This is a genomic window from Vibrio porteresiae DSM 19223 (assembly GCF_024347055.1).
GTDB classification, from domain to species: domain Bacteria; phylum Pseudomonadota; class Gammaproteobacteria; order Enterobacterales; family Vibrionaceae; genus Vibrio; species Vibrio porteresiae.
On the sequence record NZ_AP024895.1, the window covers coordinates 1,672,470 to 1,787,812 of the forward strand.

114 protein-coding genes and 2 pseudogenes (2 of these 116 cut by a window edge) are annotated in these 115,343 nt (G+C 44.7%); 64 read left to right on the forward strand and 52 right to left on the reverse strand.

Going from position 1 to position 115,343, the window contains the following annotated elements; translation table 11 throughout:
- A protein-coding gene (locus OCV11_RS07670) for a BPL-N domain-containing protein (protein ID WP_261896056.1) crosses the window boundary here: on the forward strand, positions 1-543 show its 3' portion. Its footprint begins 204 nt before the window's first position; only the last 543 of its 747 coding nucleotides appear in the window; the start codon falls outside the window, past its left edge; the stop codon is at positions 541-543.
- 1,015 nt (positions 544-1,558) lie between these two features.
- Positions 1,559-2,110, forward strand: a complete 552-nt coding sequence (locus OCV11_RS07675) for a DUF4019 domain-containing protein (RefSeq protein ID WP_261896057.1) — start codon at positions 1,559-1,561, stop codon at positions 2,108-2,110.
- Positions 2,111-2,215: 105 nt separating this feature from the next.
- Here OCV11_RS07675 and OCV11_RS07680 read toward each other — a convergent pair whose 3' ends face one another.
- Positions 2,216-3,442, reverse strand: coding sequence for a DEAD/DEAH box helicase (locus tag OCV11_RS07680; protein WP_261896058.1), 1,227 nt, complete (start codon positions 3,440-3,442; stop codon positions 2,216-2,218).
- A 499-nt stretch (positions 3,443-3,941) separates the two neighbouring features.
- On the opposite strand from OCV11_RS07680, the gene queD reads away from it, so the two are divergent.
- Complete coding sequence (queD, locus tag OCV11_RS07685; RefSeq protein ID WP_261896059.1) at positions 3,942-4,307, forward strand: 6-carboxytetrahydropterin synthase QueD; 366 nt, start codon at positions 3,942-3,944, stop codon at positions 4,305-4,307.
- A gap of 136 nt (positions 4,308-4,443) precedes the next feature.
- Here the strand turns inward: queD and OCV11_RS07690 are convergent, their stop codons facing one another.
- The 7 genes from OCV11_RS07690 to pabB form a co-directional block, all read right to left on the reverse strand.
- Positions 4,444-5,865 carry an efflux transporter outer membrane subunit gene (locus tag OCV11_RS07690; RefSeq protein ID WP_261896060.1) on the reverse strand — a complete coding sequence of 474 codons (1,422 nt, stop codon included), beginning with the start codon at positions 5,863-5,865 and terminating at the stop codon, positions 4,444-4,446.
- 12 nt (positions 5,866-5,877) lie between these two features.
- Entirely contained in the window at positions 5,878-7,836 is a 1,959-nt protein-coding gene (locus OCV11_RS07695; RefSeq protein WP_261896061.1) for a MacB family efflux pump subunit, read from the reverse strand.
- Complete coding sequence (locus OCV11_RS07700; protein ID WP_261896062.1) at positions 7,836-9,020, reverse strand: efflux RND transporter periplasmic adaptor subunit; 1,185 nt, start codon at positions 9,018-9,020, stop codon at positions 7,836-7,838. The genes OCV11_RS07695 and OCV11_RS07700 overlap by 1 nt, the downstream gene beginning before the upstream one ends.
- A 171-nt stretch (positions 9,021-9,191) precedes the next feature.
- A complete protein-coding gene (locus OCV11_RS07705; RefSeq protein ID WP_261896063.1) occupies positions 9,192-10,553 on the reverse strand; it encodes an L-serine ammonia-lyase in 1,362 nt (453 codons plus the stop codon).
- Between the two features lie 96 nt (positions 10,554-10,649).
- Positions 10,650-11,903 (reverse strand): aromatic amino acid transport family protein, encoded by a 1,254-nt coding sequence (locus tag OCV11_RS07710; protein ID WP_261896064.1) that lies wholly within the window; start codon positions 11,901-11,903, stop codon positions 10,650-10,652.
- A 284-nt stretch (positions 11,904-12,187) separates the two neighbouring features.
- A complete protein-coding gene (locus OCV11_RS07715; protein ID WP_261896065.1) occupies positions 12,188-12,817 on the reverse strand; it encodes a CoA pyrophosphatase in 630 nt (209 codons plus the stop codon).
- Between the two features lie 349 nt (positions 12,818-13,166).
- Positions 13,167-14,546 (reverse strand): aminodeoxychorismate synthase component 1, encoded by a 1,380-nt coding sequence (gene pabB, locus OCV11_RS07720; RefSeq protein WP_261896066.1) that lies wholly within the window; start codon positions 14,544-14,546, stop codon positions 13,167-13,169.
- Positions 14,547-14,735: 189 nt separating this feature from the next.
- On the opposite strand from pabB, the gene OCV11_RS07725 reads away from it, so the two are divergent.
- From OCV11_RS07725 to OCV11_RS07760, 8 genes are all read left to right on the forward strand, one after another.
- Positions 14,736-16,262: a fumarate hydratase gene (locus OCV11_RS07725; protein WP_261896067.1), complete on the forward strand. Its 1,527-nt coding sequence runs from the start codon at positions 14,736-14,738 to the stop codon at positions 16,260-16,262.
- Between the two features lie 138 nt (positions 16,263-16,400).
- Entirely contained in the window at positions 16,401-16,589 is a 189-nt protein-coding gene (locus OCV11_RS07730; RefSeq protein ID WP_261896068.1) for a hypothetical protein, read from the forward strand.
- Between the two features lie 239 nt (positions 16,590-16,828).
- Positions 16,829-18,208, forward strand: coding sequence for a YcjX family GTP-binding protein (locus OCV11_RS07735; protein WP_261896069.1), 1,380 nt, complete (start codon positions 16,829-16,831; stop codon positions 18,206-18,208).
- Positions 18,205-19,224 carry a YcjF family protein gene (locus tag OCV11_RS07740; protein WP_261896070.1) on the forward strand — a complete coding sequence of 340 codons (1,020 nt, stop codon included), beginning with the start codon at positions 18,205-18,207 and terminating at the stop codon, positions 19,222-19,224. The genes OCV11_RS07735 and OCV11_RS07740 overlap by 4 nt, the downstream gene beginning before the upstream one ends.
- Before the next feature lie 114 nt (positions 19,225-19,338).
- Positions 19,339-20,883, forward strand: a complete 1,545-nt coding sequence (gene tyrR / locus OCV11_RS07745) for a transcriptional regulator TyrR (RefSeq protein ID WP_261896071.1) — start codon at positions 19,339-19,341, stop codon at positions 20,881-20,883.
- A complete protein-coding gene (locus OCV11_RS07750; protein ID WP_261896073.1) occupies positions 20,883-21,458 on the forward strand; it encodes a GNAT family N-acetyltransferase in 576 nt (191 codons plus the stop codon). The genes tyrR and OCV11_RS07750 overlap by 1 nt, the downstream gene beginning before the upstream one ends.
- Positions 21,459-21,462: 4 nt before the next feature.
- Positions 21,463-22,053: an HD domain-containing protein gene (locus OCV11_RS07755; protein ID WP_261896074.1), complete on the forward strand. Its 591-nt coding sequence runs from the start codon at positions 21,463-21,465 to the stop codon at positions 22,051-22,053.
- Between the two features lie 10 nt (positions 22,054-22,063).
- Positions 22,064-22,537, forward strand: coding sequence for a DUF2947 domain-containing protein (locus OCV11_RS07760; protein ID WP_261896075.1), 474 nt, complete (start codon positions 22,064-22,066; stop codon positions 22,535-22,537).
- Between the two features lie 194 nt (positions 22,538-22,731).
- On the opposite strand, the gene OCV11_RS07765 is transcribed toward OCV11_RS07760, so the two are convergent.
- The 7 genes from OCV11_RS07765 to OCV11_RS07795 all read right to left on the reverse strand — a co-directional run bounded on the left by OCV11_RS07765 (position 22,732) and on the right by OCV11_RS07795 (position 29,797).
- Positions 22,732-23,982, reverse strand: coding sequence for a dicarboxylate/amino acid:cation symporter (locus OCV11_RS07765; protein WP_261896077.1), 1,251 nt, complete (start codon positions 23,980-23,982; stop codon positions 22,732-22,734).
- Positions 23,983-24,452: 470 nt separating this feature from the next.
- Positions 24,453-25,397 (reverse strand): LysR family transcriptional regulator, encoded by a 945-nt coding sequence (locus OCV11_RS07770; protein WP_261896078.1) that lies wholly within the window; start codon positions 25,395-25,397, stop codon positions 24,453-24,455.
- Between the two features lie 183 nt (positions 25,398-25,580).
- Complete coding sequence (locus tag OCV11_RS07775) at positions 25,581-25,877, reverse strand: putative quinol monooxygenase (protein ID WP_261896079.1); 297 nt, start codon at positions 25,875-25,877, stop codon at positions 25,581-25,583.
- On the reverse strand, positions 25,877-26,530 hold the full coding sequence (gene nfsB, locus OCV11_RS07780; RefSeq protein ID WP_261896080.1) for an oxygen-insensitive NAD(P)H nitroreductase: 654 nt from the start codon (positions 26,528-26,530) through the stop codon (positions 25,877-25,879). The genes OCV11_RS07775 and nfsB overlap by 1 nt, the downstream gene beginning before the upstream one ends.
- A gap of 141 nt (positions 26,531-26,671) precedes the next feature.
- On the reverse strand, positions 26,672-28,177 hold the full coding sequence (locus tag OCV11_RS07785; RefSeq protein ID WP_261896082.1) for a tripartite tricarboxylate transporter permease: 1,506 nt from the start codon (positions 28,175-28,177) through the stop codon (positions 26,672-26,674).
- Between the two features lie 14 nt (positions 28,178-28,191).
- Positions 28,192-28,677 carry a tripartite tricarboxylate transporter TctB family protein gene (locus tag OCV11_RS07790; protein WP_261896083.1) on the reverse strand — a complete coding sequence of 162 codons (486 nt, stop codon included), beginning with the start codon at positions 28,675-28,677 and terminating at the stop codon, positions 28,192-28,194.
- A gap of 154 nt (positions 28,678-28,831) precedes the next feature.
- Entirely contained in the window at positions 28,832-29,797 is a 966-nt protein-coding gene (locus OCV11_RS07795) for a tripartite tricarboxylate transporter substrate binding protein (protein WP_261896084.1), read from the reverse strand.
- Positions 29,798-30,208: 411 nt separating this feature from the next.
- Here OCV11_RS07795 and OCV11_RS07800 point away from each other — a divergent pair, with 411 nt between their 5' ends.
- From OCV11_RS07800 to OCV11_RS07830, 7 genes are all read left to right on the forward strand, one after another.
- On the forward strand, positions 30,209-30,934 hold the full coding sequence (locus OCV11_RS07800; RefSeq protein ID WP_261896085.1) for a GntR family transcriptional regulator: 726 nt from the start codon (positions 30,209-30,211) through the stop codon (positions 30,932-30,934).
- Complete coding sequence (gene prpB / locus OCV11_RS07805) at positions 30,931-31,842, forward strand: methylisocitrate lyase (protein WP_261896086.1); 912 nt, start codon at positions 30,931-30,933, stop codon at positions 31,840-31,842. The genes OCV11_RS07800 and prpB overlap by 4 nt, the downstream gene beginning before the upstream one ends.
- Before the next feature lie 10 nt (positions 31,843-31,852).
- Positions 31,853-33,007 carry a bifunctional 2-methylcitrate synthase/citrate synthase gene (prpC, locus tag OCV11_RS07810; protein WP_261896087.1) on the forward strand — a complete coding sequence of 385 codons (1,155 nt, stop codon included), beginning with the start codon at positions 31,853-31,855 and terminating at the stop codon, positions 33,005-33,007.
- Between the two features lie 58 nt (positions 33,008-33,065).
- Positions 33,066-34,514, forward strand: coding sequence for a bifunctional 2-methylcitrate dehydratase/aconitate hydratase (locus tag OCV11_RS07815; protein ID WP_261896088.1), 1,449 nt, complete (start codon positions 33,066-33,068; stop codon positions 34,512-34,514).
- A gap of 118 nt (positions 34,515-34,632) precedes the next feature.
- Positions 34,633-36,522 (forward strand): propionyl-CoA synthetase, encoded by a 1,890-nt coding sequence (locus tag OCV11_RS07820; RefSeq protein ID WP_261896090.1) that lies wholly within the window; start codon positions 34,633-34,635, stop codon positions 36,520-36,522.
- Positions 36,523-36,735: 213 nt separating this feature from the next.
- Positions 36,736-37,212, forward strand: coding sequence for a GNAT family N-acetyltransferase (locus tag OCV11_RS07825; RefSeq protein WP_261896091.1), 477 nt, complete (start codon positions 36,736-36,738; stop codon positions 37,210-37,212).
- Positions 37,213-37,237: 25 nt separating this feature from the next.
- On the forward strand, positions 37,238-38,710 hold the full coding sequence (locus tag OCV11_RS07830; RefSeq protein WP_261896093.1) for a bifunctional NUDIX hydrolase/phosphatase PAP2 family protein: 1,473 nt from the start codon (positions 37,238-37,240) through the stop codon (positions 38,708-38,710).
- A gap of 34 nt (positions 38,711-38,744) precedes the next feature.
- On the opposite strand, the gene OCV11_RS07835 is transcribed toward OCV11_RS07830, so the two are convergent.
- The gene (locus OCV11_RS07835; protein WP_315972747.1) at positions 38,745-40,262 is read right to left on the reverse strand and encodes an EAL domain-containing protein; all 1,518 of its coding nucleotides are present in this window, start codon (positions 40,260-40,262) and stop codon (positions 38,745-38,747) included.
- 349 nt (positions 40,263-40,611) lie between these two features.
- Here OCV11_RS07835 and hppD point away from each other — a divergent pair, with 349 nt between their 5' ends.
- The 6 genes from hppD (at position 40,612) to OCV11_RS07865 (ending at position 46,997) form a co-directional block, all read left to right on the forward strand.
- Complete coding sequence (gene hppD / locus OCV11_RS07840) at positions 40,612-41,685, forward strand: 4-hydroxyphenylpyruvate dioxygenase (RefSeq protein WP_261896096.1); 1,074 nt, start codon at positions 40,612-40,614, stop codon at positions 41,683-41,685.
- Positions 41,678-42,805, forward strand: a complete 1,128-nt coding sequence (locus tag OCV11_RS07845) for a homogentisate 1,2-dioxygenase (protein WP_261896097.1) — start codon at positions 41,678-41,680, stop codon at positions 42,803-42,805. Before hppD ends, OCV11_RS07845 begins: the two co-directional genes overlap by 8 nt.
- Before the next feature lie 14 nt (positions 42,806-42,819).
- Positions 42,820-43,833, forward strand: a complete 1,014-nt coding sequence (locus OCV11_RS07850; protein WP_261896098.1) for a fumarylacetoacetate hydrolase family protein — start codon at positions 42,820-42,822, stop codon at positions 43,831-43,833.
- A gap of 1 nt (position 43,834) precedes the next feature.
- Positions 43,835-44,473, forward strand: coding sequence for a maleylacetoacetate isomerase (gene maiA / locus OCV11_RS07855; RefSeq protein WP_261896099.1), 639 nt, complete (start codon positions 43,835-43,837; stop codon positions 44,471-44,473).
- 115 nt (positions 44,474-44,588) lie between these two features.
- Positions 44,589-45,146, forward strand: coding sequence for a DedA family protein (locus OCV11_RS07860; protein ID WP_261896100.1), 558 nt, complete (start codon positions 44,589-44,591; stop codon positions 45,144-45,146).
- A gap of 312 nt (positions 45,147-45,458) precedes the next feature.
- Positions 45,459-46,997, forward strand: a complete 1,539-nt coding sequence (locus tag OCV11_RS07865) for a methyl-accepting chemotaxis protein (protein ID WP_261896101.1) — start codon at positions 45,459-45,461, stop codon at positions 46,995-46,997.
- Positions 46,998-47,016: 19 nt separating this feature from the next.
- On the opposite strand, the gene OCV11_RS07870 is transcribed toward OCV11_RS07865, so the two are convergent.
- On the reverse strand, positions 47,017-47,901 hold the full coding sequence (locus OCV11_RS07870) for a LysR family transcriptional regulator (RefSeq protein WP_261896102.1): 885 nt from the start codon (positions 47,899-47,901) through the stop codon (positions 47,017-47,019).
- A 108-nt stretch (positions 47,902-48,009) separates the two neighbouring features.
- On the opposite strand from OCV11_RS07870, the gene OCV11_RS07875 reads away from it, so the two are divergent.
- A complete protein-coding gene (locus tag OCV11_RS07875) occupies positions 48,010-48,510 on the forward strand; it encodes a phenolic acid decarboxylase (protein WP_261896103.1) in 501 nt (166 codons plus the stop codon).
- A gap of 146 nt (positions 48,511-48,656) precedes the next feature.
- Here the strand turns inward: OCV11_RS07875 and OCV11_RS07880 are convergent, their stop codons facing one another.
- From OCV11_RS07880 to ugpB, 6 genes are all read right to left on the reverse strand, one after another.
- Entirely contained in the window at positions 48,657-49,367 is a 711-nt protein-coding gene (locus OCV11_RS07880; protein WP_261896104.1) for a glycerophosphoryl diester phosphodiesterase, read from the reverse strand.
- A 3-nt stretch (positions 49,368-49,370) separates the two neighbouring features.
- Complete coding sequence (locus OCV11_RS07885) at positions 49,371-50,156, reverse strand: DeoR/GlpR family DNA-binding transcription regulator (RefSeq protein ID WP_261896105.1); 786 nt, start codon at positions 50,154-50,156, stop codon at positions 49,371-49,373.
- Positions 50,157-50,217: 61 nt separating this feature from the next.
- Positions 50,218-51,294, reverse strand: coding sequence for a sn-glycerol-3-phosphate ABC transporter ATP-binding protein UgpC (ugpC, locus tag OCV11_RS07890; protein WP_261896250.1), 1,077 nt, complete (start codon positions 51,292-51,294; stop codon positions 50,218-50,220).
- A 46-nt stretch (positions 51,295-51,340) separates the two neighbouring features.
- Positions 51,341-52,183, reverse strand: a complete 843-nt coding sequence (ugpE, locus tag OCV11_RS07895; RefSeq protein WP_261896106.1) for a sn-glycerol-3-phosphate ABC transporter permease UgpE — start codon at positions 52,181-52,183, stop codon at positions 51,341-51,343.
- Positions 52,184-52,191: 8 nt separating this feature from the next.
- A complete protein-coding gene (locus OCV11_RS07900) occupies positions 52,192-53,073 on the reverse strand; it encodes an ABC transporter permease subunit (RefSeq protein ID WP_261896107.1) in 882 nt (293 codons plus the stop codon).
- A 64-nt stretch (positions 53,074-53,137) separates the two neighbouring features.
- Complete coding sequence (gene ugpB / locus OCV11_RS07905; RefSeq protein WP_261896108.1) at positions 53,138-54,433, reverse strand: sn-glycerol-3-phosphate ABC transporter substrate-binding protein UgpB; 1,296 nt, start codon at positions 54,431-54,433, stop codon at positions 53,138-53,140.
- A 350-nt stretch (positions 54,434-54,783) separates the two neighbouring features.
- On the opposite strand from ugpB, the gene OCV11_RS07910 reads away from it, so the two are divergent.
- A complete protein-coding gene (locus OCV11_RS07910) occupies positions 54,784-55,737 on the forward strand; it encodes a lactate/malate family dehydrogenase (RefSeq protein ID WP_261896109.1) in 954 nt (317 codons plus the stop codon).
- 191 nt (positions 55,738-55,928) lie between these two features.
- On the opposite strand, the gene OCV11_RS07915 is transcribed toward OCV11_RS07910, so the two are convergent.
- Positions 55,929-56,468: a lipocalin family protein gene (locus OCV11_RS07915; protein WP_261896110.1), complete on the reverse strand. Its 540-nt coding sequence runs from the start codon at positions 56,466-56,468 to the stop codon at positions 55,929-55,931.
- 183 nt (positions 56,469-56,651) lie between these two features.
- On the opposite strand from OCV11_RS07915, the gene OCV11_RS07920 reads away from it, so the two are divergent.
- The 10 genes from OCV11_RS07920 (at position 56,652) to OCV11_RS07965 (ending at position 65,173) form a co-directional block, all read left to right on the forward strand.
- The gene (locus OCV11_RS07920; RefSeq protein ID WP_373332821.1) at positions 56,652-57,419 is read left to right on the forward strand and encodes a DUF3450 domain-containing protein; all 768 of its coding nucleotides are present in this window, start codon (positions 56,652-56,654) and stop codon (positions 57,417-57,419) included.
- Between the two features lies 1 nt (position 57,420).
- Entirely contained in the window at positions 57,421-58,779 is a 1,359-nt protein-coding gene (locus tag OCV11_RS07925; RefSeq protein WP_261896111.1) for a MotA/TolQ/ExbB proton channel family protein, read from the forward strand.
- A gap of 9 nt (positions 58,780-58,788) precedes the next feature.
- Entirely contained in the window at positions 58,789-59,334 is a 546-nt protein-coding gene (locus tag OCV11_RS07930) for a MotA/TolQ/ExbB proton channel family protein (RefSeq protein ID WP_261896112.1), read from the forward strand.
- Positions 59,331-59,735, forward strand: a complete 405-nt coding sequence (locus OCV11_RS07935; RefSeq protein ID WP_261896113.1) for an ExbD/TolR family protein — start codon at positions 59,331-59,333, stop codon at positions 59,733-59,735. Before OCV11_RS07930 ends, OCV11_RS07935 begins: the two co-directional genes overlap by 4 nt.
- Positions 59,735-60,361, forward strand: coding sequence for an energy transducer TonB (locus tag OCV11_RS07940; RefSeq protein ID WP_261896115.1), 627 nt, complete (start codon positions 59,735-59,737; stop codon positions 60,359-60,361). Before OCV11_RS07935 ends, OCV11_RS07940 begins: the two co-directional genes overlap by 1 nt.
- On the forward strand, positions 60,361-61,536 hold the full coding sequence (locus OCV11_RS07945; RefSeq protein WP_261896252.1) for a tetratricopeptide repeat protein: 1,176 nt from the start codon (positions 60,361-60,363) through the stop codon (positions 61,534-61,536). The genes OCV11_RS07940 and OCV11_RS07945 overlap by 1 nt, the downstream gene beginning before the upstream one ends.
- A 92-nt stretch (positions 61,537-61,628) precedes the next feature.
- On the forward strand, positions 61,629-62,384 hold the full coding sequence (locus OCV11_RS07950) for a siderophore ferric iron reductase (RefSeq protein ID WP_261896117.1): 756 nt from the start codon (positions 61,629-61,631) through the stop codon (positions 62,382-62,384).
- A gap of 123 nt (positions 62,385-62,507) precedes the next feature.
- Entirely contained in the window at positions 62,508-63,008 is a 501-nt protein-coding gene (locus OCV11_RS07955) for a GNAT family N-acetyltransferase (RefSeq protein WP_261896118.1), read from the forward strand.
- 233 nt (positions 63,009-63,241) lie between these two features.
- Positions 63,242-64,162 carry a patatin-like phospholipase family protein gene (locus OCV11_RS07960; RefSeq protein ID WP_261896119.1) on the forward strand — a complete coding sequence of 307 codons (921 nt, stop codon included), beginning with the start codon at positions 63,242-63,244 and terminating at the stop codon, positions 64,160-64,162.
- Positions 64,163-64,300: 138 nt separating this feature from the next.
- Positions 64,301-65,173, forward strand: a complete 873-nt coding sequence (locus OCV11_RS07965) for a DNA ligase (protein WP_261896120.1) — start codon at positions 64,301-64,303, stop codon at positions 65,171-65,173.
- Here the strand turns inward: OCV11_RS07965 and OCV11_RS07970 are convergent.
- Both OCV11_RS07970 and OCV11_RS07975 read right to left on the reverse strand, forming a co-directional pair.
- Complete coding sequence (locus OCV11_RS07970) at positions 65,167-66,234, reverse strand: DUF3080 domain-containing protein (RefSeq protein WP_261896121.1); 1,068 nt, start codon at positions 66,232-66,234, stop codon at positions 65,167-65,169. The genes OCV11_RS07965 and OCV11_RS07970 overlap by 7 nt on opposite strands.
- Positions 66,194-67,567 carry an MATE family efflux transporter gene (locus OCV11_RS07975; RefSeq protein ID WP_261896122.1) on the reverse strand — a complete coding sequence of 458 codons (1,374 nt, stop codon included), beginning with the start codon at positions 67,565-67,567 and terminating at the stop codon, positions 66,194-66,196. The genes OCV11_RS07970 and OCV11_RS07975 overlap by 41 nt, the downstream gene beginning before the upstream one ends.
- Before the next feature lie 120 nt (positions 67,568-67,687).
- Between OCV11_RS07975 and OCV11_RS07980 the strand changes: the two genes are divergently transcribed.
- Entirely contained in the window at positions 67,688-68,296 is a 609-nt protein-coding gene (locus OCV11_RS07980; RefSeq protein ID WP_261896123.1) for a riboflavin synthase subunit alpha, read from the forward strand.
- Positions 68,297-68,351: 55 nt separating this feature from the next.
- Here the strand turns inward: OCV11_RS07980 and OCV11_RS07985 are convergent, their stop codons facing one another.
- Together OCV11_RS07985 and OCV11_RS07990 are read right to left on the reverse strand one after the other, a co-directional pair.
- Positions 68,352-68,555: a CPXCG motif-containing cysteine-rich protein gene (locus OCV11_RS07985; protein ID WP_261896124.1), complete on the reverse strand. Its 204-nt coding sequence runs from the start codon at positions 68,553-68,555 to the stop codon at positions 68,352-68,354.
- A gap of 171 nt (positions 68,556-68,726) precedes the next feature.
- Complete coding sequence (locus OCV11_RS07990) at positions 68,727-69,593, reverse strand: fructosamine kinase family protein (RefSeq protein ID WP_261896125.1); 867 nt, start codon at positions 69,591-69,593, stop codon at positions 68,727-68,729.
- A 396-nt stretch (positions 69,594-69,989) separates the two neighbouring features.
- Here OCV11_RS07990 and OCV11_RS07995 point away from each other — a divergent pair, with 396 nt between their 5' ends.
- Positions 69,990-70,331, forward strand: a complete 342-nt coding sequence (locus OCV11_RS07995; RefSeq protein ID WP_261896126.1) for a DUF3802 family protein — start codon at positions 69,990-69,992, stop codon at positions 70,329-70,331.
- 8 nt (positions 70,332-70,339) lie between these two features.
- Here the strand turns inward: OCV11_RS07995 and OCV11_RS08000 are convergent, their stop codons facing one another.
- On the reverse strand, positions 70,340-70,876 hold the full coding sequence (locus OCV11_RS08000) for a C40 family peptidase (protein ID WP_315972748.1): 537 nt from the start codon (positions 70,874-70,876) through the stop codon (positions 70,340-70,342).
- A gap of 210 nt (positions 70,877-71,086) precedes the next feature.
- On the opposite strand from OCV11_RS08000, the gene OCV11_RS08005 reads away from it, so the two are divergent.
- Both OCV11_RS08005 and nagK read left to right on the forward strand, forming a co-directional pair.
- Complete coding sequence (locus tag OCV11_RS08005) at positions 71,087-71,830, forward strand: tRNA-uridine aminocarboxypropyltransferase (protein WP_261896128.1); 744 nt, start codon at positions 71,087-71,089, stop codon at positions 71,828-71,830.
- Between the two features lie 37 nt (positions 71,831-71,867).
- Entirely contained in the window at positions 71,868-72,776 is a 909-nt protein-coding gene (nagK, locus tag OCV11_RS08010; protein WP_261896129.1) for an N-acetylglucosamine kinase, read from the forward strand.
- Positions 72,777-72,876: 100 nt separating this feature from the next.
- On the opposite strand, the gene OCV11_RS08015 is transcribed toward nagK, so the two are convergent.
- The 3 genes from OCV11_RS08015 to mobA are packed head-to-tail and all read right to left on the reverse strand — an operon-like array spanning position 72,877 to position 75,539.
- Complete coding sequence (locus OCV11_RS08015; RefSeq protein WP_261896130.1) at positions 72,877-73,146, reverse strand: DUF2960 domain-containing protein; 270 nt, start codon at positions 73,144-73,146, stop codon at positions 72,877-72,879.
- 27 nt (positions 73,147-73,173) lie between these two features.
- On the reverse strand, positions 73,174-74,955 hold the full coding sequence (locus tag OCV11_RS08020) for a bifunctional molybdopterin-guanine dinucleotide biosynthesis adaptor protein MobB/molybdopterin molybdotransferase MoeA (protein ID WP_261896131.1): 1,782 nt from the start codon (positions 74,953-74,955) through the stop codon (positions 73,174-73,176).
- A complete protein-coding gene (mobA, locus tag OCV11_RS08025; protein WP_261896132.1) occupies positions 74,952-75,539 on the reverse strand; it encodes a molybdenum cofactor guanylyltransferase MobA in 588 nt (195 codons plus the stop codon). Before mobA ends, OCV11_RS08020 begins: the two co-directional genes overlap by 4 nt.
- 446 nt (positions 75,540-75,985) lie before the next feature.
- Here mobA and OCV11_RS08030 point away from each other — a divergent pair, with 446 nt between their 5' ends.
- The 3 genes from OCV11_RS08030 (at position 75,986) to cobB (ending at position 79,937) form a co-directional block, all read left to right on the forward strand.
- Positions 75,986-77,446: a sigma-54-dependent transcriptional regulator gene (locus tag OCV11_RS08030; protein ID WP_261896133.1), complete on the forward strand. Its 1,461-nt coding sequence runs from the start codon at positions 75,986-75,988 to the stop codon at positions 77,444-77,446.
- A 299-nt stretch (positions 77,447-77,745) separates the two neighbouring features.
- Complete coding sequence (locus OCV11_RS08035) at positions 77,746-78,966, forward strand: ammonium transporter (RefSeq protein WP_261896134.1); 1,221 nt, start codon at positions 77,746-77,748, stop codon at positions 78,964-78,966.
- Between the two features lie 248 nt (positions 78,967-79,214).
- Positions 79,215-79,937 carry a Sir2 family NAD+-dependent deacetylase gene (gene cobB / locus OCV11_RS08040; protein WP_261896135.1) on the forward strand — a complete coding sequence of 241 codons (723 nt, stop codon included), beginning with the start codon at positions 79,215-79,217 and terminating at the stop codon, positions 79,935-79,937.
- Between the two features lie 89 nt (positions 79,938-80,026).
- Here the strand turns inward: cobB and OCV11_RS08045 are convergent, their stop codons facing one another.
- The 5 genes from OCV11_RS08045 to potA all read right to left on the reverse strand — a co-directional run bounded on the left by OCV11_RS08045 (position 80,027) and on the right by potA (position 85,094).
- Positions 80,027-81,064 carry an extracellular solute-binding protein gene (locus OCV11_RS08045; protein ID WP_261896136.1) on the reverse strand — a complete coding sequence of 346 codons (1,038 nt, stop codon included), beginning with the start codon at positions 81,062-81,064 and terminating at the stop codon, positions 80,027-80,029.
- Positions 81,065-81,236: 172 nt separating this feature from the next.
- Entirely contained in the window at positions 81,237-82,265 is a 1,029-nt protein-coding gene (locus tag OCV11_RS08050) for an extracellular solute-binding protein (RefSeq protein WP_261896137.1), read from the reverse strand.
- Between the two features lie 102 nt (positions 82,266-82,367).
- A complete protein-coding gene (gene potC / locus OCV11_RS08055) occupies positions 82,368-83,138 on the reverse strand; it encodes a spermidine/putrescine ABC transporter permease PotC (protein ID WP_261896139.1) in 771 nt (256 codons plus the stop codon).
- Complete coding sequence (gene potB, locus OCV11_RS08060) at positions 83,138-83,998, reverse strand: spermidine/putrescine ABC transporter permease PotB (protein WP_261896140.1); 861 nt, start codon at positions 83,996-83,998, stop codon at positions 83,138-83,140. Before potB ends, potC begins: the two co-directional genes overlap by 1 nt.
- Positions 83,979-85,094: a spermidine/putrescine ABC transporter ATP-binding protein PotA gene (potA, locus tag OCV11_RS08065; protein ID WP_261896141.1), complete on the reverse strand. Its 1,116-nt coding sequence runs from the start codon at positions 85,092-85,094 to the stop codon at positions 83,979-83,981. Before potA ends, potB begins: the two co-directional genes overlap by 20 nt.
- A gap of 371 nt (positions 85,095-85,465) precedes the next feature.
- On the opposite strand from potA, the gene OCV11_RS08070 reads away from it, so the two are divergent.
- The 3 genes from OCV11_RS08070 to OCV11_RS08080 are packed head-to-tail and all read left to right on the forward strand — an operon-like array spanning position 85,466 to position 87,670.
- Positions 85,466-86,269 carry a DUF2189 domain-containing protein gene (locus OCV11_RS08070; protein WP_261896143.1) on the forward strand — a complete coding sequence of 268 codons (804 nt, stop codon included), beginning with the start codon at positions 85,466-85,468 and terminating at the stop codon, positions 86,267-86,269.
- Positions 86,262-87,050 (forward strand): glucosaminidase domain-containing protein, encoded by a 789-nt coding sequence (locus tag OCV11_RS08075; protein WP_261896144.1) that lies wholly within the window; start codon positions 86,262-86,264, stop codon positions 87,048-87,050. Before OCV11_RS08070 ends, OCV11_RS08075 begins: the two co-directional genes overlap by 8 nt.
- A 2-nt stretch (positions 87,051-87,052) precedes the next feature.
- Positions 87,053-87,670, forward strand: coding sequence for a DUF2987 domain-containing protein (locus OCV11_RS08080; RefSeq protein WP_261896145.1), 618 nt, complete (start codon positions 87,053-87,055; stop codon positions 87,668-87,670).
- 55 nt (positions 87,671-87,725) lie between these two features.
- Here the strand turns inward: OCV11_RS08080 and ttcA are convergent, their stop codons facing one another.
- The 3 genes from ttcA to OCV11_RS08095 form a co-directional block, all read right to left on the reverse strand.
- Positions 87,726-88,658 carry a tRNA 2-thiocytidine(32) synthetase TtcA gene (gene ttcA / locus OCV11_RS08085; protein WP_261896146.1) on the reverse strand — a complete coding sequence of 311 codons (933 nt, stop codon included), beginning with the start codon at positions 88,656-88,658 and terminating at the stop codon, positions 87,726-87,728.
- Positions 88,659-88,788: 130 nt separating this feature from the next.
- Positions 88,789-89,736 (reverse strand): universal stress protein UspE, encoded by a 948-nt coding sequence (gene uspE, locus OCV11_RS08090; protein WP_261896147.1) that lies wholly within the window; start codon positions 89,734-89,736, stop codon positions 88,789-88,791.
- A 135-nt stretch (positions 89,737-89,871) separates the two neighbouring features.
- Positions 89,872-90,621: an FNR family transcription factor gene (locus OCV11_RS08095; RefSeq protein WP_261896149.1), complete on the reverse strand. Its 750-nt coding sequence runs from the start codon at positions 90,619-90,621 to the stop codon at positions 89,872-89,874.
- Positions 90,622-91,158: 537 nt separating this feature from the next.
- Here OCV11_RS08095 and OCV11_RS08100 point away from each other — a divergent pair.
- The 3 genes from OCV11_RS08100 to OCV11_RS08110 all read left to right on the forward strand — a co-directional run bounded on the left by OCV11_RS08100 (position 91,159) and on the right by OCV11_RS08110 (position 94,549).
- Positions 91,159-91,524 (forward strand): hypothetical protein, encoded by a 366-nt coding sequence (locus OCV11_RS08100; protein WP_261896150.1) that lies wholly within the window; start codon positions 91,159-91,161, stop codon positions 91,522-91,524.
- Positions 91,525-91,626: 102 nt separating this feature from the next.
- Positions 91,627-92,814, forward strand: a complete 1,188-nt coding sequence (locus OCV11_RS08105) for an FIST signal transduction protein (protein ID WP_261896255.1) — start codon at positions 91,627-91,629, stop codon at positions 92,812-92,814.
- 10 nt (positions 92,815-92,824) lie between these two features.
- Positions 92,825-94,549, forward strand: coding sequence for an ATP-binding protein (locus OCV11_RS08110; protein ID WP_261896152.1), 1,725 nt, complete (start codon positions 92,825-92,827; stop codon positions 94,547-94,549).
- 173 nt (positions 94,550-94,722) lie between these two features.
- Here OCV11_RS08110 and OCV11_RS08115 read toward each other — a convergent pair whose 3' ends face one another.
- Positions 94,723-95,091: a DUF3693 domain-containing protein gene (locus tag OCV11_RS08115; protein ID WP_261896153.1), complete on the reverse strand. Its 369-nt coding sequence runs from the start codon at positions 95,089-95,091 to the stop codon at positions 94,723-94,725.
- 182 nt (positions 95,092-95,273) lie between these two features.
- Between OCV11_RS08115 and OCV11_RS08120 the strand changes: the two genes are divergently transcribed.
- The 9 genes from OCV11_RS08120 (at position 95,274) to OCV11_RS08160 (ending at position 101,229) form a co-directional block, all read left to right on the forward strand.
- On the forward strand, positions 95,274-95,588 hold the full coding sequence (locus tag OCV11_RS08120) for a hypothetical protein (RefSeq protein WP_261896154.1): 315 nt from the start codon (positions 95,274-95,276) through the stop codon (positions 95,586-95,588).
- A 1-nt stretch (position 95,589) separates the two neighbouring features.
- Positions 95,590-95,784 (forward strand): hypothetical protein, encoded by a 195-nt coding sequence (locus OCV11_RS08125; protein ID WP_261896155.1) that lies wholly within the window; start codon positions 95,590-95,592, stop codon positions 95,782-95,784.
- Entirely contained in the window at positions 95,781-97,058 is a 1,278-nt protein-coding gene (locus tag OCV11_RS08130) for a replication initiation factor domain-containing protein (protein WP_261896157.1), read from the forward strand. The genes OCV11_RS08125 and OCV11_RS08130 overlap by 4 nt, the downstream gene beginning before the upstream one ends.
- A 6-nt stretch (positions 97,059-97,064) precedes the next feature.
- A complete protein-coding gene (locus OCV11_RS08135) occupies positions 97,065-97,421 on the forward strand; it encodes a DUF1293 family protein (RefSeq protein WP_261896159.1) in 357 nt (118 codons plus the stop codon).
- A gap of 10 nt (positions 97,422-97,431) precedes the next feature.
- Positions 97,432-97,662, forward strand: coding sequence for a transcriptional regulator (locus OCV11_RS08140; RefSeq protein WP_261896160.1), 231 nt, complete (start codon positions 97,432-97,434; stop codon positions 97,660-97,662).
- 17 nt (positions 97,663-97,679) lie between these two features.
- On the forward strand, positions 97,680-97,895 hold the full coding sequence (locus OCV11_RS08145) for a hypothetical protein (RefSeq protein WP_261896161.1): 216 nt from the start codon (positions 97,680-97,682) through the stop codon (positions 97,893-97,895).
- Positions 97,896-98,028: 133 nt separating this feature from the next.
- Positions 98,029-99,429 carry a hypothetical protein gene (locus tag OCV11_RS08150; protein ID WP_261896162.1) on the forward strand — a complete coding sequence of 467 codons (1,401 nt, stop codon included), beginning with the start codon at positions 98,029-98,031 and terminating at the stop codon, positions 99,427-99,429.
- Positions 99,430-99,434: 5 nt separating this feature from the next.
- Positions 99,435-99,779, forward strand: a complete 345-nt coding sequence (locus OCV11_RS08155; protein WP_261896164.1) for a DUF2523 family protein — start codon at positions 99,435-99,437, stop codon at positions 99,777-99,779.
- Positions 99,736-101,229, forward strand: coding sequence for a zonular occludens toxin domain-containing protein (locus tag OCV11_RS08160; RefSeq protein WP_261896165.1), 1,494 nt, complete (start codon positions 99,736-99,738; stop codon positions 101,227-101,229). Before OCV11_RS08155 ends, OCV11_RS08160 begins: the two co-directional genes overlap by 44 nt.
- A gap of 938 nt (positions 101,230-102,167) precedes the next feature.
- Here OCV11_RS08160 and OCV11_RS08165 read toward each other — a convergent pair.
- Positions 102,168-102,545, reverse strand: a complete 378-nt coding sequence (locus OCV11_RS08165) for a regulator (RefSeq protein WP_261896166.1) — start codon at positions 102,543-102,545, stop codon at positions 102,168-102,170.
- A gap of 110 nt (positions 102,546-102,655) precedes the next feature.
- On the opposite strand from OCV11_RS08165, the gene OCV11_RS08170 reads away from it, so the two are divergent.
- Entirely contained in the window at positions 102,656-102,976 is a 321-nt protein-coding gene (locus tag OCV11_RS08170; protein ID WP_261896168.1) for a hypothetical protein, read from the forward strand.
- Here the strand turns inward: OCV11_RS08170 and OCV11_RS08175 are convergent.
- Positions 102,931-103,044, reverse strand: a complete 114-nt coding sequence (locus tag OCV11_RS08175; protein ID WP_373332808.1) for a single-stranded DNA-binding protein — start codon at positions 103,042-103,044, stop codon at positions 102,931-102,933. The genes OCV11_RS08170 and OCV11_RS08175 overlap by 46 nt on opposite strands.
- Before the next feature lie 290 nt (positions 103,045-103,334).
- Between OCV11_RS08175 and OCV11_RS08180 the strand changes: the two genes are divergently transcribed.
- On the forward strand, positions 103,335-103,802 hold the full coding sequence (locus OCV11_RS08180) for a hypothetical protein (protein ID WP_261896169.1): 468 nt from the start codon (positions 103,335-103,337) through the stop codon (positions 103,800-103,802).
- A gap of 580 nt (positions 103,803-104,382) precedes the next feature.
- On the opposite strand, the gene OCV11_RS08185 is transcribed toward OCV11_RS08180, so the two are convergent.
- Positions 104,383-104,829: a hypothetical protein gene (locus OCV11_RS08185; RefSeq protein ID WP_261896170.1), complete on the reverse strand. Its 447-nt coding sequence runs from the start codon at positions 104,827-104,829 to the stop codon at positions 104,383-104,385.
- 961 nt (positions 104,830-105,790) lie between these two features.
- Here OCV11_RS08185 and OCV11_RS25050 point away from each other — a divergent pair.
- A pseudogene (locus OCV11_RS25050) lies at positions 105,791-106,168 on the forward strand (PAS domain-containing protein); the annotation flags it as partial.
- Between the two features lie 72 nt (positions 106,169-106,240).
- Positions 106,241-106,829, forward strand: a pseudogene (locus OCV11_RS25055) (methyl-accepting chemotaxis protein); the annotation flags it as partial.
- A gap of 131 nt (positions 106,830-106,960) precedes the next feature.
- Here OCV11_RS25055 and OCV11_RS08200 read toward each other — a convergent pair.
- The 3 genes from OCV11_RS08200 to matP form a co-directional block, all read right to left on the reverse strand.
- Positions 106,961-107,167: a hypothetical protein gene (locus OCV11_RS08200; protein WP_261896172.1), complete on the reverse strand. Its 207-nt coding sequence runs from the start codon at positions 107,165-107,167 to the stop codon at positions 106,961-106,963.
- Between the two features lie 263 nt (positions 107,168-107,430).
- On the reverse strand, positions 107,431-107,742 hold the full coding sequence (locus OCV11_RS08205) for a DUF3634 family protein (RefSeq protein WP_261896173.1): 312 nt from the start codon (positions 107,740-107,742) through the stop codon (positions 107,431-107,433).
- 9 nt (positions 107,743-107,751) lie between these two features.
- A complete protein-coding gene (gene matP / locus OCV11_RS08210; RefSeq protein WP_261896174.1) occupies positions 107,752-108,201 on the reverse strand; it encodes a macrodomain Ter protein MatP in 450 nt (149 codons plus the stop codon).
- A 163-nt stretch (positions 108,202-108,364) separates the two neighbouring features.
- Between matP and OCV11_RS08215 the strand changes: the two genes are divergently transcribed.
- A complete protein-coding gene (locus OCV11_RS08215) occupies positions 108,365-110,011 on the forward strand; it encodes a Lon protease family protein (protein ID WP_261896175.1) in 1,647 nt (548 codons plus the stop codon).
- A 70-nt stretch (positions 110,012-110,081) separates the two neighbouring features.
- Positions 110,082-110,600: a bifunctional 3-hydroxydecanoyl-ACP dehydratase/trans-2-decenoyl-ACP isomerase gene (gene fabA, locus OCV11_RS08220; protein WP_261896176.1), complete on the forward strand. Its 519-nt coding sequence runs from the start codon at positions 110,082-110,084 to the stop codon at positions 110,598-110,600.
- A gap of 154 nt (positions 110,601-110,754) precedes the next feature.
- Here the strand turns inward: fabA and rmf are convergent, their stop codons facing one another.
- From rmf to rlmKL, 5 genes are all read right to left on the reverse strand, one after another.
- A complete protein-coding gene (gene rmf, locus OCV11_RS08225) occupies positions 110,755-110,928 on the reverse strand; it encodes a ribosome modulation factor (protein WP_261896177.1) in 174 nt (57 codons plus the stop codon).
- Positions 110,929-111,086: 158 nt separating this feature from the next.
- Positions 111,087-112,838 carry a DUF3466 family protein gene (locus OCV11_RS08230; RefSeq protein WP_261896178.1) on the reverse strand — a complete coding sequence of 584 codons (1,752 nt, stop codon included), beginning with the start codon at positions 112,836-112,838 and terminating at the stop codon, positions 111,087-111,089.
- A gap of 9 nt (positions 112,839-112,847) precedes the next feature.
- Positions 112,848-114,764, reverse strand: a complete 1,917-nt coding sequence (locus tag OCV11_RS08235; protein WP_261896179.1) for an ABC transporter ATP-binding protein — start codon at positions 114,762-114,764, stop codon at positions 112,848-112,850.
- Positions 114,742-114,987 (reverse strand): glutaredoxin family protein, encoded by a 246-nt coding sequence (locus OCV11_RS08240; protein ID WP_261896180.1) that lies wholly within the window; start codon positions 114,985-114,987, stop codon positions 114,742-114,744. The genes OCV11_RS08235 and OCV11_RS08240 overlap by 23 nt, the downstream gene beginning before the upstream one ends.
- Positions 114,988-114,997: 10 nt before the next feature.
- A protein-coding gene (rlmKL, locus tag OCV11_RS08245) for a bifunctional 23S rRNA (guanine(2069)-N(7))-methyltransferase RlmK/23S rRNA (guanine(2445)-N(2))-methyltransferase RlmL (RefSeq protein WP_261896181.1) crosses the window boundary here: on the reverse strand, positions 114,998-115,343 show its 3' portion. It continues 1,772 nt past the right edge of the window; 346 of the gene's 2,118 nt are visible here — the last part of the coding sequence; its start codon lies off the right edge, out of view; the stop codon is at positions 114,998-115,000.

The window sequence follows — 115,343 nt, forward strand, 5'->3', positions numbered from 1 at the left end:
CAACTCATCAAAGACTATGTCGCTAATGGCGGAAAGTATCTCGGTATTTGCGCGGGTAGTTATATGGCGTGCGCCATGACCTACTGGGCAAAAGGTGGCCCATATGAGATTGTTACCCCGAATGAGCTGAGCTTTTTCTCCGGGGCTGCGGTTGGTCCGATAGAGCAATTTGGCGAAGGGGATAATTACAACAGCACTAAAGCTTATGTCACAACCCTCGATTACGCTGGTCGTGAGATGTCCTCTTTGTATCTCGGTGGCTGCCTGTTTGAAACGCTAAAGACATCTTCAAAGCCCGACAATTATCAGGTGCTCGCCAGATTTACTGAGCTTGCCGACAAACCCGCAGCGATTGTCACTGGTGACTATGGACAAGGCGCTTGGTTACTCTCTTCGACACATCCAGAGTATGATCAAGAGGCAGTAGAACTGCTCACCTTTGATGTCGTCGGTAACGACTACCAAGAGTTTAATCAGCTCACAGGCGCAGAATCGCTTACATTAGATTTGCTCGATGAACTACTCAAACAGTTATCTGTTTAGTCTTTCTATCCATCCTCTAGTTGATTAATTTATGACGCCGCTGTTTGATAAAACAGCGGCGTTTTTGTTAGGCTGACTTTAATGCGGTTAGCTGAGTGATCTTGCGATATAACTCATAAGCTCGACACGTGAATAACCCTAACGTTATACAGGTAGTGAGATTATTGATACTGACCCATAACTCATCAGATGAGATAGAGATTAATACGGTAAGAGTATAATTAACAAAAAAAAGTAACATGAGCACGATAAAGAGTGTTTTGCTGCCTTTGAGGCAATATTCGTTGTGTTGATTAATGAATAGAGTATTTAACTGGGAGATAAAAATTTTATGAGATAGCACTACACCGAATGTGAAAGCGATTATGGAAGATACAGAAATGTGACTGTTTCTGAGCTGGTATAGTGACATTGTCACAATGAAAAGCGTAAACAGTAGCCAACGACGAAAATGAACCACTTGTGGAGAAAGTCCTGCGTAACCAATCTTCAGTAAGATAAGAAAAATGAGCCAAACCCAATAAGGGGTGTGTTCCAAAATGGAAAGAAACATAAGTTATAATCCTTAGTTCATATTTAAGTATTCCTTTATTGTGTGTGTATCTTGCCAAAGTTGACCACGTCAACAAGGTGTCATTAATGTGACATCCATTTAACTATATGATTAATTTAATTTTTTAATCTAACTGTAAGGGTGGTTTTATAAAAATTTAGTTTTAATTAACGAGAAATCAAAAGAATAACCAGAAAATAACGAGCCCCTTTGATATTGACTTGTTTCACTTCGACATGGTTTGGCATTCGAGACCTGAGCGCGATGCTAGCCATAATTGGCTCCGGAAACTCATAATCGAGCAGTTCATGTTGGATCAGAATACAATTTAATGGGTTCTAGTATCATTAAGTCGAGTTGGCGATTGAGCAGTGGCATAGTTGTCGTATAACTGACGTGGAAAAGTAATAAAGCGGCTGTAATAATTTGTTTTCGTATTTTTCTCTGGGAAAGCTAAAAAAGATGATAAATAAAGATCGAATAAAAAAACTTCGTGCAGGGAAATTCTGGTCGCAAGAACATCTAGCACTTATTGCAGGCATTAGTCTTCGTACTGTTCAAAGAGCAGAAAATGAAGGTAAGTGTTCGTTAGAATCACAGAAAGCACTTGCTGCAGCATTTGAAATTAATGTGGCTGAGTTAAATGTGAAGGTAAGCGCAACGATTTGGGATATAAATGACCCCAAAATAGAGGCTGCTATTTCATGGTTAGAGATTATTAACTCTGGCGAATATGCTTTGAGTTGGAGTAAAGCTGCCCCCGTTTTTCAAGTAAGAATTCCCAATTCCGCATGGGTAGAAATGATTACTCAAGTTCGTAAACCTTTAGGTCAAATTATTTCTCGGTCAGTTAAAAGCGCAACTGAGCATAATGCTTTACCTGGAGTAGCAGATGGTGAATATTTCGTTATCGAATTCAGTGCGAGTTACGAGCAAAAAGCGTCGGCACTAGAAACTGTAACATTACAGAAAGTAGCCAGTGAATGGAAAGTGGCAGGGTACTTCATTAATTAAGCATATGTAGTGGAGCATATGTAGGACACACACCTGTAAAACCACAGAGTTTAGTGTGTGTCCTCGTTAGGAAAACTTCTCTAGAAACAAACAACGAACTGGAAGTTATTGTTTTTTCTTACTCTGAAATTGCTTGATGCTTTTCTTCTGATTGGTTCGACGGTTGGCTTGTTTGTCCCTTGGAGCGCGTTTACTTTCACCAGTAGATGGTTTGTCGGTGACAGGGTAACCCTCTAGTTCCTTTAGTGGCAGTGCGCGTTGGGTGGTTTGTCTGATGGCTGCTAGATAGTCTGTTTCACCATGGCATACAAGAGAGATGGCGATACCTGTTTTGCCAGCTCGTGCTGTGCGTCCGATGCGATGCACATACACTTCTGGGTTTGATGGCAGCTCAAAGTTAATCACAACGGGCAAGTCTTCCACATGAATACCGCGAGCGAGCAAGTCTGTAGCGATAAGTACATCAACTTTATGTTCTTTAAACAGATTGAGCGTCGCTTCTCTGTCTGCTTGATCTTTATTGCCGTGCAATGCTGCAGTAGAAAGCCCAGCCTTGTTCAGCTTTTTACACAGTGCATCCGCGTTGTCTTTGCTACCGATAAAGACCAATACCTGTTGCCAATGGTGCTGTTTAATTTGGTCAATCAGAACGTTGGTTTTGCTCCCTTTATTGACTAAATAGAGGGTCTCTTGAATGGCGTTGGCTTTGATTTCAGTTTGTGCTACTTGAATAAACTTAGGTTTATTGAGTAGCGCTTTCGCTTTATTTTCAAGTGGTTCTGGGAAAGTCGCGGAAAACATCACTGTCTGACGCTGCGTTGGTAGCATTTCAATAATGCGCTGAACGTCGTTCCAAAAGCCCATATCTAACATTCTGTCTGCTTCATCTAGCACTAAAGTGCTGATATGGCTCGCATCGAATGCGTTTTCAGTTAAGAGTTCGAGCAGTCGACCTGGGGTTGCAACAACTATTTGAGGCCCTTTTGCTAGGTCGGCTTTCTGCAGTTCTTTATCGATACCGCCACAAAGGCAAAGCGACTGTACATTGAGATGTTGAGCGATGAATCCTAGCGCTTCATTAACCTGAGTCGCCAATTCACGAGTCGGCACAAGGACTAACGCTTGAAAAGGAGAGGGCGTTTTCATCGCTTGCTCTAACAAAGGAAGACCGTAAGCCAAGGTTTTGCCACTTCCTGTTTGAGCAATCGCAAGTACATCTTGCTGATGGAGTATCGTTGGAATAGAAAGTGTTTGAATTTCTGTGGGATTGCTAAACGAAGCAGGTAGAGCAGTAACGAGTTTTTGGCTTAGAGGTAGCGTCGAAAAAAGCATTATATTTTTCAGTCTCTTGGAAGATTTTAAACATCATAGACATGGCAGATACGGCGAAAAAAGGATGAATCGCGTTACGAACTGACGCCGAATTGCTGAGTTAATGGTGCGCACTTTACCACAGTGAGAGAACAAAGTGGCAATTGTTCTAGTGATGGGGGGAAAGGCTTTGGGAATGCATCCTCGTTAAAATTGTTGGTCATATCCCTAATAACACCCCAAACCCCACCATCACTCCCTAACTAACAGAATTCTTACTGTCTCGCTTTGACTGATTGGACAACTTCATAGATAATCCCGTTCTTCTTGAGTGCTGCCGTCCCCAATCGACATCGGTAGCAGGCCATAGCTTGGGTAGTGTGTAGGGATTTAGATTCCCAGTATAAGATGGAAAATCAAGGGGTTGTTGTTGATGACCTTGATTGTACGCTGTGGCCAAACCCAGCAGTAGCGCAGAGGAATGTGTTATTGCTCTAAATGAAATAGGAAAAGAGACACTATGTCACATGCAGAGTTGTATAAAGAGTTTATGTTTGAAGCGGCGCACTTTTTGCCGCACGTTCCTGAAGGCCACAAATGCGGCCGCTTGCATGGACACTCATGGTTGATTCGCTTGTACATCTACGGAGAAGTGGATGCACACACTGGTTTCGTTCAAGACTTCGGTGAAATTAAGCAGATATTTGCCCCAATTTATGACCAACTTGATCACCATTATCTCAATGAAATTCCTGGCTTGGAGAACCCAACCAGTGAAGTGTTGGCTAAATGGGTATTTGATAAATTGAAGCCGCTGCTGCCTTTACTCAGCAAAGTAGAAATTAAAGAAACCTGTACCGCAGGTTGTATCTACTCTGGTCAATAACGCATTCTGACCAATCAAAGACAGTCAAGTTATCCAGATTAAAAAGAGGTTACCGATTCGGTAACCTCTTTTCGTTGCAAGGGAATAAAGTCAAACGACGCTACTCTCTGTGTGATACTTTACTCATCGCTAAGCTCTATTTGCTTTGATTAGACTCGATATTTGTGGTCGCCTTAATCAGTTCTTGATCATCTTGCATCACATCATCACCGCCAAGGGTTTGATAGATGGTGGCAAGATTGACTAACTGGTTATAGCGGTTTTCAAGCATAGAGGCTTTCGCGCTGCGGGTATTTTCTTGCGCATCCAACAAATCGGTAATGCCAATCGCACCGTGGTCATACTGACTACGATAAATACGTTCTGCTTCCGCTGACGCATTGTATTGCTCCTGCAATTTACCTTGTTGAACTTGATAGTTAATGCGCGCTGATAGAGCGTTATCCACATCTTCGAACGCTTCGTATAAAGTCTTGCGATAAGTAACGATGGCAGACTGATACTTCACTTTAGCGATGTCTTTATTGATCTGCATTTCGTTCCAACTTAAGAACGGCAGCGTCAGTTCAGCGCCAAGTGTCCCAATCGGGTCACGCAGCAGGTTTTTCAGTTGATTAGATGAACCACCCAGCGCGCCTGTGAGCGAAATGCCCGGCAAGTACGATGCATCGGTGGCATTTTCTGTTGCCAGTGCCGATTTAAGGCTAAACAGTGCGGATTTTACATCTGGGCGACGTGTCAGCAGCTCAGCAGGAATGCCCGGTTCGATATTCGGTAAAGCACCATCGGGAAGGGCATTAATGGTCAAATCCATTTTCTGCGGTGGCTGGTTGAACAAAATGGCCAATGCATTTTGTGCCTCAACCAATTGTTGAATGTAAGTGCTATTGGTCGCTTCCAAAGCGTAAAGCGCCCGCTGCGCTTCCAGAATATTAAGACGCGATACCGAACCATTTTTGTACTGGCTTTGCGTCATATTCAGGGTTTCACGGGCATCTTTGATGTCGCTTTCACTCAACGCAATGCGCTGGGTGAGATAGCCAACTTGCCAATAGAGCTGCGCGGTGGTGGCAACTAATGTTTGCGCTGTCGATTCAAGATCTTGTTTGCTGGCAAGGGCTGACCACTCGCTGGCATCAGCAGTGCGTGAGAGTTTTCCCCACAGATCCACTTCATAACTTACCGATAAATCCGTGGAGTAACTGGTTGAACTAGAACCATTCTTTAACGATTTGCTTTTTGAGGCGCTGGTGGATGAAGAGAGTTCTGGATAGAGCTCGTTATTATCCAAACGTGCTTCCAAGCGAGCTTGACGTAGAGTTAATGCTGCAATCGCCAAATCGTTATTGGATTTCAAAACCTGATCAACCAGCTGATTGAGCTGAGGATCGTTAAACTGTTTCCACCACTGACTAGTAATGGCGTGTTGTGCCTGATACTGACCATGCTGCCATTGGGCAGGCGTTTGAGTTTGCGGCGTTTCAAATGGGGTGTGCTGAGCACATCCTGCGACCAACGCCACACTAAGGGCGAGGGTAGAAAGTTTCAATGTTGTCATTGTCATCTCTTGTTACTCCCGAGCCAGTGCATCGATAGGGTTAAGCTGTGCTGCGTTGCGCGCTGGTAGATAACCAAACAGCACCCCGATTAGGGTTGAGCAGACAAATGCAGAGACAATCGATGTGGTGGAGTAAACCATAGTAAAGCTGCTACCACTCACGGAAATGATGATACCGACCAGATAAGCCACGGCGATACCCAGCGCACCGCCACATAAGCAGACCAAAATCGCCTCGATCAAAAATTGACGCAAAATATCCCCTTGGCGTGCACCAACCGCCATGCGGACCCCGATTTCACGCGTACGTTCGGTGACCGACACTAGCATGATGTTCATCACGCCAATCCCACCAACAATCAATGAGATAACCGCGATGGCTGAAATCAGCAGGGTCATGGTTTGCGTGGTTTTTTGGATGTTTTGCTGAATGGCATCGGTATTAATGGTAAAGAAATCCTGTGTACCGTGGCGCATCTTGAGCAAGGATATGATTGCTTGTTCACCTGCAGCACTCGGCGTGTTTTCATCCACTCGCACAGTGATACGGTCGAGATAGTGCTGACCTAACATACGTGAACTTACAGTGGTGTACGGTAACCAAATATTGAGCGAGTCACTGTTACCAAAGGCACTCTCTTTCGCCTTCGTTACCCCGATAATACGCACTGGTAAGTTGCCAGCAAAAATGATTTTGCCGAGCGGGTTTTCGTGTGGGAAGAGTGATTTTAAGGTGTTGTTATCAATGACCGCTTCTTGAGCAATTTCACTGACGCTATCGTTATCCCAAAACTGTCCATAAGCCAACTCATAGCCGCGAACACGGAAATACTCAGGCCCAACCCCTTGTACGGTTGCCGTTACTGCTTGGCTGGAATAGCGCAGCGTCACAGAGGTACTCATGTAAGGCGTCACACTATCGATAATCGATAAGTTTTTCAGCGCCGAGGCATCTTGGTCGGTCAAGGTACGAATTCGTCCAGAACGTCGGTCACCAAAGCCGGTACCGGGCATAATATCAATGGTGTTGGTTCCCATCGATTGGATGTTCTTTAAGATCGCTTGTTGCGAGCCATTACCCAGAGCAACCACAGAAACGACGGACGCGATACCGATGATGATCCCAAGCATGGTTAAGAAGGTGCGCAGACGATGGTTAGACATCGCCAGCAGCGCCATTTTTAATGCTTCCCAAAAACCATCAAACAGGCGCTTACTGCTGTTGAGGGTATTGTGTGATGTGTGCTGTGGACCTTCGTCTGCGTCGAGATCAATGTCGGTCTCTTTGGTGACAGTGTCACTTAAAATCTTGCCGTCTTTGATTTCGATAATGCGGTCGGCGTACTGAGCCACTTTTTTATCGTGAGTAACGATAATGATGGTGTGACCCACCTGATGCAGCTCTTGCAGCAGTTGCATCATTTCTGAGCCGCTTTTACTGTCCAATGCCCCAGTCGGTTCGTCGGCAAGAATAACGTCACCGCCGTTAATTAACGCGCGTGCAACGGATACCCTTTGCTGCTGACCACCACTTAACTGGTTTGGTTTGTGATCCATACGGTCGTCCAAACCCAGGCGTTGGAGTAGGGTGCTAGCACGTTCTTGGCGCGATTTTTTATCGTAGCCAGCGTAAATGGCCGGTACTTCGACGTTTCCCATCGCAGTTAAATCACCAAGCAGGTGATAACGTTGGAAAATAAAACCGAAATACTCGCGGCGCAGGCGTGCCAATTGGTCAGAATCCATTGTGGAAGTGTCCTGACCATTAATGAAGTATTGACCTTCGCTCGGCTGATCAAGGCAACCGAGAATGTTCATTAGCGTCGACTTACCAGAGCCTGACGCCCCCACAATCGCCACCATTTCACCACGTTCAATGGTGAGGTTAACGTCGTTGAGGACGATGAGCTTCTCTTCGCCAGCGGCGAAAGAGCGGTAAACGTGTCGAATATCAAGTAAAGCTTCAGACATTAAAACATCCTTGGTCCACGCATGCGATTAGTGAAGGTGTCACCGCTTGGTACACCCAAAACAACCTGATCGCCTTCTTTGAGGCCAGATAAAATTTCTGCGTTTACTTTATTGTTGATACCCACTTTCACATCACGATTAACGACTTTACCATTTTCAAGAACTGGAACTTGGTACTGAGATTCGCCTTTAGGTCCCGGTTGTTTCACTAACACTTGTGCTGGAACCAATAACGCTTCTTCGGACTTTTTCAATACGATCGAAACTTGCGCTGTCATACCAATACGCAATACTCGGTCTGGGTTATCGATATCAAACAAGCCGTAGTAGTAAATGGCTTCATCATCTTCCACAGTAAGGTCTTGGTCATCGCCATCCATCAGGGTTGGACCGGGTTCAATCGCGCGTAATGTGGCATGAAAACGTTTGTTCGGTTTACCCAAAATGGTGAAGTAGACTTCCATACCCGGTTTGACGTTAACGACATCCGCTTCAGAAATTTGCGCTTTTACCGTCATTTTATTGAGTTGAGCCAGTTCAATAATGGTTGGCGTAGATTGATTCGAGTTAACGGTTTGGCCTTCGGATACTGCGGTGTACACCACAGTACCATCAATAGGTGCAGAGATGGTGGTGTAGCCCAAATCAACTTTCGCGGTATCGACACTGATAACTGCTTGATCGATTTCCGCTTTTAACTCTTCCGCTTCTGCCTGATAAACCGCGAGGTTCGCTTCGGCTGTTTCATAATCGGAGCGGGAGCTCGCGTTATCTTTCAACATCGCTTTTTGACGGTTGAATTCCGCTTGAGCCTGACGAATTTGTGCTTCTTTAGCACGTAATTGCGCTTTTAAACTGGTCAGTGATGCTTCGGCTTCTTTCAAACTGTTTTGTTGGGTTAGGCTATCGATTTGGGCAACCAATTGGCCTTTCTTGATGTCATCACCAAGATTTACCGCCAGTTTTTGAATCTGCCCGGAAACTTGAGCACCGACTTCCACCAATTTAGACGCTTGTAAAATACCAGTGGCGACCACGGTGTCTTCAATGCTATGGCGGGTAACAGGTTGAGTCGCGTATTGCGGCGCTTCTTCTTTAGGATAGAAGTAGTAAGTTGCACCTCCAGCTAACGCCAAAGCAATGGCAGCAATCACGAGGTTTTTGGGTTTGAACATCTTAGGCATAGGGGAACATCAGCTTATTATCTAAATGCAAATTGATCTCATCATTTATAAAACGAATAGCGTAAGAAACAAACCTCTATCCACGTAAAACTTGGTAAATCGCACGGAAACAAAATAAAAAAAGCCTGAAATCAGAGATTTCAGGCTTATATTTGTTCGTTTACTGAATGATTAACAAATCACTTTTACAGCTAGACCACCTTGAGAGGTTTCGCGGTATTTCGCGTTCATGTCTTTACCGGTTTCGAACATGGTTTCAATCACTTTATCAAGAGACACACGCGGTGCAGATGAGCGACGCATTGCCATACGAGTTGAGTTGATTGCTTTTACCGCAGCGATACCGTTACGTTCGATACAAGGTACTTGAACTTGTCCTGCAACAGGGTCGCACGTTAAGCCAAGGTTATGTTCCATCGCAATTTCTGCGGCCATACACACTTGCTCTGGGCTACCGCCAAGAAGTTCAGCAAGGCCAGCTGCTGCCATAGAACATGCTACGCCCACTTCACCCTGACAGCCCACTTCAGCACCAGAGATCGACGCGTTTTGTTTGTACAAACCACCGACTGCGCCAGAAGCGGCAAAGTAACGGATGTAATCTTTTTCGGTCACGGTTTGGATAAACTTATCATAATAAGCCAATACCGCTGGAATGATGCCGCATGCGCCGTTGGTTGGCGCAGTCACAACTCGACCACCCGCGGCGTTCTCTTCGTTGACCGCGAAAGCGTACATGTTAACCCAGTCAACCACCGCCATTGGGTCGTTGGTTAACTTTTCTGAAGTCAGTAGCTGTTGGTGAAGAGCCGCTGCGCGACGAGGTACACGTAGTGGACCCGGCAAGATACCCTCGGTACTCATACCGCGTTCCATACAATCACTCATGGTTTTCCATACAGCGCCAAAGTAGTCTTTCACTTCTTGGTCGCTATGAATGGCTTTTTCATTGCGCATCACTAGGGTACTAATAGATAAACCGTGTTCGTGACATTGATTGACTAACTCTTCCGCGCTGCGGAAAGGGTGAGGGAGTTGCACTGCGGTTTCAAGAGACTGACCAAAGTGTTCTTCATCAACGATAAACCCACCACCAATACTGTAGTAAGTTTTTGAATAAATGACGTTATCGCCTTGCCATGCGTGAATTTGCATGCCGTTTTCATGTAGTGAAAGGTTAGACTTATGAAAATTCATCCCGCCTTCACGTGGAAAATCAACAACATGATTAAAACAGTCAATAGCTAAGCGCTCAGTTTGTTCAACTTGAGCAATAAAGCCTGGAATGGCATCAATATCAACCGATTCTGGCGTGTTGCCCGCCAAACCCATGATGATAGCGATATCCGTGTGGTGACCTTTCCCTGTCAGTGATAGTGATCCGTAAACATCAACGGTGAATTTCTCCACTTGATGTAGTTTTCCTTGAACATGCAGATCATCAATAAATTGTTTGCCAGCCTTCATTGGACCCACGGTGTGAGAGCTTGAAGGACCAACTCCAATTTTATAGATATCAAAGACACTGATCATGCTGATTACCTCAAAAATAAGCCTCCCTCATCGCACGCTAAGGGAGGCTTTGCATCATTTTTCGGATCAATAATAGATCCGGTAATACATTGATAATTAAAACGCGCCGTAGATTACCGAAGTAATGGCGGCAACACCACAAATAACTGTGAAAATTTGTACTGGCAGAGAAGTACGGAGCGCTTTCATGGCTGGTACTTTCTGCATAGCGAATACAGGCAACAGGAACAGGATCGCCGCAATCATTGGTGCGCCCATCGTTTCAATCATGCCCAAAATACTTGGGTTGATGATAGCAACAATCCAAGTGGTAAGCACGATAAAACCAAGCGACAGTTTTTCAATGCGTTTTACTGGCGCACTAGAGCGGGATTTAACTAGACCAACTAAGCCTTCATGTGCACCTAAGAAGTGACCAAAGTAGCTTGAAGTGATCGCCGCAAATGCCACGATAGGACCTAAGTACGAGATGATTGGTGATTCATAAGTGTTTGCTAAGTATGACAATACACTGATGTTTTGCTCTTTTGCGATCGCCAACTGTTCAGGAGAAAGAGAAAGCACGACAGAGAACACGAAGAACATCACGAATGCCATCAGCATCAGTGCTGCGCCACCGGTGATTCGGTCGGTTTTTTCAGAAGCTTTGTCTGCGTATACGCGACGCTGCTCTTTTGCGAACTGACTGATGATTGGGCTGTGGTTAAAAGAGAACACGATGATTGGTAAAGCAAGCCAAATTACGGATGGCATATTGCCCCAGTCGGGTGCCACTTCCATCATGGAGGTGTTCCATGAAGGGATCAGAAAGACCGATAAAGCAAACAGAATGAAGACCAACGGATACACCATCGCTGATGTCGCTTTTAGCATCAACTCTTTACCTAGCACTACGCCCATGGTCATGACCATGATCAAGCAGCCAGAAAGTAACCAACGTGGAATAGAAGCCATACCCACTTGGTTAACTAAGAAAGAGTCCACCGTATTGGTGATGCCAACACCGTAAATCAACACGATAGGGTAGATGGCGAAAAAGTAAGCAAAAGTAATGAGGTTTGCGCCAGCTTTACCGAAGTGTTCTTCAACGGTATCTGTGATGTCAGCTTGTGGGTTTTTAGAGGAGAGAACAAAACGAGCGAGACTCTTGTGGGCAAACCACGTCATTGGGGCAGCGATTAACGCTAGAATCACGAGCGGCCAAAAGCCACCTGCGCCCGCTTTAATAGGCAGAAACAGCACTCCAGCGCCGACTGCGGTACCAAATAAAGAAAGTGACCATACAAAGTCCTGATAATTCCATTTTTTAGAGTATTGTACGGTATTAGTACTACTTGATGTTACATTCATGTTGTATTTGCTCTTAATTGAAACAGGAAATTTTAAGCGGGCGCATTTTGCTAGAATTCGTGTTGGTAAAAGGCGATCTAAATCATATTTACTGTGGGGGTTTTAATCTGATTTGCAAAAATCTGAGTCATGTCACGAAAGAGTTGTGCTACAGATGAATTTAATCGATGCCATGCATAAGTTTTACTAATGTTTGCGCAAACGTTTGCTTCGTGCTAATAATAAACCAACCACAGCGCGTAACACAAGCTGTGGCGAGGCTTTGAGCAAATGTTGGAATTGTGTTAAACGATTAGCGTTTGCTGATATTCGTAGCGCAGAATAATTTGATTTTGTAGGGCTTGAACGATTTGTGCGGTCATGCCCCAAATCAGGTGTTGTTGGTAGGTAAGAGCAAAAATACGGTGTTGGCGATTGCCAATTGTAAAGGTTTGACTAATTAATTGGTTCTTATCCAATAAAATATGGGCTGGAACTTCGAAAACTTCTGCCACTTCATTGGGATCGGTTTGAATATGGTAATTAGGGGCAACAAAACCGACTACCGGTGTCACTTCAAATTGGCTGACTGTCGCAAGAGAGGGGAGTTGACCAACGATATTGATCTGATCGCGTTGCAAGCCAATCTCTTCTTGTGCTTCTCGTAGCGCGGTATTGATCAATGAGTTGTCGTACTGTTCATATTTCCCACCTGGAAAACTCACTTGCCCTGGATGGTGTTTTAAATGCTCGGCTCGTTTGGTCAAAATCACATTAAGACCACGCGGACGCTCTACCAAACCAATCAGCACTGAAGCTTGGCGTAAAGACGTTTTGGCAAGATGCGCCACTCTAGCGCGAGTTTCGGGATGATATTGCGCAGGGGGAGTCAGTAAAAATTGTTGTAAAAAATCACTACGGGTCAACGGTGTCACGATGGCTCCTTTATTGATCATTTTTAGTGGAAGCGTTGCACTTGTTCTGTAACAACAACAGTACCGTTGCAGTAGCACCTTATTCAAGTGAGATGGCTGCAAGAAGTGCGGTACTGGGATGGCAGAACGATGAATTCACTATGACACGGAGTTAAATAAGACGCAATGCGACTAATGGCGCATTAAAATGCGTCTAACCCTAGCGCGAAGAGCGAGAGGTTAGGTTGGCTAGCGCGGATGGTTTACGAGAAAAAGTTTACGGTAAATATGGAATTGTCGGAAATAGCATCGTCCCCTTACACACCTGCGAGGTATACCACAGAGGTAGGTAAGGGGAGAGTGTAAGCGGCTATTTAACCATGAAGGGCGCGCCAAGTACCGGCAAAATACGGGACAATTTGTCCAAGGTCTCTTGGTATTCATCATCGGCTTGGCTGTCTGCCACTAAGCCGCCACCTGCCCACACATACAACTGTTGGTGACAAGCGATCAAAGTGCGAATGGTTATGCTGGTATCCATTCGACCGTGACGACTTACATAACCAATCGAGCCACAATAGACGCTGCGTCGATGCGGTTCGAGCTCTTCAATGATTTCCATGGCGCGAATTTTCGGCGCCCCAGTAATCGATCCACCGGGAAAGGCCGCCCGTAACATTTCAATTTGACTGTATTTAGGATCAAGCTGCGCTTCAATTGTCGACACTAAGTGATGGACTGCAGGGAAAGACTCAATATCGAACAATTTAGGAACTTTGACCGTGCCAGGTTTGGCAACTCGACCAACATCGTTACGCAGTAAATCGACGATCATCAGGTTTTCCGCTTGGTCTTTTTCCGCATTCGCTAGCTCCTGTGCGAGTTCTGCATCTCGCACAGGATCGGTGCTTCGTGGGCGGGTCCCTTTAATCGGTTTGGTTTCGATTTTATCGCCATTGACTTGCAGAAAACGCTCCGGAGAGACGCTTAAAATCGCCCCTTGTTCTAGACGAATAAAGGCAGAAAAAGGCGCTCTATTGGCTTGCTCTAGCAAATTGTAGGCTTGCCATTCACTGCCACTGTAAGTGGCGTTAAAGCGCTGGGTTAAGTTAATTTGGTAACAGTCACCGGCTCGCAAGTAGTCCTGCACTCGACCAAACTTTTCGCAGTATTGCGCTTTGGTCATATTCGATTGCCAAGGAGCAACAGAAAAAGCACTCTCTTCTGGCGCTGTTTGCTGCTCTAGCCATTGCCAAGCTTGATCGATGTTTTGTCCAATCAAGCTCGCTTGCTCAGTTTGGTGATCCACCACCACAGCCCATTCATAAAGCCCAATAGCCATGTCAGGTAGCGGAATATCTTGCTTGGCAAGTTCAGGTAAGGTTTCTACATAACGGCCTAAGTCGTAAGCAAAGTAGCCGAGTGCTCCACCAACAAAAGGGACATCGAGTTCGCAGTCGATGCTCGGTAAATAATGCTGTTGGTACTGTTCTAGCAAGGTGAAAGGATCTTCTGTGCTAATACGCTGCTCATCTGGCGTAATGACAGTGGTTTGTCCAGCAAATGTCGTTAGTGTGACCAGTGGCTTAGCCACTAGCACGTCAAATCGGCTATCTTTATGTTGTGCTGAGGCGGACTTAAGCAACATCGCCCAAGGCAAGTGTTGAATCCGGCTGAAGAGTTCTGAAGCAAACTGTGAGCGATATTCCAGCAGTTTGATTCTTATTTGTTGAGTATCTGGATGAATCATGCGCTTTTATTGATATATAACAAGGAAAACAGTGGATTACATAGCGTATTCAATAATCCAAGAGTATCATAAACACATATTATAAACCGCTATTGAGTGATGTTGTTAGCATTGGTTTTGTACCTTTGTTGAGCAGTTTAAAACGATGTCGGCGGTTTATGGAAGCATACGATAATAATGAGGCATGCAATGACGGTAATACGCAAACAGGACGTAATCAGCAGTGTCGCTGATGCGCTCCAATACATCTCTTACTACCATCCATTAGACTTCGTGAAGGCGCTGGAAAAAGCATACAATCGCGAAGAAAACCCAGCAGCGAAAGACGCGATTGCACAGATCCTGATCAACTCACGCATGTCTGCTGAAGGTCACCGTCCACTGTGTCAAGATACAGGTATCGTTACTTGTTTCGTTGATATCGGTATGGATGTGCAGTGGGATGCAACAGACATGACAGTACAACAAATGGTGGATGAAGGTGTTCGTCAAGCGTATGCGAACCCAGATAACCCACTACGTAAATCTGTACTGGCAGATCCAGCGGGTAAACGTATCAATACCAAAGATAACGCACCAGCGGTTGTGCATATCAACATGGTACCGGGTAACAAAGTTGACATTCGTATCGCGGCTAAAGGCGGCGGTAGTGAAAACAAAACTAAGATGGTGATGCTAAACCCATCTGACGATATCGCGGCTTGGGTTGAAAAAACCGTTCCTCTAATGGGGGCGGGTTGGTGTCCACCAGGCATGCTAGGTATTGGTATTGGCGGTACTGCAGAAAAAGCAGCGGTACTGGCTAAAGAAGCATTAATGGAACACATCGACATTCAAGATCTGATTGAACGTGGTCCACAAAACGCTGAAGAAGAACTTCGTCTAGATATCTTCAATCGCGTAAACAAATTGGGTATTGGCGCTCAAGGTCTTGGCGGTCTAACCACCGTTGTTGACGTAAAAATCAAAACTGCACCAACTCACGCAGCGTCTAAACCTGTTTGTATGATTCCAAACTGTGCAGCGACTCGTCACGTACACTTCACTCTAGATGGCACAGGCCCAGCTGAGCTGACTCCACCTAAATTGGAAGATTGGCCAGAAATCACTCGCGAAGCGAATGAAAACACTCGCCGCGTGAACCTAGACACCATCACCAAAGAAGAAGTGCAAACTTGGCGCACTGGTGAAACTATCCTGCTAAACGGTAAGATTCTTACCGGTCGTGATGCGGCACATAAACGTATCCAAGGCATGTTAGCTAATGGTGAAGGCCTTCCTGAAGGTGTTGACCTAAAAGGTAAATTTATTTACTACGTTGGCCCTGTTGATGCAGTACGCGACGAAGTTGTCGGCCCTGCAGGTCCAACAACATCGACTCGTATGGATAAATTCACTGACATGATGCTCGATGAAGTGGGCGTAATGGGTATGATCGGTAAATCTGAACGCGGTGACGCAACAGTTGAATCGATCAAAAACCACAAAGCCGTTTATCTGATGGCCGTTGGCGGCGCAGCGTACCTAGTGGCGAAAGCGATTAAGAAAGCACGCGTTGTAGCATTTGAAGACTTAGGCATGGAAGCGATTTACGAATTTGAAGTCGAAGATATGCCAGTGACAGTTGCCGTTGACTCAACGGGTGCTAACGCGCATAAAATTGGTCCAGACACTTGGCGCGTCAAAATCCAAGAAGCTGAAAACCAAAAAGCGTAATAAAAAGTCTTGGCAAATAAATGACATAAGCGCAGCGAAAGCTGCGCTTTTTCTTTGTATACTGATCAAGGCTCTTATTCATTGTATTGTTTGAGAGGCGTAAAATAATCATCTACCGTCAGCAGAGGGAGTGTGCCAATGCCACGTTTTGTTCGTTTTTTACAATGGGCATTTTTGATCGTTGTTGGGTGTTTTTTAGCGTATGACTTTATCTTTAACGGCGTTAGCTTGTTTAAAGACAAATACGTAATGATGTCTGGTGTGTTGCTGCTGATGCTTGAGCTGGCACTGTGGGTGATCTACAAACTGATTAATGATGATATTTAAGCTGCTTGTTCGTTAGGCGACCCTTTCGCGCCGTGTTGTCGCCTCATAAATTGTCCCATCCGGTTTGACAACAATTTGTACAGCCCTTTTATTTTAGATAAGCCTCTGAATTAACTAAAAGAGGCTTGTTGTTCATGTAAAATTAATCTTGCTTAAGGTAGTGTGTGCTTTTCTAAACAGCGCATAAGCTGACATAGCGTCTAATAAAAACTCGTTTTTGTAGGTTAGGAGTGGTTTGAATGAAGTCGATTGGTCATGAAGTGACACAACTGATGCATCGGACAACGGATTCACATGTCCGTTTGGCGGTGACAGGGTTATCCCGTGCGGGTAAAACCGCGTTTATCACGTCGCTTGTGAATCAACTATTAAACAGTGCGACTCACGATAATCTACCTCTGTTGGCATGCGCCCGCGACAGACGGCTCATCGGCGCGCGCCGCGTTCCTCAAACCAATTTAATGGTGCCACGCTTTGCTTACGATGAAGCCAGTGAAAAGCTTTATCAAAAACCAGCAACATGGCCATTGCCAACCAAAGACGTGAGTGAAATTCGCCTGGCGATTCGCTATCGTCCGAAAAGTCGTACTAAGCGCTTGCTGGGTTCATCTGCTACCTTGTATCTCGATATCATTGATTATCCGGGCGAATGGCTACTTGATTTGCCGCTATTGGATATGGATTTCAAACAGTGGAGTGAGCAGCAATTTCACGCGCTACATGGTCAGCGTCAAGCGTTGGCGAAGGCTTGGCTCGATGAACTCAACGTGATTGATCTGCAGCAAGAGGCCAATGAACAAGTGTTAGCCGACGTTGCTGCGCAATACACGGCTTACTTGCATCGCTGCAAAGACGCGGGTTTACACTGGGTACAACCTGGTCGCTTTGTGTTACCCGGCGAACTTGCTGGCGCACCTGTACTGCAGTTTTTCCCTGTCAAACACGATTTTGACCCGGAGAAAGTGGTGCGCGGCAGCTTTTTAGACCTACTGATCGCTCGTTATAAAGAGTATCAGCAGCAAGTCGTGCGTAAATTCTATCGTCACTACTTTTCTACCTTTGATCGGCAGATTGTGTTGGTTGACTGTCTCTCACCGCTCAACGCGGGTTTTGACTCCTTTATGGATATGCGCAGCGCTATTGAGCAGTTGATGCACAGTTTTCGTTACGGTCGTACTGGGCTGCTAAGTCGCTTGTTTGCACCGAAAATTGATAAGGTGCTGTTTGCAGCGACGAAAGCAGACCATGTCACGCCAGATCAACACGCCAATTTAGTCAGTTTGTTGCAACAGATGGTTCATCCAGCATGGCAACACGCCGCATATGAGAACATTGAGATGAGCTGCATTAGCATGGCGTCGGTTCGCGCTACGCAGGCGGGGTTTATTACCCACGGCGAGAAAAAGCAGTCGGCTATTCAGGGGACTACCTTAGCAGGAGAGACATTAACACTCTATCCTGGGGACGTACCTGCCAAGTTGCCTGATCCCGATTATTGGCAGCGCCATCAATTTGATTTTACTCAGTTCAACCCATTGACAACCGACAGTGATAATCCACTAGCGCATATTCGCGTTGATAAAGCGCTGGAGATCTTATTAGGAGATAAACTGCGATGAGTGAATACAAAGGTAAAGCGATATTTTCCGAGTCGCTGCACACTGATAGCCCAGAAGAGCTTACGGCTAAGCAGGCTTTTGACAATGGTCAGCAATTTGTGGTGGTTGCACTTGAAGAAGTGGCAGATGAGCCAGAAGTAGAGCTCGAAGAGGTGATTCGGCCTAAATCGGGACGGTTGTGGAAAGTCACCGCACTGCTCACAGGGTTTACTGGTTTAGTGGCGTGGCAGGCAGTCGATTCCGTGGTGACGTCCATCAACCAATCCGACTGGTTATCGTTGGGATGGACAGGTTTTATTTCTTTGATTGCTGCAGGCGGTATTGGTGCGTTAGGTCGTGAAGTCATCAAGCTTAAGCGGTTGAAAAATCATTTTTCGGTGCAAGAGCAAGCAGAGGTTATCATCAAGGAAAATCGCGTCGGCGAAGGCGAGGAGTTTTGTCGCCAAGTGGCGGCCTCTGGTCAAGTGAATGAAAAAGGCGCGGCATTCCAGCGTTGGCAGAACACACTAAATTCCAGTCACTCAGATGCCGAAGTGATTGAACTTTATGATGCAATGGTGGTGGCAGAGCAAGACCAAAAAGCCACTGCGATTGTGACTCGGTATGCGACCGAAGCCGCGGCATTAGTCGCCGTCAGCCCTTTGGCGATGGCGGATATGTTGTTAGTCGGTTGGCGCAGCCTGCGCATGGTCGATAAGCTCGCCGATCTTTACGGGGTTGAACTCGGCTACTGGTCACGACTTAAATTGTTTAAAGCCGTGTTACTCAATATGGCTGCGGCTGGCGCAAGTGAAATGGTGGTCGATGCGGGGATGGATCTGATGTCGATGGACCTTGCTGCTAAAGTATCGGCTCGAGCTGGGCAGGGCATTGGGGTCGGGATTTTGACCGCACGTTTGGGCATTAAAGCGATGACCTTACTACGTCCTTTGCCATGGGCAGAAGGACGCCGTGTGAGATTGGGTGAAGTTCGCAAACACATCTTGACTAAAATTGCAGCATTAAGCGTGAAATAGCTGACAAATTTTTCGTAAAAGTTAAGAGAAAGAAGAGATTACTTGACGCTGTCACGGGGTTGATAGAAACTACTGTCAACTTTTCGTGACACTTTATATTAGGATAGAAACGAAGTGCGTCTTGAAGTCATTTGTGAAGACAGGCTCGGCTTAACGCGCGAGCTGCTAGATATTCTTGCCTCAAGAAACATCGATTTGCGTGGTATCGAAATCGATGTGATTGGGATTATTTACCTCAACTGTCCTGATATCGATTTTGAAACATTCAGTGAACTGATGGGGGAAATCCGCCGAATCTCGGGCGTGAAAGACGTGCGTAAAATTCAGTTTATGCCGATGGAACGTCATAACACCGAGCTGATTTCTCTCCTCGATAACCTCCCTGATTCGGTGCTGGCGATTAACCTCAAAGGCGCGGTTGATATGGCAAACCAAAGTGCGTTGAGTCTCTTTAATCAAAGCTCAGCACAGATGATTGGCCAACAAATCTCGACCTTAGTTCCTTCATTTAACTTTGCCCGTTGGATGGAAGGGAGCAAGGCTCGCTCTCGCGATCAAATTGTTCTTGATGGGTTAGATTACACCCTCGAAGTGATGCCAGTTTACATCACTGGCGAATCGAAAGAATCGACTCTAGCCAGTGCAATGATGATCATTCGCGCACTCAAACCTTCAACGTATCCGCTTGATGATGTGCCACTGCATTCCAACTTAGGTTTTGAACACTTTGTTGGTGTATCGAACCGCCACAAGGCGCTGATTAACCAAGCGAAGAAGCTATCCACTCTTGACCAACCGTTACTGATCGAAGGGGAAACGGGAACTGGTAAAGAGATGCTGGCGCGTGCTTGTCATAACCGTTCTGATCGCAGCGACCACCCATTTTTGGTGCTTAATTGCGCAGCGATTCCTGATGACGTAGCGGAAACCGAACTGTTTGGTCATGCTCCAGGATCGTTTAATCACGAAGTGGGCAATAAAGGCATCTTTGAACAAGCCAATGGCGGCACGGTCTTTTTGGATGAAATAGGTGAAATGAGTCCGCATTTGCAAATCAAGCTCCTGCGCTTTTTGCAAGATGGTACGTTTCGTCGCGTGGGTGAAGAGCATGAAATGCACGTTGATGTTCGTGTGATTGCTTCGACACGTCACCAGCTGTCTGCTTTGGCGGAATCGGGTAAGTTTCGTGAAGACCTCTACTATCGCTTAAACGTCTTAACGCTGCGTATTCCGCCACTGCGTGAACGTCCAAGCGATATTCAACCATTGCTTGAACTATTTGTGGCTAAACATAGCCATAAATTGGGCATGCCTCGTCCAACTTTGGCAGAGGATTTACTCGATCAATTGGTGCAATACCAATGGCCGGGTAATATGCGCCAACTGGATAATATGGTGCTGCGTGCGTTAACTGAAGTTCAAGATGAACCACTGAGCGTTAGTCATTTCCATCTACCACAAACGGAACAGATGAGCAGTGGCAACGCCAGCATTAAATTGGACGGCACGTTGGATGACATTATGAAAGAGTACGAATACCAAGTGTTGGATCGACTCTATCAATCTTTCCCATCGAGTCGAAAATTGGCGAAACGCCTTGATGTATCGCATACCTCAATCGCCAATAAACTGCGAGAATACGGAATCAGGAAACGCTGATGGAGACAATAAGTACGTCTAGCCAAGTGTATGAATGTGATGGTGAGATTGTTTTGCGCACTGCTGATATTGCGGACGCAGAACTTATTTGTAACTACTTTATCGACAACCGCACCTTTTTAACTCCTTGGGAGCCGGCGCGCGATGAACAGTTTTATACTCACTATGGTTGGTATCAACGCCTAACCAAATTGCGCGAATTACACCGAATGGGGATGGGGTACTATTTGCTCATTACTGAAGCGGAATCGGGGAAAATGTTAGGCACCATTTCATTTAGTAATTTGGTGCGTTTCCCTATGTATTCTTGCACCGTTGGCTATTCACTGGCCGAGTCGGCACAAGGAAACGGAACCATGAGTCGCGCGCTTAAAATGGCGTGTGATTACATGTTTCGAATTCATAATATGCATCGTATTCGCGCTTGTTACATGCCGCATAACTCACGCAGTGAAGCGGTATTGATGCGCTTAGGCTTTAATTATGAAGGGATGGCTAAGGCGTATCTTTTGATCAACGGGGAATGGGCTGACCATAAAATGGTGGCACTGATTAACCCCGATTGGCGAGGTTAACCATTTGGATTCAAGCTTAGCACAGCAATTGGCACTGGTACTGGAACTTGACCAGTTAAAGCGCGTTGAACGTCGGACTAAGGTTGCCAGTGCTGGTAATCGTCAAGAGAACAGTGCGGAGCATTCCTGGCATGTCGCGACCATGGCACTGCTTATGGAGCAGCATGCGAATCAGCCCGTTGCGATTGATAAAGTGATTAAGATGTTGCTGCTGCACGATATCGTTGAAATTGATGCCGGTGACACTTTTCTTTATGATGCGGCGGCGAGTTTAGAGCAAGAAGCGAAAGAGCGGGTTGCAGCGCAGCGCCTTTTTGGCCTATTGCCAAAAGAGCAGGGCGATGCGTTACTTCAATTGTGGCAAGAGTTTGAGTCTGCTGAAACCGCCGAAGCTCGCTTTGCTAAAGCACTCGATCGTTTTATTCCGATGATGCTGAATTTTCATAATCAGGGTCAAAGTTGGATAGAAAACGGTGTGACCAAGGAACAGGTACTCACTATGAATCGTCGGATTGCTGACGGTTCAACTGCGTTGTGGACCCAAGCGCAACAGATGATAGATCAAGCTGCCGACAACGGCTGGCTTAAAGTTTAGAGAACATTGCATGTCGTATTTGCCTTTGGATCAATACCAAAGAAAGTGGATTTTCACTCATCAATCTATGCCCGTTCCTGCAGAGGATTTGGAGCAAATTAAACCTATGTCTGCGCAGCGTGCTGCTCAGTTTTGGAAAGATAATATCAGTGCGCAAAGCCCTGATTCAGAACGTCTAAGCTCAACGGACTGGCCACGTAAAAAAGAGTGCTGGCGCGATGAGATCGATTGGATGGCTGAATGGGAAAGTGATGAACCGGATATGCCATCTGCCGTGCTAGCGCATCTTGATTGGCAAGATGATGTTACTGTGTACTTCTGTTATGAGAAATACAACATCATCGAAACCAAATGGCAAATCTTTAAACGTCATTGGAAGAACTTCTTGTTCTATGATGATGGCCCAATTTTGCTCGCCCGTCGCCGCAAAGAAACCTTATGGTTTCACTCTGACGGTAAAGTGAAATTAGGTACGCACGAATAGCTCGTTCGGCTATTACGGTGTGACTCGTTGAGTCAATGCCAATTGAACTGTCGTCAAAAAGACCAATAGCAAGACAAAGAAAAAGCCAATCCCTCGGGATTGGCTTTTTGTCTATCACGTAAGCCAATGATCATCGGTTTGGTCATTGGCTGTTAACGAGAACTTGGCAACTTAGAGCGTGCCGTAGCGTGAGATTACGCTGCGTCGTAGACTTCTTGGTCCAGTTCACCTTCGCTTTTCGCAACGAGAACCGCAACCATCATGTCGCCACAAATGTTCACTGTGGTGCGCGCCATATCGAGAATACGGTCGATACCAGCAACGATAGCAAGACCTTCAATTGGAAGACCAACGGTGCTCAATACCAAAGAGAGCATGATCAAACCTGCGCCTGGAACACCTGCCGTACCAATCGATGCCAAAGTGGCCGTCAAGATGATAGTGAGGTAATCGGCTGTTGAAAGATCAATACCAAATGCCTGTGCGATAAATAGTGCACACACACCTTGGTAAAGCGCTGTACCGTCCATGTTGATGGTCGCACCCAGTGGCAATACAAAACCAGAGACACCTTCAGAAACCCCCATCTCTTGACGTGAAGCCTTGATGGTCGCTGGCAATGTACCCGAGCTACTTGACGTAGTGAATGCAACCGCAGCTGGGTTGGTAATGCCTTTTAGGTAACGCATTGGATTTAGGCGACCCAACACAGTCAACGTACCTGAGTAGAACACAACGATGTGAATGAGCGCACCGATGTAAACAGCGCCAATCACTTTGATAAGCGGTAGTAGTACGTCTAGACCGTAAGTTCCGGCAACCCAAGCCATCAAACCAAAGATACCGTAAGGAGCAAATGCCATCACGATCTCAGTCAGTTTGTACATGGCTTCTGCTAGGCTGTTAAACACTTTCACTGCTGGCGCTGCTTTTTCTTCGCCGATAAGTACCAGTGAAACACCTAAACCAATCGCAAACACAATGATTTGCAGAATGTTACCTGCTGCCAGTGCTTGAATTGGGTTTTGCGGAATCATGCTAAGTAGAGTTTGAATCAAAGCGGGAGCATCTTTCGCATCAGTTGCGTGCGATGAGGTCATATTAAGACCCGCGCCCGGTTGAATAATGGCTGACAAAGCAAGACCGATAGCGATAGCGACTGCTGTAGTGACCATGTAAAGAATCAGAGCTTTACCACCGATACGACCCATCTTGCGGGTGTCTTTCATTGAGGTGATACCCACAACCAGTGAGCAGAACACCAAAGGCACGATCAACATTTTGATCGCATTAATAAACAGCGTACCAATAGGTTTAAGTAGCGCAGCATCCGGTCCCATTAAAGCGCCGACGATAACACCAAGCACCATACCGACGAGGATTTTTTTCCATAGTGCTAAGCGTGCCCAAGGCCCACGTTTAATAGAAGAGGGTGTGTTGTCCATTTTTTAGTCCGTTAAAGTCAAAGTCATGAAAGTGTCAAGAGGCCGATTACACAATAAAACATTGCCTAGGTAAAGCATTGTAGAGTGTTATGCTGGCGTTAAAAAATAGAGCCAATTAATATTGTGCTAATTTAGTTAAAATTAAATTAAATGTTTGTGCGCATAAGAACACATAAATTGTTCTATTTATCATGATATTAATAGAAATTCATGTGAATAATTTGGCATTTTTCTTAGCCTGATTGGTACCAAAAAGTGATTTTAACCACAAAATGTAACCTTATGGTTTGCTGAATATTTTTACTGGTCAGAGCAGTTTGGGTGTAGAAGAGTGGCGTTAATCTCAACGCAGACGGCACACGGAGTGCAATCGATTGCGTATGTTTTGATTGAAGGGAGAGCGTTACACCCATCATCGCTATTAAGTAAACACTCCAATCATAGCGATTTAACGAATACTCAACAAAGAGTTAGGCCATCTGAGAATAGTAATGCTCGGTGAGAAATTGCTCTGCATCTTGCAGGTGCTGTTCACATTTGGTACGTAGAAATTGGTGTAGCGCATGGGTGGTCGGATTGAGCACGCGTCGATCGACACACACCATATAAATAGGACAAGGTTCGGTTTTCCAATCCAGGAGCAGGGGTTTTAAACGTTGCTCTTTCAAGTCATGAGCAGTATCCAAAATGGACTTATAAATTACCCCTTTACCCATTAGTGCCCAGCGGTGCACCGCATCCCCATCATTGGCTGAAAAATGGCCTTTAACGATCACCGTTTCTGAATCGCCTTCTCGCATAAATGACCAGTGGTTATCCATGGTGTTGGTTAATTGAAAGCATAGGCAGTTGTGTTCAATAAGATCATTGGGCTCACGAATTGGCGGACGCTTATCCAGATAGGTTGGGGTAGCACAGGCGATACGGCGATTACGCGTACAGAGCGGTAATGCCACTAAACGCGAATCGGGTGGGACTCCATAGCGAATCGCAATATCAATTGGTTGGTTATAGAGATTGCTGACACTGTCTGCCAATTCCAAACTCACCGTGATATTAGGATAAATTTCGGAAAATTCGTTAAGCCAACCCAATAAGAGATTACGCCCAAAATCCGATGGAGCAGACATGACGATGTTGCCACCAATTTCCCCTTGGGTTTGAGAAATTTGGTCAATGCCTTCTTGAATGGTTTTTAATGCAATGGTCGCTTTGTCGAGCAACATTTCGCCTTCACTGGTCAGGCGTAAACTGCGAGTGGAACGAATGAAGAGAGCGACATCCAGCTGAGTTTCTAAACGTTTGATGGCGGCGCTAATCGCTGCCGGTGTGACCTCTAACCCATGAGCTGCTTTGGAAAAACTGCCGTGTTTGGCCGTTTCAACAAAAATATACAAATCATTCAACGCTTTCATGGGGTTGTCTCGTTTTGGGTAAGGAGACCGATCTCATCACATTGACGCGCAAATGAAAAGGGCGAATCACCAAATCGGCGATTCGCCCTTCACGGAAGTCATTAGCAAGAGGTGTACGGTGACCATCACTACACGCCTCTTGTCGGTTTAACTGTTTAGCTAACTGGCTATGGGGGAAACGGGTTAGCCTAAAAAGTTAAGTGTGCGCGGAGTGATGTATTCAACCCACTGATTTTCTTGAATGGATGTTAAGAAAGACTGAAAGTGGTCTGACTCCATATGCAAATCTAACGAGCGTTGGGAAATCCAAACTTCTTGTAAGATAAACACATCAGAAACAGATTTGTCTCGGTACAGTTCGAATTGGCAGCAACCCAGCTCTTCTCGTGATGGTTCTAGTAACCCACACAGTGCGCTTTCCAACTCTCTTTCGTAACCTTCGCTCGCCTTAATCTCGGCAAATACATGCACAGTCGCCATTAGATCTCCGTGAATACGTCTTCTTCAGCCCAACGCGCTTTTGGCAATTTTGCGTTAAAGTCTTGTTCACTGTGATAACCCAGTGGAACGATCACTAGGCTGGTATAACCTTGTTCACGTAGACCAAGCTCAGTATCAAGTACTTTTGCGTCAAAACCTTCAATTGGCACAGCGTCAACGCCCATGGTGGATACGCCTAGTAGTAGGGTGCCAAGTGCGATATACACTTGCTTTTCCATCCAATGTTTTTCGTCTTTCAGATCATAGCGATGCATATTGGTGAAGAATGAACGACCGTTGTGGCCGCCTTGTTTGGCCTCAGCAGTGGCAAAACGACCTGCTTTGTCTTCAAGATCTAATACTTTTAGCAAGTAATCGTTGTCGATATTGGTTTTGGCGCACAGAACCAACACGTGAGAAGCATTAAGAATTTTTGCTTCGTTAAACACGTATTTTTCTGCAGCAGACTTAGCAATCGCTTGTTTACCTTGTTCGGTGCTTGCTAGCACGAAGTGCCAAGGTTGAGAGTTCACACTTGAAGGGCTAAGGCGCACTAGCTCTTTAATGGCTTGGACATGCTCTTCGCTTAAGCGTTTTGAAGAATCGAAAGCTTTTGTAGAGTAGCGCGCTTTAGCGTGTGCAGTAATATCCATGAATACATCCTTAGTGGTAGTTGAGGGTGCTACCTTACCTGAGGTATATCCATAGAAAAAGCGATGTTATTAAAATCACTTTCAAATAATATTTGAAAAAGCCCTCGATGGATTACACGGTTTTCGTGAGGTAATCCATTTTTAGTTCGTACGCTGACGAGATCTCATCCCTTTAATGATGGGGGAGATGGCGATCAATACCGCCCCAAGGGTAAAGCTCAGGGTTAACGGGCGACACCACAAGAAATTCAAATCACCATCCGATATCATCAAGGCTCGACGTAGGTTCTCTTCCATTAATCCACCTAATATAAAACCGAGCAGCATTGGCGCGAGGGGAAAGTGCGCCATACGCAGCGCAAGAGCAATCGCACTCACCGCAACCATGACGTAAATGTCCATGGTATTAAACGAGACCAAATAGACTCCAGTCATTGAGAAAAACAGAATCATAGGGAGCAATACGGTGCGCGGCACCATCAAAATTCTCGCTAAATAAGGAATGAGTGGCAGGTTAAGTACCAACAAAATCGCATTACCTAAATACATGGAAATGATCACTGACCAAAAGACCTCTGGATGTTCATGAAACATCTGTGGTCCTGGCTGAATACCGTAGGCGATTAAGGCGCCAAGCATGATAGCCGTTGTCCCTGAACCTGGAATACCCAATGTCAGTAGCGGCACAAATGACCCGGTGGACGCGGCGTTGTTAGCGGCCTCAGGTGCGACTAAGCCACGAATAGAGCCTTTACCAAAGGCCTTTTGTTGCTCTTCATTGGCTAAATGGCGCTCTAGGCCATAGCTCAAAAAGGCGGCAATGGTTGCACCCGCACCAGGTAAAATCCCGACGACAAAGCCTAACAGCGAGGAGCGAACGGCAACTGGAGCGACTTCCCGAACTTCTTTGCTCGTAACTTTAGTGCTGGTGATGTGTTGGATATCGTTATCGGATTGAACGGTGTGATGGTTACTCTGCATCAAGCTAATCAAGGTTTCACACATGGCGAACGTCGCCATGGCTAACAATAAAAAGCTAAAACCATCCATCAAATCATTGACGCCAAAGGTAAAGCGTTCAACGCCGATGCCCTTATCAATCCCCACGGTGGAAAGCATCAAACCAAAGATTGCCATCATCCAAGCTTTCAGGATCTGCCCCTTTCCAGCAAATGCAGCGACGGCAGATAAACCAAGCAGCATTAAGGCAAAGTAATCGGAAGATTGAAAGCTGAGTGAAACAGTCGCTAGCGCAGGGGCGGCAACCAGTAACATGATGGCGGAAAGGGTCCCGCCGGTGAAAGAGGCGTAGGCGGCGAGCGCCAAGGCTTTGCCTGATTGCCCTTTACAGGTCATCGGATAACCGTCAAACGCAGTCACCACCGTTGAAGAGCACCCTGGAGCGTTAATCAAAATCGACGACGTTGAACCACCAAACACAGCACCGTAATAAACACCCGACATCAAGATTAAGCCTGATGCGGGGTCAATACCGTAGGTGATAGGTAGCATTAGGGCAATGGCTGAGATTGGGCCAAGCCCCGGCAACATGCCAATAAATGTGCCGATAAAGCAGCCAAGTGTCACCATCATTAGGTTAAATGGTGTTGAGGCAGTGATTAAGCCTTGCAAGATACCGTCAATCATGGTGTTGCTCCTGACTACATCTGAAATATCGAACCGGACTCCAAATAGACGCCCAATCCATGTGTTAACAGCCAGTAAAAGGCGATGACAAAGGGAAATGAGGCTCCCCATAAAATGGTTGAGCGACGTTCACCTAAAAGATAAAAACTCAACATCAGAAATAGACTGGTCGCAACAATGAAACCTAAATAGCTCAGCCCTAAACCATAGAGCAACATCAATACAAGAAAACCAATGAGTCGTGGCCAATGCATCCGAAATGGGGTAGCGAGCTGTTCTTTGTCGGAGCGAGAAAAGAGGAGTAACAGAGCGAGTACCATGCCTGTATAGGCAAGAAATTTAGGCACGGTTCGCGCAGTGAACGGTTCAAGTTCATCACCAGGAAGAATCATGATGTGCTCAGTTTGCCAACGGTAGTAGAGACACAACAGCAAAAAGAGCAGTGCAGCGATGCGATCGCGATTGAGTAACGATAGTCGGTGAGAGGGTGAATCTGGCATAGTGTCCTTCCTTTGCGAAATAGACGAATGTCAGTTGTCTACAATCCACCATGCACATGGAGTGCATGGTGGTACATCTTGTTATCACTCTTAGATTTTAAGAAGTTAACTCGTTAGCGACAGCAAACCTCTTGGTGTAATACTGCTTGGTGTACTATTGCAAAAAGCCTAACTCTTTCATCAGAGCCCGCATCTCATCTTCTTGAGCGTAGAGAAATTGTTCAAATTCGCCCTTGGCTTTAAACGAATCAATCCACCCATTGCGATCACGCACTTGTTGCCACTCTTTGGTTGCGTACATGGCTTTTAGCATTGCTACCCACTCATCAACTTTGGCACTGTCGACCCCAGGAGCGGCAAAGAAACCACGCCAGTTAGCAAAGACAAAGCGGTTACCAAATTCGTTTAGGGTTGGAATATCGGGCGCTACAGCAACGCGTGTAGGGGAAGTGATCGCCAAAATGCGCACTTGTCCGCTGGCTGCCAGTTGCACGACTTCGCTAAATCCGGTGGAGAGAAGCTGAGTTTCTCCAGAGAGTAATGACGCTAATGCTTTGCCGCCGGCATCATAGGCGATGTAACGGACTTCACGAGGATCTTGTCCGTGGCCCTTAAATGCCGCCGCTGCAACCAGATGATCCATGCTGCCGCGAGCTGAACCCCCCGCTACTTTAATCGCGCGAGGGTTCTTTTTGAACGCCGTCACTACCTCTGGCCAAGAGTGATAAGGACTATTAGCGGCGACGACCAGAGCGCCAAAATCTGAAATGGTGGCTGCGACTGGAGTTAAATCACGAAAAGATTGCGGAAACACGCCAGCAAGGGAACGCAACACAATCGGGGTTGAGTTCACCATTAAGGTGTCCTCTTGGCGGTCCGCCGTTTCAACTAAATGAGCGATGGCTTTACCACCACCGCCACCGGATAAGTTTTGATAGGAGACTTTTTCGGCTAAGCCCGCCTTTAACAAGACATCTCCCGTACCGCGAGCAGTCAAGTCCCAACCACCCCCAGCACCACCGGGAATGAGAAAATGTACTGAGGCTACAGGTTGCGCGCTAATCGAAAAAGTGACAGCAAGCAGCGTTGTCGCTAAAAGTAACGTAAGTCGCTTCAACATTGGTCTTGTCCTTTAGTGTTGAACAATGAAAGCCAATTCACCTGTTGTAATCGTTATAACCCTAGCTTGACCTACAAGGCTCAGTGTAGGTTAAAAAAATGTTACGCCAAGAACCCAAAAGGATTATTTTTCACAGAGTGTGCTCAATCACTCTCAAAGTTAAGCTGACAAATTACGGTGTATTTGCTGTAAGTGTCGACAATTGTCTAACGTCTTGGGCGTGATTGACCTGACATATTTCACCAATTTACAAATAAGAACATTAAATTCAGTTTGTTATAAATTTCCCTTTTTTGTTTGTCTCTTATCAGCTCTAGACATTGGTCTACATTGTCGACAATCCCCTAGGAATTGTCGTAGTTCATGGCTAATGTCAGTTCATATGCAAAATATCAATGAGCAGGGATGGGAATGGAAAACAGAAGTTGGCTATCCAAATTAGGCACACTCAACGTGAAAGAGCCGACCAAATCGGAAAACCTCACTGCTTATCTGATTGAAGCCATCGTTGAAGGCGAGCTGCCCAGTGGGAGCAAGATCTCTGAACCTGATTTATCCCGCCGTTTAGGCGTCAGCCGCGGTCCGCTGCGGGAAGCCTTAATGCGCATTGAAGCCCTAGGTCTGATTGAGCGAATCCCTCATGTGGGTGCCAAAGTTATCGAACTTTCTTTGCATCGCTTGGTAGAGCTGTACGCAGTGCGCGAAGCCCTAGAGGGAATGGCTGCGCGTCTTGCCGCAAGGCATATCACTCTTGATGAAGTACAAGCACTGGAAGCGTTACTGAAAGCGCACGGCGAACATATTGTCAATGTATCGGGAGCCTCCTACTTCCATCAGCAAGGGGATTTCGATTTTCATTACCGCATCATTCAGGCCAGTCGTAATGGTCAGCTTAAGTTGTTGCTCTGTGATGAGCTTTATCATCTGCTGCGCATGTATCGTTATCAATCGCCGCGCTATCGCAGTGCCCCGCAAGAAGCATTGCAGGAACACTTGGGCATTCTCCGAGCTATTCGTCAAGGCGATGAAGAACTCGCAGAGTTGTTAATGCGCCGCCATATTTCGGGAAGTCGATTGTTGATTGAACAGCAGTTCGATTTACCTCACACCAATGAGTCATCTGTAGGGAGCCTATGACCATGGAGACACCAGGACAACGTTTTAGATTGGCCGTAAAACAGCATCACCCTTTGCCTATCGTCGGCACCATAAATGCGTATACCGCTATGATGGCCGAGCATGTGGGCCATCACGCGATTTATCTTTCCGGCGCAGGAGTCGCTAACGCTTCTTACGGACTTCCCGATTTAGCCATCACCACGTTAAATGATGTGTTGATTGATGTGGAACGTATTACACAAGCCTGCCAACTGCCACTGCTGGTGGATATCGATACTGGATTTGGCGGGGCATTTAATATTGCTCGCGCCATTAAATCACTGGAAAAAGCGGGAGCCGCTGCTGTACACATTGAGGATCAGGTCGCACAAAAACGCTGTGGACACCGCCCCAATAAGGCCATTGTGCCTTGTGGCGAAATGGTGGATCGCATTCGTGCCGCGGTCGATGCGCGCTATGACGAGGATTTTGTGATTATGGCGCGTACCGATGCATTGGCGAGCGAAGGCATGGATGCTGCAATCCAACGCTGTATTGATTATGTTGAGGCCGGAGCGGATATGCTGTTTCCCGAAGCGTTTACTGAACTTAAACAGTACCAGCAGTTAGAAGCAACACTGCACAGTGAATTAGGCCGCAAGATTCCCATCTTAGCAAACATCACCGAATTTGGTCAGACGCCACTGTTCTCTCGCTCTGAGTTGGCGAGGGTGCAAGTGTCCATGGCGCTGTATCCCTTGAGCGCTTTTCGCGCAATGAATCGCGCCGCTGAAAATGTGTATCAGCACTTACTTGAGCATGAACATCAGCAAGCTCTGCTAGACACCATGCAAACTCGCAACGAGCTTTATCAGCATCTGGGCTATCACCAGTATGAAGAGAAGTTAGATGAGCTCTTTCGCCAATCAGATACAGAGAACAGCTAGGAGACAGATCATGTCTGAATCAAAATCCGTTGCCCATAAAACCCTAAGTGGCGCGGGATTACGTGGTCAAAGCGCCGGATCAACCTCACTTTGTACGGTAGGCAAATCGGGGACAGGGTTAACCTATCGCGGCTATGACATTGCCGATCTCGCGCACAATGCCAGTTTTGAAGAGGTAGCTCATTTACTGTTGATAGGGCATTTGCCAAACGAGTCAGAGTTACGTGCGTTTGAAAACCGATTATTGTCACTGCGTGGCTTACCTCAAGCCGTGTGCGAAGTCCTTGAACGTTTGCCTGCTAGTGCTCATCCCATGGATGTGATGCGCACTGGGTGTTCAATGCTCGGATGCGTAGAAACAGAGCACAGTTTTCAAGATCAAGGGCAGGCATTAGAGCGCATGTTGGCCACGTTTCCTGCCATGATCTGTTACTGGTTTCGTTTTGTGCACAATGGGGTGCGCATTGATACGTTTGATCGCACTGAACGCACATTGGGCGGCTATTTTCTCAAGCTTTTAAAAGATGATGCGCCGAGTGAACAGTTTCGCCAAGTGATGCATTGCTCGCTGATTTTGTATGCAGAACATGAATTTAACGCTTCAACCTTTGCCGCAAGAGTATGCGCTTCAACCTTATCGGACATTCACTCTTGTGTGGCTGCTGCGATTGGCACGCTACGCGGCCCTTTGCATGGCGGCGCCAACGAAGCCGCGATGGAGATGTTAGCCAAATGGTCATCTCCTGATGAGGCAGAAGCTGGATTAATGGCGATGCTCGCGGCCAAAGAGAAGGTCATGGGCTTTGGTCATGCCATTTATCGTGAGAGCGATCCCCGCAACGTGATTATTAAAGAGTGGTCGCGGCAACTGGCTCATGCGGTGGGAGATAACACACTGTTTGCTGTATCAGAGCGGGTAGAGCAAGTGATGAAGCGCGAGAAAGACCTCTTTTGTAACGCCGATTTTTATCACGCCTCGGCTTACCATTTTATGGGCATACCCACTGAGCTGTTTACCCCGATTTTTGTGATGAGCCGTTTAACTGGCTGGGGCGCGCACGTTATGGAGCAGCGAGCGAATAACCGCATTATTCGCCCAAGTGCCGATTACGAAGGGCCAGAACCAAGGGCTTGGTTACCGATGAATCAACGTAATCAATGTTAAGTGGTTGTCTAATCCCATAGTCAGTGACGATGGAAAACGAACAGGAAAAGGAGTGGGTATGAGTCACAATGTTGATGTCAATGAGCGCCAAGCGCCGGATCAGTTACTGGTAACAATCGCCGATTATGTGGTTAATACCCCAATCACATCATCGCTCGCCTTGCAAACCGCCCAGCACTGCTTAATGGATACGCTAGGTTGCGGGTTACTGGCTCTGCGTTTTCCTGAATGTACTAAGCATCTTGGCCCTTTGGTCCCTGGTACAACTGTGCTGCACGGCGCGCGAGTACCTGGAACCGCTTATGAATTGGACCCTGTGACTGCGGCATTTAATATCGGCTGCATCATTCGTTGGCTCGATTTTAACGATACTTGGCTGGCAGCTGAGTGGGGGCATCCATCAGACAATTTAGGTGCCATTTTAGCGGTGGCGGATTATCAAAGCCGTGTCGCTGTGGCTAATGGCAAAGCGCCTTTGACCATGCAGGATGTGCTGGTGGCGATGGTGAAAGCCCATGAAATTCAGGGGATTTTGGCACTGCACAACAGTTTTAATCGGGTTGGACTTGATCACGTATTGCTGGTTCGCGTGGCCTCTACCGCGGTCGCGACTCACCTCTTGGGCGGTACGCGCGATCAGATTGTGGATGCACTTTCTCAAGCTTGGGCTGATGGTGGCGCGCTGCGCACTTACCGCCACGCACCGAATGCTGGATCGCGTAAATCGTGGGCAGCAGGCGATGCTACCTCACGAGCGGTGCGACTGGCGATGATCACCATGAAAGGGGAAATGGGCATACCAACTGTTCTCAGTGCACCTAAGTGGGGTTATTACGATGTGCTGTTTAAAGGTCATCAATTTAAAGTAGATCAGCCATTTTCCAGCTATGTGATGGAAAATGTGCTGTTTAAGATCTCTTATCCAGCGGAGTTTCACGCGCAAACCGCGGTGGAGTGTGCCGTGAAACTGCATCCACTCGTAAAAGAGAGAATCGCTGAGATTGATCGTATTGAAGTCACCACTCACGAATCGGCAATTCGCATCATCTCCAAAGTGGGAGATTTAGCTAACCCCGCAGATCGCGACCACTGTTTACAGTACATGATTGCGGTGCCCTTACTGTATGGCGATCTGGTGGCTGAACACTATGAGGATGGCTTCCATCTCAGCGATGCTCGCATCGATAAGCTGCGCCAGTGCATGGTGATTGAGGAAGACAAAGGTTACAGCCAAGACTATTTAGATCCAGCCAAACGATCTATTGCTAATGCGATTCGTGTGGTGTTTCGTGATGGTACGAGCACTAAGAAAGTGGCAGTGGAGTATCCGATTGGTCATCGAGCGCGGCGCGAAGAGGGCATCCCAGTATTACTGGGCAAATTTGAACGCAATTTGCGCACCCGTTATCCGCAAGCTCAGGCGAGTAAACTAATGGCTTTGTGCCAGTCAGCACAATTAGGAACGCTTGCCGTTAACGAGTTTATGCAGCATTGGCAGATGAATTAACCGATATGGATGACCCCAACTGAACCAATTTAAACATGGGTTCAGGTAGAGCAATGAACAAGAGCAAGGCGATCATGAGTTAAATCCCAACCCATTGGGTATTGCATAGGAGACGAGTATGTTCAGCTATGAGCGAGAGTTTATTCGCGCGCAGACAGATTCAGACGGTTTTTGGTTGGATCAAGCCAAGCAATTGGATTGGTTTCACGCTCCGACTGTCGCCATGCAACCTGACCGTTTGGGGATTGAGCGCTGGTTTAGTGATGGCGTGATGAACACCTGTTGGCTAGCGCTTGATTATCATTGTGAGCAGGGCCGTGGTGAGCGTACTGCGCTGATTTACGATTCACCACTGACTGCCACCAAACAGCGCTTTACCTACCTACAATTGCGTGACCAGGTGGCTCTGGTGGCGGGAATGTTGGCCAGTCTTGGCGTTAAAAAAGGCGATCGCGTGGTCATCTATATGCCGATGGTGCCCGAAGCGGTGATGGCGATGCTCGCATGTGCGCGTCTTGGCGCAATTCATTCAGTGGTGTTTGGTGGTTTTGCTCCCAATGAGCTCGCTATTCGGATTGAAGATGCCAAACCGAAAGTGGTGCTCACGGCCTCTTGCGGTTTAGAAGTCAATAAAGTGATTGGTTACAAGCCGTTGGTGGATCGCGCCATTTTGGAAAGTCGCTATAAGCCAGCCAAAGTAGTGGTCCTGCAGCGTAAAGAAAAACCATGTGATATCCATCCTCAGCGCGATATCGACTGGCACCAAGCCATCGCCAAAGCTCTGCCACACGCTTGTGTGCCGGTGCTCGCAACCGATCCGCTCTATATCCTTTACACATCTGGCACCACCGGCAAACCCAAAGGGGTAGTGCGTGACAATGGTGGACATGCGGTGGCACTCAAATATTCCATGACGGCGGTGTACAACCAACCGCAAGATGGAGTGTTTTGGGCGGCATCGGATGTGGGCTGGGTGGTTGGGCATTCCTACATTGTTTATGGGCCGTTAATTCATGGTTGTACGACGTTGCTCTATGAAGGTAAGCCAGTGAAAACGCCTGATCCTGGCGCTTTTTGGCGCGTATGCGCCGAACACCAAGTGACCATCCTCTTTTCTGCTCCAACAGCGTTTCGCGCGATCAAAAAAGAAGATCCGCAGGGCCATTACATCCAACCTTATGATTTGAGTGCGCTTAATAGCATCTTTATGGCTGGCGAGAGACTCGATCCAGCCACTTATGAGTGGGTCAGTAGTATGACCAATAAACGCGTGGTGGATCATTGGTGGCAAACCGAAACCGGTTGGGCCATTGCATCGAACCCATTGGGTATTGAAGAGCTGCCGGTGAAGCCCGGTTCTGCGACTCAGCCGATGCCGGGATTTAATGTCGAGATTTTAAATGAGCAGGGCGTGGCGGTGACAAGCCATGTGCAAGGGTATGTGGCGTTAAAACGGCCACTCCCACCGGGCTGCTTGCCCACCATCTGGGGCAATCATGAACGATTTGAAGCGGGTTATTTGCAGCAGTTTCCCGGTTATTACGTCTCTGGTGATGGCGGCTATCGTGATGAACAGGGTTACCTCTTCATCATGGGACGCATGGACGATGTCATTAACGTGGCGGGCCATCGCTTATCAACCGGAGAAATGGAAGCGATTTTAGGTGAGCACAATGCCGTAGCGGAATGTGCCGTTGTGGGCGTTCATGATGAACTCAAAGGGCAACTGCCGCTTGGTTTAGTGGTGCTCAAAGATAGCATGGCGTTAGATGATGCTCAGCTCGAACAAGAATTGATTAGCCGAGTTCGTGACACGATTGGTCCATTGGCGTGCTTTAAGCGAGCGATCGTCGTTAAACGTTTACCGAAAACGCGCTCAGGGAAAATTTTACGGCGCTCGATCCGACAAATAGCCGATGGGGAAGAGTATGCTATTCCATCGACCATTGATGATCCTACCAGTCTTGATGAGCTCGCTATGCAGTTGACTCACACACAATCGAAATAGCTCAATCTCGCTGACCGATGTGACAGTGTTACTTAAGTGACATTGTCACATGGAACAGTTTATGCACACTGTTCAATATTTTATTCAACCACACCCCTATCAAAGGCCAAACTTGGCAGGCAGCGCATATAAATACCCAATAATATGATGTTTTTTTACTGAGTTATCTTATAAAATCCTTCTCAATAATAGGTATTGAGCGCCACAGTCATTATGTCGCAAATCGATTTTAAAAGTGCTCGAGCGCAGCATCTAGAACAGCTCAATGAGCTGATGTTTGCCCTCCATGATGAGCATCACCAAGCATGCCCTGATCATTTTAAAACCGCTGAAGAGATTGAACAGGAAAAAAGCATCGCCCGCTATCTAGACGATCCTGAGTGTTTAGTTTATGTCGCCTTAGCCGATGAGACCGTCATTGGTTTTGCAACCGGACATTTTTGTGAGCTCGTTTCCACTGTCAGCAAACCTGTGCTGATGGGGAGTATTGATGAGTTATATGTGGTGCCGAAATACCGAAGTAAAGGGGTCGCTAGTCGACTGTGTGCTCGTTTAGAACAGACCATGCGAGAATATGGAGTCACACAGTTGTTTGTTGAAGTATGGGATTTTAATACTGGCGCACAAGATTTTTATCAGGATATGGGCTTTGGGCACCATATCCATTGGTTGAGAAAGTCAATTAAATAGATTGACTTACAGTAGGTAACTTAACGTGTTTCAGCGTTTGTTCTATGTGGTTTTTGCTGTGATGCTCTTTGGTAGCGTTACGGTTGTGCAAGCTGGTGAAGTTGCTCCTTCTAGCGAGGCACGTTCTGGCGCGTTGTGTTTAATTCGCGCCGACGATCAATTAGTGGTCACACGAGAAATCATCACTAAAAAACTCTCCTTACCCGGCGGTGTCATTGAATCTGGTGAAACGGCGCGAACAGCAGCGCAGCGGGAAACATGGGAAGAGACGGGGATTGTTGTCGAAGTAGGCAATATTCTCGGTTTTACCGAAACCGCAGTGGTGTTTGATTGTGTCGGTCAGTCAGACCTTTTAGTTTACGCTCCAGATAACCGCATTGGCGGGCATACCCTGCCTATTTGGGTTGCGCCGCATTATGGAGTGGAAACATCTGGGGCAATGCTGATTAATCCGTTGCGTGTTGCAAGCGATCAATATCGCTTTCCCAAACAATGGTCCCAAATCAAATCGTTCTTTCATCACGCCAGTACTCAGCAGATACGCAGCGTCACCGATTTAATGCAGATTGCGCCGTGGACCAATCGTGTTGAGTTGCATTGGATGGCAACGGTACAGACATGGGTTACGGCAATGCCCGATTGGCTGGGCAAACTCATCAGCGGTGTACTGTTGATGGGCAATATGTTTGCTAGCCCGCTTGTGGCGATGATCGTGTTCCCATTGCTGTTTGTTTTTCTCGGTCGAAAAATAACGCTTAAGCTATTCTTTAGTATGGCATTTACCTCCATTTTGTGTCTGATATTGCAGCAAGCATTAGCCAGTCCAAGGCCGTATGTCTATCTGCCGACCATTCAGAAAATCATGGATTATGGCTATAGCTTACCCTGTATTATTACCGCGATTTTGACTTGTGCGGGGTTCTTGCTGTGGCAGGAGCGCGAAACCATTGAATGGCCTCATTGGTTAAGTGTGTTGCTTGGCGTGATTTTTTGGCAGGTACTGGCTCAGTTCTTTGCAGGTAATGCGTTTTTGACTGATATGTGGCTTGGTGGCATTCTCGGTATGATCGTCGCGTGGAATATCTACCAACTTGAACAGCGTTCAGAGTTTGATTTGAACCGGTTATTGAATGGCTATCCGCTATGGACGGGTTTGTTTGGTGTGACACTGTTACTCACTTTCATTTGGCCAACACCAGGATTTCGTGCGTGGTCAGCCATTCTGCTCGCTGTTGCGGTGGGTATGGTATTGGCGAAAGAGAAGGATCGCACACTCTCGCTTGGTCAAGCAGGACTATTAGCCATCACGATGGTTGCTGGTCATCAATTAATGTTGGGATTAGCTACGTTAGTGACCACGAGCAGCGTTTGGTCGTTGGTTGTATTTACCTTAGATTACCTACTGGTCGCTCTGATTTTTATGGTGGGTTATTTTGGCTTTGATAGCAGTAGATTACTCACTCGTTTCGAGCGTACGAGCAAAAAAATCGATGCGTAAGCATCGATTTTTTTATTGGCTAGAGATTATCGTCTTATGAGTCTTGCATTGAGACTTTTTGGAGATGTTCAGTGACAGAACCGATATCCATAGGGCGTGAATGCAAATAGCCTTGCTGATATCCCACATCCAATTTTTGTAAATAATCCGACTGTTGCTGAGTTTCCACGCCTTCAGCGATCATTGCTACGTCGAGGCGGTGACCTAAATCGATGATGGAGTTCAGCACTGGCGTACTGCCAGAGTCGATACCTATGGTATCAATGAAGCATTTGTCGATTTTCAAATAATCAAACTCGATGTTTTGCAGTACAGAAAGCGCCGTACGACCAATCCCAAAATCATCAATGGCGACATGGATCTTAGCTTGGCGCAGCTCAGACAGGACTTTTTGTCCTTCGTGTTCCAGTAACTGACGTTCGGTGATTTCGGCCACAAGCTGGATTCCTTTCTGGGCAAACTTATCCGCAAAACGTTTCAAGAATTGAATGTTTTCTGCTTGCTCAAGATAACTTGGCGGGACATTGATACTTAAATGGAGCGACTCTTGCTCGGGCATTCCTTTCCAATCTTCCCACGCCTGCTCTAAAACATACTCCGTTAAGCGGGTGATGATACCGCTGTGTTCAGCGACTTTGACAAAGTGCTCTGGACTGATGAACCCGTGTTTGGGATTAAACCAACGAATCAACGCTTCGAAGCCATGTAAGGCTGTGTCATCACTGGAAACTATGGGTTGATAGACCAAAAACAGTTCATGTTTACGCAGCCCACGTTTGAGCTCTTCAAGCAAATCATGGCGGTGGCGCAGCCACAGAGAGGTTAATAACACTAAGCTAGACAGTACCAGAGAGAGCAATAGGGCGCTAAAGAGGTATAGCGTTAGATTCTGCCCCACAAATCGCCAGCTTGGTGCCAGTGTTAAGGTGTAGCCATATTGTTGTGATGCGTACACGATAGAGTAATGAGAGTGCGTCATTTGAGCATTAACGGGTAGAGTTCGGTCACGAATAGTGAGCGTCACAGCATCAAGACGATCGTCAGTGTGAAAGGGCAATTTTTCCAATAAATATTCATTGCTGACAAACGTTAAAATACCGCGGTCAGGATTACCTGGTTGGGCATCTTCCACTAATAACGTAGTGATGTCAGGTCGTGATAATAAATCCACCAACAGTTCGATAGTGCGCATCTGACCATTGTGCAGCAGTCGCTTCACATCAACTGCCATAGGACCTTGTTTTGATGAGCAAAGTAATTCGCCGTTCTCTACATAAAACAGTTCACGAATAGTGGAGTCGAATAAAAACTGCTGATGAAGCTCATCACAATAAATCGGATTATTCAGTAATGACTGGTTGGTTTTGTGTATATTTCCGATGAAAGTGTCAATATTACTAACCCGTTGTTGAGCTATTGTAACTAACTGATTTTGAATACTACTTACCGCCTCGAAATAACCGAGTAATAGTAAAAAAGGGATGGGCAATAAGTAAAGCATAAGCAACCGTTTGACTATCTTGTGTCTAACGGTGATTGTTTTTATTCGCATTAGAATCCATTCGTCTCATCTGTGAAACTAATTTGTCGGATTGCAGTATAAGCGAGACATGATGCATAACCAAGCATTTGAATATGATTTTGATTACTCTTATAAGTGGTATGACCATTAGGTTAGAGCAAATGCACTATGTAATCGATTTATATAAATTTCGCCAAGTTACAACGAAAAATAATTATTAACACACTGGTTTATATGTGGATTTATAAAATAAAAAAACGAGTGTAAAGTAATTTTTCCATTTAGTATTTATTCACTCGGGAAATAAATGTAGCGCAAATGTTTCTTTTTTCTCACTTCTCTTCCAGCCTTATTAAGTGACGCGGTGAGGAGTATAAAAATGAAACTCGATGATAACCCTTTAGGCACCGATGGTTTTGAGTTTGTCGAATATACGGCAGCATCTCCCGAACAAATTAGTTCACTAAAAAAATTATTTACCCAAATGGGATTTGCTGAAATAGCCAAACATCGTTCCAAAGAAGCTTGGCTCTATCGACAGGGCGAAATTCAATTTATCGTCAATGCGCAGCCACGTAGTCAAGCGATGGAATTTGCCACTGTGCATGGTCCTTCGGTTTGCGGTATGGCATTTCGGGTGCGCGATGCCGCCACTGCTTTTGATTACGCCTGTAATCATGGTGCCAATGCTCATAAAACTGAAATCGGTCCGATGGAGCTCAATATTCCCGCCATTGAGGGGATTGGTGGTAGCGTGATTTATTTTGTCGACCGCTATGGTGAACATACTATCTATGATGTCGACTTTGTCTTTTATCCAGATTATCGTGCACGCCTTGCGCTGGTGAATACAGGGTTACTCTGTGTTGATCATCTGACACACAATGTGATGCGCGGTCATATGGATGAGTGGGCGGAATTCTATGAGCGCATCGGCAACTTTCGCGAAATACGCCACTTCGACATTGAAGGGAAGTATACGGGACTACTTAGCCGCGCTATGACTTCTCCGTGTGGCAAAATTCGTATCCCGATTAATGAATCACGTGATGATCAATCGCAAGTCGAAGAATTTATTCGTCAATACAACGGTGAGGGGATTCAACATATCGCCTTATCGACCAACAATATCTATCAATCGGTGCAGACGCTGCGTAAATTAGGCATGCGTTTTATGGTGACACCAGAAACTTACTATGACCTGATTGATAAGCGAATTAGCCAACACCAAGAAGATGTCGAGAAGCTCAAGTCACTCAATATTCTCATCGATGGTGATGCGGATAATGACGGTATCCTGTTGCAGATTTTTACCGAGACGGTGATTGGTCCGGTCTTTTTTGAAATTATTCAACGCAAAGGCAACAGTGGATTTGGTGAAGGCAATTTCCGCGCACTGTTTGAATCCATTGAAGAAGATCAGGTCCGCCGTGGGGTGATTAATAATGCCTAACCGAATCTGGTATCCTCATCAAGAAGGCATCTGCTCAAAGCAGGCTCATGCCGACTTTCCCGAGCAGACCTTCGAACGGGAGGCGGGGCGTGATGGATTTTATGGCCCAGCGACCCACTTTCATCATCGTCATGCCCCCACGGGTTGGAGTGAGTGGCAAGGAGAATTGCGTCCAAGGGCATTTGACTTGGCTAAATTGAGTCACTCTGAGCACCGTTCACCTTGGCATGCGCCACTTTTGTTACATAACGCCCAGTGCAAAATACGCTTCTGGCATTTAAATCAATCAATGAATGCGTTAGTGCGTAACGCCGATGGTGATGAGCTTTTGTTTATCCATGCTGGTAGTGGCGCACTGTTTTGCGATTATGGTCATCTGGTCTTTAGCGCTGGTGATTATGTATTAATTCCGCGTGGTACCATCTGGCGCATTGAAGTAGAGCAGCCTCTTGCCATCTTGATGATTGAAAACAGTGGCGGTCGCTTCGGGCTGCCAGAGAAAGGGTTGGTTGGCAGTCACGCGATTTTTGATCCTGCCATATTACGGGTGCCCGCCATTGATGAGGCTTTTCGCCATCAATACAGCGAACATACCACGTTAGTTTATGTCAAACGTGGTGACACGATTTCAACCATCACTTATCCGTTTAATCCTCTCGATGCGGTGGGCTGGCATGGAGATTTGAGCGTGGTGAGTTTGAACTGGCGTGACATTCGCCCACTGATGTCCCACCGTTACCATTTACCTCCCTCGGCGCATACCACCTTTGTTGCAGAGGGTTTCGTTGTCTGTACCTTTGTTCCAAGGCCGGTAGAGTCTGATGCCGGAGCATTAAAAGTGCCGTTTTACCACAGCAACGACGACTATGATGAAGTGCTTTTTTATCATCATGGTCAGTTTTTTAGTCGCGACAATATTCATCCGGGGATGGTGACCTTTCATCCAGCTGGATTTACCCACGGTCCACATCCTAAGGCGTATCACAAAGCTCAAACTGAGCCAGCTACCTTTATTGATGAAGTAGCGGTGATGATCGATACGCGAAATGCACTCAGTTTTACGCCACAAGCTAGGAAAGTTGAATTAGAAGATTATGTGTACAGTTGGCAAGTTCGCTGACTTAAGGAGCACACATGAAACTGGCAACCTTGAAAAACACGCGCCGCGACGGACAGCTCATTGTAGTGAGTCGCGATCTTGCAAGCTATGTGGCGGTCCCCGGTATTGCCCACTCATTACAAGAGGTGATGGATCATTGGGATAAAATGCGACCGGGACTCCAGGAGATTTATCAGAATTTAAATGCGGGTAAACGCCCCGATGCAGGGCGCTTCGATCCTAAAAAATGCCACTCTCCCTTACCAAGGGCCTACCATTGGGCAGATTGCTCTGCCTATGTCCATCATGTTGAGCTTGTTAGAAAAGCTCGGGGCGCACAGATGCCCCCCAGTTTCTGGACCGATCCATTAATCTACCAAGGTGGCAGTGATACTTTTCTTGCTCCGACCGACAATATTCCCTTACGTAACTCAAAGTGGGGTCTTGATTTTGAAGCTGAAATCGCGGTGATTACCGATGACGTGCCTATGGGGTGCACTGTAGAGCAGGCAGCCAAAGCGATTAAGTTGGTGATGCTGGTCAATGATGTCTCCCTGCGTGAGTTGATTCCTGGCGAGATCGCGAAAGGATTTGGTTTTTATCAATCCAAACCTTCATCTTCTTTTAGCCCAGTGGCGGTGACACCGGATGAACTCGGGCCAGCATGGGATGGTAGGCGAGTTATGTTGCCACTCATTAGCACCCTAAATGGTGCGGTGTTTGGTCAGCCTAACGCAGGTACCGATATGACCTTCGATTTTCCTCATTTAATTTGTCATGCAGCGAAAACTCGCGCTTTATGTGCGGGGACGATTCTAGGGTCGGGAACGGTTTCCAATCATCAACCGGAAGATGACAGCAGTTTGGTCGCCAATGGTGGTGTAGGGTACTCCTGCATTGCAGAAAGGCGGATGATTGAGATTTTGCAGCATGGACATGCGAATACCGAGTTTCTTCGCGCAGGCGATCGTATTCGTTTGGAAATGCTGGATACCCAAGGAAAATCGATTTTTGGCGCAATTGACCAACAGGTGGTTGAGGTAAGCTGAAATGGACAAAATTGAGCTATACAGTTATTGGCGTTCTTCTGCTGCCTATCGAGTGCGTATTGCTCTGAACTTAAAGCAGATTGACTACCAACAAAAGGCAGTCAATCTGCTCACAGGTCAAGGGCAACCGATCGAATTTCATCTGCTCAATCCAACAGGGTTAGTGCCCGTCTTTGTGCATAACGACGTGGTATTGAATCAGAGTTTGGCCATCATGCTCTATCTTGAAGAGGCGTTTCCTAAACCCGCGTTACTGCCTAGCGGCAATGATCGTTACCAAGTGATTGCCATGGCGCAGGACATCATCAGTGATATTCATCCACTTAATAACTTGCGAGTATTGCGTTATCTTGCCAATCCCATTGGCGCTACTCAGGAACAAAAAGGGGCTTGGTATCATCATTGGGTACATACGGGATTTAGTGCCTTGGAGAGCCGTTTGGTCGCCTGTGCTGGACATTACGCCTTTGGTGACGCTGTCACTATGCTCGACGTTTGTTTAGTGCCACAAGTGTATAATGCAGAGCGCTTTGATGTGGATATGACTGACTATCCGATCATCTGCCGTATTACGGAAAAGCTACGCCTACACCCCGCCTTTGTACGCGCATTGCCTGAAAATCAACCAGACGCTCAATGATTTAGCGATTATTTCTAAAAAATTGGTGTTAAATCATGACCTGAAACGCATTCAATGGCAGTATACTGCCATTGTGTCTTCAGGCGTTATTTGCCTTTTCAATCGAGTAGTAAGCATGTCTCTGCAGCAGTTAGTGGCGGAATACGGGTATCTAGCCGTCGCCATCGGGACCTTTTTTGAAGGGGAAACCATCTTAGTTTTAGGCGGCTTTGCTGCCCATCGCGGTTATCTGGATCTGTTTTGGGTGATTGTCAGTGCGTTTGCTGGCACTTTGTTTGGCGACCAGCTGTACTATTTTATTGGCCGCGCGAAAGGCAAAAGTGCTATCGACAAAAGACCGAAATGGAAAGCCAAATCCGCACGAGTATTTCACTTATTAAATAAGCACCAAATCTTGCTTATTTTGGGCTTTCGTTTCTTGTACGGTATACGCACGGTGACGCCATTTTTGATTGGCGCAAGTAATGTTCCTCCGCAGCGATTTATTGTGCTTAACGTTATCGGTGCGCTTATCTGGGCAATTGCTGTCGGTGTACTGGGCTATCTGTTTGGCAATACCGTTGAAATATTCCTGCATAATATCAAGCATTACGAGATGACCTTCTTTGCCGCGGTCTGTTTCTGTGGTGTGGTGTTATGGTCTTGGAAACGTTGGAAAAACGTCAATAAATAGCTTTGATGAATATACCCAAATAGCGTTAAAATTGCGCATGACTATATTTAATTTATAAATATCAATAGATTAAATTATGTATGCAATGCTATTTGGGTATAATGCCATAAAGTGCATAGCACAACCTTTCATGAAAGATAAATTCAGTGAATTTATTCTGCGAACAACTCTACACTCCTGTCATAAAAAGTATGATGTCCTACACAGCTTTTTCTACTCCTTAAGGTCTAGAGCTAAAATTTTGTTGTTTTCGCAGCAAAGCGCATATCTTTGATTACACTTATTTATATCCTTACAGGGTGTAAAGAGCGTATGAATAACACAAATCAACAAATCATCGATCAGGAAGTATCTTTTCCTAAAGACATGGAATTGGTATCAACGACAGACGTCCGTGGTTACATCACTTATGCCAACGAAGAGTTTTGTCGTATAGCTGGGTTTACTCTCGAAGAGTTAATGAATAAAAACCACAATATCGTTCGACATCCCTCGATGCCGAAAGAAGCGTTTCAGGATTTGTGGGATCATTTGAAGAAAGAGCAAAACTGGCGAGGCGCGGTTAAAAATCGCTGTAAAGACGGCCGTTATTATTGGGTGGACGCGTTTGTTACGCCCATCTATGAAAACGGTAAATTGGTTGGCTATCAATCGGTGCGTCGTAATCTAACGCCTGCGATACGTAAACGGGCTGAAGTCGCTTACGCCAAACTACTGAATGGTCAACGTGCCATGCCCCTGTTTGATTTCAAAGCATCGACAAAGCTCACTCTAAGTCTTATCGCGAGTATTGTGCTGATATTGGGGACCATTTTTGTTAGTCCTTATTTGTCAGTGCTACTGCCGTTTGTCTACATAGTTTTGTTCTATGGAGACATCATCACCAACTCTCGTTACAACGAGGAGCTCTCTGGGGTGTATGACAGTATTTCTCGTTATATCTACTGCGATCATCCCAAAAATAACGCTGAATTTCACATCCGTATGCAAAAAGGCAAGGTCAAGACCATTGTTGGGCGCACCTTAGACAGTGGGCGTGAACTGCTCAGTAAAGTTAAGCAGATGCAGCAGTTGTCCAAAAACAGTCAGGACAACATCGAAGTTCAGACCGAAGAGCTTGAAAAAATTTCGACGGCGGTCGAAGAGATGGTCGCTACCATTCACGAGGTTGCTCGAAACAGTGCGCAAACGTCGGATCAAGTAAGAAATGCATCACAGCTGTGCCAAATGGTGATGAAGAATATTCACTCTACTGAGACAAAAGTGGTTGATCTGGCCGATGAGGTGAACAATTCAGCAGCAGCTACCGATCTGCTCGCCGAGAAAATCGAGCAGATTGATTCTGTGATGAATGAAATTCAAGGTGTCGCTGAGCAAACCAACTTACTGGCACTTAACGCCGCTATTGAAGCAGCGCGCGCGGGTGAACAGGGACGAGGCTTTGCAGTGGTAGCCGATGAAGTTCGCGCACTGAGTCAACGTACCCACAAAGCGACCGAAGGGATTCAGTCGTCGATGAAAGAAGTGGTTTCCACACTCACCACGTTGAAGAAAACCATGCAAGCGGGAGAAAAAGCCGCACAAAGTTGTGTGGAAGATACCAGCAATACCAAAGCCAGTGTGTCGGATTTATCTGAGGCTGTGCGAATAATCGATGATGCCGCAACCCAGATTTCGACTGCAGCAGAGCAGCAAAGTGTGGTGGCTAAAGAGATTAATGAAAACTTAACCACCATTAAAGATGCCTCTGGCCGCAACTTAAACGATGCCAATAGTGTCTACGAACTGGCTAACGACGTGCAGCGTAAAGCCGACCAATTGGCCAACTTAGGGATGTCGTTTAAAGCGTAAGCTTCAGTTTTTCAAGCGCTTAAGCAAGTAAACCATCAATCAGGGCGTTCTCCAAGGCGTGTATGACACTGTCGTGGCGGGCGTCCTGATTTTTTATTAAGTAAAGCGTGGAATTGCGCTGCTGTTGCCCGTCGTCAAAAATGGGTTTTAAAACCCCATCTTGCAGATGCTTCTCTATCTCACTCACCGGAATCCAACCGTAACCAAGTTGATTCAAAATGGCATCAATCGCGGAATTAAGCGAGGTAAAAAACCAGGAATCTTGGTAGCGTTGCCCTGCATTAGCGGGTTGTTGCTGGTGGTATTTGTCCACCACTTGAATCATGGGAACGCATTTTAACTGCGCGATACGTAAATCTGCCGGCAGATTAAAAATGGGGTGGTCACGGTGCGCCACCGGAATCACGCTGACATTCAGTACCACGCGCTTTTCGAGGTTAAGGCTATCGGGAGCGCTGATGATATAAAGATCATCTTCCGACTGTTTGAGGAGCATCACCCCTTCATCTCGAACGGTCTCTTTAACGTGCACATGTGTGTTGGGGTATTGCTGGTTAAAGCGCTTCAATCCGGAAAATAACTGCGCCTTAGGGAATAGGCTATCTACCACTAAGCTAATCACCGCACGTTCCCCTTGGGTCAGTGCTTCTGCGCGCGTTTCTAGATCTCGCCACTGATCCAAAATAAACACCGCTTGTTCGAGCAGGACACGACCTTGTTCGGTTAGAACCAGTTTACGCCCTTGTAGATTGAGGATCTCTACACCAAGGCGTTGTTGTAACTGGGTTAACTGATAGCTGATGGCGGGTTGGCTTTTAAATGTTTGCTCGGCTGCTTTGGCAATGCTGCCTTGCTCGACAACTGCTCTTAGCACCTGCCATTGTTCAAGGGTTGTTTTTAACATATTAAACTTTTGGATGTGATTAATCAGATATTGTGAATTTTATATCGAATAATTTGATGTATAGTGACTTCCAACACAAAAACGAAACGAAATAATGAGGGATTTAATATGTTCGATGTAAATGATCTAAGCGGTATCGTTGGTAAACACCTAGTTTATACCTATGACAATGGTTGGAACTATGAATTCTATTTCAAAAACGAAAACACCGCTGACTACCGTATTCACAGCGGCATCGTAGGCAACCGTTGGGTAAAAGACCAACACGTTTACCTCGTTCGCGTAGCAAAAGACGTATACAAAGTGTCATGGACAGAACCTACTGGTACTGACGTAAGTTTGATTGCCAACCTTGCCGATAAAGTGTTCCACGGTACTATCTTCTTCCCACGTTGGGTTATCAACGATCCTAAGAAAACCGTATGTTTCCAAAACGAACACATCGCTCAAATGGAAGCTTACCGCGCAGAAGGTCCAGCATACCCAACTGAAGTGATTGATGAATTTGCAACGATCACATTTGTACGTGATGCAGGCAAAAATAACGAAGAAGTGATCAATTGCCCTGCAAGCGAATTGCCAGCAAACTTCCCAGAAAATCTAAAATAAACATGACATTCTGTTCCTACGCTAACACTGCCTGTCGACGTTAGATTGAAAAATGTTTAATTAAAGAACGTTAGATAAAAACGTGACATAAAAAACGCCAGAGATTTTGATCTCTGGCGTTTTTGTGTCAGTAAGCGCAACCAACCTTATTTAAAAAAGCGGGCAGGATCGTCACTGAAAATACCATCCACTTGATTCAACAGAGAGAATTTCTCTGGTTTATTAACGGTGTAGCACCACACTTGGTAGCCATCGCGATGTAAGTCTGCAATATGGCGTTGGGTTAGCCACTTGTAATTGACGTTACAACTGAACGCGCGGACCTCCTTTAACACACGTCGATCATTTTGAGTTAGGCGTTCGGTCAATACACCTAACTTATAACCGGGGCAGTGTGTGTAGAGTTGGCGAATAATGTCATGACTAAAACTCGATAGCATGATTTTGTCTTTGGGTAACAGACATTGGTCGAGCTGTTCTTTAAGTTGAGAAGCAACCGCTGCGACATCATGACGATCGACTTTTACCTCGATATTAAGACCCAATGAATGCTCTGTGGCTAAAGAGAGTAACTCTGCGAGCGTCATAATCGGTTCATTGGCAAACTTGGGGTCAAACCAAGTGCCAAAATCCCGCTGACGTAACTCTTCTAATGTCATTTCATCAATACGCCCTTGGCCGTCACTGCAACGGTCAATGGTGTGGTCGTGACAAACGACCAAAATATTATCTTTCGTTGGCTGAACATCCACTTCAACCCAGTTCAGGCCTAAATCAATTGCTGCCTGAACACTAACACGGGTATTTTCCGGGAAATGGGCAGCCACTCCCCGGTGACCAACAATAACAAGTGACATGGTTTATTCCTTTTGTTCGTGAGATCGGTCATCCGCGCTGACAATCTCCACACCCTTCGCTTGGCAGAGTTTTTTCAAAGCAACGGTGGGTTTATCAACAAACAGGCGATCGATGTCATTTAGTGTAGCGCTAACTACAGGGGCATAGCGACCGTATTTTGTATGATCTGCGACAAGCCAACATTGTTCACTTTGGCTAATGATCGCGCGGTTTAATGCTGCCTCTTCAGGAGTAAAGTCAAGTAGCTCTCCTTTGGCATTTAAACCGCCCACCCCAAACACGCCAATCTTAATATTAAATTGACGATAAAAATCCGTCGTGATTTCACCCACGGTATCTTGATCTGAGTGGCGCACGGCACCACCAGCGAGGTGCAACGAGATATTGGGATTGTGACTGAGCACCAATGCCGCGTTAAGGTTGTTGGTGATAACGGTGAGTCCCGAATGATCCAACAACGCTTGTGCGACATATTTTGGTGTTGTGCCGATACCCAAAAAAATACTGGTTTGTTCGGGGAGATGATTGACCAATAATTGGGCTATCTGCTGTTTTTGCGCACTGTTTTGCAGTTCACGATTGGAAAATGACAAGTTATCGTTGGGAGTGGGTAAACAGACACCGCCATGTACGCGTTTAAGCAAGCCTAGGTCATTGAGTTCGTTCATGTCCTTGCGGATCGTTTGCACCGAGACATCTAAATGTTGTGCCAAATGGCCGCTGGTGAGAACCCCCTGTGATTGCTGTAATTCTTGTAAGATCTGCTTTTGTCTCGTCGAAAGGCTCACTCTGATTCCTTATTACTACACGAACGGTTCTAACTTGAAACGGATTATGACTGATAGTGGATCATGATAACTGACACTGGCTATGAATCCGTTTGCCTTGCTCGTCAAAGAGATGCAACTGTGCCAGTGGAATCCAAAGGTCAATCTCCTCGCCAATCGGAAGCGTCATTTCTGCTGTCAACGCTACAAATGGCTGCTGTTGCTGCCCATCAACAATGACGCCATGGACTAACTGATTTGGTCCTAATGGTTCAATGACGCTTACTTTAAAACGCAGTTTAAGCGCAGGTTCATCACAGTGTAGCAGGGCTTGTTCAGGGCGAATGCCTAAGGTGATGTTAGGTGAGGTAATCGGGGTTGAAAGTGCTAAGGTTTGTCCCACCACACGCAGCGCGTTGTGTGAAGCTTCGGCGCTAATGAAATTCATCGCGGGGCTACCAATGAAACTGGCGACGAAAGTGGAAGCCGGTTGGTGATAGACCTCTTGGGGCGTACCAATTTGTTCAATACTGCCTTCTTTGAGCACCACAATGCGGTCGGCAAGGGTCATCGCTTCGACTTGGTCGTGGGTGACGTAAACGCTGGTCACATTCAGTTGTCGCTGCAGTTTTTTGATCTCTAAACGCATATGGGAGCGCAGTGCTGCATCAAGGTTTGATAAAGGTTCATCAAACAAAAACAGCTGTGGGTCGCGTACAATTGCTCGGCCCATTGCTACGCGTTGGCGTTGACCGCCAGAAAGTTTTGCTGGCTTACGATCGAGATACGCTTCAATTTTTAGCGTGGCAGCGACAGAGTGAATTTTCTGCTCAATCGTCTCGCGATCAACACCGCGATTTTTCAGACCATAAGCCAAATTTTGGTACACCGTCATGTGTGGATAAAGGGCGTAGTTTTGAAACACCATCGCAATATCGCGCTCGGCAGGTTTCACTTGGTCGACGCGACGTCCATTAAGATAAATCGCACCAGAGTTGATGGTTTCAAGCCCGGCAATCGAACGCAGCAGCGACGATTTACCACATCCCGATGGACCGACTAACACGATGAACTCACCATGTTGGATATCAAGGTTGATGCCTCGCACTGCGCGATGACCATTTTCGTAAGTTTTCACAATATCCTGCAACTTGAGCATGACATTAACCAATGAATCCGAAGTGACGTTTGACTCAAGCACGCTATTATTTTTCACTTTCGACTAATCCTTTTACAAAATAACGTTGGAAAATTGCCACGATAAGTACGGGCGGTAACATGGCGAAGATGATCATGGCAAAGGCATAATCGTAACGGGGCATCTTGGCTTCGCTGATGTTATTGAGCATCTGTTTAATGCCCATAATGATGGTGTAGTAATGTTCGTCAGTGGTGATCATCATCGGCCAAAGGTATTGGTTCCAACCCACGACAAACATGATGATAAAAATGGCCGCCATCATGGTTCGTGATAGGGGTAAAACCATGTCGATGAAAAAGCGAATTGGGCCAGCATTATCTAACTGAGCGGCTTCATAGAGCTCATCAGGTAGGGTCTGATAGAACTGACGAAAGAAAAACGTCGCCGTCGCCGAAGCTATTAAGGGCAAGATTAACCCTGAGTAGTGGTTAAGCATGCCTAATTGGGTGACCACCTCATAGGAAGGGATGATGCGCACTTCCAGTGGCAGTAACAAGGTGACAAAAATCAGCCAGAACCAAGCCGTGGCGTACGGTAAACGAAAGTAGACCAGTGCGTAGGCCGCGATCATCGAAATAATGATTTTACCGATAGCAAAACCCAGGCCCATGATCAGTGAATTGATGATCATGGTTTGCGCCGTGACATCGCCAGCAAAGCCTAACCCTTGTGACCACGCCTCTTTATAAGCTTCAAGCCCTTGTTTACCGATGTCCCATTGCAGTCCATTACTGATAATCGAGTTAGGCTCGTGAGTGGAACTGGCAAAAATGAGCCACACGGGCGCGAGCATAAATAGCACGCCCAAAATCAAGATAAGATGGTCAACCCATTGAATCCGTTTCATGTTTTCTCCTAATAGTGGATGCGTTTTTCTACCACGCGAAACTGTATGGCAGTCAGTAGCAGCACTAAGATCAGTAGCACCACCGATTGCGCGGCACTGCCACCTAAATCCGCACCGATAAAGCCATCTTGATAGACCTTATAAACTAACGAGGTGGTACTTCCGCCTGGGCCACCGCCCGTCATGGTGTCGATAACCCCAAAGGTATCGAAGAAGGCGTAGGTGAGATTGATCACCAGCAGGAAAAAGCCAGTTGGGGCGAGCAGGGGAAAGGTGATGGTCCAAAAGCGGCGCAGATCGCTGGCACAATCCAACATCGACGCTTCACGCACCGCCAGTGAAATGGATTGAAGCCCAGCTAGGAAGTAGACAAAGTTAACCGGAACTTGCTTCCACACGGAAACCAACACCAGCGCAAATAGAGCATCGTTCGGTTTGGTCTGCGCGGAAAAATCCCAGCCGATTGACTGAAGGGCTTGGGTTAAAATGCCAATGCTGGGATCGAACATAAATCCTCCGATAAGCCCAGCTACCGCGGGGGCAACGGCGTACACCCAAGTAAGAGTGGTGCGATATACACTTTGCCCGTGGAGAATTTGGTTGGCCTTGACCGCCAATAGCAACGCAATGGCTAATGAGAAAAACGCCACTAATGCAGCAAAAAGTAGCGTAAAACCAAGCGATTGCAGGTAATCAGGAGAAGAAAACAGGATCAGATAGTTTTCTAATCCGACAAAGTTAGAGGTGAGCCCCCAAGGGTCTTCCAAATGGAAAGACATCACCAGCGCTTCACCTGCTGGGTAGAGGAAAAAAACAGCGATGATGGCGATTTGCGGAAACAGCAGCGCATAAGGAAGTAGGCTGTGTTGAAATTGTTGTCGACGTTGCACAGTGTTGTAGACCTAATGATGACCAACAAAAAAGGGCAACACCCCAAGGTGCTGCCCAAGCGTGTTATTGCACAGTACGTTTAAAGCGGTTAAGTAGCTGTTCGCTCTCTTTTTCCACTTTGTCTAAACTGCTTTTTACGCTGGTTTGACCGGCAAAAATCTTGTCAAATTCGCGATCCATCACGGTACGAATTTGTGGATAGAAGCCAAGATGATAGCCTTTGTTCCATTCACCAGACGCCAAGGTCAGCTGTTTAACTCCCACTTCTGCATCAGGGTTAGCTTGGTAATAACCGGACTTTTGCGTCATTTCATACGCCGCGGTAGTCACTGGCACGTAGCCTGTGGTTTCATGCCAATACATTTGCACTTCTGGACGTGTCAGGTAATGGAAAAACGCCGCAACCCCTTTATCTTCTTGAGCTGAGTGACCATTGAGTGCAAATAGGGCAGCGCCACCGATAAAGGTGTGGTAGCCCCCTTGTTTGGTCAAAGAAGACCAATAAGGCAAGTAAGTGGTCCCCATATCAAATTTCACGCGTGAGCGTAGGCCACCAAATGAACCGGATGAGCCGACCCACATGGCGACTTCTTGTTTTTCAAAGGGCGTTTGGTTGGCATCCCAATCGGTGCCGTAATATTTGAAATAGCCTTTTTGGGCCCACTCTTGCAGCTTGCCAATGTGCATCACCATATCTTTGGAGTTAAACATCAACTTACTGGAGAGACCTTGATAACCGTTCTCTTGATCGGCAAGAGGCAGGTTATGGCGAGATTTAAAGTTTTCAAACATGGTCCAAGGGGTGAGGGATTCAGAGAAGGTGGCGTAGCCTTTCTCTTTGAGTTTTTTTGCGAGTACTTCAAGCTCTTCATAGGTATGCGGTGCTTGACCATTCACTTTGGCCAAGATGTCTTTGTTGTAATAAAGAACCGGTGTTGAGCTATTAAATGGCATGCCGATCATTTTACCTGTGCTGTCGGCATAAAACTGACGAACCCCAGCAATGTACTCCTTCGAATCAAACTTGTAGCCCGCTTGAGTCAAAATATCCTGTACTGGTTTGGCAACTCCTTTAGCACTCATGATGGTGGCAGAACCGGCATCAAATACTTGCAGAATGTTTGGCGCATCACCGCCACGATACGCAGCGATGCCTGCGGTTAATGTTTCAGTATAAGTGCCTTTAAAAACGGGAGTAATTCGGTATTCGCTTTGTGATGCGTTGAAATCAGTGGCGATTTTGTTGACTGTTTCGCCCAATTGCCCACCCATTGCATGCCACCACGTAATGTTAGTGACAGCAAAACTGGGGCTGGAGATAGCCGCTGACATGATTCCTGCTAACCATAGCTTATTCATTGTGATTCCTTTTAGGTTTCGAACGAGAGTTGTTGGGTTTCGAATGCGATTTATGTTGCGGCAGGAATGTGTCGTTGCTGTGGAGGAAACATGGCAAAAACTTTAAGGATTTGTTGTAAATAACTGTTCTATCTGTCAATTGCACAAATCAGGTGCATATTTTAGCGTATATGCACTGTTTTGGTGTTTTGTTTTAGAATAACTCACTGATAATGTGAGATTTTATGAAATATTGTTGGATTGAAATAGCCAATAAACGCTATCATTAGCCATAGAATAGCAGGCAATAAGGCAGCTCAAACTCGCTTAGGAAAGCCATTGATTGAGTCTGCATGAACAAGGAACGAAGTATGAAGATAGGTATTATTGGTGCTGGCGCAGTCGGCGTTGGTATTTGTAACTACTTGTTGACGTTAGGTAGTGTCAGTGAGCTGGTGTTACTTGATAAGGATATCTCACGCGCTGAAGGAGAAGTGTATGACTTTCGTCATACTGCAGCACTGACCTTTACTAAAAACACCCGCATTATTCCCAGCGATGATTACATGGATATGCTCGGTGCTGATATTGTGGTCATCACCGCCGGCGCACAGATCAAACAGGGCCAATCACGGATGGATCTGGCAGAGATCAATAGCCGAATCGGTGTTGAGATTGCGAGTAAAGTTGAACGAGTCGCTCCCAATGCCATTTTGATTATAGTGACCAATCCCTGTGATATCGTCACACACAGCATCATAGCGAACACCGGGTACAGCGCTGATAAAGTGATCTCTGCCGGTTGTGTGGTGGACACTGCACGTTTAATGACAATTGTCGCTGAACGGGTCAATCTTGATCCGAAAAACGTGTTTGGTTATGTGCTGGGTGAACATGGTAGCCACTGCTTTACCCCAAAAAGTTTGATTAGTATTGCAGGACAACCGGCTGATTATTATTGCGATGCCAATGAATTGCCACGCATTGACGCGGATGAATTGCTCGAGTCGGTCAAACAAGCTGGGTTTGAGATCTTTCGCCGCAAAAACAATACCACGCATGGCATTGCCGCTAGCGTGTTTCGCATCATCCAAGCGATTGTGATCAACGAACGTTCGGTTCTGCCTGTGGGAACCTTACTGCAAGGGGAATACGGACTGCATGATGTGGTGATGAGTTTGCCGGTCGTGATTGGCAAAAATGGGGTTGAGAAAATCCTGATCCATCCTTTTAGCGATGAAGAGCATCAAGTGATGCAGCAAATCGCAGGTGAACTTCGCGAGCATATGACCATAGTCGCTAACGCAACCGGTCTTAATATTTAGTGGCTGAATCCGTTACCTAATAATCTCACTGTCGATGTGGCTCAAGTAGGGCGATTCACAGTCATACGATTAATGGTCATACAATTAACGGTCATAAAAGAAGGCGAATGGGAGACCATTCGCCTTTGTCTATCTATATACCCTTCATACCCTTTGAGGTTAACGAATGGTGCTGATGAAAAGCCACAATGCTATTGCACAGGAATAGGTGTTTGGCTTGGGTAGATAAATTTGCTGGTATCAAAACCAGCTTTAGTGGCTTGTTCTATGGCAATTTTCTTCTGCTGCGCAGTTAACGTCGGTGTCCGTGACAATAGCCAAAAGTAATCTTGGTTATAGCTGGTCACCAGCGCCATGGAGTAATCTGGGGCAAGATAGAACACCACATAACTTCCATAAAACGGGCCAAAGAAAGAGACTTTCAAATGGCCGACATCACTGCTTGATACGAACTTAGCCACGCCCACCGCCTGAGCCCATTGTTTTGCTTGTGGATTCCAGCCACGGTTAACCACACTGACGGTGCCATCACTACTGAGACGATAGGTGGCTTGAATGTTGGAAAGGCCACGTTCAAAACTGTGGTCTAATCGCGCGATTTCATACCAAGTACCAAGATAGCGATTCACATCAAAATGGGTCACTGGCTCGATATTGTCCGGTTTACCAGTACAACCCGCTAACATAAATAGCGTCAATATAAGCGCGCCAACCTGTTTAATTAACCCCATATTAATCCTCCTTTTTTTTACTCATTATTAACGCCTTAGCTCTGTTTAACAACAGTTAAGCAGGAAAATGCGTTAGGTCGTTGAGCTTAGTAACAAAAGAGGATAGAATCCGAAATTCAGTTGATAATGAGAGTGTTTATCAATAACATGTCCGAACTTTCACGCGGTAATTGATAACAGATGATGAAAATAATGAAACCTAGCTTAGTCCTGATTTCTCTGGCAGTTACGATGCCGGTATTTGCCAATTCCCTCGAGGACGCCAAGGCGATTGAAAATCAAACCAACACAGCGTCAGCTGTCAGCCAGAAAACCGTAGATAAAAGTGCTACGGCAGCATTAGAACTCCGCGCTGAAATCGAACAGCTCACTGAAGAAACCAAGAATTTAAAGGTGTATCGCGATCACCTACAAGGCTTAGTCAATAGTCAACATGACGAAATGGGCAGCCTCAATGATCAAATTGCGGAAATCAAGAATACCCGTCAAGGCATAGTACCACTGATGTACGACATGCTAGATGGCCTACAAAACATCGTTAGCCACGACCGCCCAATTAAAGAGGAAGCGCGTTTAGAACGTGTTGCCAAACTGAAAGCTTTGATGCCGCGCGCAGATGTCTCTGACGCAGAAAAATACCGTCGTATCTTAGAAGCCTACCAAATTGAAATCGACTACGGTACCAAGCTTGGCACTTATGAAGGTCGTATCTCTATGGGCGATTCACAACAGATGGAAGCGGAAGTGCTCTACTTGGGTCGTGTATCGCTGGTGGCTCGTAACTTGAGTCAAACTCGTTACTGGACTTGGAATGCCAACCAACATCAATGGCAAGCGCTGGATAGCAGTGATAAGGAAGATATTGATAAAGCCTTTAAACTTGCGGAACAACAGATTGCACCAACGTTCCTAACTCTTCCTGTATCACTTACTAAAGCGGAGGCAAAATAAGATGAAATTGAAACAGTTAGCCAAAGCCATTGCGGTCACTGTTGCTCTCTCTGCCTCTTCAACCGCAAGCTTTGCTGCAAGCCAAGATTTGGCCAGTAAAGCGCAAGCAGAAAATAAGCAAGAACAAGTACATAACGCTAACCGCGAAGCGGACTTTAAAGAACAAGAAGCGGATTTGAAACAGAAGAAAGCCGAGCTTGTTGCGTTACGTAATTCACTACAAAAACAAGCAGATCAACTCTCTGCTCAGTTCAGCAAAAATGAAGACCAATTGGCACGTCTTGAAGAGAAACTGCGTTTAGAAAGTGGTTCTCTAGGTGAGATTTTTGGCGTGGTTCGTCAAAACGCCAAAGAGTTGCAAAGCAATTTAAGCACCTCAGTGACCGGTGTTGATCGTCAGCAATTGGCGGGAGTGGTTGATACCATCGTTGCCGCTAAGTCATTGCCATCAATGAAACAATTGATTGGTTTGTGGCACAGCATGGAAGAGCAAGTACAAGCGAGTGCTGAAATTGCACCAGTGACCATCTCTTACATCAATGGTGACGGCAAAACAGTACAAGAGAAAGCGGTCCGTTTAGGTACATTTGGTTTGGTGACCGAACAAGGTTACGTTCAATGGAATAACGCTCGTAAAGATGCGATTGCCTATGATCGTCAACCAGCCGATGGCCCAACGCTGACTTCTTTAAACGATGTGTTACAGGGTGACGTTAAGAACCTGGTACTTGACCCATCTCACGGCACCTTGACTCAACAGCTGGCGCTAGAGCCAACCATGATGGATCGCCTTGAAGCGGGTGGTGCAGTGGGTAACGTGATTATCGCTCTGTTGGTGATTGGTCTTATCATCGCTGGCTACCGTGGTGTGACATTGACCATCGCGCGTAAGCAGATTAAAGCACAGTTGAAAAATCCAACTCAGCCAACCAACAACCCATTGGGTCGTGTGTTGTCTGTGTACAGCAAAGAGAAAAAATTGACCGTAGAAGCATTGGAACTGCGTCTTTTAGAAGCGGTTGTTGATGAGCAGACGCAACTTGAGCGTGGTTTATCCATGTTGAAACTGCTGGCTGCGCTCGCTCCGATGTTGGGCTTGCTGGGCACTGTAACCGGTATGATCGAAACGTTCCAAGTGATCACGCAATTTGGTAATGGCGATCCAAAAGTGATGGCAGGCGGTATCTCTATGGCGTTGGTGACAACGGTATTGGGTCTGGTTGCGGCTATGCCACTTTTGCTAAGTCACAATATTTTGAGCTCACAAGCTGAAAGCATTCGTAATATTTTGGAAAAACAAGGTATTAGCTTAGTTGCTGAGCAAGCTGAACAAGAAAGTAACGCTAAGCAAGCTGCGTAAGGATTAGCAATGAATCATGCAGACTGGTTATTTGCATTGAGAAACGCGATGGCACCACTCTCTGAGTTTATGTCTCAGGGTGGGGTGGTGCTGTGGTGGCTTGCTGCGGTGGTTGCGATCTACTGGTTGTTGGTGATTGAACGGGTTATCTATCTTTCGGTGGCATTTCCTAAACAGCGAAACGCCTGGATCGAACAATGGCAACAACGTAATGAGCATCACTCATGGTATGCCCAAGCGATTCGTCAGGGTTGGCTTGGCCAAGCTCATGATGGCTTAATGCAAAACCTCAACATTATTAAAGTGTTAGTAGCAATCTGCCCGATGTTGGGTTTGCTAGGTACGGTAACTGGGATGATCTCTGTGTTTGATGTGATGGCAACACTGGGCAGTAGCAATCCCAAATTGATGGCCTCAGGCATTTCCTTGGCAACCTTGCCAACAATGGCGGGCATGGTCGCCGCATTAGCGGGTATGTTTGCTCATGCGCGCTTAGCGAAAAAGTGCCAACTTTCTGAATTGAAATTAGAAAAAGCGTTAAGGAGTCAGCGATGAGACTGGGCCGACGTCAGTCACAACCGGAAGAAGCGCAAATCGACCTTACTTCCATGTTGGACATTGTGTTTATCATGTTGATCTTCTTTATTGTGACCAGCTCTTTTGTGAAAGAGTCGGGTGTGGAAGTCAACCGACCTACGGCATCGCATGTGGTAAGTCAGAAAAATGCGGGGATTTTCGTTGCGATTACCTCTGCTAACGATATCTATATCGACAAGCAACAAGTGGACGTGGAACGTGTGCAAGCCAAATTGGAACATTTGCGCATGGAACAGCCAAAAGCGTCGCTGGTCATTCAAGCGGACGAACACGCCTACAACGGCACCGTAGTAAAAGTGATGGATGCAGCGAAAGGTGCTGGCATCGCTAATATTGCGTTGGCGGCGGAGAAACGCTAATGCGCCGATTACTCCTAGCCACACCGTTTGCTGCTGTTATCGCCTTTGGGCTATTCGCATGTATGGCATGGATGGTTGACAATGGGGTGCAACGCGCTCCTAAAAAATCGGACCCAGTGCGGTTTAACATGGTGATGATGGAGCAAGAGCACGATGTGCAGCGTCGTCAACGTGCTGTACCACCCCAGCCGCAAGCTCCCACTCCACCGGATCAGTCATCGACCAGTCGTCGCCCTACGGCAACGACGGTGAGTAACAATATCTCCCCAGCGAAGGTACCTTCTTTGGGATTGGATACCGCCATTAATGGATTGGCTATCAGTGCACCAAAATTTGGCGATTTTGGGGTAAACCAGCAGGCAATGCCTCTTTACCGAGTAGAACCTCAATACCCAATGCGCGCATTAAAACGCAGTATTGAAGGTTACGTGGTAATGAGTTTTACCATCGATGAGACTGGACGCCCAACGGATATTCAAGTGGTCGACGCTAACCCGCGCCACATGTTCGAACGAGAAGCAAGAAGAGCACTACAAAGCTGGAAATACCAGCCGAAGGTGGCTGACGGTAAAGCGGTCACTCAGCCGGGTCAAACAGTTAAATTGGAGTTTAAGTTAGCCAAATGATGAAAAAATGGATTACTTGTCTACTGCTCTTAAGTTCAACCTCTTATGTCTGTGGTGCTGAGCTAAGTCAGTTTGCCGCGAATAAAGCGGTCAAAGCGAATCAACTTGCGCAAGATGGTAAGTACAGCGAAGCCATCACTCTTTTAAAAGACAATATGCCAGAGCGGGCTTACGATCACGCCTATTTTGATCGTATGCTGGGTGTGTTCTATTGGCAAAATGGTCAAATCAAACCTGCAATTACTGCTTTAACAGAAGCGGTGAACAGTGGCAAATTGGTCGACGATCAAGCGTGGTCTACACGTCGAATGTTGGCAGATTTGCTGTTGATGGACAAAGAGTACAAGAAAGCGCTACCTCACTATTACGCACTGGTAAAATCGCTACCTAAAGATCAAAAGGGCGATGATATTTGGTTGCGTATTGGTCAGACTCATTACCAATTAGGCGAGTGGAAACCCGTATTAGCAGCCATGCAAAAGTACGAAGCCTATGGTTTACCGGATAAAACCAATCCGCTTTCGATTAAGTTAGGTGCTCAGCTGCAACTTGAGCAGTGGGCTCCAGCGATTCCAACTTTAAAACGTTTACTGGTGCTGGAACCGGACAAGAAAAACTGGTGGATGCAGCTTGTTAGCCTAGAGATGCGTGAGCAGAAAATGAAAGATGCTCTGGCATCTATGGCATTAGCTAAACTGCAAGGCATTCCTCTAGAGCGCGAAGATTTGCGTCTGCTGGCTCAGCTTTATGCACGTAACGGCGTACCAGAACGTGCCGCACAAGTGATGGGCGAAATTGCAGGCATTGATCAAAAAGTGGATTTACTGAGCGAACAAGCGACCTACTGGCAACGAGCGAAAGAGTGGGACAAGGCGATTGATACTTGGCAATTGGCATCGCGTTTTAATGGTAAGTACCACTGGAACGTGGCGTTGCTGTTGAATCAACAAGGGCAATACAGTGAAGCGTTGTCAGAACTCGATAAAGTGACTGACCCAAGTCGTAAAGCGGAAGTTGCTTTAGCTCGCACTCGCGCTTTGTATAAGCTTAATCGTCTTGATCACGCATTAGAGATGGCTCGCGCGGCGAATACCATTGCGCCTTCTGATGAAGCGAAAGGTTGGATTAAATATCTAACACAGCTGAAAAAAATCCAAAAAGAACGTACCTCTTAATTCTTAATAGGCGATGGCGGCAACGTTCACCCCTTTTTCAATTCTCATTTTTCTATAGGGCAGCCACGCTGCCCTTTTTTTGAGTTAACACGATGCAATTTACCCAGTTTAATCTGCTTGATCCGCGTTTTGATACTCTGTTTCGACTTGCCAAAGAGGTGACTCCCTATTTGGCTGGCGAAGTCGCTCCAGTGCGCGACAATGGTATTGCGCTTGGTCATAATGAAGCGCGCTTTACCCAAGAGTTATTTGAAGCTATCAGTTTGCAATATCCAGAAGCTGGAACGCCTTATTGGTTAACTCGTACGTGGGAGCTGCTGTGCTGGCAGCCTATCTTTGTTGGCTTTATCAGTGTGTATCAAATGCAAGCCATACCACCGATGGAGAAGATAGCCCAATACAAACTGCCTGTTTTTACTACCGGATTCAGCTTCCCTGGTGGGCGTTGGCAAACAGGGGAACATGCAGAGCTTATCCATCAACTGGCGAACAAACTCAAACAGCTGTTTGATGGTTACCGTGAAGAGATGAGTCAATGGACGCGCATTCGCCCTGGTTTTACCCATCATTTATTGGCTGACGCGTTGCTAGAGAATGTGGCTCGTCAGCGCTCTATTTTCCCAGAGATGAGTGATGAACAGGTCATGACCGAAGCCAAATTATGGCTCGATGCCTTTTCGCTATCTTATGATCATCTTGAAAGCTATCGTTGGGACATACAGCAAGATCATTTGGTGATGATTCGCCATACGTGTTGCCAAGCTCATCGTTGTGATGACAAAAATTGGTGCGGTAACTGTCCTAAGACACCAGAAAATAAAGGGTTAGCCGTTTATTCACCGAGTTAACGTTGAATTGGGCTTTGTGGTTAGTGTTTTAACGTTGTGAATTTGCCCATCCCCCGAGAAGTGTTGCTGAAAATCTTGAACTCATGTACAAGACAGTGCCCATTATAATAGGAGTTAAGTTGCATGAGTGTCGTTGTTCGTCAAGTGATGTTAGATGATGCAGAAGGGATCACCAACGTCCTCAACCCAATCGTTGCTGAAGGCTTATACACTGTATTGGATACCATCTTTACACCCGAACAAGAGCAAGAGTTCATTGCTCAGTTCCCTGAGCGTGGTGTATTTACAGTGGCTTTAACCGAGGAAGAGTCAACTATCGTCGGCTTTCAAAATGTCGAACCGTTTGCACAATACACAAAAGCATTTGATCATGTCGGCATTATTGGGACTTTTGTGAGTGAAATGGCGCGTGGTAAAGGTGTTTCTAAACAGCTTTTTCATGCAACGTTCGACATCGCAAAACAAAAGGGTTATGAAAAGCTATTTGCCTATGTTCGCAGCGATAACGAGCGAGCGTTAGCCGTTTATCTTAAACAAGGTTTTGAAATTGTAGGTATTGCTAAGAAGCATGCAAAAGTACGTGGGAACTACATAGACGAAATCCTTATTGAGAAATTTTTATAGGTGTTGAGCAGCAACCTTTTCCCATTTTTCAGAAATTAATTACGTTCTAGACCATTTTTCTTAGCCTATTTGCATGTAATCTCCTTTGTTTACTGAGAGTTCAAGTGTCATAGCACTGCGATGAATATACCTATCGATGTTAAATATCGATAGGTTTAATCACCTTTTTTCATTTGTTGTTCCGCGCTTAGTTGATTATCTTGGCTAAAGGATCAAATAGGAGAGGGATGCCAATGACTCATTCAGCCTGTAAAGCTCTGGTAGTAGAAGGCGGCGCGATGCGCGGCATCTTTGCTAGTGGCGTGTTAGATGCTTTTATGGAGCAAGAATATCAGCCTTTTGACCTTGCCATCGGCGTTTCTGCTGGGGCGTCTAACCTAGTTGGCTATTTAGCTCATTACCCTAAACGCAGCTACGAGGTGATTACTGGGCTTGCCACATCAGAGCACTTTTTCAATCTACGGCGATTTGTTCACGGCGGTGATTTGGTCGATGTTCGTTGGCTGATTGATGAATCCAATCGTGCTTATCCTGTCGATATGCAAACGCTATTTGGCGATACGACCTTTTTGGCTGCCGCGACCAATGTGGAAACTGGCCACGCCGATTACTATCGCGTGACCGAGAAAAACTTGAGTGATGCTTTAGAAGCGACGCAAGCCTTACCTCTGGTCTATCGACATACCCCGTGCTTTTCAAAAGAGTGTTATACCGATGGCGGAGTAGCCGATTCGATCCCAGTACGCGAGGCGTATCGGCGCGGTGCGCGCGACATTACGGTGATTTTATCTCACCCACTGACTTATCGAATGAAAGCGCCGAAATCGGGATGGTTGATTAAACGGATCTTCTCGCGTTATCCCCACGTGGCTGAGGCGATGGTGCACCGTAATGAAAATTACAATGCCTCGTTAGACTTTATTCATAATCCGCCGCCTGGGGTGCGCATTACTGTGGTTGCGCCTCCTGAAGAATTTCAAGTGAAGCGTTTGACCATGAAAAAAGCGTTGCTCGACCAAGGTTACCAAATGGGCCTTTGTGCTGGTCGTGAATTGCTCGATACCATCGCTCCGCGCTCTTTACAAACTGACGCACTGACAAGTGATGAGGGCGATACAGAGGCAGAAAGTTCGCTAGCGCTCAGCCAATCTTGAGGTGACTCGCAAAGGATTGAGTAACGCTTGGCGATTGCAATACCAACGTTGAGATGTCTCGAAATCTAGGAAAGGCGCGGTAGTGAAGCAACGCGCCCTGCTCGTTTAATAAAGCACTTTGACCGAACGGTGCTTTATATGAACTACACAACTCATCCCATGCTGCTTTCTCCCATCGCCATTGTTCTTGGTGGCGGTGCCATTACTTCTATTTCCTACGTCAGTGTTGCGGCGACTGCTCCAGCTGTGGCGTTAGCCAAAGAGTATCGTTCTGGGACTGATCTCTCCCGTTATTGGATCAGCGAGAAATACGATGGGATTCGCGCCATATGGACGGGCAAACAGCTCGTGACCAAAAGTGGCAAGCCGATTCATGCTCCCAAATGGTTTGTTGCCAATTTGCCGAATCGCATGATTGAAGGCGAACTTTGGGCAGGGCGTGGCCAATTTGCGACAGTTCAGCAAACGGTGTTAGATACCACCGCTGATAATGTGCAATGGCAAAAGATTCGTTGGATGGTGTTTGATATGCCACAAGAGTCAGGCTTTTATCCAGCTCGCTACAAGGTACTTAATGATTGGGTTGAACAAGCCCATCTTGCTCATGTTCGCGTGGCACCTCAAAAAGTGCTGCATTCAGAGCAAGCCTTAACGGACTATTTGCAAACCCTCAGTGATGCAGGTGCAGAAGGATTGATGCTGCATGCGATTGATCAGCCGTATCAAGCAGGCCGAAGTGACGACCTTCTCAAATGGAAAACCTATCAAGATGCAGAAGCGGTGGTGATTGGTTATCGCGCTGGGAAAGGACGTTGGCATGGCATGATGGGGGCAATACAAGTACGCATGACGAATGGCAAAGAGTTCTATATTGGCAGTGGTTTTAGTGACGAGGAGCGTGCACATCCGCCGAAGATTGGGACTGTGATTACCTATCGTTACAACGGTATAAATGACAATGGTAAACCCAAATTTGCCCGCTATATGCGCGAACGAGCTGCTGGCTATTGACCGACTTTGACACCACATCGTTTGAACAGCGCTTGCCAATAGGCGACATGATCTAATGTTGCTTGGCGAAAAGCGTGGTGGACGGTTTCGATAGGAAATGGCGAGTTCTCATGGGAAAACGGCGTCAGATCGTTAGCAATACTTAAATAGGCGCTATCAACTTGCGCTAAGTAGGGTTGAATCTCCCCAATATAGAATTTGCGAAACACATTTTGGAGACGAGTCACTTTGGTTGGATCGCGTTGTGGGCCACACAGAATAAGGTTATCGTTACGCTGTAACTGTGAGGTAAGCGTCGTTAACCAATCGGTTAGGTTAGTCATAGAGAAGAACAGGTCGCCTAATAATGGCTGAGTTTCAAAGGTTTGCTGATAAGGTGTAATAGGCGTTGGACGATCTGCCTTATCCGGGTTATCGATATAATCATCCCAGTTTTTGAGTTTCTTTAACGCGGGCTTTATCGTGCCGTAATCACGTTGTGACCAATACCAACGGTGACTGGCTAACTGAGCACGCATTGCTTCACTGGTAAACAGCAAGTTATTCCAATGTTGGGTGAGTTCCGTGCGCTTGAGCTGGCGAATGTCTCCTAATCGTTGCCGTAATGCTTGATCAATTTTAGGCTCGATTAAGCAGCGGGCTAATCCCTCATAGAGGGTCACTTGATAATCAAGATTACGAAAATCATCTTGCACTTTACCCAAGATAGAATTGCGCTCCGCAATCGCATCAAATAGAGCACAATAACGCAGCTGATAACTGTCGAGCAAACCTAAGCTGATAGGCTCAATATCGATAAGCAGTTGGCGTTTATCGGCTAGACGTTGAGCATGTATGGCAGGAGCTGCGTGCGCTTCGACTTGTTGCACTGAGGCGATACGGGCTAAGTAAGTATTAAGGGAGGATTCGATGTCGCTTTGTTTGGGCTGACAGGCACTTAGCACCATACTAAAGAGGCCGAAACAGAGCAGACTCGCTAGATGTCGAGCAAGTCTGCTGCATTTTACATAGAGGATGAGGTTATGCTGCCACACCATAGCCAAGTTTCTCAGCTCCGCCACGTTTCTGTATCCAGTATAGACGGTAACCCAGCATCAGTGCTGCAGAGCTTAGACCGACAATAAACCCTATCCAGAAACCTTTCGCGCCCATTGCTGGCACGACCCAATCGGTTAAACCGAGAATATAACCTGTCGGTAAACCTAATATCCAATAAGCAATAAAGGTGCGTACAAAGATCGCGCTCATATCTTTGTAGCCGCGCAAAGCACCGCTCGCCACCACCTGCACCGCATCAGTACATTGATAAATTGCGGCAAGGGTCAATAGTTGCATTGCCAGTTCAATCACCGCTCTATTGTGCGTATAAAGCAGCGACACTTGCTCTTTAAACAGCAAAGTCGCGGTTGCCGTAAGTATGGCGGTACTTACAGCCAGCATCAATGCGACATTCGATGCGACCGTTGCACCGCGCAGATCTTCCGAGCCCAGTTTGTTACCCACACGAATTGAAACCGCAGCACCAATGCTCATTGGCAGCATAAAAATCAAAGCAGAAAAGTTAATCGCGACTTGGTGCGCAGCCACAATCAACGGCCCAAGTGGTGAAATTAATAACGACACCAACGCAAAAAGAGTGATTTCAAAAAAGAGCGCCGCCGCAACCGGAAAGCCTAAGCGAAATAGCTTAATCTGTTCTTTCCACTGTGGTTTATGAAAGGTATCAAATAGGGCAATGTGCGCTAGACGCTTCGAGGTCACCACGTAGAAAAACAGCATAAACAGCATCAGCCAATACACAATAGCGGTAGCTACGCCGCAACCAACACCACCTAAAGCGGGCGCGCCGAATTTACCGTACACAAAAATCCAGTTCAGCGGGATGTTGCATAGTAGGCCGATAAAACCAATCACCATTGCGGGTTTGGTTAATGCCATTCCGTCGGTATAACTGCGTAGTGCTTGAAACAGCAAAAACGCAGGAGCGGCAAATACAATGGCGTGTAAGTAACCAATGGTCTTTTGTGCCATCACCGCTTCAATGCCCATGGCTTTTACCACGATACCCATGTTGAGCACTATGGCAATAATGGGCACAGACAGGATTAACGCCATGATGATCCCTTGTTGGATTTCAAACGGGATCTTATGTTGTCTGCCAGCGCCATTGAGCTGTGCCACAACGGGCACCAGTGACATCAGTAAGCCGATACCAAACAACACAATGGGAAACCAGAGACTGGCCGCAACAGAGACAGAAGCCATATCGGTCGCACTGACACCGCCGGCCATAATGGTATCGACAAATCCCATCCCCGTTTGGGCGATAGAGGCGATCAATACCGGGAAGGCCAATTTGATGAGATTGGCAGCTTCTTTTTTATAATGATGCACAAACAACTCCAGATAAGGTACTCCCAAAGAGGATCTAGGATAGATTGGAAGAGAGTACTAGAGAGAATGATAAAGAAATGTCAAACTAAGCTCCATGAAAAACTAGAGGAAAATGAAAATATGTTTACCGGTATTGTGCAGGGTACAGCGAAGGTCATCGCGATTGAAAAAAAAGAGCAATTTCAAACTCACACTGTCGAATTATCACCTCCTCTAAATGAGAACATCGAGATCGGCGCATCGGTTGCCCATAACGGTTGCTGCCTTACTGTAACAGCGATCAATGGCGATTTGGTCTCCTTTGATTTGATGCAAGCGACGTTACGCTTAACCAACTTAGGTCAATTGAATGTGGGTGATAGCGTTAATATTGAACGAGCTGCGCGTTATGGCGATGAGATTGGCGGTCATACCATGTCTGGGCATATCACAACGGTCGCTCCGATTGTCGAGATTGTCGCTACGCCAAATAACAAAACATTGTGGTTTGAATTACCTCAAGAGTTTATGAAATATGTGTTAGCTAAAGGCTTTATTGGTTTAGATGGCTGTTCATTGACCATAGGGGAAGTTGAAGGGCAACGTTTTAGTGTGCATTTGATCCCAGAAACTCTAGAAAGAACGCTGTTTGGCAGACGCATAGTGGGAGAGCAGATCAACGTAGAGATCGATCCACAAACTCAGGCTATCGTAGACACCGTTGAGCGAGTTATGGCACAACGCGTTTAACGTTAACCCGATGAAAGCGCCACACGGTAATTAGCAGTGGCGCTTGGTGGTGACGTTAGAAATATTGTTCATCATCAGCATCGACATAAATGTCCACATCGTTGTTTTGTTCATCCACATTAAGGTTGAAATGGATTGGGTTACAACAGGCTGGACAATCGTCGTAAAACTCTTCACTTCCCAGTGAGGTGTCAAAACTGACCGGAACGTGATGCCCGCAGTGAGGGCATTCAATGGTTCTACCAATCATTTTTTTCATGATGGATTCCTCGCTACCAATCACTATCAATTAATAATGACCATCAATGTAATAGTAATCGGTAGAGGAAATTTCGCCGCTGATTAGCGCTGATTTTGACACTTTTATTTCTCTATCAGCAGCGAAAATCAACGGCGATGGGGCTATCACTTTAAAATGACTCACTATTTGCTAGTAAGCATAAATCTTATCAATCAGCGCTTGTGCTTCCATTAGGTAATGACCACCGAACAGGTTACAGTGATTAAGTAAGTGATAGAGGTTATAGATGTGTTTGCGCTCTTCATAGCCAATATCCAGCGGATAAATGCTTTCATAGGCTTGATAGAATTCGGCCTGAAAACCCCCAAACAGCTCTGTCATTGCAATATCGCATTCTCGATCGCCCCAATAGCAAGCCGGATCATAGGCGATAGGCCCAATAGGGCATTCACCCGCATTACCACTCCATAGATCTCCATGCAGTAACGCTGGACGCGGGGAATGATGGATCAGCTTTTCTTTAATGAGATCAACGAATTCAGCAATATTGGTCAGCTCAATGCCTTTTTCATGGAGTAATTGCAGCTGCCAGCCGATCCGTTGTTCAGCAAAAAAGAGATGCCATTTACTGGCCCATTGATTGGGTTGCAAAGTGGTGCCGATGTAGTTGTCTTCATCAAAACCGTACTGCTTTTGCTCACCCCATTGATGTAATTGAGCCAGCTGGATGCCAAAGTCTCGGCTGGTATGGGCATGTTCTAAGGGTTTGGTAGGCAGGTAATTTAAGATGATGAACGCGTGTTCTTTGGTGTGTCCGGTAAGAACCACTTCTGGCACAAAGAGCGTTGCGGTCTCTTTAAGAGCTTTCAATGAGATCTCTTCGGCCAAAAACTGAGGCAAACACTCCTTGTCGTTCACTTTGACAAAGTAACGTTCTCTGCCATCACTGATCATATAGGATTGGCTAATATCCCCGCCGGAGAGAGGATGCTTTTCTTGAATCTGATAGTCAAACATCAGTACATCTGAAAGTTGTTGAGCTATTGCAGGCCACATATGAAACCCTCCTAAACACACCACTGTTCAAACTTTAAGCTATTTTAGTTGAACTATGAGAGGTAAGCTATTTGCATGCCTATCATTTTATTAATTTTTCTGATTTATCGAGGGAATGATCGCAAACTGTGATCAAGATTGAAATATAAATAGAGTGATATTTATAGAACTCATTCTTAGTCCAGAGAGATTCTGACTATACTTATCAACAAGTAAGCACGTTGGTTTTCACGTTGTTACCCGTGATATGGGCTAGGTATTGAGGACGAAAAAGGGAGCTTGTTCAACTAATTGCTGGAAAATACAGCAAACAGCTATTCAGCTCTGTGAAAATTCGTGTTCATGGCTTAGTATTGAATTGAGTTTATCGTCTGGCAGTAGAAGCGGAGAATAAAAGTGGTTGTAGAAACCGATGGTTACCTAGCTCTCATTGAGCACCTCTCTTTTAATTTGGATGTATTTACCGATGAAGGTGATACAGGCAAAGAGAGTGTGGAAGATGTGGTCACTGACATGGTGGCAAGTAATATCATGGCCATTTTTGAGCAAAATCCAGAATTACACTCTAGCGTTCGCTTTCAACTGTTGAAAGAAGCTGACATGGTCGTTGAAGATTTAGGGGAAGTGCTTGCTGGTGTATGGCATAAATCAGCCACTAACCAACAAATCATCTTCCTTGATGAGTACATTGCACTAGTGAAAAACTTGTTTGACTCTGCTGTTGCTACTTACGATTAATCAAATAGTTAGTTGGGGCGATAAATTCGTCTAAATTGCCAAAATTTACTCGCCCAATAGGGATTATCTAAGCGCGATATGATGACGCCTTTTGATGAAGAGGCATGCATAAAGCGCTGATTACCAATATAGACTCCTACATGCTCTGAATGGCGACTAATACGAAAGAAAACTAAGTCACCGTAATGAGCTTCATTACTCGCAATTTGGGTTCCTACCTTGCTTTGACTCTGTGTGGTTCTTGGTAACGCAATTTGCCAAGCATCTTGAAATGCGATCTGCACGAAGGCAGAACAGTCCACTCCAGATTGTGTCTCTCCACCCCAACGATAAGGCACACCTTCCCATTGCTGATAGACATCAAACAACGATCGTTCATTGACTTCGTTCGTTTTGGCTATGGAGTCGGGTGGCGTGCTATGGGCTTGCAAAGTATTCGATTCTGGTTTGGCAGCACATCCATTAAGAATTAGGCCGACCGCTACTGAGAGCAAACCACGCCGAAACGCTTTTCGAGTTAATAATCGTTGTAGGGGTAACATCATTATCACAATCTAAGTAAAAGTCTGTCATTGAAACGCAATTGCATACAGTGTGCGTCAATGGAGTATAAACGTAGCGAAAGAATCTTGCCTAAATCGATGCAGAGCGCTGCGACTATGGTATTGAATCTGAGGAAATCCACATCCATCACTAGCATCTAGGCTAGGTAGGCAGTAAAATCGCCGCCAATCATTTTTAAGCTCACATCCATCATGCGAATTCACGGTTTTCATCAACTTTATCAACACCGTTTAGCCTTGTCGACTCGACCTTTTGCCGCCCGCGGCGCCAAAATTGAACGTTGTCCTTATTGCCGCGTTGAAACGCGTGTTTGTTTGTGTCAGTACCAACCGAATATTGAGACACAGATAGCGGTGCTTCTTTTGGTCTCAGACAACGAAGTATTCAAGCCAAGTAATACCGGTCGTTTGATAGCAGATACCGTAAAAGAGACTTATGTTTATCAATGGAGTCGGACTGAACCTTCGGCAGATATGTTAGCGTTACTGAGTCATCCTGATTACTTTCCGGTGCTTGTGTTTCCTGCAGAAACGCCAGAAGATGAGGCGCGAACGATTAATCCCGGTTCGTTACCATCCGAAGGACGTAAACCGCTGCTGATCTTCTTAGATGGCAGTTGGCGTGAAGCGAAAAGAATTTTGCGTAAGTCGCCTTATTTGGCGGCGCTGCCTATGATCTCTATTCATCCTCAAACCTTGTCTGAGTATGTAATGCGTAAATCGGACAATGAACAGCATTTGGCCACGGCTGAAGTTGCTGCATTGGTGTTTGAGAGTGTCGGTGAGTCAATCGGTGCTCAGACCCTACATTATTGGTTTGAGGCATTTAAAGAGAGTTACATGATGGGCAAAAGTCGCTGTGCGCATAATGTCGAACGTCCCGCGTTACAACGATATTTATCCCTAGGTGCCCATTCTCTCAACGACGTCGCTTAAGGCGCAGATAAAGCACAACGCAATAGAAGGGCAAGCCATGTATTACGGTTTCGATATTGGTGGCACTAAAATCGAGTTTGGTGCGTTTGATGAACAATTTGAGCGCGTTGCTACTGAACGTGTCGCTACGCCAACCCACAATTATCCAGCGCTTATTGCTGTTATTACGGAGTTAGTCACTCGTTATGACGCACAGTTTGCGACTCAAGGTAAAGTGGGATTGGGTATTCCTGGCGTCGAAGGTCGTGATGGTACGTTATTAACCGCCAATATCCCAGCCGCGTTTCGTCAACCTTTTCGCCGTGATGTAGAAAAGGCGTTGTCTCGATCTGTCAGCATTGAAAATGATGCAAATTGCTTTGCTCTGTCTGAAGCGTGGGCTCCTTCTTGCCAAGGGTATTCATCGGTTTTGGGACTCATTTTAGGGACTGGCGTTGGGGGCGGTTGGATTCAAAATGGCAAAGTGTGGTCGGGATACAATCATGTGGCGGGTGAAATCGGCCATATGCGTTTGCCGATGGACGCCTGGTTCGCCTTAGGTGAGAATGCTCCTATTTGGGAGTGTGGATGTGGGCAAAAAGGGTGTATTGAAACTTATTTGTCCGGGCGTGGTTTCGAGCGTTTATATCAACATTGGCATGAGGAAACGTTGTCGGCCCAGCAGATCATGGCGCGCTATAGTGCAGGTGATGTGGCGACTATCGAGTATGTTGAGCGTTTTCTTGATGTACTTGCGATCACTTTAGCCAATCTGTTGACTGTGCTTGATCCTGACGCGGTGGTACTGGGTGGCGGTTTGTCCAATATAGAGCTGCTGTATCAAGAACTGCCTCAGCGCATCACACCTTATCTGCTCCCCATTGCGCACTGTCCTCCCATTCTCGCTGCCCGTTACGGTGATGCTGGTGGCGTGCGAGGTGCCGCACTTTTGAATTACCGAGCTTAAGAGTAAAAAATTAAGCAAATAAAAGAAAAAATAAAAAAGAGAAACCGAAGTTTCTCTTTTTTATGGCGCTGAGGTTAGCCCTCAGTGACAAGCGTTTGGTTTACTCTTTTGGCTTTTTGCCAACACCAAAGTTCTCTTTTGCCATAAGTGTGATATTGCCAAAACCCAATTTTTTGAAATGGTTATCACGATAGTTACGTACGGCTTTACTATCAGATATTGCTTCGATTTGTTGCTCCATTTTAAGGTAAGCGGTTAAATCGATGCCCTCTTCAGCAGCAACTGCCTCATGAATATTACGAAATTTTTCGTAACTGAATGGCAGTGATTTTTCTTCGTCTTTGTACGTATAAATAATGGTGCGTGACATGCTACTTCTCTTGTCTTTCGTCAATGGCTAGATTCTGCCTTGAAGCGGGATGATTGTCACGCTTTCGCCGGATTTAATCCTATCGATATGAGGACCAATTTCAATCAGGCAGTTGGCTTGCGACATGGAATGTAAAAGAGCAGAACCTTGATGGCCCGTCGTTTTCACGGTGAGTTGTCCATGCTCGTTAATTTGATAGATACCGCGAGTAAACTCGGTACGACCTTGTTTTGAGCGTAAATCCTCTTCTGCCATCGCCATGATTGAGAGCGGTTGCCAATCGTTGTCGCCTTGCATACGGGCAATCGCTGGCTGGACAAATTGAATGAACGAGACCATCGCCGCAACTGGGTTACCAGGTAAGCCAAAGATTGGGGTGTGATGAATAGCGCCAAACGCCAGTGGGCGTCCGGGGCGCATGTTGATTTTCCACAGTTCAATATGCCCAAGCGATTGCATCACCTGTTTGACATAATCGGCATCTCCAACAGACACACCACCGGAGGTCAGAATCAAATCGGCGTTACCACTCATCTCTTCTAACGCTTGGCGAATAATCTCTGGATCGTCGGGTAAGATGCCCATATCGAGTACTTCACAGTTCTGGTGTTGCAGTAGACCACGTAAGCTGTAGCGGTTTGCATCATAAAGACCTGCATCTGACACATCTTCTCCTGGTTCGAAGACTTCATCACCAGTTGAGAAAATGGCCACTTTTAAACGACGATAGACCGAAACACGGTTTACTCCTAACGAAGCGAGCATGCCTTGTTCTGGCGCATGAATAGGTTGACCAGTCGTAAAGACCGTTTGCCCAATGGCAAGGTCTTCACCGGGATGACGGACGTTTTGTCCTTTGGTGATGTGTGCCTGAGGGAAAGAGACGTAACCATCTTGTTCCTGTGCCTCCTCACGCATTATAACTGTGTCGACATCGGCAGGTAATGGTGCACCTGTCATGATTTTTACGGCTTGTCCGCTTTGTATTGCACTAGAAAAAGCGTGACCCGCTAAGACTTGCCCAACGATTTGCCACCGCTGTGATGGTAGGTCGTCATAAGCAATCGCGTAACCGTCCATTGCTGAGTTACGAAAAGCGGGGACATTCATTGTTGACGTGACATTGTCACTTAAAATACGCTTTCCAGCGTCTTTTAAGTCAACGGTTTCACGATCAGTGAGCGGTTGTAAGGCACTGAGAATACGTTGCTTGGCCTCATCAACAGATAAGGTATTGGGATGCGCGAAACTGTCGCAGCTTGCACCTTCTTTTTTGCCCTCATGACGATGGGGGTGATGAAACCCTTTGACATAATTAAGAACAAAAGCGGCTATGGCATCAATATCGTTGATATCGAGCTGAGGAAGCTTGGCATCACAAGGGGTATCAGCCGCAACGGCAATGATTTGTGCATCATTAGGGTAGAGCCAAGGTTTACCGGTCGGCTCTCGATGTAATTCAATTTTGGCAAAGGCAATATTTTTGCATCCTTCCACCAAAATCAGATCGAGCTCTTCTTGGTTAAACTGTGCAATCAGCTGTTCGAATTCAGGTTCACTTTCAGGGGTTTCGGTTATTTTGGCATAACGCAGTCGCGATGCGATGAGCATTTGGCTTGCCCCCGCATGACGTAGCCGATAGCTATCTTTGCCGGGTTGGTCGATATCAAAATCGTGATGGGCATGCTTGAGCACACCAATACGCAGTCCTGTTTGAGTCAGTTTCGGTAACAGCGCTTCAAGTAAGGTTGTTTTGCCGGTACCAGAGTAGGCTGCAAATCCCAATAGCGGGACGTGAGATGAAATCATGGTTGTAATTCTCCAAAGTGAGCAAGCTCATCTGGCGTGTTTAAATTAAGAAAGCAGTCGGGAGAGTCTCTGAAATCGACTTCAATGGTGCGGCACTCGCGAATAAACCACATTAGCTTACGCTCACCACGATTGAGATAATCGGTTAACGCAGGTAATAGGGAGCGATGCAAGAGCGTAAACACTGGCTGCTGACTCTCGCCATCATGAGCCACTAACAAATTGCAATCGGCAGTCACAGCATGGCAAAAGCGATCAACAAGATCGCCGTTGATCAAAGGGCTGTCGCAAGGAACAAAACCTACCCATTCTTTTTCACTATGGGTAAGGCCACTGTGCATACCCGCCAACGGGCCGGGATAATCACGATATAGGTCGGAAATCACGTGCGCATAAGCTTGGTATATCTCCAGGTTACGATTTGCATTGATCCATATATCTTGGGTTTGTGGCAAAAGCCTCGCTAAGACATGTTCAATCAGAGGCTTACCGTTCAGTTTGATAAGACCTTTATCGTTTCCACCCATACGACTGGCTTGTCCACCCGCAAGAATGATCCACTGGGTTTGGGAAGGAGAGAGCATGAGACACAACCCTATTTACATAAGTGCAAATCAACTGTTTGCAATGAAAGATATCCCAATAGGTTACTACGAATAGTGCAGCGAAGAAATGTTCTCCGTTACTGCTGGCTATTTGGTTAACGCTTGGGTAAGACACTGTTTTCACACAGACTACGTGAAGGAAACCAGCCGCATATTGAGCTAAATCAGGGTATCCGTTATTGGTAAGAAATTTAAGATAAAACTATATAGGACAAAGAGTTACACCAAAGAGGTATGGCTAGTTTAGTGGTTGCTGTTAGACTTTAACAGCGAAGATAACACTAGCCCTACACCATTATTCATATAAAACTCAGTTATCTCAGCAATGTTTTTACCCTGCGCACAGTTTCTATGCATGGTATTAACAATTACGTCAACTGGCCTCTACCTTTAATTCGATATTCGTATCTTGCGATGAGATTGATATGAGCTTAGGAACTGAGACCAAACATTTACCTCTATACCACGCTTTCTCTGTACTGGTTATTCACGGTGAATCAGATGAGCTTGGTGGGTTACTGAAAACGTTGGACACCTGGTTTACTACTGTTGATTGTGTAGAAACCTGTTTGGAAGCCAAAAAGAAATCACATCAAAACCACTATGACTTGGTTTTGGTTGACGTTGGCTTATTCACTGAAGAACCTTTGTTATTGGAAGAGCTATCGCAATGGTATCAAAACCGTTCTGATGTGCTTCTTCTTGTGCACAAAAATCAACTTGATATTGCCGTTAGCGCATTTCGTCATGCACTGTTTGATTTTGTACTAAACCCAGTGCACCCCGAGCAGATGGCCTATACGGTGAAACGCTTTATGGATAAGAGAATCAAAGAGCGGCGTCTTTGCGCGTTGCAACGTGATTTTTCAAGACACAGTTCTACCCAAATGATTGGCCAATCGGAAAAGACGAAGGCCTTGCGTCAGCAAATCAGCCAATATGCGCCGTCAAAAGCCAGCGTGATGATTGAAGGGCAACCGGGAACGGGCAAAGAGCTGATTGCTCGGGAACTGCATGAACTGAGCCATCGAATTGGTCCTTTTGTTCCATTTAGTTGTACTAAGTCATCTCCGGAAACCATTGAGAAAGATCTCTTTGGTGAAGTCCTAACGCTGGAAAATGGCGCTCGCAAATTCAATGAAGGGGTGCTTAAGGTCGCCAATGGGGGCACTATTTATCTTGATGAAATTGCCCATTTGCCAATGCGCATTCAAGAACTGTTATTGAATATGCTCGAAGAGCGCACGATTAAACCGGTTGGTGCAAAATACGAGTTTCCAATTGATGTGCGGGTGATTGCGGCAACCAATCAAAACTTGAATGTCTTAGTGCAGCAAGGAAAATTTCGTAGCGATCTTCTCTACCGTTTGAGTGTGCTTAAAATCGAAGTAGCACCGTTGAAAGAGCGTAAAACCGATTTAAAAGAGTTGGTTCCTTTCTTAGCCAATCGTCTTTGTCATGACTTGTGTCTGCCGTTACCCCGTTGGACCGATGAAGATATAGCCATTATTCGTGACTACGAATGGCCCGGTAATGTGCGCGAGCTTCGCAACCTAATCGAAAACTGTATTTTGCTAGGTAAATCGCCTTCTGAATATTGGCGTAATCGCAATCATATTAATAACGGCCTACCGATCACGGTGACTGTCGCCCACGGGAATCAAATTCCTTTTTACGATGAAAAGCCCATTCCGGTGAAAGAGGAAGGGTATCCCGACACGTGGACGCTACGTAAAGTTGAGCGTTCTCATATTGAACAAGTTGTCCTGTTTCATGACGGCAATAAATCGGCAGCGGCAAGAGCGTTAGCCGTTTCACGTAAAACCCTCGAACGCAAATACAAAGAGTGGGAAAACAACGACGACGACAACAGTTATGTCGAGTAATGTCTTTCCGAAGAGGCTTTCATGGATGATTGCCTTAACTTTGTGCGCCCCAATATGAATCAAAATACTCATTTTGGTGCAACATTTACTTGCACTCTCTTCTGTAAATAATCCAACATTGTCTTTTTATTAAATTAAATCATTATGTTATGAAATTTCTTCCTAAACATAATCATTTGATTTTTTAGGTATGTATTTTGCTTAAGACAATAAAAAATAAATAAATCACCATTTTGGTGAGTTGATAATTCTAAGTGGCACAGGATTGGTGCGCACGAAACTGATGGAGTAAAACGAGAATGACTCAAACCATTAACCAGATCCAAGGAGCGGTTCAGACGCTGACCCAAAGCTCTGATACTTTATTCTTGCTGCTAGGTGCCATCATGGTATTTCTAATGCACGCAGGTTTTGCATTTTTGGAAGTTGGCACAGTACGTCGTAAAAACCAAGTCAACGCGTTAGTCAAAATACTGGCCGACTTTGGCATTTCAACCATCGCCTATTTTTTTATCGGTTATTGGGTTGCGTATGGGCATCATTTCTTTGGTAATGCCAGTGAATTGGCGCAAGGTAATGGCTATGAGTTAGTCAAATTCTTCTTCCTATTAACCTTTGCTGCTGCCATTCCCGCGATTGTGTCTGGTGGTATTGCTGAACGCGCGCGCTTTTACCCGATTCTGCTAGCAACCTTTTTCACCGTTGGGGTTGTTTATCCATTCTTCGAAGGGGTAATTTGGAATGGTAACTTTGGTTTGCAAGATTGGTTTGCTCAAACCTTTGGCGCGCCTTTTCACGACTTTGCGGGCTCGGTGGTCGTACATGCCGTCGGCGGTTGGATCGCATTGGTCGCGGTACTTTTCCTTGGTATGCGTAAAGGTCGTATTCGTGCCGGTAAACACACCAACTTTGCTCCGTCCAATATTCCATTCTTAGCGCTAGGTGCTTGGATTTTATGTGTTGGATGGTTTGGCTTTAACGTCATGTCGGCACAAACCCTAAATGGTATTAGTGGCTTAGTTGCAATGAACTCTCTGATGGCGATGGCCGGTGGAATTTTGGCTGCGCTGGTGGTTGGTAAAAATGACCCTGGGTTTATTCATAATGGCCCGTTAGCTGGGCTAGTTGCTGTCTGTGCGGGCTCTGACCTAATGCATCCACTGGGTGCTTTGGTTACTGGTTTAGTTGCCGGTGCTTTATTTGTATGGCTATTTACGCAATTACAAAACAAAACTCGTATCGATGACGTATTGGGTGTTTGGCCATTGCATGGGGTTTGCGGAGCATGGGGCGGTATCGCTGCCGGGATCTTTGGTCAAATCGGGCTAGGCGGTATTGGTGGTGTTAGCCTTGCCGTTCAGATATTAGGAACGCTAGCAGGCATTGCCGTCGCGGTTGTCGGTTCATTTATTGTTTACGGTACACTCCATAAAGTGATGGGGCTACGACTTTCTGAAGAAGAAGAGTTTAATGGCGCAGACCTTGCCATTCACCGGATCTCTTCAACCAGCGAAGACTAACTAGTAACAGTCATTAGCTTGCTAATGAAACACAAGAATAGAGATAAAATGACAATTGGGTCGAGAGGGCTTTGCTCACTCGGCCTTTTTGTTTCCTGAATTACCTTTTACTTTGCGCGAATAAGGCGATGCCTTTCTCATAATCTCGCAAAAGCTTGGTTTCGCTATACTATGGTCTAACGCGTAGCACTACAGCTATGGTGGCACAAGTGTTAAGCTGTGAGTAAACCATAGGAAAGGTAAGTGTCATGAAATTTCCATATCGTAATATTGTGGTACTAACAGGGGCGGGGATTTCTGCAGAATCAGGCATTCAAACTTTTCGTAGTGAAGATGGTCTGTGGGAAAATCATCGTATCGAAGATGTCGCCACGCCGGAAGGGTTTCACCGTGACCCCGATTTAGTTCAAGAATTTTATAATCAACGCCGTCGCGACCTTCTCTCTGAATACATCCGCCCTAACGCTGCACACGTTGCTCTAGGACGTCTTGAATCACAATTGGATGGCAGAGTTACGGTTATCACCCAAAACATCGATAACCTGCACGAGCGGGGCGGAAGCAAGAACATCATTCATATGCATGGTGAGCTGCTCAAAGCTCGTTGTGTTGAATCTGAACAGGTCATAGAGCAATTAACGGATCTCCACACGGGCGACATGTGCCATTGCTGTCAAATTCCTTCGCAAATGCGTCCTCATATCGTCTGGTTTGGTGAAATGCCGCTACGCATGGGTGAGATTTATCAAGCATTACAAGAAGCTGACCTGTTTATCTCTATTGGTACATCTGGTGTGGTGTATCCAGCTGCTGGATTTGTCCACGATGCCAAAATGTATGGCGCACATACTATAGAGTTGAACCTAGAACCGAGTGCAGTTCAAAGTGAGTTTGCTGAAAAACGCTACGGTAAGGCGAGTGTTGAAGTGCCAAAATTGGTGGAAGAGTTGCTCACGTTACAAGATGAATAAGCGGTCGTTATTTCAAATAAAAAATAAGGAATAAAGAAAAAGCCACTTCAGTTTTGAAGTGGCTTTGTGATTCTAAGAGAACGCTTTACTTATTTCTCTACTTTCAGTTTTTGGAAGAGATCTTCGTATAGCTCCGCTTTATCGCCGACATCATCTTGCCATACACCGTTATCCATCACGTCTTGTGGTGGGAAGATGTTGGTATCTTCAGAGAAAGATTTTGGCAGGTATTTATAAGCGGTTTTCACTGGAGTTGGGTAACCAATCTCTTTCGCAATTTTCGCGGCATTTTCTGGGCGTAGCAAGAAGTCGATCATCTTGTGGGCCGCTTCAATGTGTTTTGCGCCAGTTGGAATCGCTAAGCTATCCATCCAGAAAATCGCCCCTTTCTTCGGCCATGCAATTTCCACAGGTGCACCTTCTTGACGCGCCATGTAAGCAGAACCGTTCCAAAGCATACCTAAGCTTACTTCACCAGCGATATAAGGGTTTGCAGGGAAGTCTGAGTTAAATACCAATACGTTAGGCATCAGTTTCTTTAGCTCTTCGTAAGCAGCATTGATCTCTTTAGGATCTTGCGTATTAGGCGAGTAACCTAATTTGCTCAATGCAATGTGGAATACTTCACGCGCATCATCCATTAGCAACAATTGGCCTTTGAACTTAGGATCCCATAGGTCTCCCCAGCTAGTGAATTTATTCTTGTCGTAAAAGTCTTTATTTACGCCGATACCTGTCGCACCCCAAATATAAGGAATTGAATATTTGTTGGCTGGATCGAAAGGTTTATTTAGATAATTTGGATCAAGGTCTTTGAAATGACTTAGTTTGGAATGGTCAATTTCACGTAGCATTCCTTCTTTACGCATCTTTGATACGAAGTAGGTTGAAGGAACGACGATGTCATAACCTGTACCTTGGGTTTTCAATTTCGCATACATGGTCTCGTTAGACTCGTATGTGGAATAGATAACCTTAATGCCGGTCTCTTTGGTGAAGTCTTGAAGAACTTCTTGAGGAATATATTCTGACCAGTTGTAGAAGTACAACTCGTTATCGTCAGCCATCGCGTTTCCGCTAAACAAAGCCACTGCGCAAAGTGCGCTCGCATACAATTTAGTTTTCATTACTTTTCCATGTTTTGATGCAAGAAACTCACTTGGAGTATTTGTACCGAACATCGCAATTTAGAATTGAAAATTACGGTGATGAGTATTACGAAATGCAATAAGGCGAGGAGTATAACAATAAAAAAAAAAATAGGCAGCTTTTGCTGCCTATTTTATTGAAACTATTGAACTATTGTCCCGCTTTTAATTTCAGGAAGTATTGTTCGTATTTCACGTTTTTGTCACCAACAGCCGCTTGCCATTCAACACGGTCAAGATCTTCTTGAGAAGGGAACAGTGCTGGAATGTCTTTGAATTTCGCATTCGATTCTTTAACGCCAGTTAGGTAACCAGTACCGTTAGAGATACGCTCTGCGATGTCAGGACGTAGAAGGAAGTTGATCATCTGGTGCGCTGCGTCAATGTGAGTTGCGCCAGAAGGGATCGCAAAGTTGTCTACCCAACCGATACCACCTTCTTTAGGGAATACCAGTTTAAGAGGTAGGCCTTCTTTTTGGGCTGCGGCAGCAGAACCGTTCCAAAGCATACCAACGCCAACTTCACCACTTAGGTAAGGGTCAGCTGGGTTGTCAGAGTTAAATACCAATACGTTAGGCATTAGTTTTTTCAGCTCTGCATAAGCTTCGTCGATCTGTTTCTCATCGGTAGTGTTACCTGAGTAACCCAATTTTTTAAGAGCGATGTGGAATACTTCACGAGTATCGTCCATCAGCATCAATTGGCCTTTCAGTTCTGGTTTCCATAGGTCAGCCCAGCTCTGGAAGTCTTTTGGATCGTACATATCCGTGTTAACAGCTAGACCTGTAATCGCAACAACGTGCGGAATAGAATAGTTGTTATTAGGATCGAAAGGCTTATTTAAATAGTTTGGATCCAAGTTTTTGAAGTTAGGTAGCTTAGATTTATCAATCTTTTGTAGCATACCTTCATCACGCATTTTTGAAACAAAATAGGTAGATGGAACAACCAAGTCATATCCGTTGTTGTAGGTCTTCATCTTGGCATATAAAGTTTCATTTGATTCATAAGTTGAATAAATAACTTTAATACCAGTTTCCTTTGTAAAGTCCTCGATAATATCACTGCTAAGGTAAGGACCCCAGTTCATGAATACGAGTTCTTTGTCCTTGGCCAAAGCAGAACCTGATGCCATTGTAAAAGCACATGCGCTTACTGCTAATGCTGCCCATTTTTTCATTATGTTTAATACTCCAAACCACTGCCGATTGGCGATGAGATAGAAAAACAGAATGGCTTGGAGTGCCATTCTGTCTCGCGTGTTAAAATAAACCCTAAGAGTTTACTTTATTTTTTCCCTTGCTAGCAACTGAGAAAGAATAACTAATATCAGCGATATGATCAGCATAACCGTTGCCAGAGAGTTAACCTCTGGTGAAATACCAACACGAACCATTGAATATATTTTCAGAGGTAATATTTCGTACGTTGGTCCGGTAACAAAGGAACTAATTATTACATCATCTAAAGACAGGGTAAAACTTAATAGCCATCCCGCTGCCACCGCTGGTTTTGCTAGCGGTAAGATAATGCTTTTCAAAATAGTCCACTCACTGGCGCCTAAATCTTTCGCTGCCTCAAGCATTTTCACATCAAAGCCGTTAAGACGACTGTAGACGGTAATCACGACAAATGGCAAACAAAAAGTAATATGGGAGATCAAAAGGGTAAATAGACCCAGATGCGCACCCAGCACCAAAAAGAGGGCTAGTAGGGAAATAGCCATAACGATATCCGGAGACATCATAACGATAAACAGCATGCTGGTTACCATTTTTTTCCCTTTAAACTCATAGCGATACAAAGCAACAGCAGTAAGGCTACCAATCAAAGTCGCAGCAGTTGCAGAGATAACTGCAACAGTAAGAGAGTGACCAGCCGCTTGGATTAAGCTGTCGTTATACATCAATGAGTGATACCACTCAGTGGTAAAGCCACCCCATTTAATCCCAAACTTGTTGGCGTTAAATGAGTTAGCGATCAGCACGATAATAGGCAGGTATAAGAAAAGGTATACCAAACCCATAAAACTGAAGCGAATAGATTTACCCATTAGTCCAGCTCCACGTTTTTATTCAAGAACTTACCAGCTCGGTAGTACGCGTATAACATCACCGCCATTGCGATGGTAAGGGCAATACTGGTTGCCGCACCAAATGGCCAGTCACGAGCGTTCAATACTTGGCTCTTAATCACGTTACCGATCAGTGGGTTTTTCGCACCACCGAGTAAGTCAGAGATATAGAACATGCCTAATGCTGGTAATAGAACTAACAAACAACCGCCAATAATACCTGGCATTGTCAAAGGTAATATAACCTTTGTCATTGTTTGGAACTTATTCGCACCTAAATCGCGTGCTGCTTCAATGTATGTTCCGTCTAGTTTTTCAATTGCTGAATATAATGGCAATATCATAAACGGTAACAAAATGTAAACTAGGCCAATCATTACGGCTGTTTCGGTATACATCACACGAAGTGGGGCATCAATAATACCAATGTCTATTAGCGTCTTATTCAGGATACCTTGCGTACCTAATACAATTTTCAGTCCGTAAGTACGAATAAGAGAGTTAGTCCAAAATGGTACAATAACTAAAAACAGCATAAATGGACGCCATTTTTCAGGCATTTTCGCTACACTGTAAGCAAATGGATAACCAATAATTAAACACAAAATGGTTGCGATAATCGCCATGTAAAACGAGTGAGCAACTACTTTGGCATATAGCGGATCCAATAAGCGTAAATAGTTATCAAAAGTAAAAGTGAATTTCAGTAAATTGGCTTCATCACGAGTGAGGAAACTAGTACCGATAATCATCAGGTTTGGAACCAGCACAAATAGGGCTAGCCAACCAACAACGGTCAGAATAATGACCTTTTGTAGATTAAATTTGCTGGTCATCATCGAGAACTACCTCCCAACTTTCAACCCAAGTGATCGCCACTTTTTGACCAATAGTATGGTCAACGTTTGGATCGTCTTCGTTAAAGAACTCACTGACAAGAACGGTTTCACCTGAATCCAATTCGATCACTGATTCCAAAGTCATACCTTTATAGGTACGGTCGCGAACATAGCCAATAATGCCAGCATTTTCACTGTCTGAAATCTCTTCGATACGTAAGTCTTCAGGACGTAGCAGTACTTGAAGTTTCTTGCCTGGTTGAATCTCGTTTTCGAAGTAAACTACGCTATCAATGCCATCAATATCGACTAAGATACGTTTTTCATCCAAACGTTGTTTAGCGATAGCAGGGAAAACGTTGATCTCACCGATAAAGCGAGCAACAAAGAGGTTTTTAGGTTCTTCATAAATTTCACGTGGAGAACCGTCTTGTTCGATGACACCTTCACGCATAACAATAATACGATCTGACATCGATAAGGCTTCTTCCTGATCGTGAGTTACGAAAATGAAGGTAATACCAAGTTGGCGCTGAAGTTGTTTCAGCTCACTCTGCATCTGTTTACGCAATTTGTAATCAAGCGCAGATAGGGATTCGTCCAATAATAGGACTTTAGGTTTGTTGACTACGGCTCGTGCAATAGCAATACGTTGTTGTTGACCACCAGAAAGTTGGTGCGGTTTACGTTGCGCCATATCGTCTAAACGAACCATGCGCAGTGCTTCTAGCACACGTGGTTCGATTTCAGTATTTGGCACTTTTTGCATGCGTAAACCAAACGCCACGTTCTCAAACACTGTCATGTGCGGAAAGAGTGCATAGCTCTGGAAAACCGTGTTGACATACCGCTGTTCTGCTGGAACGTGGGTAACATTTTGAGAATCAAGAATTACTTCACCCGAGTCGACATTCTCAAAACCAGCAATCATTCTTAACACAGTGGTTTTACCACAGCCCGAGGGACCTAGGATTGTTAAGAATTCACCATGATTCACATCTAGGTTAAGGTTCGAAATGATTTCCTTACCATCGAAACTTTTACTGATACCAGTGAGTTTTACCACTGGTTTTTCAACGGAATGTTGTTCGTTCAACTTCTGTTTTTCTCCCACCTTGGTCAGTAGACATCAACCTACATAATGACCGGTTGTTTAGACTAAATTGAGGCGCGAATGATAATAGGCATAAACGCGATTTCATAGTTTTTTCTAATATGAAACACAAAAAAAACTACAGTTACATACCTTAACAATTTCAGGGTGTAATAACAGCCTCTTATATAGAAGAATTCAGCATAATCGTTAAAAAATTAAAGAATATGGCGATTACGATTTAGGTCAAGGTTGCATTTCAGTATAATGCCCAACTACCTTAAAAGTCATAATAGCTGAAATTGATGACAAAACGTGGCTTAAAGCGTTCGAATTTCAGATGTGAAAGAGTGAGAAGACCGTTAGAGCAGTTTATGAGTAATGAAATCGAAAGAGACTTTAATTTAGGGGGAACGGTCGAAAGTGCCCTCAGTGGACAGTATGAACTGAGCGTTACTAAGGTGTTTAAAGAGGCATGGGATTGTACCATCAAGCATTTTTTCTCTTTTACACCATCGATTATTCTGTTGACCATTCTGCAAGTGGCTATTTTCTTTATCGCCTTGAACTTGCAGGTCTACGACGTGACGGGCGTGTTTGAACAGTTTGCTAAAACGGGCTCAATCCCCGCAGGTTTTATGCAAGCTCTGTACCTTGCCAACTTTAGTTATGAAGTCGTTAGCGCGCCATTTTTCGCTGGCGTGTGCTTAATGGCGATGAGTCATGCCGCTGGTTTAAAAACCAAAACTCGCCAAATCACGAGCGGATTGCAATTTACGATTACGGTTATCTTTGTCACCTTAATCAGTTTGCTACTGCAAGGTATTGCCAACCTATTATTACCAGTGGTTTCTCTTTATTTATCATTGGCGTTTAGCAATACAGTATTGTTAGTGTGTGAAAAACGTGTTCGTCCTCTCAATGCATTACTTTTGTCATTAAGAGCGGTGAATCGCAAGATTTTTCAGATTGCTATCATCTATGCTGTACTCATGGGGCTGTTTTTGGCTGCACTGATGTTTTATGGTGTAGGTTTACTTTTTGTTTTGCCATTTTACTTCCATGTAAAAGGGATTATCTACCGCAATATGTTTGGTATTAGACTGAAAATTGTCGCGACAAATCAACAGAATGGTGATGATGATCAAAACAACAATAATCAGGTGTTTAATGCATAAGTACGTCATTATTGCAGCAGTATTAGTGATGGCCAGTTGCAGTGTTTATTATGCAAACCGGCAAGAGATCTGGGATGGTTCGTCGTCCCAGCAATACCGAAGAATGGCTCCTCCGCCCGATTTTTCACAAATTAAAGACATCAACGAGCGTAAAAAGACGTTTCTCGATTATATGCGTCAAGGCGTCATTAATGAGAACGCGCGAATTCAAAAAGAACGTACTATGTTGCTTCGTTTGCGTGAAAATTACGCCACCAACTCGGTTAGTTCTCGCGATATCGTGAATGCTAAGGTATTAGGAGAACTTTACGGCGTTGAGCTTGAAGACAATCAATTGAGTAAATCATGGCTTGATAAAATGTTACTTCGAGTCGATGTTTTACCTCAGGCATTAGTTCTAACTCAGGCTGCCAATGAATCGGCATGGGGAACCTCTCGCTTTGCGAAGCAAGCCAAGAATTATTTTGGTCAGTGGTGTTACCGCACTGGATGTGGACTTGTGCCAAAGGAGCGTAAAGAGGGCATGACTCACGAAGTTGCTAAGTTTGCTTCGGTCAGTGAATCCATTCATCGCTATTTTATGAATGTAAACCGTAATCGTGCTTATCGGCAGTTGCGTTTGATTCGAGCTGAACTTCGCGAACAGGATATCGATATCACCACCACGGATGCTGCTATTTCAATGGTTGAAGGGCTTAATAAATATTCTGAACGCGGTCAAGATTACGTGCAGGATATTCAAGCAATGATTCAGCATAACAGACAATATTGGGACAATTAGGCATGAAATTCTGCTGGTTAATACTTTGGGTATTAACTCTGTTAGGCATAACAGCAAAGGCTAATGCGCAACACTATTTTTTCTATTATTCTGATCTTCATCATAAGGTCCGCTTTAACGAGGTAAATCGATACCCCGATGTTAAAGTGGGCCTTTTTTTTATTAATCAGGCTGATGAAAGTCTCTGTACCATAACAGATGCTTGGATGTCGAAAGAAGACAAAGTGATGCCACTCACATCGAGTTTAGAGCAGGGACTTATCTTGCCATCACGAGTGGTGTTCCATTCAATAAACCCACACGTATTTGTGGATACACAAATTGATAGCTATTGCCAATATAAGCCGCTGATGATCGTGAGATATCCGAAGGGAGGGCGTATTTCAACCCGCTATCTATTAAGCATAGTGTCTGAGATGTCGCAGATGCGTAAAGAGGTTTTTGGCCCAATTAATTTTAGTCCAGAACCTAGTATCAGTGGTCTTGATTTCTTGTGGTATACACAAACAGAAATGAATACCACGGAATATCACCATCGAACGATCACTATCTCTGAATTGACCCAACAGCAATGGGTTGATGTCCCCCTAGAAGTGAGTGTGATTAGAGCGCTTATGTAGTGAAAATGGTCATAAAAAAAGCTGCTAAAAGCAGCTTTTTTTATCAATTTATAGATTAAAGATTGGTCACATCCAACTGAAGGCTTGGATCAAATGAGACAACACTGTCTTCATCATCGATTGGTTGCTGTGGCATCTCTTCTTTATCAAAACCGATATCGCCGCCATTAATGACACCTGAATCACGATCTATTGATTTAAAATCAAATAGCTCAAAGTCAGCTAAGTGGCTAGGAACTACGTTTTGCATCGCGCGGAACATGGTTTCAATGCGACCTGGAAATTGCTTATCCCATCCATTCAACATCTGTTTGATGTTTTGTCGTTGTAGGTTAGGTTGAGAACCACACAAGTTACATGGAATGATTGGGTAACCACGTAAATCAGAGTATTTAATAATGTCTTTCTCACGACAGTAAGCGAGAGGACGAATCACCACATGTTCACCATTATCGGATACTAACTTAGGTGGCATACCTTTCATTTTGCCGCCGTAGAACATGTTCAGAAACAGGGTTTCCAAAATGTCATCACGGTGATGGCCAAGCGCGATTTTGGTTGCACCTAATTCTTTTGCTGTACGGTATAAGATACCACGACGTAGTCGAGAACAAAGGGCACAGGTGGTTTTACCTTCAGGCACTTTGTCTTGAACAATAGAGTAGGTGTCTTCTTCGACAATTTTATATTCGACGCCTAGGCTCTCTAAGTATTCAGGCAAGATATGACCTGGAAAACCTGGCTGTTTTTGGTCTAAGTTAACTGCCACAAGTTCAAATGAGACTGGTGCACTTTTTTGCAAACTCATCAGAATATCAAGCATGGTAAAACTGTCTTTACCGCCAGATAGACAAACCATGATGCGATCGCCTTCTTCAATCATATTGAAATCAGCAATAGCTTGGCCTGTATTACGACGAATGCGTTTTTGCAGTTTATTAAAATTATAGTGTTGAGCTTTGGTTAGCTCTTGAGTTTGCTCAGTCATTAGCTTGCAGTCTTAATCTTGAAAACAAAATGAAGTGCGTATGATACGCATAAATAGGACAGATTCCAGTTTTTAGCGCTTCAAAACGAAAAAATCCCCTGAGCATATGCACAGGGGACGTTAATTTCAACTAATGACCATTGTGTGGGTCAAGGGGGCTGATGTAACCATTTGGTTTTAGTGCGAGGATATCGCAATCGATCTTATCAATCACATGCTCTGCGGTGTTTCCAATAAATACAGCAGAAAGTCCAGTACGCCCGGTAGTGCCGATAATACACATGCCGGCATTGAGCTCTCGCGCTACTTTAGGAATGATGTCTTCTGGTAGGCCTTGCATGACCACTGTATTTTCTTCAGGTAAGCCATGTTTTTGTCTGAGTGCTTTCATCGCTGTTAAATGATGACCTCGAACGGCATCGGTATAAGCGGTGGGGTCAAACTCTGGTAACTCAACGGTGATATTGGCCGGCGTAACCGGATAAGCGTTAACCAAATAAGGTTTTGCATCGAGGCGATTACTTAAACACAACAACTGTTCTACCATAGTGTCGTTGAGATCTAAGTGCGCTTCTATTTCTGATGCAACATGCACAGAAGCAATGATGCTGGCACCTTGTGGCCATTCCCCATTTTTAACTAATAGAACAGGAGTGGGGCATTTTCTCAGTAGGTGCCAATCGGTTGGAGTAAAAAGTACCGATTCCAGCACGTCATGCTTGCGGGTACCTTTGATCAGAATGTCGTGTTCACCACTAAACACCTCACCAATAATCGCTTCATAAGGGCGATTATGCCAAACGACTTTGACATCAAAATCAAAGTTGTCATTGAGATAAGGTTCAGCGATTTTTCTCATCCACTGCTCACGTTGATGGATAACACCACGGCGCATGGCATCACGTTCATCAGCTGAAAGCATGGATGTCATGTCATAAGAAAAATCATAAATAGATAAGAATAGGGTAATGTGACTTCTAGAACGGCTTTGTGCCGCAAGTTGAGTTGCCCTTGCCAGTGCTGGTTGATCATCACGATTGATATCTGCAACCACTAAGATTTTGCTGTAGATACTCATAACATTCTCCTTGTCATTGGAGGAGGACACTAAGATTACTTTAGCTCAGAACTGAGGATTATATTAGAAATTACGCGGGGAAAGGGTGAGAAGTATGATGTAGCTCCACAATGAGCTACATCATTGAAAATCTTACTAAGATTCTTTTGTGACGCCTGCCATTTCCATCAGAGCACTATGATCGAGAATGGTAATGTACTTACCTTTCACACTCAAAATTTCTGATTTTTGGAAGCGTCCAAGTAAACGGCTGATTGTTTCAACGGTTAAACCAAGATAGTTACCGATGTCACCACGCGTCATAGTTAGACGGAATTCACGAGGACTGAACCCACGTTGAGAAAAGCGTGTTGACAAGTTGTATAGGAATGCAGCTAAACGTTCTTCAGCATTCTTCTTAGACAACAGAAGGATCATCTCTTGGTCGCCTTTGATTTCATTACTCATCAAACGCATAATTTGCTGACGTAACTTAGGCATCTTGCCTGACAAATCATCCAAGATTTCATAAGGAATTTCACAAACCATCGAGGTTTCAAGAGCTTGAGCGAAACTTGGGTGAGCATCACCCGTAATCGCGTCAAAGCCAACCAAATCACCAGCAAGATGGAAAGCGGTAATCTGTTCGTCACCTTGTTCGGTTATTGTGTAGCTCTTAATTGTACCGGAACGAATTGCGTAAAGGGACTTAAGTTCGTCTCCCGCTTTGAAGAGTTCTTGACCTTTTTGAATCGGCTTTTTGCGTTCAATAATTTGGTCGAGTTGATCCAACTCTGACTCATTCAAAGTAAACGGAATACATAACTGACTGATACTGCAATCTTGACAGTGAATAGCACAACCACCAGATTGAATGCGCTTCGCAGCAGGCTTCTCAGAAATCATAATAACCTTTCACTAATTGATGTACGTCAATATTTTAGCACTACTAAAACATAAAGCATAGTTAAAATAAACATCATTAAAATCAGATAGTTGAATGATAAAAATCTCATTTAATGACTTTCTGTACGCCATGCAATTACCACAATATCAATTTTTGCGTGTTATCAACTAGCAAAAGATAGAAATAAATTGATAACTACTTGTTATTTAAAGTGCTATGTGAAGTTGGACAAAAAACTAAGTAGCTAAAACCAACAATCAATAACAAAAGACGGTAGGGTAATTGCAGTGATAGTGAGTCCGGTTTGATCAAATTTGCCCAAATATAAAGCAAATGAGCAGTAATTGAGTAAGGTACGCTGTCCGTCATTAGGCTTAACTGATAATATTCATGCTTTATCGTGTGAACTCACATCAAGATAAACGCCATGCAATATACTCAGTTGTGTTGATATAAACTGAGAGTTTAACAGTATTTTTCATCATCAGCTGGCGGTATGGGTGTGTAAAAATCAAGCACTATCAAAGGGTAATTCGATGGCAGCAGAAAAACTCACTAAACAGAGATTAATCCAAATCGTATTCATGTTAGCGATACTGATCATCGCTTTTGTTTGGCGCACGGTGACCTATACCGAGGTAAAAACGGTTGAATGTAAAGGAGAGCAGCAGTGCAGTGTCACTGTCTCCTCGCAAAAGCTCACTATCACTCGTACAGCGATGGGCACTTATGAAATATCGCCTGTTCCGCACCAGTGGCAAATCAGCAGCGATATGGGGACGTTGTCAGATTTAGGTGAGGGTAAATGGAAATTTTCAATCGATGTTAGCCAAATGGAACAAAAGCCGACTATTCTCATTAATGGGAAAGTAAATATAAAAGTCATTAACACGATACAGTAGAGTCAATTTTTGCGAGCAAGATTGAATCCTTAGTAGTGTAGACTTCGTTTCAATGTGAAATTTGAGGTATAAATGCAGCCAAATTCAATACTTAACAAGTCGATGCGTTTTTTAACCTCTGTTTCTCATGTTCTCGATGAGAAGGTGGCTCTTACTGAACTTGGTGAGCAGCTTCTCCAGGAAGACCTCGTTTCTCTTCTTTGCTATTACACCGAAGATTATGTACCAGAAAAACTGGTCACAGCCATTCAATCTACGTTTCCTGGCATACCGTTTATTGGTTGTTCTTCCTGCAAAGGCGTAATGACAGAGACGGGTTTTCATCTTGGTCCTGTGATCACTCTGATGGGCATTTATGACAAACATCCTTGTGCTTACGGTACAGGCTTAATCGATATGGCGGCATGTGACGACAATCACCAAGCGGCTATAAAAACGATTGAACAAGCGTTATACAGCGCAGACCGTATTGGCGAAGTGCCTAGCTTAGTGGTTTTACACGCCACACCAGGGAATGAAGAGTCCTTTATCGACGCCATCGATCAGAAATTTGGTACTCAAGTTCCCATCATTGGTGGCAGTGCAGCCGATAATCATATCGAACACCAATGGTCTATTATCAGTGATAAAGGTGTTAGTTATGATGGGCTAACGATGCAGTTGTTCTTTCCATCCAAGCAATTGACAACCGGATTCAGTGCAGGTTATTCACCGACTGAATTTGAAGGGATGATTACCAAATCCTCTGAACGCACAATTTATGAGATAGATGGGAAGCCTGCGAAAGATGTCTATCGCGAGTGGATTCAACAGCACGCTGGTGAACAGATTTCTGAGCAGTATATCTTCGATCATATCGCGCGTTTCCCAATCGGGCGAATTGCAGGAACAATTTACGATCAACCCTATTATAAATTGACACACCCTCTACAGCTTACACCAGAAGGTGGGTTAGAGTTATTTGCTAATGTTGAAGATGGAGAACGTATTTGTTTAATGACCGGATCTTTAGAGCAGTTGATCTCTAGGGCATCACGCGTTGTGAAAGAGGCAAATACGAAAAACTATCATGAATCATTAGTGCTAGGCGCAATTATCATTCACTGCGGTGGTTCGATGTTACGACTAGGAGCAGAAATTGAGAAAGTTTACGCCAAATTGCTTTCTCAAATGAATGGGCAACCTTTTATATGTCCGTTTACTTTTGGCGAACAAGGACGATTCATTTGTGGCGAGAATGCCCATGGCAATCTGATGATTTCATCAGTGATCTTTTATGAATCAGAGTAACTAACGATCTATGAATTCAGATAAAGCAGAGTTATTAAATGAAACCTTACTGGAGTTAGAACGCAGTAAGGAACGTGAGCAACGCTTAGCCGAAGAGAACCGCGTGATTCTAGCGGCGTTGTCTGCACTCAGTAATGCCGACAATAAGTACAAAATATTTGATGAGTTAAAGAAAGTACTAAGTCGATATATTGAGTTTGATGATTTCATCGTTATCTCCAAGAGTAAACATCATTCGTCCTTCTTTACCTTCTTGACCTCGAATGTGGCATTCCAAGGTAAACAATGGCGTCATACGGATAAATTCCAACGCGTCTTAGATGGTGAAGGCATCATTTTATTTGATCCTTGCAATCAGGATGAATTTCGCCATCTTAGCCGACCATTACAAATGCAGATCGGCACTGCACTGATGACTGGGATTCGAGCAGAAGCCAGTGACTCAGTCTTGTTATTGATAGGCAGAAGAAAAGGGCAGTTCAGTCTCGAAACTAAAGCAACTTTGTTGCGTTTTCGCCCTTTATTAGAACGCGCTATCAGTGACATTGAATATAAAGAAGAACTTCAGCAACTCGTTAACATAAAGACGCGAGAACTTTCTATTGCGCAAAGACAAGCTGAACAAGCCAACCAATCCAAATCACAATTCTTGGCAATGATGAGCCATGAACTCAGAACACCGCTTAATGCAGTGTTAGGTTTTATTGATGTATTACGCCAAGACAGTAATCAAGAGCAATGCAATTTATTGGAGCAGATGGAAAGCTCTGCAGAGCTATTGCTTGTTATCATCAATGACATATTGGATCTGACTAGAATTGAATCTGGCCACTTTATGTTACAGTGTAACTGGATAGATTTGGATAAAAAGCTTGGCCATTCTCTAACGTATCATCATCAATTAGCTAAAGAAAAGGGCATCGATTTCTTTGTAAATCAAAGTCTTTGCTCATCTTGTCTCTATTGGCTAGATCCAACGAGGCTTACTCAGATTCTGTTTAACGTTGTCGGTAACGCAATCAAGTTTACTAAACAAGGTTCCGTTAATGTAGATTTGGCAACGAATGATAGTTGGCTAACTATTGTGGTTAGAGATACGGGTATTGGCATGGATGATGCGCGTATTGACCAACTTTTTTCTCCATTTATCCAGGCTGATAGTTCGATCACTCGCACTTATGGTGGTACCGGACTTGGCTTAACGATAACGAAGCATCTCGTTGAATTGATGAATGGCAAGATCGAGGTAAAGAGTCAACTGAATGTAGGTAGCACATTCACAATTCGGCTACCGTTACGTTCTAAACTGAGCACAGAAAAAGTAGATGTGCCCGAAATCAAAACCACAGTGATTGCTGAACCAATCCAATCGAACAATCATATCTTGGTTGTAGAAGATACCAAGACCAACCAAATGGTTATCAAATTAATTTTGAATCGTCTTGGGTATAACGTATCACTGGCGGATAACGGACAAGAGGCCGTGGATTTGCTGACGTCTGACGAGCAATTTGATTTAGTCTTTATGGATGTATCGATGCCTGTACTTGATGGTATTCAAGCAACAAAGTTAATAAGAAACAAGGGATTAAAGCTACCAATCATCGCCTTGACTGCTCACACCATGATCGAAGATAAAACCCAATGCTTAAGTGCCGGCATGGATGACTTCATCATGAAACCAATCCGCACAAAAGATTTATCTCACGTTCTGGCTAAATACATCGTACATTAATCATCTAGCAATCATGGCTTTTAGTTCAGACCCTAATAATCATATTTTTAATCGAAGATGATAAATATGATTATTAGGTATTTTATGGTAAATACGATTATGTTCAATAACACTACCAAAGCTGACTTAAAAGAGGGTTCTTTAAAGCCGGCTTTGGTTTGTAGATACTTAATTTAACATAATATACATAATGCGTACTGAGATAGGCGCAAAAAAGGCATAGTGGCGAGCGCTGTTAAACTGACGTAAGCCATTGTATTTAAATGTAATCCATGCCCATTAAATTTTTTTGCGATGCTTTCCCATAGCTGCTTAACCTGCGGATTCTCTTGGCGGTCAGCGTGACAACCAATTAAAGCAATCTGTGGGTCTATTCCTGCATTTTCAGCGAGAAAAACCGCTTGTGAATCAGTCATATAGCGTTTGCATCTTCGAAAATCACTTATTCTTTGCTGCGGAATGTTCATGTCGTGTGCAATTTGCTTGTCTTGTACGTAGTTTAGAGCCTTTTTGTAGGCTTCAATCAGTTGATTTTGGTACATGGCAAGTCCTCCTTTTTTGCAAGTTTAGCGCAACCGTAACCGTTTTTGGTGTATTGCGTTAACCAAAATTGGTGTATAGGCTTACACCATATTTGGTTACTCAATGTCGCTCTGGGCGTTAGCCCTTGAAGCTCTCGCTTGGAGCGGCTCCCTTTATCGGTCAACTGTTCAAGGTGGTTGCTATGGCTGTTCAAGTTCTTCCTAATTCAAAGAAATTGACGTTTTCCTATATGCCTAATTTGGCGCTTTCTCTGTCAGCTAAACATGTAGCCAGTATTCTGCTTGGTTCTGGTGATGAGCCTTATACGGTGATCATTTCATTTCAACCGCTTTCTCTTTCGCATTCGCAATTTGGTTCAACTTATTCCGTTTCTTCGTTTGGTGTTCCTTACTTTGAATTAACGTTTCAGTCCTATGCAGACTATCGCGAATTTTGCGAATTCTATGATATTTGCCTCCAATTCGCTGACGTACCTGCAACCGTTGAGGGCTGCTGATATGACTGAGCATGTGTATGTTGATATGTGTCCCGATGGTGCTTGTAACGTATTCCTTTTCGGTGATTGGGACTATTTCAAGTCATATGCTCGTTTGGTTGCTTACCTAGATTCTGAGTGTGTCAGCTATGAATTGCATGACATTACAGGCACAACACTTGATGAACGTTTAGCCATTATGGGGGTTCAGTTATGAGATATTCATGTACTGAGTGCGGCTCAACGTATCACACCGAAAAAGCGGGTTTTTGTCCTGATTGTGGCGCGTCTCCCCTTGCTCAATTGTGCATTGAGGACACTAACCCCTTTGACCGTTTCTCTAAGTTGCCAAAAGGCGATTACGTGCACCGTCCTCGCAAATCTGAAATGCCTAAGGATTTCACAATCCATTCTCCTGAGGAATACACGTTTATCGAAGATTACGAGCAATCGCCTGTAATCATTGATTACCTATGTTTTACGGTGAAATTGGCTGATTTTCGTCACTGCCGTAAAGAGTCGCCCTATTCTGGTATTCACTTCCCAACTGAGCCAGTTTTTAACGCTGGTCATGCTAAATCAGTGGAGGATTTGGAGTCCTACAACAATTACTTTCGTGAAGTCTATCTTGATTACCTACAGGAAACAGTTAGACGTTTTATCACGCATGTTCTGGGGTTTAACTACGGTGCACCTCGTGGTTTTGGGTTCAACTATTACCGTGATTCGTTCGTGTTAACCGATGCCAATGGCACCGATTTTTGTGGTCAGGTGGGCTTTGGTGGCAACCTCGATACCATTCACTTTCAGATTAACGGTCATGGTTGCAAGCATCTGTTTGCACAGCGTTCTTGTAACCATGTTCATCACTGGCTTAGTCATATTCTTGGTGTAAAACACTTGGCACGTCTTGACCTTGCTTTCGATGATTATGACGGTGTTCACACCTGTGAAGCGGCAGAAAAAGCGGCTATGGCTGGTTTATTTAAACGTGCTCGCGGGTTCTCTCCTCGGATTAAGAATGGGGATGAATACCAATACTCTGACACGGGGAAAGTGTTCTTTCGTGAGGAGCGGGATATTGGTTCGCGTCAATCTAACGTTTATTGGCGCATTTATAACAAGAAGTTGGAGCGCAATATCGAAAAACCTGATTTTTCTTGGTATCGGTCAGAAGTCGAACTCAAGAAATGGGATACCGATATTTTGCTTAATCCTTTGGGTGGATTTGCTGCGCTATGTCCTTATGCGGCTTCACTTCTGCCTGAGGATGTTAAACCAGTTCGAACCACGGTTAAGGCGAAAAAGCGTGTTGCCTGTGATGTGCTGTCGGCTTCGTTCTGGGCTAAACGCCAATACGGTCGTTTGGTGAATAGCTTAATGGATCTCTATCAAGGTGATTCAGAAAAAGTGGTTTCTATGTTGCTGCGTGATGACGGGTCGGTGTCGTTCTCGTCCATGCACCGAAAATTAATTCAAGCATTGGAGTAGATAAACATGGCTCAACGTATCTTTGTTCTGGGTATTTCGTTCGTAACTAACACCTTTCAAGGTGATGTTGCTCAACTCAATATTTCGCGCCCTCTGCGTGAAGTAAACACGGAAAACTATAAGCGTCGTACTTATGGCGAATCTGGTGAGGTCAATGCTCGTTATGACCAACCTATCATGATTGACCGCAAATATGCGGAACAGTTGGAACGTGTAGGCGCTTTGGTTCCTCGTCGTGAATATGAAGTCGAACTTGATTTGAACCCTCTTGACCCATTAGCGGGTTCGATTGTCACTAAGTTGATTCCAGTGGATGCGGACATTAAAAAGCATTTCGCTGAATCGCTGAAACTTCCTCAATAAGGGGGATGGTATGTCTATTTGTGTTGAGGTGGTTAACGGGGTTCTACAGGCTTCAAGTTCTTCTTGTGAGCTTGTGGTTATCTCCAAAGACCAACTCACGCAATTAGTAAACGGTCAATTTGATTGGTCGTTGTTGGAGTTCGATAAGGACTTGTATTCCTTTGTTACTACTCAAGCCCTTATCTCGTTCGTGAGCGGTCATGTACTTGGTCGCATCATAAAATACTTTGGTAAAGCATAGATAGAAGGAAATACATTATGAGTATCAAAACTTTAGTTCGTCAAAATGCTGTAAAAGTCGTTGCTGCTTCAACTGCTCTAGTTGCTGGCGTTGCCTCCGCTGAGCCTGCTGCTGGTATCGCTGACGCGATTGCCGCAGGTTCTGAAAACGTGGGCGCTGTAACCGCTGGCGTTATTGCTCTGGCTGCGTTGGGCTTTGGTCTAACCATGATTGTGTCATGGCTTCGTAAGTAACCATGATTTCGACAATTGCCCTCGCGTCGTTAATTACATTCTCGTTTCTTTATGGTGTGTATACGGGGGTAATTTCCGGCTAATCATAAATAACTGTTAGGGGGCTTCTGCCCCCTTTTTTATTGGTGATTTTATGGCTACGCGTTTTTTAATGTTATTCATGTTGTTACTTCTAACAATGTTTGTTGGCATTCCCAAATCATTTGCGGGTGAAAGTCCTCGTGTCGATTGCTCTGTCACTCCTGATGCGGTGGGTTGCTATGACGGAAATACTTATTTTTGTAAGCATGGCGTTGTTACTCATGACGTTGCCACTTATTGGCTTCAATCTCAATATGGTGATGACCCTGTTCAATGTGTTGATGGTTGTAAATCATATCCTGGTAGCCGTGGCTGTATGGATGGGGAATGTTGGGCGATGTCTTTTACCTCACGTAATGGTGAGGTGTGCACTGAGGGAATGGTTGAGGGATTAAACGCTGGCGGTAATACGAGTGACCCTGAACCTACCCCTAGCGGTGAAATAAGCTGTGATAAGAATTTCGGTTGTGGCGATGTTCAGAAGTCGTTAGATGTGCTTAACCCTATTTTGCAGCAGTTTTCACAAGCATATCAGGACTTAAAATTTAACGTGAATGATACGTTTAAGCTCATGCAAAACGATTATCAATATTTTCGTGCTGAACTTGTAAAAGCACGCGATGATATTTTCAAATTAGGTCAAAATTCGGATGCTAAGCAACAAGAGATATTGGATAAATTAGATAACCTCGATATTGGCGATGTTGATTTGAGTGGGGTATTTAGTTCTTCCGATGCTTATAACATGCAGAACTCTATTATCTCCAATATTCGTAGCGGTCAAAGTACTCAAACGTCTGCTATTCGACGTGACCTTACTGATATTGAGTCGCGTGTTTCAAGTCTTAGGTCGGGGTTTAACCAAGATTTGAGTTACTTGTTACCCAGTTATTTAGCTGCCCAAACTAACGATATTGTTAACGCTTTGAGTGGGTCAGGTAATGATGTTGACTTGAGTCCCCTTGAGGGGAAAATTGATGGTCTTGCCGATGATGTTGGTTCATTGGATGGGTCGATTAAAGACGGTGTTGATACGCTTACAGGTGCGGTTAACGGTGTTAAAGATGCCGTTGATAGTGGGTTCTCTGGCTTAGGTGAAAAGCTGGATGGGATCATTAACGGTAATGGTAATGTGTTCAGCTCTCCTACTTCTGGCGGTTGGTCTGCTGGCACAGTTATTAGTGACGGTGTCACGGGTATTCAATCAGAAATCGAGGGGCTTCAAGCTCAATTCGAACAGCTAGTTAAAAATCCTCCTATGTTGATGGGGGTCGCTGACTTTAACGGTGGCTCTTATGACGGTATATCCTTTGACGTTCGCGGTCAGCGTGTCTCATTTAATCTCTTTGGGTTATTAGGTAATAACACAAGCCTAATTAGCTCCATCATTATATTTATCGCTACGCTCATGGCGGCGTTTATTATTCTTTCTGCTGGTCGGAATAAGGAGTGATTTAAATGGAATATATTTATGATGCCTTAAATTATTTAGCGGATGCCTTTTATTACATCAAAGAGTTTTTTGCTTCTATTCCTGCCTTTTTTATGGATGCCATGACGTACTGTTATTATTTGGCGTTCAAGTTCTATCTATATATCAAAATTCAAACGGTGATGATGGCTTATGACGTCGCGCAAATGTTACTTGGTGATTATGAAGTGTATACCGTCCTAAGTAATGTATTTAACGCGATGCCTGACTCTATTCGTTATGCCGCTTATCAGTTGGGGGTTGTTCAGGCTGTTCGAATTGTTATTGATGCCTTTGCCACTGCGTTTGTCTTACGGCTTATGGGGTGGTGATATGGCGGTCTATTTTCGACACGGTTCTAACGGCTCTTATAAGTCAGCTTATGCAGTGTGGTTTGAGGTTGTTCCTGCGCTTCGTGCGGGTCGCTTGGTGGTAACGAACATTGAGGGGCTTAAATCACTTCAAGGTATCGAGGACTTACTAGGCGAGAAGTTCCCCGCTTCTGCCCGCTTGATTCGCATTTTCAGCCGTTCTGAGGAGGGGGTTAAACTCTGGCAAAACTGGTTTTGTTGGATGCCTATAGGCGCTCTGGTGGTCATTGATGAGTGTCAGGACTTATTTAGTGCTGACGTGGGATTCAAACGGGAAAAGTCACAATATATCGCTCCTGAGCATTTCAAAGACCTACTTCCTGCCGATTTTATGGACTTGTTTTATTCTCGTTGGTTGCCCGTTCCGGTTGACCAACGCGGTGATGATGGTGAGGAGGATGATACTGGACGCACTCAATATGATGAGCTTGGACGGCTAGTCTATCCATTTAACTTCTATGGTGCGTTCATGCGGCATAGAAAATACCAGTGGGATGTGATCATGTTAACTCCTGATTGGACATCGATTCCCACTTGGCTTCGTGGCTGTGCTCAAGAAGCCTATTCACATCGTTCTACTGATACCTTTTTTCGCAAACGTAAGCCTAGGATTTTTAACCATCTTCCTAACTCGTCTAAGACTGCCCCCACAACACGGGCAGATTATGCAAGCTGTACTAGTAAGAAGATTCCTATCGATGTATTTGCGCTCTATAAGTCTACAGGGACAGGCGGTTTTAATGCGTCCACAGCAGATATAACCCTGCTTAAATCCCCTAAGTTCATCATTTCAATTTTGATTGGTGTCGGGGCGCTCATTTACTTTATTTGGAGTATGTCAAATGTACTATTTCGCGATCGTTCTGCTACGTCTCAAGAAGTGGTTGAGACTGTTCAAGGTGCTACGGTTTCCGCTTCCACGGTATCTAAATCTAGTGATTCGCTGGGCGCTCCAGCCACTCAAGCCAGTTCTAAGGATTCTGGGGGCGTGGCTAATAGCAGTAATAGCAATCAAGATAATTCTAAGGGGGATATTGCTGATAATGTGAAGCCGTTTATCGCTGCTATACCCGCTCTGGATGGTGTCCAAGCGGTGTATGTAACGGGCGTTGAGTTTGTTGGTCGCAGAAATGTGTCTAACTGGTTGTTAGGGTTTAGGCGTTACTATTTTCGGTTAGATAGCCCAAATGGTTCGTTTTACATTCAATCGGCTACGTTGGAGCGGTTAGGCTTAACCTTTAAATATTACGATGATTGTTTATTATCGGTGATGTTTAAAAGCCAATCATTTACGGTGACTTGTCCGCCAATTAATGCAATTCCTAGCGTTCAAGATATTGAGCCTCAATTAACACAAAGAGGTGATGACATGAGAAATAATAGTAAGGTTATCGATATTTTCAGCATGTAAAATATAAAGTGTGACATAGTTAAAGTCATATTTATATTTATTCATTAACATTTATATATATTTATATTTCCTACCCTTTATGGTGCAATTAATATATTTATTTAAAGTGGTAAAATATATTAATTGCCTATTTTTGCTATATATTCCCTCCCCTTTGTTTCTAGTCTGAGCACCTGAGTATTTCGCGCTGGCGCGACTTGGAGCGGAGCGACCCACCGCTTTAGCGGTAAAAGCACACTCACCTAACTCAAGGGGTTGTTGCTCTTAAATGTGCGTCAACCTGCGTCCTAGACCACTGAGAAAAACCGCCCTTCACCTTGCCAAGCCATAGATGAACCATCCGCGCACACATAGTGCCGGTTCTTGCGTCTTTGTTGTGTTACTCGATGAAATAGGGTTTTAAGGCTTTTACACTGATACCGCTCGCCTTAAAGCAGTAAGCCTAAGCGCACTGAAGCAAGGGAGCGGAAAAGAGATCAAGTTATTGGTTTCGAGTTTCCAAGCTGTTTCTTGTCTCGGGTTAGGTTTTGGGGTTGGGCGGCTGCTGATTCGCGAGAACTGAGCAGGGAGGCAGCCGCCAGACCCCCGACATTGTACTACGGGGGTACTTTCCTCAATCTTCCTAAGTCTGAGGGGGGATCTTCTTACGGACAAAAAAAACCTGCCAATGCTGACAGGTGAATAAAAACAAATCCAAGATATATCAAAGTTGTAATAACAGTATAGAACCATCTAAAAAAAAGCTCACAGGGTTGTGAGCTGAATGGAAGATAGTGTGACTCTTATTTTAATAATAACCTTGATCCTCCCCCCCCAAAAAAAAAAGCCCGATATGGCGCGGGCGTAACGGATAACGTAATTTTGGGGTATCAAGGTGTTGTCCTACCATATGAGATTAGAATAAATACTCTTCTTATACAAGAAGATGCATAAAATATTTAACGTGAGTTTTGTTTCATCCTGCTAATTGCTCTCGCATACCTTAATAGTTTATGTAATACCTTGATTTCATTGTCACTCTGGATTTCCAATAAAGCGATTCCCGTAATGATTTGTTGAGGTGAAACTAATTGACCACTAGGTAGTTTCATTCTTCCACCTCTTAATTCAAACTGTCCCCACCGTTCATCGTGATGTAATTCTCTTTTGGCTGTTATCCTCATTAGTCGCTTACACTCTGGAGGGATCTCTTTCCCTGTATCCCACTCTTTGACTGTCCTCACAGTTTTGAAACAAAGTTTTGCTGTTTCTTCTAAGCTTAATTGGCACTCTAACTCACGAAAAATGTAGTTTTTTGTCATTTCGTGGTACTTCATGTTTTTCTACTCCGAAAGGAGTAGATAGTAAATTAGAGTAAATACGCTTGTATTTAACCGTAAGGTAACATAATGCGAACTATGATATCTGGATTTAACATTGATTTTCAATGCCTTATCTAGGTTCGATTTTACGCTCACCGTTAGCAAAACTCGATGTTGCCATCGCCTTGAGCTATCCTGCGATTATCGTCATTGACTTGGATAAGTTCGAACGGCTTGCCATTGCAGAAGTCACTTGCTGCACTGTCAATATCGCGACGACTTTTGCACATGTAACCGATGTTCAACTCTGGGATGGTCAACTGGATCATGTCGTCGCTGAACACATCATAATAAACCTTGATCATAACGACTTACCCTGTGTGATGGGTTCAATGATTAATCAAAAGCGCGTCAACTCCAAGCCGCCAAATTGGTTCACGCTGTAACTACTTGGATGCACGCTATAGGTTCCCGCGGTGTATGCTGGTTGATTGGGCTCAAGTTGAAGCTTCATCTCAACTGGGAATTTACGGTTTAAGTGGTTTTTCTTTTACCGTCCATTTTATTATTCAGCAAAATGTGCGTTGATTTCATTACTTGTACCATTCCTTTAAGGAAAACGTGACACTGTAATTAATTGATTTTAGCTTCGCTTTCTAACCAATTGTCTTGGCTAGTTTTTTGAATCCTCTTTGGTAGTCAAATTCATTAGCTTCGGATAGCGATTAACCCCAAATGGGTAAATTGAATTTTAAATTGAGTTATATACTTTAGTTAGCTCAATTAGTGTAGAAGGATTTACTTATGGCCCAGCTAAATGAAGTTAGTTCACTACTACATCAACTCAACACCATATCTAAACACGTGCATGATTTGGCATTAAAAACTTCAGATAACATTCAGCGTGCAGAGGGAAACTTTATTCCTGAATTGGCCGAACTGAATCAGAGCTTCTTGGAAGAGCTTCGAACGATTTATTTAAAAAAGAAAGATCTGGTTAGCTGCTACCCAAAAGCGAGATCTCAATACTTCAAGATTCTCCGACCTTCTATGTCTAGCTTCAGTTCTAATCAGTCCTACTATCAGATGAATATGATTGATTTGGCAGATCTTTTTGTTAATTGTGAAGAGATGTGGCTAATCTACGATGTTGATAAATCGATTATTGAATGGTCAGGTGTAGTTCGTTTAGCTAATGCTAGATTCCCCGGTGGCGTAGAACGTTACATGGATGTAAATGTTAATCAATGGTTAACTAGTTTTCACCAGTAGGGTTGATTGCAATCGGTTGGTACTACTTCTCCAACCGATTGACTAATTTCTTTTTGATTTTCTCTAACATATTGAAATTAAAATATTATTTTTAGACACCATCTCTTTATCATCTCAACTGTTTTTTTCTAGATGAGATGTTCTAATCTTCCTCTTTTTTGTGTTCATCTTAAAATTTTATCTATAGAAAAAACCTTTCATTATTGTATTTATATATAGGTATTTCCATTACGGGATTTAACTCTGGTTAGGAAATAACAATCACAGGTAACGTACTGATTACATGAGATATGTTGCGATGATTCATGTACAGTTTTGGGGGAAGTTAGTTTATTACGAGATTTAGGGTGGTGAATCTGGCTGCAGTCTACATACACATGGGAAATGTTTTGTTTCTTGCTTGAATCGATGGCTACCCATCGACGATTGATAATGTTTTGAGTTGTTATACGACTATATCCGTCCAAGACATATTGTGATTCAGTTAGTTCGTAGGTAGATCTACGAGAATAGACATATAATAAAAGCCCCCAAACGATGTGTTGGGGGCTGGTTTATCTTTGTAATTGAAGCAGGCTAATTATTTAATTTGGATGATTTTTTGTAAGAGTTCTCCAAATTTTGCTTCTGTTAATGGTTCGAATTTATTAGCGCTAGATTCCCAACTGCAACCTGCTTTGCTAACGATGAATTTGTAGCTTGGATTGTCAGTTGCTCCACGTAACACCATCAGCTCTTGTTGTTTAGAACCTTCACCTACAATGCCCTTTGGTGTTAAGAAAGCGGTATGTTTTCCTGCGATGAATTCTAAGGCATTCAAGTGATAAAGTTCTGATTCAGAATCCTTAAGTGTTTCTTGTACCTGGTTTAGTTTTACTTTGTTATTTTGAACCAATGGATTTACCCATTGTTTAACTTGAGCGTAGAACTGTTCTACATGATGCGTGTATTCATTAGTTTGCGCTTTAGCTGTTTCTACATTTTTATGGATTTTCTTCTCAATATTTCCAAGATCATGAAAACTCATTTGAGGCTCCTTTGTTAGCTAAGAAACTGATTTCATTCTAGTCCTTTTGCAACGGTTTGGTTACCTAGCCTTTCTGTGAATTTCATTACTGACATATCAGTAGATTAATTCCATCATCTTTGCTCAATTGAGAAGTTCTTAATACACACAGCCGATTGAGCCGAAGTTTCTCCCTGAATATGTCTGTTTTTGCTCAAGTGAAGACAATTTATGTATGAGATTCCCATAATAAAAAATAACCCGCCGAAGCGGGTCAAACAGTTATGCACTGAAAAAGGATATCAGACAACGTAGATGCTTTGTCTGCAGGCAAAAATGTAGATGAGTTTGTAACAGATGACTAACATACACTTCCCTTTTTTAGAGGCATTTCTCGTTTAGATCCGAAACTGGATGTATCCTGAGCAGATAACTTTGATACGAATAAAAATTATGGACAGATTATCTTCTAGGATAACTCGCGAATGCCTAAAACTGTACATATATACAGTATTGCGACAAAGCCTTAGCTGATAGCCTATATTTCGATTAAAAGGTGTTCAAAATACCCAAGCCTCCCCTTATTTTTAGAGCGTTTTCTCTTTTTCTATACTGTGTTTATATACAGACTATCATTATTGATAGATTTGTTACATGCGCATAAATCACGTCTATACTTTCCCTAACTTTGCTTGGTTTATCTGTCATTACGGGAAATGCATCGATGTTTCTAAATAGTAAAAAAAATAAGCTTCTTGAAGAATCTAATAAGAGATTACAATCTGTTATTCACAAAGAGATTAGTTTTCAATCTGGTCAAGATAGTTATGTCCATCTACTTGACCAAGTTAACGCTGTCATAGATCAGCTTTCTCTATTGTTAAATGACAAAGCGGAGCTCGAAGCAGAAGTTGCCACGCTCAAGTCGCAGTTATCTCAGAGTCATAGAGAGATGAACGACATAGAACAACGCTTTAATTTGATGTGTGAGGCTACCGCCGATGGTTTATGGGATTTAACGTTTATACCTGGCCGTGATTTTGATGAAGATTACCCTTTCTGGTGGTCACAAGCCTTTCGTCACATGCTTGGATACGAAAACGAACGAGATTTCCCCAATATAGCGCGAAGTTGGTCAGATAGATTACACCCTGATGATAAAGCAGGAACGTTTGCTGCATTCGGCGCTCATCTGGACGATCGAAGTGGCAACACCGGTTATGATATCGAATATCGTCTAAAACTCAAAAATGGTCAGTATCGGTGGTTTAGAGCTCGAGGAGCAACGCTTCGTGACTCTAAAGGTAATCCACTTCGAGTTGCTGGTGCCCTCACTGATATACACGAGCAAAAGACGGGACAGACTGAATTAGATAAGTTTATTGACCGATTTGAGCTGGCAAATGAGATGCTTTCCGATGGTCTTTGGGACATGGAGGTTATTGCTGGAGATCCCGTCAATGCTAAGAACCCTTTCTGGTGGTCTAATCAATTTCGCCGCTTACTTGGTTTCGAAAATGAACATGACTTTCCCAACGTTCTTGATAGTTGGGCATCTAGGCTGCATCCAGAAGATGCTGAACCGACCACACAAGCATTTCTTAAACATTTAACGGATAAAACAGGTCGAACTGGTTACGACGTAACGTATAGATTAAAAATGAAATCGGGAGATTACCGTTGGTTTCGAGCAAAAGGTGAAACAAAACGAGCAGCTAATGGCACACCATTACGTGTTGTTGGCGCGTTAACGGATATTGATGCGCAAAAACAACAAGAGAAACTTCGTGAAGTTGAATTAGGTCATCAGCAGCAAATGCATGAAAACTTCGCCAAAATTGGTGAAATTGTAACTATTATTAGTGACATTGCTAAGCAAACGAATCTCCTTGCATTGAATGCCGCGATTGAAGCAGCGCGTGGGAGAACAAGGTCGTGGGTTTGCAGTCGTTGCTGATGAAGTAAGAACTTTGGCCTCTCGAACACAAAATGCGACAGAGCAAGCAACTGCCCTTGTGTCAGGTAATCATGGTGATTAAATTACATAGCCTCCTCAAAAATTAAAAAATGAAAGCCCCTTATTAGGGGCTTATTTATGGTTTTAAAAAGCAAATTATAAATTGTTATTGCTCATTTTCTGTTTACATACTCTTTAATCTATATGGCATGTTTCACAGCAATGGAGGCATGCTCGACAACGATGATGTAACCGTGATGCTTTTTCCAGAGCAGCTTGAACAGAATTAAAATGACCTAAATAAGTTCTGTCGCTAGGAAGTGGCATATGGGTACAACCTTCTTCATGAACATGGTATTCGCCATTGGGTTGAGCTTTTTTATCCAGATAATATATAGGCATATTGTTCACCTTATTGGTTTTCTTATACCACTTAAAAACTTAGTATTTTATCTACCCAATAAGGGTGATTTAGTTTCCAATAACGATAGTGAACGATGTGATGTACCGCCCGATTTTTATAAGTTTTGTGGATACATGATTAGGCAAGTGTAGAAACAAAGATGGTCGCAGATGTTGAGGGGGGAATTTGGGAGAGATAGGCTTAGTTATAGTGCTTTAGTGCGTATAAAAAAGTCCTGCTATATTGAACAGGACTTTAAATCTCAACGGCTTTTCACTTTCTGATTTAGCGTTTTGAAACCTTGGTGGGGAAATACATTACGGATACGTTGTTGTATTTTCTTGGGTACTTGTGTCGAAAAAACTAATTTTGCGCCCGTTCTTAATTGATAAACTTTTACCATTCCATCAAACGGCTCACTGTCTCCAATGTCCTTCAAATGGTGTTTAAACGTGGGTGGGCAATGCCCTTTTATCGACGTCAATTTACCATTTTTAAATTGAATTTTAAGGATTGGTCTGTCTAATACTAACCAAGTAATGACAACAGCAGCAACAATGATCAAATACCACATGATATTCCCCTAATCAGAAAGCAGTTTGCTCAAATCTTCTTTTAAACTGGTAACGGTGCGGCTTGCTTTTTCACTTCTCGATGCTTCACTAAGCAGATATTCAATAGCATCAGATAAAGTACAACCTAATTCATTAGCTCGTTGAGACAGTTTTTCCCAGACACGATAATCCAGATCAATAGACTTTTTACGAGTATGAATCTGTTCAGCGTTGAAATGGCGTTTACGTTTGGCTCGAATGGCTTGCTTTAGCTTGTTTTCCAATTCAGGTGCCATGTGCTTATCAATCCACTGGAGAACCATTGTAGGTTCGTGCTCGATGGATTTGAGTTGGGTAATCGCTAACTCAACTTCACTACGATCAATATGTTGAGTAATCGCATCACCAGCTTTCCACTTGTTGATTAAGTATTGCCATTTCCAGCCACACTCAAGGTTTTCAAGTTGTTGATATTTCATTATTAACAAGTCCGTATCCGTTTAGGGTGACAGCGTAACCCAAGGCATTCATGGTTGCAATTTAAAAGAGAAAAAACTAGAGCCAGATCTTATCGTGACAGTGCTATTCGTCCGAGCTATTTTTCTATATAATTTAACCCCTTTTATTCAGTATATCATTTCAATGACACAAGAAATTTGGCGTGCAGTTACGCCTCAATACGATGACTACGCCACGCAATTCGAGTGCTACTCATCTTTATCAGAAAAAACGCTGCTTGACGTGCAACCACGTCTCTCCATGACGCTTTCTCAGTTTGTCGAAATGGAAGGCTTTACTCGCCTACTACTGATCAATTCGCCCGACAATACGATCTATCGCGGCGAAATCAAAACCTATTTACAACAATTAGTTGGTTCCGATACTCCGGTTATTTCTACCGAAACTCTCGATATGAAAACGGTTTTTGGTCAACTGGTTACGGAGCACGGGCAAGTCATCAATTCGATTCCTGGTTTGTTAGATAAAGCCAATGGTGGGTATTTGATTGTCTCAGCCAATTTGCTGTTGATTAACCCTGCAGTCTGGCCATTATTGAAAGCGGCTATTTTGGGGGAAGATGCCTATCCGCAGTTGAGTAATCCAAAATTTCCCGTCGCGGATGTACAACCTAAGCAATACCAAGTGAAACTGGTCGTGATTGGCGACCGAAATCAATTGGGTGATATTGATTATCTCGATACCGATATCCACTCAGGCTTGTGTCTCTATAGCGAAGTAGAATCAGATTTAAAAATTGATGCTGATTCAATTACCGACTATTTGAGCTATCTGAAATGGGTTTGTCAAAAGTACCAAATTCCTCAACTGACGACAGATGGCATCCACGCTCTGATGCGTGCCGGTGCGCGTTATACAGAGGATCAACACTACGCACCACTTTGTTTGATGTGGCATCGCGCCATACTGGTTGAATGCAAACAGAAGTCAGCAGGACAACTGATTGATGAAAGTCATGTTGAAGCCGTTATCAGCGATCGTTATTTCCGTGCGTCTTACCTTCCTGAACGCGCGATTGACGATATCTTGGATGGTCAAGTTATTATCGAGACAAGAGGTGCGCAAATTGGCCAAGTCAATGGTCTAACGGTTGTTGACATTGCAGGTCACCCAGTCTCTTATGGTGAACCAGCACGTATCTCATGTGTTATTCACTTTGGTGACGGTGATATTGCGGATGTGGAGCGCAAGGTAGAGCTTGGTGGCAATCTTCATGCTAAGGGCATGATGATTATGCAAGCTTTTGTGAGCAGCGCCTTAGACCTCGATATGCCGCTTCCATTTTCCGCGTCGATCGTATTTGAACAATCCTATAGTGAAGTCGATGGTGATAGCGCTTCATTAGCTGAGCTGTGTTCATTGGTAAGTGCCCTATCTGGCTTACCTATCGATCAACAAAAAGCCGTGACGGGTGCTGTTGACCAATTTGGCCGTGTCCAAGCCGTCGGTGGTCTTAATGAGAAGATCGAAGGATTTTACCGCGTTTGTGAGCATCATGGCTTCACCGGTAAGCAAGGTGTCATTATGCCGAAAAGCAATCTGAAGCATCTTGCCTTACATCCAGCCGTTGTAAAAAGTATCCAATCTGGTGAATTCAATATTTGGCCAGTGGCGACAGTTGAGGACGTCATTCCTCTTCTGATGAACAAACCATTCCGTGGCGATGATGAAAACAGTGTTTTGAGCCTCATTGCGGAACGTATTGATAGTTTTGAAAAACATGAACAGCCAACCTCACTGATCGAACGCTTGAAAAACTGGCTATTTTAGTACTGATCGGACTTGTTTGGCGTACAGGTGTTCACTAAGATTCACCTGTCAAAAATTGGAGTAATTGATAATGCAGAATAAACGAGATTCATATAACCGTGACGACCTACTAGCCTCAAGCCGTGGTGAATTGTTTGGCCCAGGTTACCCACAACTTCCAGCACCAAACATGTTGATGATGGATCGTGTGACTAAAATGTCTGAAACCGAAGGCGAACATGGCAAAGGTCTGATCATTGCTGAACTCGATATCACTCCTGATCTATGGTTCTTTGATTGTCACTTCCCTGGCGACCCAGTAATGCCTGGTTGTCTTGGCCTTGATGCGATGTGGCAATTAGTTGGTTTCTTCCTAGGTTGGGTTGGCGGCAAAGGTAAAGGCCGCGCACTAGGTGTTGGCGAAGTGAAATTCACTGGTCAAATCTTACCAACTGCGAAAAAAGTGACTTACGAAATTACCATGAAACGTGTTGTTAACCGTAAATTGGTGATGGGTTTGGCTGACGGTCGTGTTCTTGTTGATGGTAAAGAAATCTACGTAGCAAAAGACCTTAAAGTTGGTTTGTTCCAAGACACTTCTGCTTTCTAATTCAGCGGAAGTATCAAAAAACGGCACTCAGTGTCGTTTTTTTGTTTCCAATAAACTTAGTTATAGTGCGTTAATGCTATCTAATAAAGCCCCTTTGAGGGGCTTATCTTCCCATTGAAGGGACTCTATGGATAGTGTGTTAATGTTGGACGTGCTACTTATAGAGACCGGTGTGTTTGTCTTCCCTTGCATCTCGCCACCCACCTAACCAGAACGAACGAGCATCCGTTTGTGTATAGGGACATGCTTCTTGCGACCTGCCGTTGATACCTGCTTTATATCCTTGAGATTGAGCTCTTTCTAGGCGATCACGCTTTTGTCTCTTCATAATGGAGTCCTCATACATTACTTTGTATTAAACATCGATTAACGATATGTGGCGTTTTTATGACCACTGTTTAAGAATTACCCATTCTGATGCCTTTCTCAAGGACAAAAAAAAGCACAAACTCATTTTTGTGAGTTTGTGCCCTTATTGACAAAAAACTATTTTTTACGACGGAACCCAAACAGGCCTAATGCAATCAAAGAGCCTAAACCTAGAGAGCCACCACTACGTGATACTGAGTTGTCATCGGATTCACCACGCTCAGAGATGTCTGAAGCCGTTGCTCCCGCAATTGGCAAGAGTTCCACTGCAACGATCTCTTCATCCTGATCACCACCGCCACAAGTCGCATCATAAGCCGTCGAATCATAACCACCATCGCATTTTAGTGCCGTAGCAGAAATAACACCGGCATCGTTGATACCTGATGCATCAATGATACGGTAAGCATTGTTTGCAGAAGAGTAAGTACCACCGTTAGTTAAGTTATCCAACCACCATGCTTGATTACTAAAGCGCGCACGGCGAGTAGAATCGGTACCAGTGCCACTATAAGGATAAATAAAGGCACGTTTACGACGAACTTTACCATCGCTTTCACGTACATTTTCCGCATCGACTTGACCAACAATTTCATTATAGTTGTTGATCGCTTCCGCTTTACCACCAGCGCCACTAAAGAAAATACCGCCAGAGAAGTACGTTGCTGTCGGTGACGAAGAAACATTGCTCACAACGAACATGCGATTTGCCGCAGCACCGTTTGCAGGGTGGTTACCATCACGTTTTGCTTCACCGATCGCAACTAAGTTCTTATTCATCCCAGTGAGTTTACTGTTACTGTAAATGTAATCGCCGCTGACTTCAGAAGTCGCATTAGAAACAGGAACAGTGTTCCATTTAGCAGGATCTATCCATGATGTTGTATCACCTAATGCACTGTAAGGCACTGAAAATACAGCAGCATTCATGTAGTTATTGTCATCATCAAACGTACTATAACCTACTGCATAGATCTCACCATTGGTGGTATCGACGTAAAAATCACGAATACTACCTTGTGCTAGACGGTCATCTTCTTCTTGCTTGCCACTTGGCCAACTTAAAGAAACAACACTGCTACCGTCAGCAGACCACAATGCCGGCTTAGTCGAATAGTAAGTACCATAACTTCCATTAGTATAATTGGTCGCAATACTACCAGAAATAAACGTACCGTCTGTTTTCCAAGCACGCACTTGAGCACCTGAAGGATCGCTGTACGAACTTGAGCCATACAAACCTGTGACATCGTCACGAATATAGCCGCCATTTGATCCACTCGCATAAGTTACAGAACCCGCCGCCAGCTTAATCCCCACAGCGTTACCACTACTATCTAAGCTATTGATAACCGTGTTGTAGGTGTTTGTGGTATCCGCTAGTGTTGAATTAACAAATGCGATGGCATTCGGTGTTGTGCTACCGCTTTTCTCGTCATTCCATACATCCCAGCGAACTTGAGCCCAACTCTCACAGGTAGCGTATAAAAGCTCACTGTTACAGTAGTCTTCAAAATCGTCTTGGTCTTGAATGTACCTAAAGGCGTTATCGATACCCCAGGGCACTTCTTCACGGTAGCTAATGCCATCAACAGCTTGTCCAGCATTAATTGCGACAGAGCGAGTCTCACCTGCAAAAGCAAAGTCAGAAGAAGTACAGTTCGTTGCAGAGCTATCAAAGCAGCCTTGACTTAAAGTCGCTGAGCCATCAGTTGCATCACCCGGCTGAATTGCCACACCAAAGGCGCTTTCATAACCGCTGATAGGTGGCGCCTTTTCAACCACCTGATACAGTGCCGCTGATGCATGAGTTGATGCGAGCAGCACAGCTGCCGAAACTAGTGTTCTTTTAAATGTTTTACGTCTCATATCTATTCTTTAACTATCCTGTTGCATTGCCTCTAGCTCTTCCCATCGCTCAAAAGCAATTTCAAGCTCCTGCTCTGCTGCAGCCAACTTATCTAAAATAGGTTGCGTCGTCTCTACAGGTTGTGCAAAGAAGTCAGCATCATTAACTTGTTCTTGTAAAGTGCTAATAGCGCTCTCTAATTGTTCGAGTTTTTCTGGTAACGCTTCTAATTCGCGCTGCAGTTTATAAGACAACTTCTTAGACTTCGGCTTCAAAGGTTCAGATTTGGGACTTTCCTCAACTTCTTTTACCTTCTCTTTACGTTCATCTGGTTTGCGAGATGCCTTAACCTGTGCCCGTTGCTGCTGAGCATCATGATACCCACCAACAAATTCTTCAATTTCCCCGTTACCTTCAAAAATCCAACTAGTAGTCACTGTATTGTCGACAAATTCACGGTCGTGACTTACCAACAATAAAGTGCCTTGATAATTGGCAAGCAAATCTTCCAAAAGTTCCAAAGTTTCGATATCTAAATCGTTAGTTGGTTCATCGAGCACCAATAGGTTATTCGATTTAAGGAAAATACGGGCAAGTAATAAGCGGTTTTTCTCACCACCAGAAAGAGCTTTCACTGGTGTACGAGCTCGTTTAGGAGCAAATAAGAAGTCTTGCAGGTAACTTAGCGCGTGACGAAGCTTGCCACCCACCATCACTTCTTGCTTACCATCGGCGAGGTTATCGATCACGGTTTTCTCTGGATCCAAAATCTCACGATATTGGTCGAAATAAGCCACTTCCAGTTTAGTTCCGCAATGCAAACGACCACTGTCAGGCTGTTTTTCACCAAGCATCAGCTTCAACAAGGTACTCTTACCACAACCGTTTGGACCGATTAGAGCGATACGATCACCACGCATCACATTAAATGAGAAGTTATCGATGATATTTTTACCATCAATAGAGTAATTGAGATTTTCTGCCTCAAAGACAATTTTGCCTGAACGCGCTGCGTCATCAATTTGCAGATTCACTTTACCCTGCACTTCGCGACGTTCACTACGTTCCATACGCAGTTGTTTAAGGGCACGGACACGGCCTTCGTTACGAGTACGGCGCGCTTTAATCCCTTGACGAATCCACACCTCTTCCTGAGCCAGCTTCTTATCGAACTCAGCGTTTTGCATCTCTTCAACACGCAACGCTTCTTCTTTAGCGACTAAGTAGTTTTCATAATCCCCAGGGAATGAACTCAACTTACCGCGATCAAGATCGACGATACGAGTCGCCATCGATTTAATAAACGCACGGTCGTGAGAAATGAAGATGATCGAACCACGAAAGTCTTTTAAAAAACCTTCGAGCCATTCAATCGTACTCACATCCAAGTGGTTGGTTGGTTCATCGAGGAGTAGAACATCAGGATCGCATACCAATGCGCGCGCTAAAGCGGCTTTACGTTGCCAGCCACCAGAAAGATCGGTTAAACGGGTTTGACCATTTAACTGCAGTGCAGTCAGCACATTATTAATGCGATCATCAAAGCGCCAACCACCGTTGTGATCAAGTTGCTCTTGAATAGCCGACAATTTCTTAAAGTTACTGTCTGATGGGTCTTCTGCTACTAAATCGAGTAAATCGTGATAAGCCTTAAGCTGTTTAGCCACATCATCTTGGCCACCAGCCACATAATCGTATACCGTGCCGGCTTCATCGCGTGGAGGATCTTGTTCTAGGCGTGACACCACCACATCTTGAGTCACAGCCATTTTGCCGTCGTCGAGGATAATTTCGCCAGCCAATACCTTCATTAGTGTGGATTTACCCGCACCGTTACGACCAACTAAACAAACACGTTCATTTTCTTGCAGAGCAAAGTCTGCGTTATCGAGCAATGGATGATCGCCAAAAGCAAGCAGTCCATTATTGATGGTAATCAAAGCCATTATTTTGTAACCATTGAATCAATTCGTTTAAGGTAAAAGGCCAATTCAATTGAGCATCCCGATAACTGAGTACAGGAATAGTGACCCCGTAACGTAAAGACAGTTCGTCATCGTCTGCGATGTCGACTAAGTTGACCTGTTGGCTTACGCCTGCTGTTACCAGCAGGTCGTAAGCATCATCACACAAGTGACAGCCCTGTGTGCTAAAAAGAGTGAGTTGCATTAGCAAGGCATTAGCCTTTATGAGTCACTAACCAGCAGTTATGGATCTGTTTATTACGCTCGAAATCCATAGGTAACGTCTGATTGGAAATATTTTGAGCCTGTAAACCAAGCTCAGCAAGGCCATCCAAGTCCATCTTAAAGTGACGTTTGTTATTGGAGAACACAATCGTCCCCCCTGAACGTAAAATACGTTTTAGGTGAGTAAACAGCTCAATATGATCGCGTTGTACATCGAATGTTTTTTCCATGCGTTTTGAGTTAGAAAACGTAGGCGGATCGATGAAAATCAGATCATAGTCACCACGAGCTGCTTCTAGCCATTGTAAACAGTCTGCTTGTTCAAAACGGTGTTGA

Bases quoted from the DNA above. Each gene is read 5' to 3' on its own strand.
- OCV11_RS08105 (WP_261896255.1), top strand. From the start codon at position 91,627: ATGCGTTTTTTAACCTCTGTTTCTCATGTTCTCGATGAGAAGGTGGCT.
- OCV11_RS08150 (WP_261896162.1), top strand. From the start codon at position 98,029: ATGGCTACGCGTTTTTTAATGTTATTCATGTTGTTACTTCTAACAATG.
- OCV11_RS07945 (WP_261896252.1), top strand. From the start codon at position 60,361: ATGAAAAAATGGATTACTTGTCTACTGCTCTTAAGTTCAACCTCTTAT.
- OCV11_RS07950 (WP_261896117.1), top strand. From the start codon at position 61,629: ATGCAATTTACCCAGTTTAATCTGCTTGATCCGCGTTTTGATACTCTG.
- prpC (WP_261896087.1), top strand. From the start codon at position 31,853: ATGTCTGAATCAAAATCCGTTGCCCATAAAACCCTAAGTGGCGCGGGA.
- mobA (WP_261896132.1), bottom strand. From the start codon at position 75,539: ATGCTCTCTCCTTCCCAAACCCAGTGGATCATTCTTGCGGGTGGACAA.
- ugpB (WP_261896108.1), bottom strand. From the start codon at position 54,433: ATGAATAAGCTATGGTTAGCAGGAATCATGTCAGCGGCTATCTCCAGC.
- OCV11_RS07940 (WP_261896115.1), top strand. From the start codon at position 59,735: ATGCGCCGATTACTCCTAGCCACACCGTTTGCTGCTGTTATCGCCTTT.
- OCV11_RS07725 (WP_261896067.1), top strand. From the start codon at position 14,736: ATGACGGTAATACGCAAACAGGACGTAATCAGCAGTGTCGCTGATGCG.
- ugpC (WP_261896250.1), bottom strand. From the start codon at position 51,294: ATGCTCAAGTTGCAGGATATTGTGAAAACTTACGAAAATGGTCATCGC.
- OCV11_RS08095 (WP_261896149.1), bottom strand. From the start codon at position 90,621: ATGATTTCTGAGAAGCCTGCTGCGAAGCGCATTCAATCTGGTGGTTGT.
- OCV11_RS08015 (WP_261896130.1), bottom strand. From the start codon at position 73,146: ATGTCACGCACCATTATTTATACGTACAAAGACGAAGAAAAATCACTG.
- OCV11_RS08130 (WP_261896157.1), top strand. From the start codon at position 95,781: ATGAGATATTCATGTACTGAGTGCGGCTCAACGTATCACACCGAAAAA.
- OCV11_RS08045 (WP_261896136.1), bottom strand. From the start codon at position 81,064: ATGAAAACTAAATTGTATGCGAGCGCACTTTGCGCAGTGGCTTTGTTT.
- OCV11_RS07845 (WP_261896097.1), top strand. From the start codon at position 41,678: ATGCCTAACCGAATCTGGTATCCTCATCAAGAAGGCATCTGCTCAAAG.
- potB (WP_261896140.1), bottom strand. From the start codon at position 83,998: ATGATGACCAGCAAATTTAATCTACAAAAGGTCATTATTCTGACCGTT.
- OCV11_RS07815 (WP_261896088.1), top strand. From the start codon at position 33,066: ATGAGTCACAATGTTGATGTCAATGAGCGCCAAGCGCCGGATCAGTTA.
- OCV11_RS08020 (WP_261896131.1), bottom strand. From the start codon at position 74,955: ATGATTTCATCTCACGTCCCGCTATTGGGATTTGCAGCCTACTCTGGT.
- OCV11_RS07785 (WP_261896082.1), bottom strand. From the start codon at position 28,177: ATGATTGACGGTATCTTGCAAGGCTTAATCACTGCCTCAACACCATTT.
- OCV11_RS07820 (WP_261896090.1), top strand. From the start codon at position 34,633: ATGTTCAGCTATGAGCGAGAGTTTATTCGCGCGCAGACAGATTCAGAC.
- OCV11_RS07680 (WP_261896058.1), bottom strand. From the start codon at position 3,442: ATGCTTTTTTCGACGCTACCTCTAAGCCAAAAACTCGTTACTGCTCTA.
- OCV11_RS08155 (WP_261896164.1), top strand. From the start codon at position 99,435: ATGGAATATATTTATGATGCCTTAAATTATTTAGCGGATGCCTTTTAT.
- OCV11_RS08230 (WP_261896178.1), bottom strand. From the start codon at position 112,838: ATGAGACGTAAAACATTTAAAAGAACACTAGTTTCGGCAGCTGTGCTG.
- rmf (WP_261896177.1), bottom strand. From the start codon at position 110,928: ATGAAGAGACAAAAGCGTGATCGCCTAGAAAGAGCTCAATCTCAAGGA.
- OCV11_RS08185 (WP_261896170.1), bottom strand. From the start codon at position 104,829: ATGAGTTTTCATGATCTTGGAAATATTGAGAAGAAAATCCATAAAAAT.
- OCV11_RS08140 (WP_261896160.1), top strand. From the start codon at position 97,432: ATGTCTATTTGTGTTGAGGTGGTTAACGGGGTTCTACAGGCTTCAAGT.
- OCV11_RS07740 (WP_261896070.1), top strand. From the start codon at position 18,205: ATGAGTGAATACAAAGGTAAAGCGATATTTTCCGAGTCGCTGCACACT.
- ttcA (WP_261896146.1), bottom strand. From the start codon at position 88,658: ATGACTGAGCAAACTCAAGAGCTAACCAAAGCTCAACACTATAATTTT.
- OCV11_RS07835 (WP_315972747.1), bottom strand. From the start codon at position 40,262: ATGCGAATAAAAACAATCACCGTTAGACACAAGATAGTCAAACGGTTG.
- ugpE (WP_261896106.1), bottom strand. From the start codon at position 52,183: ATGAAACGGATTCAATGGGTTGACCATCTTATCTTGATTTTGGGCGTG.
- OCV11_RS08175 (WP_373332808.1), bottom strand. From the start codon at position 103,044: ATGAAGCTTCAACTTGAGCCCAATCAACCAGCATACACCGCGGGAACC.
- OCV11_RS08100 (WP_261896150.1), top strand. From the start codon at position 91,159: ATGGCAGCAGAAAAACTCACTAAACAGAGATTAATCCAAATCGTATTC.
- OCV11_RS07960 (WP_261896119.1), top strand. From the start codon at position 63,242: ATGACTCATTCAGCCTGTAAAGCTCTGGTAGTAGAAGGCGGCGCGATG.
- OCV11_RS08125 (WP_261896155.1), top strand. From the start codon at position 95,590: ATGACTGAGCATGTGTATGTTGATATGTGTCCCGATGGTGCTTGTAAC.
- OCV11_RS07800 (WP_261896085.1), top strand. From the start codon at position 30,209: ATGGAAAACAGAAGTTGGCTATCCAAATTAGGCACACTCAACGTGAAA.
- OCV11_RS07965 (WP_261896120.1), top strand. From the start codon at position 64,301: ATGAACTACACAACTCATCCCATGCTGCTTTCTCCCATCGCCATTGTT.
- OCV11_RS07920 (WP_373332821.1), top strand. From the start codon at position 56,652: ATGAAAATAATGAAACCTAGCTTAGTCCTGATTTCTCTGGCAGTTACG.
- OCV11_RS08145 (WP_261896161.1), top strand. From the start codon at position 97,680: ATGAGTATCAAAACTTTAGTTCGTCAAAATGCTGTAAAAGTCGTTGCT.
- OCV11_RS08180 (WP_261896169.1), top strand. From the start codon at position 103,335: ATGGCCCAGCTAAATGAAGTTAGTTCACTACTACATCAACTCAACACC.
- OCV11_RS07710 (WP_261896064.1), bottom strand. From the start codon at position 11,903: ATGAATGTAACATCAAGTAGTACTAATACCGTACAATACTCTAAAAAA.
- OCV11_RS07915 (WP_261896110.1), bottom strand. From the start codon at position 56,468: ATGGGGTTAATTAAACAGGTTGGCGCGCTTATATTGACGCTATTTATG.
- OCV11_RS08170 (WP_261896168.1), top strand. From the start codon at position 102,656: ATGCCTTATCTAGGTTCGATTTTACGCTCACCGTTAGCAAAACTCGAT.
- OCV11_RS07735 (WP_261896069.1), top strand. From the start codon at position 16,829: ATGAAGTCGATTGGTCATGAAGTGACACAACTGATGCATCGGACAACG.
- pabB (WP_261896066.1), bottom strand. From the start codon at position 14,546: ATGATTCATCCAGATACTCAACAAATAAGAATCAAACTGCTGGAATAT.
- OCV11_RS07850 (WP_261896098.1), top strand. From the start codon at position 42,820: ATGAAACTGGCAACCTTGAAAAACACGCGCCGCGACGGACAGCTCATT.
- OCV11_RS08115 (WP_261896153.1), bottom strand. From the start codon at position 95,091: ATGTACCAAAATCAACTGATTGAAGCCTACAAAAAGGCTCTAAACTAC.
- OCV11_RS08135 (WP_261896159.1), top strand. From the start codon at position 97,065: ATGGCTCAACGTATCTTTGTTCTGGGTATTTCGTTCGTAACTAACACC.
- OCV11_RS08120 (WP_261896154.1), top strand. From the start codon at position 95,274: ATGGCTGTTCAAGTTCTTCCTAATTCAAAGAAATTGACGTTTTCCTAT.
- potC (WP_261896139.1), bottom strand. From the start codon at position 83,138: ATGGGTAAATCTATTCGCTTCAGTTTTATGGGTTTGGTATACCTTTTC.
- OCV11_RS07870 (WP_261896102.1), bottom strand. From the start codon at position 47,901: ATGTTAAAAACAACCCTTGAACAATGGCAGGTGCTAAGAGCAGTTGTC.
- OCV11_RS08080 (WP_261896145.1), top strand. From the start codon at position 87,053: ATGAAATTCTGCTGGTTAATACTTTGGGTATTAACTCTGTTAGGCATA.
- OCV11_RS07875 (WP_261896103.1), top strand. From the start codon at position 48,010: ATGTTCGATGTAAATGATCTAAGCGGTATCGTTGGTAAACACCTAGTT.
- OCV11_RS07860 (WP_261896100.1), top strand. From the start codon at position 44,589: ATGTCTCTGCAGCAGTTAGTGGCGGAATACGGGTATCTAGCCGTCGCC.
- OCV11_RS07765 (WP_261896077.1), bottom strand. From the start codon at position 23,982: ATGGACAACACACCCTCTTCTATTAAACGTGGGCCTTGGGCACGCTTA.
- OCV11_RS07990 (WP_261896125.1), bottom strand. From the start codon at position 69,593: ATGTGGCCTGCAATAGCTCAACAACTTTCAGATGTACTGATGTTTGAC.
- OCV11_RS07700 (WP_261896062.1), bottom strand. From the start codon at position 9,020: ATGCCTAAGATGTTCAAACCCAAAAACCTCGTGATTGCTGCCATTGCT.
- prpB (WP_261896086.1), top strand. From the start codon at position 30,931: ATGACCATGGAGACACCAGGACAACGTTTTAGATTGGCCGTAAAACAG.
- fabA (WP_261896176.1), top strand. From the start codon at position 110,082: ATGCAGAATAAACGAGATTCATATAACCGTGACGACCTACTAGCCTCA.
- nagK (WP_261896129.1), top strand. From the start codon at position 71,868: ATGTATTACGGTTTCGATATTGGTGGCACTAAAATCGAGTTTGGTGCG.
- OCV11_RS07690 (WP_261896060.1), bottom strand. From the start codon at position 5,865: ATGACAACATTGAAACTTTCTACCCTCGCCCTTAGTGTGGCGTTGGTC.
- OCV11_RS07695 (WP_261896061.1), bottom strand. From the start codon at position 7,836: ATGTCTGAAGCTTTACTTGATATTCGACACGTTTACCGCTCTTTCGCC.
- OCV11_RS07770 (WP_261896078.1), bottom strand. From the start codon at position 25,397: ATGAAAGCGTTGAATGATTTGTATATTTTTGTTGAAACGGCCAAACAC.
- OCV11_RS07935 (WP_261896113.1), top strand. From the start codon at position 59,331: ATGAGACTGGGCCGACGTCAGTCACAACCGGAAGAAGCGCAAATCGAC.
- OCV11_RS07825 (WP_261896091.1), top strand. From the start codon at position 36,736: ATGTCGCAAATCGATTTTAAAAGTGCTCGAGCGCAGCATCTAGAACAG.
- OCV11_RS08000 (WP_315972748.1), bottom strand. From the start codon at position 70,876: ATGATGTTACCCCTACAACGATTATTAACTCGAAAAGCGTTTCGGCGT.
- matP (WP_261896174.1), bottom strand. From the start codon at position 108,201: ATGAAATATCAACAACTTGAAAACCTTGAGTGTGGCTGGAAATGGCAA.
- OCV11_RS07705 (WP_261896063.1), bottom strand. From the start codon at position 10,553: ATGATCAGTGTCTTTGATATCTATAAAATTGGAGTTGGTCCTTCAAGC.
- OCV11_RS07925 (WP_261896111.1), top strand. From the start codon at position 57,421: ATGAAATTGAAACAGTTAGCCAAAGCCATTGCGGTCACTGTTGCTCTC.
- nfsB (WP_261896080.1), bottom strand. From the start codon at position 26,530: ATGGATATTACTGCACACGCTAAAGCGCGCTACTCTACAAAAGCTTTC.
- OCV11_RS08005 (WP_261896128.1), top strand. From the start codon at position 71,087: ATGCGAATTCACGGTTTTCATCAACTTTATCAACACCGTTTAGCCTTG.
- OCV11_RS07675 (WP_261896057.1), top strand. From the start codon at position 1,559: ATGATAAATAAAGATCGAATAAAAAAACTTCGTGCAGGGAAATTCTGG.
- OCV11_RS07760 (WP_261896075.1), top strand. From the start codon at position 22,064: ATGTCGTATTTGCCTTTGGATCAATACCAAAGAAAGTGGATTTTCACT.
- queD (WP_261896059.1), top strand. From the start codon at position 3,942: ATGTCACATGCAGAGTTGTATAAAGAGTTTATGTTTGAAGCGGCGCAC.
- OCV11_RS07980 (WP_261896123.1), top strand. From the start codon at position 67,688: ATGTTTACCGGTATTGTGCAGGGTACAGCGAAGGTCATCGCGATTGAA.
- OCV11_RS08165 (WP_261896166.1), bottom strand. From the start codon at position 102,545: ATGAAGTACCACGAAATGACAAAAAACTACATTTTTCGTGAGTTAGAG.
- OCV11_RS08050 (WP_261896137.1), bottom strand. From the start codon at position 82,265: ATGAAAAAATGGGCAGCATTAGCAGTAAGCGCATGTGCTTTTACAATG.
- OCV11_RS08215 (WP_261896175.1), top strand. From the start codon at position 108,365: ATGACACAAGAAATTTGGCGTGCAGTTACGCCTCAATACGATGACTAC.
- hppD (WP_261896096.1), top strand. From the start codon at position 40,612: ATGAAACTCGATGATAACCCTTTAGGCACCGATGGTTTTGAGTTTGTC.
- OCV11_RS08160 (WP_261896165.1), top strand. From the start codon at position 99,736: ATGCCTTTGCCACTGCGTTTGTCTTACGGCTTATGGGGTGGTGATATG.
- OCV11_RS08200 (WP_261896172.1), bottom strand. From the start codon at position 107,167: ATGCCTATATATTATCTGGATAAAAAAGCTCAACCCAATGGCGAATAC.
- OCV11_RS07985 (WP_261896124.1), bottom strand. From the start codon at position 68,555: ATGAAAAAAATGATTGGTAGAACCATTGAATGCCCTCACTGCGGGCAT.
- uspE (WP_261896147.1), bottom strand. From the start codon at position 89,736: ATGAGTATCTACAGCAAAATCTTAGTGGTTGCAGATATCAATCGTGAT.
- OCV11_RS08035 (WP_261896134.1), top strand. From the start codon at position 77,746: ATGACTCAAACCATTAACCAGATCCAAGGAGCGGTTCAGACGCTGACC.
- OCV11_RS07910 (WP_261896109.1), top strand. From the start codon at position 54,784: ATGAAGATAGGTATTATTGGTGCTGGCGCAGTCGGCGTTGGTATTTGT.
- OCV11_RS07775 (WP_261896079.1), bottom strand. From the start codon at position 25,877: ATGGCGACTGTGCATGTATTTGCCGAGATTAAGGCGAGCGAAGGTTAC.
- OCV11_RS08235 (WP_261896179.1), bottom strand. From the start codon at position 114,764: ATGGCTTTGATTACCATCAATAATGGACTGCTTGCTTTTGGCGATCAT.
- OCV11_RS08030 (WP_261896133.1), top strand. From the start codon at position 75,986: ATGAGCTTAGGAACTGAGACCAAACATTTACCTCTATACCACGCTTTC.
- OCV11_RS07930 (WP_261896112.1), top strand. From the start codon at position 58,789: ATGAATCATGCAGACTGGTTATTTGCATTGAGAAACGCGATGGCACCA.
- OCV11_RS08070 (WP_261896143.1), top strand. From the start codon at position 85,466: ATGAGTAATGAAATCGAAAGAGACTTTAATTTAGGGGGAACGGTCGAA.
- OCV11_RS08205 (WP_261896173.1), bottom strand. From the start codon at position 107,742: ATGTGGTATTTGATCATTGTTGCTGCTGTTGTCATTACTTGGTTAGTA.
- cobB (WP_261896135.1), top strand. From the start codon at position 79,215: ATGAAATTTCCATATCGTAATATTGTGGTACTAACAGGGGCGGGGATT.
- OCV11_RS07865 (WP_261896101.1), top strand. From the start codon at position 45,459: ATGAATAACACAAATCAACAAATCATCGATCAGGAAGTATCTTTTCCT.
- OCV11_RS07795 (WP_261896084.1), bottom strand. From the start codon at position 29,797: ATGTTGAAGCGACTTACGTTACTTTTAGCGACAACGCTGCTTGCTGTC.
- OCV11_RS07790 (WP_261896083.1), bottom strand. From the start codon at position 28,677: ATGCCAGATTCACCCTCTCACCGACTATCGTTACTCAATCGCGATCGC.
- maiA (WP_261896099.1), top strand. From the start codon at position 43,835: ATGGACAAAATTGAGCTATACAGTTATTGGCGTTCTTCTGCTGCCTAT.
- OCV11_RS08240 (WP_261896180.1), bottom strand. From the start codon at position 114,987: ATGCAACTCACTCTTTTTAGCACACAGGGCTGTCACTTGTGTGATGAT.
- OCV11_RS08110 (WP_261896152.1), top strand. From the start codon at position 92,825: ATGAATTCAGATAAAGCAGAGTTATTAAATGAAACCTTACTGGAGTTA.
- OCV11_RS07750 (WP_261896073.1), top strand. From the start codon at position 20,883: ATGGAGACAATAAGTACGTCTAGCCAAGTGTATGAATGTGATGGTGAG.
- OCV11_RS08075 (WP_261896144.1), top strand. From the start codon at position 86,262: ATGCATAAGTACGTCATTATTGCAGCAGTATTAGTGATGGCCAGTTGC.
- OCV11_RS07880 (WP_261896104.1), bottom strand. From the start codon at position 49,367: ATGTCACTTGTTATTGTTGGTCACCGGGGAGTGGCTGCCCATTTCCCG.
- OCV11_RS07730 (WP_261896068.1), top strand. From the start codon at position 16,401: ATGCCACGTTTTGTTCGTTTTTTACAATGGGCATTTTTGATCGTTGTT.
- OCV11_RS07955 (WP_261896118.1), top strand. From the start codon at position 62,508: ATGAGTGTCGTTGTTCGTCAAGTGATGTTAGATGATGCAGAAGGGATC.